Origin of the sequence: Deferribacter thermophilus (genome assembly GCF_049472675.1) — a bacterium.
Lineage (GTDB): Bacteria > Chrysiogenota > Deferribacteres > Deferribacterales > Deferribacteraceae > Deferribacter > Deferribacter thermophilus.
Genome location: NZ_JAPNXM010000003.1, coordinates 57672 through 173014 on the forward strand (window position 1 = coordinate 57672; position 115343 = coordinate 173014).

Genomic DNA, 115343 nt, shown 5'->3' on the forward strand with positions numbered 1-115343 from the left:
AAAAAATTAAAGCCAACAACTTTTGAAGATATAATAGCCTTAGTAGCTCTTTACAGACCTGGCCCTATTGGTAGTGGGATGCTTGATGATTTTGTAAAGAGGAAACATGGTCTTCAAGAGATTACTTACCCATTACCAGAGTTAGAGGAGATATTAAAAGAGACTTACGGAATTATCGTCTATCAAGAGCAGGTAATGCAAATTGCTCAAGTTATTGCTGGATACTCACTTGGAAGTGCGGATTTGCTTAGAAGAGCAATGGGTAAGAAAAAACCTGAAGAGATGGCAAAACATAGAGAGATATTCCTTTATGGTGATGAAAAACTTGGAATAGAAGGTGCTGTAAAAAGAGGTTTTGATGAAAAAATAGCCTCAGAGATTTTCGATTTAATGGCAAAATTTGCAGAATACGGATTTAATAAAAGTCACTCAGCAGCTTATGCAATGGTAAGTTATCAGACTGCATATCTTAAAGCTCATTACCCTGTTGAATATATGGCAGCACTTTTATCAAATGAACTTGAAAAAGGGGATAAAGTAGTTGGTTTTATAGATGAATGTAAAAAGATGGGGATAAAGGTTTTAAAACCTGATATCAATGAATCTTATAAAGATTTTGTTATTAGCGGAGATTCAATAAGATTTGGACTTGGAGCTATAAAAAATGTAGGTTTTGGTGCAATAGATGAAATCATAAACGAAAGAGAAAAGAATGGAAAATTTAAAAGTATTTATGATTTATGTAAAAGAGTTGATTTAAGAACTGTAAACAGAAAAGTATTAGAATCTTTAATCAAGGCTGGAGCTTTAGATTCCTTTGGTAAAAATAGAAGACAACTTTTACAAGTATTAGACGAAGCTATGGAAAGAGCTCAAAAAGAACAGCAGCTTAAAAATGTAGGAGTTATTACCATTGAAGATTTGTTAAAAGAAAATGGAATAACTGAAACCGATGATGAATTTTATCCAGATGTGGAAGAGATGCCTGAAAATGAGCTTTTAAAATTTGAAAAAGAGGTTTTAGGATTTTATCTCACCAATCACCCTTTAGTCAATTATTCAAATATACTTGATATTTTTACAAAAAGATCCAGCGACATAGAACCTATTGATGAAAATAATTCTGTAATGGTCGGTGGTATAGTAAAAGATGTAAAAAATTATATCACCAAAACAAATGAAAGGATGGCATTTGTAACTTTAGAAGATTTAGATGGGACAATGGATGTAGTTGTTTTTCCAAAACTTTACAAAGAAAATGTAAGACACTTTGTAGAAGATGCCATAATAATTGTAAAAGGGGTAGTAAATTACAAAGATGACACTTATTCTATTGTAGCTGATGAAATTTACGGTATTGAAGAAGCTTTTATTAAACTTATCGATGGTATAAAATTAAAAATCACAGCAACAGGTTTCAATAAAAACCTTTGTGAAGAAATTAAAAGTGTTGTTTACAGAGAAAAAGGGGATAAAAAGCTTATTTTTGAAGTTTATGTTCCAGCAAAAGGTAAAGTTATTATGGAAGCTGATGAAGATTTTAAGGTTTCACCAACTTTAGCTTTTTTTAAACAGATAGATAATATCCTTGGTGAAAATAGATATGAGGTAATTATACATAATGGCTCATAATTTACCTGTGGTTATATCAATAGCTGGTTCAGATGGAAGCAGTGGCGCAGGGATACAAGCTGACTTAAAAACCTTTTCCGCTCTTGGAGTTTATGGTTTGACAGTAATCACTGCAATCACTGTTCAAAACACTACAAAGGTAAAAAATGTACATCCTGTTTCTCTAAATCTATTAAAAGAACAACTCGACATCCTTTTTAGTGACTTTGATATCAAATTTGCTAAAATTGGGATGCTTGCGACTTCTGACATTGCAAAACTTACAATTGACTATCTAAAAGAGAAGAGATGCCCTTTTATTTTAGATCCTGTGCTAAAATCTTCTACTGGGACATTATTATTTGATGGCAATTTTGAAGAACTAATAAAGGGTTCTTTTCTAATCACCCCTAATTTAGATGAAGCTTCGTATTTAACCGGATTAGAAATTAATTCGATATCAGATATGGAAAAAGCAGCTAAAATTATTTTTGCTAAAGGTGCTAAATATGTGCTCATAAAAGGTGGGCATTTAAAAAATGAAAAAGCGATTGATATGCTTTACGATGGAAGAAGCTACGAATATTTTATTTCTGATAAAATAAAAACAAAAAATACTCACGGGACAGGGTGCACACTATCTTCTGCTATTACAGCCTACTTAGCCAAAGGTGAAAACATAGTAATTTCAATTAGAAAAGCTAAAGAATTTTTGATAAAATCTATGTTAAAAGCGAAAAATTTAAATTTGGGTCATGGGCGAGGTCCCTTGATACATTTTGAAATATAGGAGGAAACCTTGAAGAAAATTAATCACGGTGGAGTAACAACCCCTCTTGGTTATCAATCATCAGCAATTTGCGCTGATATCAAGGGGAATAAAAGTGGGAAAAAGGATTTTGGAATTTTAGTTAGTGATGTCCCAGCAGTAGTTTCTGCAACCTTTACGAAAAATAAAGTAAAAGCCGCACCAGTTATTTATGATATACAGCTTCTTTCAGAAAAAAGTGAATTTTTTGGAATTGTGATAAATAGTGGCAATGCTAATGCCTGCACCGGAAAATTAGGCTTGGAAAATACTAAAAGGATATGTAGCGAATTTGAAAATAGACTACAAATTGATAACAAATCTTTATTGATGGCTTCAACAGGTGTTATCGGTGTACAATTACCTGTAAATAAGATGCTTAAGTATGTAAATGAAATAGTAAATGAGTTAGACGATACCGATGATAATTTAGCAGAAGCAATCCTAACCACTGATACAGTAATAAAAAAATCAGCTTATTTGGTAGAAACTGAAAATGGGGCATTTGTGGTAGGTGGTATAGCTAAAGGCGCTGGGATGATTGCTCCTGATATGGCTACAATGCTGGCTTTTATTACTACCGATGCCCTTGTCAATAAAGATATACAGGATGAAGTTTTAAGGCTTGCTGTTGAAGAAAGTTTTAACAGTATCACAGTAGATGGTGATATGAGTACAAACGATTCTGTTTTTCTATTTTCAAACGGGATGAGCGGCATATCTGTGAATCATGGTGAAAATTTGGAGCTTTTTAAAGAAGCGGTAAAAGCAGTTTGCTTAGACCTTGCACAAATGATTGTAAGAGATGGAGAAGGAGCAACAAAATTTGTCATAATTAATATTAAGAATGCCAAAAGTTATGAAGATGCTAAAAGATGTGCCTTCAAAATAGCAAATTCACCCCTTTGCAAAACTATGTTTTTTGGTTCTGATCCCAACTGGGGAAGATTGATGGCTACTATTGGTTCATCCTTAATAGATTTTGACGAAGATAAAGTGGATATCTATTTTGACAATTTAAAATATGTTGAAAACGGCCTTTTGATATCTGAGGACTTAGAAGATAAGGCTTATGAGATTATGAAGAAAGATTGTTTTTCAATAACAATAGATTTAAAAATTGGGACTTTTTCCAAAACAGTTTACACATGTGATTTTTCCTATGACTATGTTAAAATAAATGCCGATTATAGAACATAAAAAAAGAGATTGCTTCGTCGTTTCACTCCTCGCAATGACATCTTTTGTCTTTGCGAGCGAAGCGAAGCAATCTCAATACTTAATGTTTAAAAAACTCTTTATTTTAAAGCAATAAGTGCATCTTTTACAAATGAAATATGCTCATACTCTTTTAAGAGAGAATTTATCAGTCTTTCCTTTAATTCATAATCTAGCTCATTTATTTTAGCCAAAATTTCATTTTTAAATTTCGGCAAATGATTTTTTATAATATCCCAAACTTCTTCATGGTCTATACCAAAATATTCATGAATTAATACATTTCTAAAATCAACAATTTCTCTTTTATCATCAGAAAAATAAGAATATTTAATAAGTTTGTTAGTTGATTCACCAATAATTTCAAATTGTCTTATTATAAAATCCCAATCATGATAAGCTAATTTCAACTGATATGCACTTTTATATCTTTTTGCATGTTCTTCAATTTTCAATACAGCAATTAAAATATCAAATAAAAATAATTCTTTTATTCTTTTAGACATAAAAAATATCTTTACTTATTTCTTCTTTAATTATCTCTCGCATACTATCATAATAACCAAGATCAACTTTAACGTTTAGAACTTTTTCTAAAAAATATTTTGCTTTTAGTCTGTTAAAATAATCTTTTTTTGCTACTTTAATCAAAACTATATCAATATCGCTATTTTTATGAAAATCATCTCTTACCTGTGAACCAAATACAGCAAACTCCTCAATACCAAATTTTTCCTTCAATACAGGTTTAAGCTTTTTTAATTTTTCAATTAATTCCTTATTCATAATAAAATTATAGCAAAAAAAGCTTAAATCAGCAATGAATAACTTATCATAAATTTTGCGAGCGTCAGCGAAGCAATCTCATGTTTTTGTCACTGCGAGGAACGGCAGTGACGAAGCAGTCTGTAGTTCGTGAACAGTGAATAGTGAAACGTGAAAAGAAAATAAAAAAGAGATTGCTTCGGGGCTTAAGCCCCTCGCAATGACGGCACTTTAAGTTCATTTTTAGACAATATAAGCTGCCAAAGTAATCTCAAAATAATTTATAATACAAATCTTCCCAATTTGGGTTAATTGACTCTATCAGGGCTATTTTTTTCGCCCTACTTCCACCTTTTATTTGTTTTTCTCTTTTTATTGCTTCTTCTATGTCAGAAAAAACTTCATAATAAACTAACTTCTTCACATTATATTTTTTTGTAAAACCTTCTACTGCACCTGTCCTATGTTCATAAATTCTCTTAGTTAAATTTGATGTAACGCCAGTATAGAGAACTGTATTTGTTTTATTTGTTAAAATGTAAACATAGCCTTGCTTTTCCATAATTTTATTTTAACAATAAACTCAAAAATCATCAATTAAATTAATAAAAAGAGAGATTGCTTCGTCGCTAACGCTCCTCGCAATGACCACCAAGCTGTCATTGCGAGCGTAAGCGAAGCAATCTCCAATTCAATGTGTTACAAGAGATTGCTTCGTCGCTACAGCTCCTCGTAATGACTGCCGAGCCGTCATTGCAAAGCAACAAAAGTTGCCGAAGCAATCTCTTAAAAAGTTTATGTGGTCTTGTCAAACAACAAGCCCACCATCTCTCTTATATTTTTTGCAAGCTTTAATACTTCTTCTGGTGGAATCTGCCTTACCACCTTATTTTCTTGGGTATCAACTATCTTTACTACCACTTCCCCAAGGTCTTTATCCACCTCAAACTCTCGTTTGATATTCATCATATCGAGAGCTTTATTTAACTCTTTTACTTGATTTTTTAGTTCCTGTTCACTCACCTGCTGCTTTTGAGCCTGCTGCCTTGCACTCTGCTCAACAACCTTCTGGGTATTTTTTACATCACTGGTTGATGATGCTTTATCTACTGTTGCAATTGTTAAATTTTTTACTGCCTCTAACATAGCTCATCACCACCTTTCTTTTATTTTAGGAAAGGGGCAAAAGCCCCAATCCTTTTATTACCTACCCAGAAGTTGTAAAGCGAGCTGAGGAAGCTGATTAGCCTGAGCCAGCATAGCAGTAGAAGACTGCTGAAGTATCTGATACCTTGTAAACTGAGCCATCTCCTCAGCGATATCAAGGTCTCTAATCCTGGACTCAGAAGCTGTCAAGTTCTCCCTTGCTGTGTCAAGGTTTGTAATAGCATGCTCAAGCCTGTTTACCTGAGCACCAATAGTAGATCTTGCACCAGAGATAAACTCCAATGCTCTGTCAATCTTCGTAATTGCTTTTTGAGCAGAATCTTGATCAACAACTAAAACATTGTCAAGATCCAATGATTTTGTATTAATTTGAGCAACACTTACATTTATATCTTGCCCTTCATTTGCCCCTATCTGAAGCGCAGTCGAGTTATCAACAAGATGCAATTCAATTTCAGTTGCAGAGCTTGAAGCTGTAAAAGTAAGATTTCCGCTGCTATCTCCAGAAACTGAAACTCCCAAGTTTTTATCAAAGCTCAATTCAACACCACTAATTACACCTCTTAAGGTATAATCATTTACAGTATCACTACCTACGGTAGCTCCATTTTTTGTAACACTTACTGTTAAAGAAGAGTTTTCACCTTCTTGAATTGTAGTCAAGGACAAACCATCGATAAGTTTTTGATCACCGATGAAAGAAATCTTGCTGTCTTCACCTATTAAACCACTTTGGATTTTAAATGTACCTGCAGTAGTATCATAGTAAACTAAGTCATTTTTAATAGAAGAATCTCCCATCTCCAAATCATTTACAAGCGCATCTTCCAATTTAGATTCAAAATCTGCTAAAGTATCATCACCCTCAAGATAAATAGTAGTCTGCTTACCATTACCAAATATTGTCAATTCTTGAGTATTATCAAAAATGTTTCTACCATCATCATTAACAAATCTTTGAATATCTTTTAGTTTAGTTGCAGATGTTGCAACATCTCCTTCACCAAGAACAGTAAAAACTAAATTTTCATTATTAGTAATTGATGTAACTGGGTTAAAGTTTAATCTAAAGCTATTTAAATTAAATTCACCCGAGTTTGAATCAAAATTACCTACATAAACAGTTGCACTACTTTCAGACGTACTACTTATTGCATTAGCATATGTAACCTCAGGATGATTACCTGATGTAGTATATTGCACAGTTATATCAGTACTACTATCTGATTTATCATAATCAGATAGGCTAATTACAACTTTATCTCCTACACCAATATTATCATCTGTAGTAATTATCCTTAATCCACCAGCTGAAAACAAATTATTTGAACCATCTGTTGTTAATCCAGAAGAACTATTTAATTCAATAAATTCGGTATCAGGACTAGTATCAGCTGCACCAGTACCAGAAATGTATTCCAAATTAACATTTACCCAATCACTAACATATCCTGTTTCCGCATTATAAAACCTAACCCTTGCAGCATTAGCAGCCCTTATTTGTGTTCCACTATTTGTACTAGTGTCATTTTCGTATGCTGAAGTAGCAGCCAAAAATTCAACTTCTAAATATCCACTAGCACTTACGTCATATGTAGTACCATTATCTGATAAACTAACATTTGCTCCACCTGTATACCCTAAAACAGCTGCAGCATCACTATTTGCAGTACCATCTGTATCAACTTTTTTAAGCGTTACACTTGAACCTGACTCAAATCCATTAATATTATCTATTGATTTTACTGCATTTTTCCAACTTGCTCCAGATGAACTATCTACCTTGCCATAAGTATTTGATTCTCCAATTGTCATAATATCGGTTTTATAAATATAGTTCTTACCAGCAGTAGCAGTAACAGAAACAGAATATTCGCCTTCAGCTACTTTACCTTTGATAATAGCTTCAAGTTTGTTGTTACTTGCTGACCAGAGAGCTGATGCATCACCATTTAACAATTTTTTGGTGTTAAATTCTGTTGATGCAGATATTCTGTTGATTTCTGATTTTAGCTGGTCAACCTCTTTTTGAAGCTCTGCTCTGTCATTTGCAGTATATGTACCGTTTGCAGCCTGTACTGCAAGCTCTCTCATTCTTTGTACAATACTTTGAATCTCTTGCAAACCACCTTCAGCAGTCTGAAGCATAGAGATACCATCTTGAGCGTTCATACTTGCTCTTTTGAGACCGCTGATTTGGCCTCTCAATTTTTCACTAATTGCAAGACCAGATGCGTCATCTGCTGCATGGTTGATTCTAAGACCACTTGATAATCTTTCAAGTGATTTTGACATTTGAGTGTTTGTGATACCTAAGTATCTTTGTGCATTAAGGGAAGAAATATTGTTGTAAATTCTTAGTGCCATAACACTACCTCCTTGTTTTGTTTTTTTTGGCTTCCCTGCCGTTTTTTTTTGTTCAACGTTCTAAGTTCAACGTTCTACGTTAAAATTTTTTTTGAGATTGCTTCGTCGCTACCGCTCCTCGCAATGACTACTTTTGTCAATGCGAGCGATGTGAAGCAATCTCCTACTCCAACGTCTTACTTGAAATCGCTTCGTCATCTTACGCTTCTTCGCGATGACCGCCGAGACGTCATTGCGAGCGTCAGCGAAGCAATCTCTTCACCACTCACCTTTCACTTCTAACTCTTTTTCAACCACCCCCTTTTCAACTTTTTTGGCACCAAAACAAAAAAGGCCGATGCAACTCTATCCGAGTCACATCGGCCTGAATGTTTCAGTACCGCTTATTCAATTTTCCTGTTTTATTAATCGAACAATCACATAAAAACTTTAGAAAAAATTTAATATTGGAGATTGCTTCGTCGCTATCGCTCCTCGCGATGACTGCCGAGCCGTCATTGCGAACGAAGTAAAGAAATCTGGGATATTTAGCAGAAATTGTACAAGACTTCCAATTTTATTAATTCTATAATAAATAATAAAGAAAATTATCAGCCGAAATCATGTACTGCACATAATTATTTCTTTTAAGCTTTTTAAGTACACCACTTTTAGAAACAACCTGTATTGCATAAGGAACTTTCAACTTTTCTTGAAAATAAAGCAAGTTTTTAGATAAATCGGTATCGTTTAGCTTTACTTCTACCAAGAAAAGCAACTGATTATCCTTATTAACTAAAAAATCCACTTCCCTTTTTTCTTTATCCCTAAGGTAATACAAATCAAAATTCCCTTTTCCAGTTTGAGTCCACAATGTTATTGTTTTATAAAGATGTAGAGCGACAAGATTTTCAAATTTTGCTGCATTATCTTCAATTTCTACCCAATCATAAAGATAAACTTTATTTTCCTTTTTAATCGCTCTTGGCAAAGATTTACTATAAGGCTTTACTGTAAAAATATAATAAAATTGCTCTAAAATTAATAACCATTTTTTTATTGAATCAAAAGCTACATTTAAATCTTCTCTAATAGAATTAATTGATAAAGGTGATCCCACTTTGAATGGTAAAAGAGTTGATAAAATTTCAATATTTGAAATATCTTTAATATAATATGCATCTCTGATATCTTCTTTTATTACTGTTTTCTTCCTTTCATTAGCCCAAATATTATAAAATTCTATATTATTTTTCAAAAAAGGTTCAGGAAATCCAGAAAAGTTCCAAAGTTGCTCATAAGTAGTTTTAAAACTTTTAAACTCAAATCCATTTAATAATATTTGCTCAAATTCATCCCAGGAAATAAATTTTTTATTTTCAAGCTCCCCTAATGTAAAAGGGAATAAGTTTAAAGCAAAATATCTTCCAAAAAGGCTGTCACCACCTTTTTTAAAAAGGTCTAACCTGCCGCTACCTGTAACTAAAAAATTAAACTCATCTTTATAGCCGTCATAACAACCTTTTAAATAATTTTTCCAATCTTTATATTTATGTATTTCATCAAAAACTACTAAAAATCTTTCTTGTAGATCTCTATTTTCATTTTCAAAGAAGTATGGATCTTTAATAATTTTTTTCTGATGGTTAATTATATCCCAATTAATGTATGAACCCTGCTGAAAACGCTCTAATATCATCTTTGAAAATGTGGTTTTGCCAGATTGTCTGGGACCACTAATAAAACAAATTTTATTGTATGAATTTAAAATTTGTAATACAAATTCTTCAATATTCCTGCTTATCATATTTACCAGTTTATATTTTACTCGAAAATAGTCAAGACTTATTTTTGATTGAGCAGAAATTAGTCATTTTCAATTTTCAAGGATACTGCTTAATATGAAAATTTATCAAGCTAAATTATTTTAGTGATTGCTCCGTCGTTTCACTCCTCGCAATTACTGCTGAGCCGTCATTGCGAGAGTCAGCGAAGCAATCTCAGATTTTAGTCACTGCGAGGAACAATAGTGACGAACCAGTCTGTATTTCGTAAGTAGCAAATAGGAAATGTGAAAAGAGAATAAAAAAGAGATTACTTCGTCGTTACCGCGCCTCGTAATGACCACTTTTGTCATTGCGAACGAAGTGAAGCAATCTCTAGTTTATTGTCATACATTAGATCGCTTCGTCAGCTTGCGCTTCTTCGCGATGACTATTTTTTAATATTTTACAAAAAAAAGAGGGCTTAAAGCCCTCTTTTAGATTTTGATACTCTCTGTTTTCTTTACAATCGTTACTTTACCAGCTTCAAACTTTATCTCAATGGAGCCATAGAATCCAGATTCAAACATATCTTTTAGCATCTTATATAGCTCATTGAGCTGCATTTTCTTTTTTGTATCAACTTCTTTTAATGGATACGCACCCATATTAGCCCCCTTTCATTATCCTTGAAGTAGTTGAAGAGCCATTTGAGGTATTTGATTAGCCTGTGCAAGCATAGCAATACCTGACTGAGAAAGAATTTGATAGCGAGTAAATGTAGCCATTTCCTCTGCCATATCAAGATCTCTAATCCTTGACTCACTTGCTGTCATATTTTCATGAGCAACATTCAAGTTATTTATAGTATGTTCTAATCTATTTACTTGTGCACCAATAGTAGCTCTGATTGAAACTACCTTACTTAAAGCATTATCAATATCTATAATCGCTCTCCTTGCCAAATCTTGAGACACAACCCAGACTTTATCAACACCTAAACCTTTACTGTTTAACTGTGGAATTGAAACTGATAAATCTTGCCCTTTATTTGCTCCAATCTGCAAATCTGTAGAATTATCGACTACATGTAAATAAAACTCTTCATTAGACAAATTTGTATTCTCAACAAACTCAATTTCATTTGTCGATGTTAATTGTGCATTTACACTTGTCCTTGAATCTATAAGTAGCTCAATACCTTGAATTACCCCATCAACTCTATCATTCCCAGTTTCATCACTACCTATTAAATCTCCTGTAGTTGCATCATAAACTGTAACTTTTACACTGCTACTTTCAGCCTTTTGCACCTCTGCTAATGATAAAGCATTTATCAACCTTTGATCACCAGAAAATGCAATTTCACCCTGCTCACCAACCATAGCAGTTTGAATTACAAATGTACCTGCAACAGTTCTAAATTTACTATTTGGATCAGCTGTTGTAATATAATCCACTAAATGTTCATTGACAGTCGGATCATCAGATCCCATTCCAAGATCGTTTACTATAGCATCAGTCAATTTCTTTTCTAAATCTGCTACGGTATCATCTGCCTCTAAATAAATTGTTGTTGATTTACCATTTCCCCAAATTGTAAGCTCTTGCTTATTCTCAAAAAGATTATTTCCATCAGCATCTATAAACCTAGCGATATTGCTCAATTTAGTATTTTCATTAGCAACATCTCCAGGATTTAAAGTATAACCTTGAAATGTTGCATCATCAGGATCTAAAAATCCATTAGAATCTGATCCAATCTTTAATATAAAAGAATCTGTCGTTTGTAAATTACCATTTGTATCAAACCCTAGTAAGGCTATTTGATGTTCAGAATTAGCTAATCCACTATCCGCTGTAACTTTTAATACTTGATTTGATGGGGTACCACTTGTAACTGGTGCATACACATCAAAATATCCACCAGTTGCTGTTGTTGGTATAGATGCATTATATACTGAAATAAGAACTTTTTCCCCTGCACTAATAGTTAACTGTGTAGTTCCATTATTATCTAATAATATATTATTAAATGATATCGCTCCACCTGTAGCTGAACTTACATTGCTCATATTTAAAATAACATTACCACCACCATCAGATGTAGTGGTATCTTCTATATTAGCAATAATTCCTGTCTGAAATGCAGTACCATCTGAATTATAAATATTAATATATGCATTTCCAAGTATACTTCTATTTGCGTTACTATCATTCGTTATACTATTGTGTGTTGTCCCATCAAAATCATTATTAAATATAACTTCTATATAATAAGTACCATTTGTAGAGATTAAAGCATTACCTATAACATCACCATCAACTGTCGAATCAAACGTGTTATCCCCTCCATCATATGTAGAAACCTTATAATAACCATCTGACGCAGTTGTTGCACCGTCTACAGTCACTCGATATATATTATCAGAATTACTACTAACAAGATCTTTTATCTCTTCTACGCCATTACTCGTTAATGGATTATGAGTAATTGTTACTCCATTTTCTGCTTCTTGCACTGTCATAATATCGGTTTGGAAAACCTGATTTTTACCTACAGATACATTTTCCATAGTTATTTTATAATTTCCTTCTTGAACATTGCCTCTTATAATTGCTGATATTTTATTATCGCTTGCTGACCAAAGAGCTGTTCCATCACCATTTAATAGTTTTTTAGTATTAAACTCTGTGGCAGATGAAATTCTGTCAATCTCTGCTTTTAGCTGTTCAATCTCTTTTTGTAGTTCAACTCTGTCATTTGTGGTATAAGTACCATTTGATGCTTGCACAGCAAGCTCACGCATCCTTTGAAGCATTGAAGATACTTCTTCTAATGCTCCTTCTGCAGTTTGAAGCATTGAAATTCCATCTTGAGCGTTCATTATTGCTCTCTTAAGCCCAGTGATTTGGCCACGCAACTTTTCACTGATTGCAAGACCTGAAGCATCATCTGCTGCATGGTTGATTCTAAGACCGCTGGATAAACGCTCGAGAGATTTGCTAAGTGCGGATTGAGTACCGCTAAGGTGTCTTTGAGAATTCAAAGACATGATGTTTTGATAAATTGTTAGTGCCATCTTATCCTCCTTGATTGTTTCAATAGAGGATCTTTCCCCTATTTAATTTTTTTTGACGCTTCCGTGCGTCAGATTAAAAATCGGAATGTATAAAAATTTCTTTAGAAAAAATTTTATAAAAATCTTTTGAGATTGCTTCGGCAGTTTACACTGCCTCTCGATGACTGGTATGATTGTCATTGAGAGCGTCAGCGAAGCAATCTCAGGTTTTAGTCACTGCGAGGAACGATAGTGATGAAGCAGTCTGTATTAAGTAAGTAGTGAATCGTAAATAGTGAAAAGAGAATAAAAAAGAGATTGCTTCGTCGTTTCACTCCTCGCAATGACAGCCTTACTCTTTGCGAGGCAACATATTTTGTAGAAGCAATCTATTGATTGTTTTGATTATCAAAATATTAGACTATTGTAAAATATCATCAATGATAATTTAGAATGAAAAAATTTAATAAATATGTTATAATAATAGAAAAAAGGAGGGTTTGATGATTAGAGTTGAATTTTTTTATAAAGGTTCAAAAGACACCAAAACACCTGAAATAGCTAAAAATCTTGCAGAAAAATATCGCGACAAAATTGAAGTAATTCTAATAGATGCTGAAAATGAAAAAATTCCTGAAGAATATGGAATTCTCAACCCACCAGTAGTAATTATTGACAAAAAGAAAAAAATACAACTTGATTCAAAAGAAAACTTGGAGGAAATAGTAACCAAAGCTATTTTTTAATATATTTCACAATACAAAAATAATTGTTTAGATTTGACATAGAGGTTAAAATGGCCATTGATAGATTGTCATCTTATTTAAAAGAAGCAAATACCCATATTGAGCGACTAAAAGATGTATTATCAAGATTGAATAAACTTTATCCTTTAACAGTTGAAAAATTTAATAATTTAAATTCATATGAAAAAGATATGCTTGATACTCTTGCTTTTAGATTTGCTAAATTACAAGATTTAATAGGCTCAAAAATTTTTCGTGAGTTTTTAAATAAACTTTTTTATCCAGTGGAAGATAAAAGTTTTTTGGAAATATTAAAAGAAATTTAAAAAGAAAATATTATAGATATAGATACATGGAGTGAATTTAGAAAGATAAGGAACCTGCTTGCTCATGATTATCCTGAAGATTCTAGTGAAAAAGTAGAAGCAATAAACTATCTTATTGAGAAAACACCTATTTTAATGGAGGTTGTTAAAAAAATTGAAAATAAGACTGAAAAAAGATGAAATTGAAATTATCAAAAGGCTCACTAAAGATATTTTTGGGGATTGCGAAATATTTATTTTTGGTAGTAGGCTTATAGATAAAAAAGGTGGTGATATAGATCTTTATATAATACCTAAAAACAGAGAAAACCTATTTGAAAAAAAAATCAAATTAGCAGCAAAATTAGAAAACATTTTAGAAAAACCTGTTGATGTAGTCGTTAGTTATAATAGAAATAGACCAATTGAAGTCGAAGCCTTAAAAAGCGTAAAAATTAGTTAAATAAAAACGAGATTGCTTCGGGGCTTACGCCCCTCGCAATGACCACCTTTATTCTATACGAGCACTAACGAAGCAATATCCATTCCAATGTTTTACAAGAGATTACTTCGTCGCTATCGCTCCTCGTAATGACTACATTTTTATTATCACAAGCGTCTTAGAAATCTTAAAATATTATTTTTTATTGCACAACATTCTAAAATTTTTCGAAAATATTATTAAAATTTTCGTTTTTATAAAGTTCAATAGAATTTAATTCTTTAAAATTTTTGTTTAAATAAGCTGGAATATTCTTATAACTAAAAAATTTGATAGATAAAAGAGCTGGATCACCACTAAAAAAAGTTATTTTTTTAGCATATTTGTTTGGAAAAATTTTAAGCCCAATCAAAATATTTATAACTTCTTCTATATCTGAATATGAATACAAGACTATGTTACTTATTTTCCCTAAAAATTTTTCAGTATAAGAGACCAAAGAGTTCACCAGCTTTTTAAATTCATAAAAATGATAAAGATCCTTATCGCTTACAGAAATAGATATCTCTTTTTTTCGATATACATTAAATTTTGTCTCATCCCCTTTCTTGCTAATTTTAACCAAAATCTCAATTGGAACCTTATCAAGTAAATCATTACGATCTTTTATTCTAAAATTATCATCAATAATTCCAAACTTAGATAAATTATAAATAGTTTTCATGATAGCCTTTGGACTGATCGAATCAGGCTCAAAATATGGGTCTTTTATTTGTACATCTTTAAAATCATTTGAAATATCTGTAATTGGATTTAACCCTTTTTGAAATAGAAATCCTAAATCAACTCTATTTGAAATGTATTTAGCATCTAATAAATAAAGTTTTTCATTCAATTTAAAATAATATGAGGTCAAACTATCTAAAGGTATCAATAATGACCCATCCTGTAAATTTAACAGCCTGAAAAAGGTTAAAAGATTTGAAGGGTTATTTAACGGTTGAATAATTTCACAAAACATCTCCCCTATTTCAAAAGAATAATATTCTATCAAATTTAAAAGATTCTCCCCTTTGTAATAAACTGAATCTAGAATAATTAAAACTCTATCAATATCTGGAACATCCACATTGTTATAGATAAAATCAGACAATAAATTGTTATCAATTAAGTCAATTAAAGGCTCATCAGTTTTAACATAACCATCAAAAGAAATCGTCCCTATACTTGCACTGTAAACAAAATATTTGATACCTTTTGGGTATTGAATCAAGATTAACCCATCTTTAAGAGCTTTTAATTCTGCATCATCATCAAATTGCTTATCCGATAATTCATAATCTTTTTCTAAATTTTCTTCTGATTTGTTATCTTCAGATGTCGGTTTACCCACTTTCTTGACAGTAACTTTTAAAATATTTGGATCATCTTCAACAATCCATTCTTCTGTATCCACAATAATATCTGACTTCACCACATATTGACAGGCAAGTCTATATCCATTGTCCAAGTTTATCTTTGCAAGTATTAATCTATCTTTTTTAGTAGGTTTATTTATCTCTTTCCCATCAGCAGAAACTATTTTTACCTTACACTTTCCACACTGGCCACTCCCTTTACAGAGAGATTCTATTGGGATACCATTTTGAACCAAAACCTCATAAAGGTTACTTCCACTTTTTGCTTCAATTACTACATTTTTATTCTTAACATTTATTTTAACCTTTTTACTAAAAAACATACCACCTCTAAAGAATCTGACCTAAAAACTGTTTTAATCTATCATTTTTTGGATTTGTAAACAACTCTTGTGGAGTATTTTCTTCAATTAACTCTCCATTGTCCATAAAAACAACTCTATCAGCAACTTCTCTAGCAAACCCCATCTCATGTGTTACAACAACCATCGTCATCCCTTCTTTTGCCAATGTCTTCATAACATCTAATACTTCACCAATCATTTCTGGATCAAGAGCACTTGTTGGTTCGTCAAAAAGCATAATCTTTGGTCTCATTGCAAGGGCTCTAGCAATTGCTACCCTTTGTTGCTGCCCACCTGATAGTTGAGAAGGGTAACTATTAATTTTATCAGCAAGTCCAACCTTTTCTAATAACTGTATAGCTATCTCCTCAGCTTCTTCTTTTTTAACTTTTTTCACTACCATTGGAGCTAAAGTAATATTTCTTAAAACAGTCATATGAGGAAACAAATTAAACTGCTGGAAAACCATCCCAACTTCTTCTCTCACTTTATTTATATTTGTTTTGGGGCTTGTCAAATCTACCCCATCAATAATAATCTTACCATCATTGATAGTCTCTAGCAAGTTTAAGGTTCTTAAAAAAGTAGATTTTCCAGAACCACTTGGCCCAATAATAACCACCACTTCTTGCCTTTTTACTTTTAAAGTAACCCCTTTTAAAGCATGAACCCCATTGGGGTATACTTTATGAACATTAGTGGCCTCTATTATATAATCAGTCACTTTCAGCCAACCTCCTTTCAAGTAATTGGGTTAAAAATGACAGTGATGTCGTTAGTATGAGATAGAGAAAAGCAACCGTAAACCATACTTCAAACGGTTGAAATGTCGATGTAACAACTTCTCTACCCGCTTTTGTTAAGTCAGTAATAGAAATAACTGATACAAGTGAAGAGTCTTTTATAAGAGATATAAACTGACCTGCCATAGGAGGAATTGTTCTTTTTAATGCTTGAGGTAAAATAATATATCTCATAGTCTGAAAATAATTCATTCCCAGACTTCTTGCAGCCTCTGTTTGACCTTTGTGAATAGATTGTATTCCAGCTCTAACAATCTCTGCTACATAAGCACCTGCAAAAACAGCCAAAGCAGCAACACCAGCTGTAAATCTATTCAGCTGTAAAACTGTACCTATGAAAAAATAAAAAATAAAAATCTGAACTAATAATGGTGTACCTCTAATTAGCTCAATATAAGTTATAGCCAATTTCTTTAAAGCAGGATTTTCTGAAATTCTCATTAAACCTGTGATGATACCAATTATTATAGCAAAAAATATTGAAATTATAGACAATTTCAATGTCACATAAAGCCCATATAACAGAGGGCCAGGCTCACTCGCCCTCTTTTTTGCAATCACATCACCTTCAAAAATAAGATCACCATCAGAAACTGTTATCTGGCTAAAATCTTTAATTTCGTTTTCTTCTCCAGAATCTGAAACAACAATAAGTTTTTTACCTTCTATTTTAGCTGTACCATCAAAAGGAGCTCTAATTTCCTTATCATAAGTATGCCATACAAATTGAAATACTCTATCCCATCTCCAAATATAATTAATTTGCTTTGTAGAAAAATAAAAAAATACTCCAATAGCTATTAATATAAGCACAAAAACAACATTCCATAAAAAGTTACTTCTCTTTCTATTCACTTTTTATCCTCTCTTGTATATGTATTTAGCCCCCATAAAGGGGGCTTTAGATTTATTACTGAACTTGTTTATGCCAAGATGTGCTCTTAAACCATTTATCATAGATTTTATCGTATGTACCATCACCTTTAATCTGTCTCAAAAAGTTATTCAACCAGTTTAAGAAATCAGGATCACCTTTTTTTATTGCCCAACCAAGAGGTTCATAAGTAAAAGGCTTATCTAAGAAAACAACCTTATCTTTATAAATTGAGTAGTAATATGCACAAAGAGGTAAATCATAAACAAAAGCATCAGCTTTTCCATTGATAAAATCTTGAAAAGCATCTGCTTCAGTTTCGAAAGCGTTTATTTTAGCTTTTGGAATGTATTTTTTAGCTGCAAAATATCCTGTAGTACCAAGTTTTGAAGCAATCACATATTTTGGATTATTTAAATCTTTATATGATTTGATTTTGCCTGCATCTTTTTTATGGATCAATAATGTTTGCCCCACAATAATATATGGATCTGCAAAATTTACTTGAAGATTTCTCTCCTGAGTTATTGTCATACCAGACATAATTATATCAAACTTGTCAGTAATTAATGCAGGGATTATACCATCCCAAGCAGTATTAACTAACTTAAGCTTAACGCCCATAGCTTTAGCCATCACTTTGGCAATATCAACATCAAAACCTATTATTTCGCCATTTTTTGCAGTCATTTCAAATGGCTTATAACCAGACTCAAGTCCTACTCTTAACTCCCCTCTTTTTAAAATCTGGTTAAGAGTGGACTTTTCCCACAACTCATTATCTGCTGCATAAAGAAAAGTTGCAGCAAAAAGTAAAACTAACAGTGATACTAATAGCTTTCTCATGTCATCCTCCTAATATGATTTTCCTTCATCTAAAAGTTCACTAATTACCATTTGTGTCCCACAATCAGGACACTTTGGTATTGGTTCCTTTGGAATATAAACAATCTGTTTTCTTTTACATTTTGGACATTTAACTTCTACAGCTTCTATCTTATCTCTCATATAACTTGCCTCCATATAGTTAAAAAACACTAAATGCAAGACTTACTTTAAAAATTTATTGCATTTTTTGCAAGTAATTTGTTAAAATAAAGAGAATTATATTATAATAGGATATATTGTATCATGAAGATAATAGTATTTTTAATCACTCTTTTTTTATCAATTGGTTGCACAAAGGGATCAAATTTAAATTATGTCAATACTGTTGCAAACCCTAAAAATAACTACACTCGAATGCTAAAAGCCAAATACACAGACGAGTTAAATTCTATTGTAGAAAGTTTAAAAATTCTAAACCTTAAAATTATTGACGACGGCGTAGGTTTTACTGGTGCCAGCGATTGTAAAGAGTGTAAAAATAAGCCTGGTGATTTTTGGCTATTTATAACCTATCATGGTAAAAATATAAATAAAATAATCCACAAAGATACTGACAAAATAATAAAAAATTCTTTGAAAAATGGCACAATAGATATTTTATATATGCTAAAACATATAAAATTAAATAAACTACTAAACGATAGAAATTTTAGAGGATTTTTAATTAGTGGTATCTGGGGAATTAGCGAAAAGCTCACTGAAATTACAAAACCAAAAAAATATATAACAGCAGAATATTATATTTCTAAAGAGCTGTTTTTAGATTATTTAAATGGAAAAGATTACAACCAAGTAATCGACAGTGCCTTCTTTAGATCTTATTTACTTAAATAATTTATTTTTTAGTATGACAGCTAATGCATTTTTCTAAATCTGCATGATATCCATCATTTGGCCACTGGTCATGACAATCAAAACATTTCTCACCACAGCCTTCACTAAAAGAAGAGCCTAATGATAATTCTGAATTAGATTTATTATGACAGTCAGAACAAAATGTCATTGCAATATGTGTTTCATCCCCTTTTAAATTTTCATGACATGTCATACAGTCACCAGCACAACCTGATGAATAAGATGTATTGCTATAAATTAAAAGTGTAAATAAAAATACTCCTGCACATAATCCAAAAACAACAAACCTTTTTCTGTCAAACATACTTTATCTCCAACAATCTTTAAATAGCCTCTATTTATTAACTCTTCTAACATATTTTTGATTTCCAATCTATTAAAAAGTTCTAAATCGACCCCTTCAGTGAGTCTTAAACCAAAAATTATATTTTCCATAATAATCTCTCTTTTATCCCTGACGATTTCGATGTTGTCATAAAAAAAACAAGAATCTACATAATCTTTTATATTTTTAGGGTGTGAAAATCTCACCCTAGAGTTTTCTAAATTTATCATAGAATGAGCTGCTGCTCCAACACCCATAAAATCACCCATTTTCCAATAATTTATATTGTGGAGAGATTCATAACCTTTTTTTGCAAAATTGGAAATTTCGTATCTAATATAACCGTTATTTTCAAGCGATTTAGATATTTCTAAAATATGAGTGTTTTTTTCTATTTTATATTCATTTAAAAAGTCTGTATCAAACGAATAAGAATACGCAGAAATATGATTTGGTGCCAAATCAAACAATTTACTTAATGTTTCATATATTGTTTTTGCGGGAACTGTTGGGATATCAAATATTATATCCACATTAATATTGAAATCATATTTTTTTAATAAATACATACAATCATATACATCTTTTGCTTTATGAATCCTACCCAAAAACTGCAATACATTGTTATCTAGAGATTGTACTCCGATGCTTATTCTAGAAACTCCATAATCTTTTAAAATTTTTATTTTTGTTTCATCGAGGCTTTCAGGGTTTGCCTCAAATGTAAACTCTTTTAATTTCTTTAAATTTAGCTTCTTAATAGTTTTTAAAAGATTTTCTAATTCATAATAGTCTAAAACTGATGGAGTCCCACCACCCATATAAATAGTGTCAAACTGATACTCTGTATAAACAGAAAGCTCTTTCTCTATTGCATGTAAATAATTCTTCACAACATCAGAATCAAAATTGGATATCGATAAAAATCCACAATATTTACATTTACTTTTACAAAAAGGGATATGAATATACAGTCCAAGCATTTTTATAAATTAATAAAACGCATCTGGCAAAGCAATCAAATTTTTTTTACAACTTTTCCACAACATTTAAAAAACCTTCTTTTAAGGTTTAACACATTCTCCCTATTTCATTTTGAATAATAATATACTTGTAGCTATTTTGTGCTCATTGACCAATTTGCCTAAATTTTAATCAATTTTGCTATCCCCCTTGAAGAGACTAAGTTTTCACTTTTGATACTTTGAAGAAAACTTTATAAAATATTTATAATTATGCATATTTTATACATATTCCTAAATATAGGTTTAGTTGAAATAATCCTCTCTAAAATTCAACAGCAATTGAGCTCATATACTATTTTTTTCAAAAATTATAGATTTTTTACAAGTTTTGTTGAAAACAGTACTCAGGATATTGTATAATTAATTATGTTCTAGATTATAAGGAGATTGTCATGAAAACTCTATTTAATAACAAACCTTTTGTAATTTTTATATTGTTATTTGTAGTCTTTACTGTTGCTAATGCTCTAGATTCAGAGTTATGGACTGACTATCTACAACATAACCAAAAAATAAAATGTCAGGGGTCACAAGATCCAGAACCTTACGAAATAGATTTATATGAATCACCGTGTGGCAAAGATGATCCAGTTTCACAATGGGCATGTAAAAATGGTTTTATTTTAGCAAAAGCATGTAATTATCAAGGGATTTTTGTTAGAAAAGAAATTTACAAATATACATCAAGAACTAACAACAATAAAACTGTTCAACATAAAGATTCCGTCCAATATTGCGTAAGTGTATGTTCAATTTTATTCCCTGGATATTCTGGTTGTATCGATTGTGATGGTATTGGAGGGGGTATTATCTATTTGCCAGAAAATAAAAACATTACAGACTACGATATATCTGTTAGTACTGCAGCAGATGCTCCTCCTTGCCAAAATTCTTCTTTATTGCAGAATTCTCCTGATTTAAAATTTAAATGTGAAACGTTTAAAAGCAATGCAGATTCTTACTTTGCTTCAATTGTTGCTATTCTTAGAGGTTCTAATAATTTACAACAAACTGATAAAGAAAATGAAAGTGAGGTTAAATCAGATATTGATATTTACATAAAAAAAGAAAACTACGAACCAGTTCATATTAAAAAAGAGATAAAAATTAAAAGTTCAGAATATTCTAAATATGGAAGAATTTTAGTTCGTGGTACAGTTAAGGACAAAAACTCAAACAAACCAATACATGATGCTCAAATAAAAATAAATTTTAATAATAAAACTTATAAATTAAATACTGATAAATTTGGTGGTTATAGAGAATTTCTTATAATTACAGGAGGTGGAGCCAGTATATACACGATATATGAAGACATTTTACTGGTTAAGAAAAAACAAAAACTAAATATTAAAGTAACACCTACAAATCTCGTAGCAAATGGCAAAGAACAAAAACTAATTTTTCAATTATCTATGCCAGATGGAACACCTGCTGCAAACAAAATTTTTAGAGTTCGCTACAGCCATGAACCTTTTCAGAAAGATGGAAAGACAGTTGATTATTTAACCCGCCCTATAATTATTGATAATTTAAAAACAAATAGTGAAGGCAAAGGTGCAATATTTATACCTACACCAAAAATAAAAAAAGGAATGTTAAACAATATCAAAAACCCCGAAACAAAATTTCCAGTTCAGGTTAAATTTAATATATTTGAAGATTCTGATTTAGTAGGAAGCTTTATTATAAATTTCCAAAACCCAATTCCTAAAATCACAAAATTTTTACTTCCATGTGGAATGGACGCTGAAAATTGGCAAATTCAGCCATCTAAGGTATTTATAGAAGACTTGGATAGCAATGAATTTTATATAGAAGTGCAAGGATATGGAAAATTTAAAGTTAGAGGAGGAAAAATTTACAACACACTTTTACGGGTACGTAATTTTAAAGGTAATGTTTTTGAGTTCTATCTTGCATCAAAAAAGTTGGGGCTCGATTTAAATGAACAACCAGATATGTGGAAAGAGCTTTTAGAAACAAATTTAAAAGTAGCTGCAAATGTTCTGATTACTTATTCAAGCGGTAAACTCTTATCTGATGTTAGAAATGCGCTTCAGAAAGGTAGCAAATTAGAAAAAATTCTTATTATTAATGGTAGGATAAAATCTGAAGTTGTAGTTTCGGTAAGCCAAAATAGTTTTGGAACTTCTGATTATTATAACAATACACTTTCATTTATAAATGATGAAAATAAAGACTATGTAAAATCTCAAGACATGGTAGTAGGAGGAGTTCTTTTAGGTGCAGGCATCCGTGATCTTGTTACAAGGGCCAGTGTAAGCATTGGAGCTGCAATGCAAATGGAATTAATGAAAGCAATTTATGAAAATGCAAAAACTATATATGGCATTTATAAGAAATATAGAAAAATATCTGACTCTTATAGAGATATTATTTTTATTCCTATTCTTGTCAAGGTAACTGATAAAGAAGGATATTCAGCAATAACATTTAAAAACTGCGGTGTAAGAATATGGAAGGAGGTTGAATAAAATGAAAAAAATCATATTTATGTTTGTATCAATATTTTTCTTATTCAATACAGTATTTGGTTCCAATGCTTCCATTGAAAATATAATTTATAATTACTTAAATGCGATTCAATCAGAAGATATAAATTGGATAAAATCAAATTTTAAATCGTTTGATGATAAACGTTTACAGTTATATGCAGCAGTTTTTAAATCTATAAATCAAAAATTTTCAAATGTATCTATAGAAAAAGTCCAGCAGGACGGAAATAAAGCTTTAGTAGAAGTTAAATTTCAAACCATAGTGATGAGTAAAGTTAATTCTGACAGTTTTGAAGAAAATTCTGATTTGATTTTTCTTTTAGAAAAAATATCAAATAAATGGTACATAGTAAAAATTGTTCCTTATGAGGATTTTAATATTATTGTAAAATCATTTTTTCTTAAAGAGTTTGCCAAATCTTTAAATAAGGATGAAAATGCTATACAAAAAATAGGATACAACACTGCAGAAAGTGGTGAAAACTTTTTAGACAATCAAGAAAATTATATTGGCTGTTATAAGGATCAAGGGGATCCTCAAGGATTAACTGGCAGAGATTTAAATGGATTTATATTTCATTCAAACAATATGACACCTCAGATGTGTATCAACTTATGTGCTCAAAAAGGTTTTAAATACGCAGGAGTGCAATACTCGTCATACTGCTTTTGTGGAAATAGTTATGGGAAATATGGAGTTGCCAACAATTGCAATATGAAGTGTTCAGGTGACCAAAACCAAATTTGTGGTGGGACATGGGCAAATAGCATTTACCTTGCAACAAATATAACTTCACCAGAAACAAACATAAATGGAAAAACAAATTTAATAAAAAATGGTAGCTTTGAACTTGGTCCACAACATGTAGGAAGCTGGCTCACACTATCAAAAGGCTCAAACAAAATTAATAATTGGGCAATTACCAACGGTTCTATTGATTTAATTGAAAACTACTGGCAAAGTAGCAATGGAAAAAGATCTATAGATTTATGTGGTTCTACATGCGGAGCCATTAGTCAAAATATTAATACAGTACCTGGTGCTACATACCAACTCACATTTGATTTGGCAGGTAATCCTGATAATCAAGGTATAAAATACCTAAAAGTTATTGCTGGCTCAATTTCAAAAACATTCCAATTTAACACAACAGGCAAAAATAAAAGGAATATGGGTTGGGTTAAAAAATCTCTTACTTTTACTGCAACATCAAACATAACAAATATCTCTTTCATCGCTCTTGATAACAACCCATCTGCTTGGGGACCTGCTATAGATAATGTAAAAATCGTAAGAATATCTAATATAAACACATCTAACAACATAAATAATCCTGCTTTAACAACAATTAATGTAGCTGGTAGCTGGGATACAAATTTTGGTAAAATGAATTTAATACAAAGGGGTAACACAGTAACAGGCAGTTATACTCATGATAAGGGGCGAATAACTGGAACAATCAGTGGAAATATTTTAATTGGGAGATGGAGTGAGTATCCTTCTTATAAGCCACCTCGTGATGCCGGAGATTTACAATTTGTTTTTTCAAAAGATGGTACAAAATTTACTGGTAAATGGAGATACGGTTTTTGTGGAAATACCTGGGATGGAACTTGGAATGGGACAAAAATCTCAACTAACTCAGCTAATCCAGAAAAAACAAATTTTGGCAATTCTCTAAATGATTATTTTAAAAATTCACCTTATGCAGAAAACTGGTTTAAAAACTGGAATGTAATAAAAACTGGTTCACTACCTGATGGCACTGTAGCAAAAATAGCAGGGGTAAATAATAGATTTGGCTGGTATTATCCTGTAAAAAAAATTGGAGATGCTATGCCACCTGAAGGAGCTCATGGAGCAGCATTATATCTCCACCCAATTTCAACAACTGAGCCAACTCATTTAAAAGGGAAATACTATGTAAATTCAAAAGATAAATCACTAATGTTCAGGGTTGCAGGTAACAAAAATGGTGACTGGTTAATGGAAGTTAGGATAAATGGAGTAAAAGCCTTTGAAAGAGTTATTGATGGGAAAAAGTGGTATGAACTTACAATACCTTTGCAAAAATATTACGGACAAACAATAGATGTAGATTTATACATAAAAGCTAATGGATGGTATTTCGAGTATGCCTTTATAGATGAAATAAAATTTATCAATACTCAATACACAGAAAATGGATTTGAATATAGCACAGACAGACCAGGATACGATTATAAAAATTTTGATTTACAACAAAACAATGCGTTGTTATGTAAACAGGCTTGTGATAATGATCCAAAATGCAAAGCATGGACTTTTGTAAAACCTGGTTATCAAGGGCCAAATCCGCGCTGCTGGCTCAAATATGCAGTGCCAAATCCAGTTTTAAACACTTTTACCATATCAGGTGTTAAAAAAGAAAATCCTCAAAATACAAACCATCAACCTTTATCAAAAATCGACTATCACGACGATTTCAATTTTTTAAATAAAGATTTTTGGCTACCATTAGAGTGGCAAACTCTTAGATATGCGCCAAATAAAATTTATATAAACAATGGTATCCTTGATTTAAAATGCAACTATACTGACAGAAGTGGATTTTTAGCTTCAAAAGCAATAAAAATAAATAAAGGGGACATAATAACTATCAAAAGACGAGTAAAAGTACATTATGCTAACCAATATTTTGAAGGTGGAATATGGTTTTATCAAACAGATAATCCAGATCTAACTCCTGCTGCAAACCTATCTCAATGGAGCAATAAGTTAGGAAGATTTTTATTTCAGGTAACCTACTACAATTATTACTATGAAAAACCAGGAGTAACCCAGTATGTGCCTACAAAACATGGATTTGTAATAGCTGGTTATGATTGGCGTAATAAACAAAATTATAAAGTTTTTCAACCAATATGGGATAGGTGGTTTGAAGAAGAAATAGTCTATGATTCAGATAATAATATAGCAATTTACAAAATAAATGGACAAACTGCTCAAGTATATACTGCAGACTTAACATCCCCTTATATAAGGTTTATTATGCATTCTTATGGCTGGTACACAGGTCATGATATTCAGGTGGATTGGATCGATATCAAAGTTCATAGTAAAAACAATACCAATATTACAAATACTGTCAATACCTCAAATAACCTTAAAATATCTGATTGTGGATTGTATCAATTTAAAGGGGAATATATCCCAAAACTGATGCCAGAAACTCTAAATCCCAATATAAAAAAAGTTTACCTAACATGTGCTATAAACAATGTACCTAAAGACACAGAAATTGTAGCTCAATGGTATTGTTATCAACCAAATGGGGAAAAACTTTTTATTGCCAACTATCCATATAGAATAACAAACGATAACTACTCAGGATATATAACTTATTATTTAGAAATGCCACCAGAAAAAACTTGGCCACAAGGAAAATACGAAATAATTTTAACAAATAAGGGGTTGCCTTTAAAGACTATTAATTTTAATATGAAATAAATTAATATTGTGAGGTTATTGCACGAATAAAAGTAAAACTTTTTGAGATTGCTTCGCTTATGATAACAATGGCAAAAATGGTCGTTGCGATGAGCATAACGACGAAGCAATCTTATTATTAAATCTTTTAAATTTTTATTGAACAACCTCAGGATTACAATATCTACAATATCGAGTTAAATTATAATATCTGGTTTTAGGTTTTCTTTTTGTGCATTTTGATATTACGCATTAACATTTTTAGTTTTCTGTAATCCACATGATTATCTTTAAATCTCATTTTATAAAATTCATCTACAAACTCTTCTGCAGCAATTTTTAAGCTTTCATCATCCATCTTTTTTACAATATTTTTAAGCGGCTCGTTCTCTTTTATCACAACCCCCTCTTTTGCCAAAAATTTCAAAAAATTGCTTAGATAATATTCTGCTCTATACCTTCTCCTAAACTTTACAGCAAGATAAACTAAAACAAATACAATAAATAAAATAAATACCAATTTTATCAAATATTTTTTATTAACTTTGATATTTTTAAAAGATGAGGAAACATTTTTAAAGATACTAACCTGTTTATCAAAATCATAATTTATAACAAACTTTGTCCAATAATAAGAGATGTAGTCAAAATAAAGTCGCATTTTAAGGGCAAAAGGTAATCTATTTTTATCTGTAAAATTTTCTATGGCAGCAGGTGTGGGATCAAACCTAACCCAGTAGCCATCTATAAAAGCTTCTACCCAGACATGGGCATTTTTATTTGCCACAGCATAATAACCACCATTTTCATTGTAATATCCACCTTTAAAACCGCCCACAAGCCTTGCAGGGATTTTATTTACTCTTAACATCAATGCCATACTTGATGCAAAAAATTCACAATTTCCTCTTTTTACTTCAAATAAAAATTTACTAAGCGAATCCTTGCCAGTGGGTAAATCTTTCAATGAGTATTCATAGTTAGTTTTTAGATAATTTAATATCCCTTTTGCGGTAGCCATATCACTTTCTTTTTTAAATTTCTTTGCAAAATTAACTATCCTAGTAGAGACCTTTGAGACATCTGTATAAAAAGGGATATCCACCACATCTTTCAATCTATTTGAAACAACTGAAACACCTTCATATTTTATCTTTTTATTAACTGGTTTGTAAACTCTAACCTCAAGTTTATTTGTAAAATAAAATTTCTTTTTCTTTAGCCTCACTTTATAAGGGTAATCAAGCGTTATTAAAAAGTTTTCATAATGAGGCTCAAGATAAATCTCATATCTAACCACCTTGCCGTTTATCTCTATAACAAAATCCCTTTTCTTTGAAATTGCAGATTTCCATTTTCTTCCATCAAAAACATCAAAAACAACCCCTCTAAAATAAAGTGGCTTATCCAATTTATCCATTACCACTCTAAAAGCTATCCTATTATCCTCTTGTATTGTATTTACATCCCCCAAACCTATTTCACTACTAAACCCAGACCTTGAGCCTACATTATATCCCAATGAGCTAAAAAGAGGATAGTTTGTCCTGGGTAAAATAATAAAAATCAAAGTAGCTAAAGGGATTGTCAAAATTATTGACTTTAACCCCTTAAAAATTAACTCTTTAATCTCACTTTTATTTAAAATTATACTTTCTTGAAAATCATAAAAAGTAGCAAAAATTGCTAAAAAATAGCCAAAAACAATATTTAAAAGGATAAATACCAGATATATCATACTGAGATTAAATAAACCTGAAGCAGTGGTCAAAAAAATAGATAAAACAAGAATCTGCATATAATCTCTGTATTTTTTATATTCGAGCAGTTTTACACAGAGGAAAATAATAAGAATATGGGTTAAAGATAACACCAAAGTATTTGAGTTTGTTCTTAAAACTATAACACCCGAAACCAAAAAAGAAAAAAGAGTTAATATTTTTCTATTTGGTTTTAAAAATTGATATTTTAGATTTAAAAGAAAAAATACTACAGTCATTATAAGCAATGTAGAAAAGAGCACACTGACATACTTACTCACACTAAGCAATGAGACTAATACCATCAAAATTGTTAATAAGTTTAATAAATTTTCAATTTTTACCATAAAGAGCAAGCCGTTTAAGCGCTTCCAACTTCTCTGTAGCGCGTAAGATATTAAATTTTTCACCATCAAGCTCAAAAATAAAAGGTTTTCTCCATGCATTCATTTCATAGATAATCGTGGTAGCTACCTTAATAGCCATTTCTGTATCATATTTTCTTAATAGTTCATCAAAAGATAAATAAGAGTAGCTTTCATCACTCGAGCTAAACTCTTTTACATATAGGTTTCCATCCTTTGCAAAATGCTTCCAGAAGATTTTATTTAAGGGGTCGTTATTGTACCCTCTTATATTGCTTATCTCTTCCTGGTTTTTAGCTTCATCAATGCCGCTCAAATCTGCATTATCAATCTTATTTTTACCGCTAAATGAGATATTAGTTTTTATCATTTCTGGAAAAACAATAAACTCTTCATTTATATGATAAACCTTTCTCCTTATAAAAAAATTAAAAGGGTATGTAGAGCTAACAACAATTTTATCAATGCTTACCACCCCCCTATTTTCAAAACTCTTTGAAATTTTAAAATTTTTTGTTTCTTTTGGGCTTATAAAATCTATAACCCCTTTTTCACCTAATACTTCAATGTTGAGCAGTGATGAAATAAGTTTCTTTTTTCTGTTTGTTACAAAAACTGTTATGTTGGTTTTCTTTCTTGCATATATTTCATTTTCAAAAGAGATATTAAAAGATAGTTTTTCTATATTTGATTTACCATAAAATCCAGATACCCCCATCACAGCAAGCATTAAAGATACAGTTATAAAAACAAGATTATTATTGGTATTTATAGCAGAAAAGCCCATTAAAATTGTAAGGATAATATAAATCCAGCCAGCCTTGGTAAACTTTATAACAGACAAAACAACCTCTAATAGGGTAACTTCACAGATTTAATAATATTTTCTAAAATATCTAATTTTTCTTCATTAGATAAAGCACCTTTAAAAGTGATTCTATGTAGCATGGTGTATTTATAATAATCTGTGATATCTTCAGGTATCACATAATCCCTTCTATTTATCAATGCTGAAGCTTTTGCCACATTTACAATTGATAATGCTGCTCTTGTGGAAAGCCCTGTTACTATTTTGCTATGATGTCTTGTTTTATCCACAATTTCTATCAAATACTCCAAAATAGTATCATCTATCTTAACTTTTTCTTTAACAAACTCTATCAAAGTTAAAGCATCATCTTTACTAATAGCTGGCTCAGATTCATAAATTTTAGACCTTGAGCTGCCCCCTTTTAATATCTCAAGCTCTTCCTCTTTTGTGGGATATCCAAGATTAATCTTCATTATAAATCTATCAAGCTGGGATTCTGGTAAAGGGAATGTCCCGTAAGATTCAACAGAGTTTTGAGTGGCAATTACAAAAAAAGGCTGACTAAGTTTAAAAGTTTTCCCTTCAATTGTAACCTGTTTTTCACCCATCGCTTCTAAAAGTGCACTTTGAGTTTTCGGAGTAGCCCTATTAATTTCGTCAACAAGTAAGATATTGTTAAAAATAGGGCCAGGCTTAAACTCAAACTCCCCAGTCTCTTTATTGAATATATTCAGCCCTGTAATATCAGTGGGTAAAAGATCATTGGTACACTGTATCCTGCTAAAAGTAACCCCCATCGATTTAGCTATTGCTATTGCAAGTGTAGTTTTACCAAGACCAGGGCTATCTTCAATCAAAATATGCCCTCTACTCAAAAATGCTATCAAAGACAGTTTTATACCTAAGTCTTTACCTTGAAGAAATTTTTTATAATAGTTAAATAATCTATCTACCAAATCAATTATTTTATCCATCTTTTTACCATTTCGTTTTTTTGTATATGCACAAGGGCACAAAAGCCCTTATGCATTTTATAAAACTTAAAAATAATCTTATGGCTCTATTTTGCTACCCAAAAGTTCTAAAAATTTCCTCATCCATTCAGGATGAGCTGGCCATGCTGGAGCTGTTACAAAATTTTTATCTACCACAGCATTAGTGAAGGTCTCATTAACATCACACCATTTGCCACCAGCTTTTACAATATCTGGCATCACTGCTGGGTATGCTGTACAGGCTACATTTTCTAATACTCCGGCTGCTACAAGTATCTGCTGACCATGACAAATTGAGGCAATAGGTTTGTTCTGAGTTGCAAATTCCTTTACAATCTCTATCAACCTTTGATTAAGTCTCAAATATTCTGGAGCTCTTCCACCAGGAATAACTAATGCATCATAATCGTTTACATCCACCTTATCAAAATCAGCATTTACAAGAAAATTGTGCCCACGCTTTTCAGAATAGGTCTGATCCCCTTCAAAATCGTGAACAGCTGTTTTTACAGTTTCTCCAGGTTTTTTACCAGGACAAACAGTATCAACTTTATGCCCCACCATAGTCAAAATTTGATATGGCACCATTGCCTCATAATCTTCCACATAATCACCCACCAACATCAAAATCTTTTTTACACCCATAAAACACCTCCAAATAAATTTTTGGCACTCAAAAAAACTACAAATTATAATATAGGCCTGCTAAAAAGTGTTTCAATTACCTACCCAAAAATTGCCATTTAAATTTAATATAAGCCTTCTCCATGCTACCACCAGTTTCTAAAACTTCTATTTTAACATAATTACCGTCAAATAAGATTTCCTGAATATATACTATGATTATAGCATATTTGTAGCAGTTTCGCTTAAACCAATCACAAACAAAATTAATTAATTTAAAAAGAAATAGCAGTAAACCTGATAGGCCCTTAAATAAGTCAGCTCTTTGTAAAATAAGGAAATGGAGCGGAGGGGAGTCGAACCCCCGACCCCTACAATGCCATTGTAGTGCTCTCCCAGCTGAGCTACCGCCCCATAACTTTTTCTTTATAAAAATTAATCTGATTTAGCAAGATTATTTTTGAAAAGGGCAGGCTGTAAAATGTGTCTCAGAAACCTTTATTAAATCACCAGAAATTTCTTGACACTCACTTTTTGCAAAAGGGCATCTGGTATAAAATCTGCACCCCTTGGGAGGGTTGATAGGGCTTGGAATCTCACCACTCAAAATTGTCCTCTGCTCCTTCTTTTTGCCTATCTCTGGAACTGCATCAAGTAAAGCTTTTGTATATGGATGCAAAGGATTGTTAAAAATATCGTCCACAGTACCTTTTTCCATCACTTTTCCAAGATACATAACAATTATTCTATCTGAAATATGTCTTACAACACCAAGATCGTGAGAGATAAAAAGATATGTTAATTTGAACTCATTTTGTAAATCTATCAAAAGGTTTAAAACCTGAGATTGAATACTTACATCAAGAGCACTCACTGGCTCATCACACACTATTAGCTCTGGATTTAACGTTAAAGCCCTTGCTATCCCTATCCTTTGTCTTTGACCACCTGAAAACTGATGTGGATATCTGTAATAATGTTCTGGTAGTAACCCAACTTTTTCCATCAAATAAAACACTCTATCTTCAATCTCTTTTTTTGATAAATCAGTATTTAAAACCAATGGTTCGGCTATAATATCACCCACTCGCCATCTTGGATTTAAAGAAGAATATGGGTCTTGAAAGATAATCTGAACACTTTTTCTATACTCTTTTAGCTCATTTATACTTTTTTTAGCAATATCTTCATCTCTAAAAAGTATTCTACCATCAGTCGGATCTTCAATCCTTAAAATTAATTTCCCTGTTGTAGATTTTCCGCAACCTGATTCACCAACAACACTTAAAGTTTCACCCTTACTTATTACAAAAGAGACATCATCTACAGCTTTTAAAATCGCCTTTTTATTAAGACCACCTTTTTTAACTTCGTAATATTTTTTTAAATTTTCTACTCTTAACAATTCCATTATATCAACCCTTCAGCCTTAAAGCACGCTACAAAATGTCCAGATTCTACTTCTTTTAGCTCTGGCCTTTTCTCTTTGCACATTTCTGTTGCATAAGGGCATCTTGGCCAAAATGTACAACCTTTAGGTAAATCGTATAAGCTTGGAACATTTCCTTTTATAGAATAAAGTTTGGTTTTCCTATCTCCAGATGTCGTTGATGGGATAGATTTAATCAAACCTTCTGTATAAGGGTGAAGTGGTCTATCAAATATCTTCTCTTTTGAGGCTTTTTCCACAATAAAGCCTGTATACATTACAGCCACATCATCGGCCATCTCATAAACAACGCCAAGGTCATGTGTTATAAAAAGTATAGATGTATTCTTTTTTCTCTGTAACTCTTTCATCAAGTTTAAAACCTGAGCTTGAATTGTCACATCAAGCGCAGTAGTAGGCTCATCTGCTATCAATAACTCTGGCTCACAGGCCATAGCCATTGCAATCATCACCCTTTGTCTGAGTCCACCACTCAATTTAAATGGATAATCTTTCAATCTATCCTCAGCAGATGGTATCCCCACCAACTCCAGTGATTCTACAGCTTTTTTATGAATCTCTTTTTTGCTTAAATGTGGCTGATGTATTTTCAAAACCTCTTTAATCTGATAACCCACTGTATAAGAAGGGTTAAGGGAAGTCATCGGCTCTTGAAAAATCATAGATATCTGCTTTCCTCTAATCTGCCTCATCTGTTTTTCTGAAAGCTCTAAAAGGTTTACTCCATCTAATATTATTTCCCCTTCAGCAATCTTACCAGGCTTATCAATCAATCTCATAATAGACAAAGATGTAATACTTTTACCGCTACCTGATTCCCCCACAAGACATAGGGTTTTACCATGATCTATATCAAAACTCACACCATTTACTGCTGTTATAACCCCTTTATCAGTCTCAAAGATTGTTTTTAAATTTCTAACACTAAGCAGCATCTATCTATCCTTCTGTTTTGGATCTAATACATCCATCAAACCATCACCCACAAGGTTAAATCCTAAAACAGCCATAAAAATAGCAAGCCCAGGAAAAGTAATCATCCAAGGAGCTCTCATTATATACTGCAAAGAATCTGACAGCATTGCTCCCCATTCTGGAGTTGGTGGCTGAGCACCAAGCCCTAAGAAGCTTAATCCTGCTGCCTCTAAAACTGCCGAAGCAAACCCCATAGTCGATTGAACAATAATTGGAGCCATACAGTTTGGTAAAATAACTTTGAATATCAACCTCAAATCTGACGACCCATTTATCCTTGAGGCTATCACATACTCTTTTTCCTTTTCTTGTAATACAGAAGCCCTTACAATCCTTGCATAGGAAGGGATACCCACCACACCAATTGCTATCATTGCATTATAAAGACTTGGCCCAAGCATGGACACAATAACTATTGCAAGTAAAATTGCAGGGATAGAAAACATTATATCAACAATCCTCATTATTACTGCATCAACCTTTTTACCATAATATCCCGCTACTGAACCCATGATTAAGCCAAAAAATAGTGAAATACCAACAGATATCATACCAATCATCAATGATATTCTTGCACCATAAACTATTCTCGAAAACAGATCTCTTCCAAAATCATCAGTACCAAGTATATGAGGCCACTTACCCGCCTCTTCCCAAATAGGTGGAATTAACCTCATTTTTAAATCTTGTGCAGTTGGATCAAATGGAGCAATTATCGGTGCAAATACTGCTAAAAGTATCAAAATTGATACCAGAACCAATCCAAATAAAGCTGATTTATTTTTCTTAAATCTTAAAACATATTCTTTAAAAAGTGATTCCTTCATCAATCAAGCCTTACCTTTGGATTTATAAAAGCATAAACAATGTCCACTATCAAATTTATAACAACAAAAATCACAGCAATTATCAGTGTTGCACATTGAACGACAGGGAAATCCCTCTGATAAACAGCATTTACAAGCCATTTCCCAATACCAGGCCAGCTAAAAGTTGTCTCTGTAAGGATCGCACCAGCCAACAAAGTACCAAACATCAAGCCAACAATAGTTACCACAGGTATTGCAGCATTTCTAAATGCATGAATCATAATAACCCTAAATGACGAACACCCCTTTGCTTTAGCAGTTTTTATATAATCCTCTTTCAACACATCAAGCATACTAGATCTTGTCATTCGGGCAATAAGTGCCATAGGGATTGTGCCCAGAGCAAATCCAGGGAGGATTAAGTGCTTTAAAGCATCCCAAAACGCTTCGTAATCTTTTGCTATAAAAGCATCTATTAAATAAAAGCCAGTAACTTTATCTATATAATATTCATAGGACAATCTACCTGAAACAGGAAGCCATCCAAGTTTTACAGCAAAAAAGTAGATAAGTAATAGGCCTAACCAGAACACAGGCATAGAAACACCTGCAAGAGAACCCACCATACTTGTATAATCAAATATCGAATACCTTTTTACTGAAGCAATAATACCAGCAAATATACCAATAATTATTGCAAAAAGCATACTAACCACTGTCAACTCAACAGTAGCAGGGAATCTATCCCAAAATTCCACAATTACATCCTGCCTACTCTTAATAGACTTTCCAAAATCCCCTTTGACAGCCTTTTTAACAAAAATGAGATACTGAACATACAGCGGTTTATCCAAACCCAAATCTTTCCTAAGCTTTTCAACAGATTCTTTACTTGCATGCTCACCAAGCATAACAAGAGCAGGATCACCAGGTGCTAGATGAACCATAGCAAAAACAAGTATCGAAACACCAAATATTGTAGGAATTGTCCAAAGTAGCCTTTTAAGTATATAAACAAGCATGTTTATCCCTTTTAAACTAAGAGCGGCCTAACTATAGCTAAGAAAACCTAAATGTCAAGGATTTTTACTAAAAATATTGTTTATTAATACTAAAAAGGGAGGCTTATGCCTCCCATAATAATTACTTTTCAAGCCAAACTTTATGAAATCTTCTTTTACCTACTGGATCAAGTTTAAATCCCATCACATTCTTTCTCATTGGCTCAACAACTATAGAGTGAGCAATTGGAACCCATGGTACATCTTTATGAAATACTTCCTGTGCTTTTCTGTAAAGCTCAGCTCTTTTCTCTTTATCTGTAATAACTTTTGCTTTTTCTACCAATTCATCAAACTCTTTACTTTTATAAAATGCGATATTCTGAGCAGGTTTTACCGCAGCCTTTGAACTCAGCAATACATAAAGGAAGTTATCAGGATCACCATTATCACCAGTCCAACCAAGAAGAGCCATAGAGTGCTCACCGTATTTAGTTTTTTGTAAATATGTACCCCAATCGTAAGATACGATTTTTGCCTTTATCCCCACTTTTGCAAGGTCAGCCTGAATAGCCTCAGCTACCTTTCTCCCGTTTGGCATATATGGCCTTGGCACAGGCATAGCCCATATATCTGTTTCAAAACCGTTTGGATAACCAGCTTTTTTTAGCAACTCTTTTGCTTTTGCAGGGTTATACTCATAATCTTTAATATCATCATTGTAAGACCACATTGTTGGTGGGATAGGGTTTTTAGCAGGAACACCAAAACCAGCATAAACAGCTTTTACAATCTCTTTTTTATTGATTGCATAATAAATCGCTTTTCTAACAAGAGGGTTGTCAAAAGGTTTCTTTTCTGTATTCATTGCAAGATAACCTACATTTAACCCTTCCTGTTTAACAATCTTTATATTTGGATTTTTCTCTAAGTCAGCAACCTCTTCAGGATTTGGGAAATCCATTATATGGATCTGCCCTGTTTTAAGCTCTGCTGCCCTAACAGAGTTGTTTGGAATAACTTTTAATATCAATCTATCAATATAAGGCCTTCCTGCCCAATACTCTTTATTTGCTTTAAAGATGATCCTATCATCTTTTATCCATTTTACAAATACAAAAGGCCCAGTACCAACAGGGAATCTACCGATATCTTCAGGATGACCTTCTTTCAAAAGCTTGTCTGCATATTTTTTACAAAGGATAGAAGCAAAATCCATTGCAAGGTTTGCGATAAAAGGTGCTTCAGGCTTTTTCAAGATAAATTTTACAGTGTATTTATCAACTTTAACAATATCTTTTACAATATTGCTCATATCCATAGCTTGCCAGTATTCAAAAGCACCACCTACCTTATGATAAGGATGATTTGGATCCATCTGTCTCTTTAAAGAAAAGATTACATCATCAGCTGTAAACTCTACATCTTCATTAAAATATTTGGTTTTATGAAACTTAACCCCTTTTCTAAGATGAAATGTGTACTCCAATCCATCTTTACTTACTTCCCAGCTTTCTGCTAACGCTGGTTCAATCTCAGTAGTACCATATTTAAACTGTACTAAGTTGTCATAAATTTGAGTTGTTGCATAAAAAGTCTCACCATCAGTTGCATGAGCAGGATCCATAGTAACAGAATCACCACCTCTACCAAAAACAAGTGTTCCACCATATCTTGGAGCTGCAAACAGTAATGTTGAAAACAGTAACAACATTACGCTTACAAATAATAACAGCTTTCTCATAATTCCTCCTTTTAAGTTTTTGTGAGAGATAGAATATCAGAATTGATTTAAATTTCAAGAAAAATAAAATACTGTTTAATTTATATAAACTTTGTTTGATTAAATCAAAAAAAAGAGGGCTATATAGCCCTATAAATATTTAAATCTTCCTATTTCTTAAATCATCTAGCAATTGCATAGTTTTTGCAATAGCATCCTCTTTTTTCACTTCTACAGTCTCTTTTGTTTTTCTGATAAATATTTCCACATTCCCCTTAGCAAGAGCCTTTGCACCTACATTTATTCTTAGAGGATACCCTACCAAATCAGCATCGTTAAATTTCACACCTGCTCTTTCATCTCTATCATCTATTAACACATCCACATTATTATTCTTAAGTTTTAGATATAAAGTTTCAGAAAGATTAACAACATCTTCAGAATTTGTATTGATAGGAACAATAACCACTTCAAATGGTGCTATTTGAACAGGCCAGATTATCCCCTTTTCATCGTGATTTTGCTCAATTGCAGCTGCCGCTGTCCTACCAATCCCAATACCGTAACAACCCATTACCATAAGCTTTTGCTTGCCATCTTTGTCCAAATAATAAGCATTCATAGCTTTTGAATATTTTGTCCCAAGTTTAAATATATGCCCTACTTCAATCCCTTTAGTAATCTTGTATTCACCCTCTTTACATCTTGCACATTTATCCCCTGGAACAGCATTTCTAAAATCACCAAAACCATCAACCTCAAAATCTCTTCCAAGGTTTGAATTTATCTGATGTTTATCTTTTTCGTTTACACCCAACACAAAATTTTTCATATATTTAATTTCATAATCTGCATAGACAGGAATATCCAAACCTTTTGGCCCAGAAAATCCAACAGGACCGCCTGTTATCCTCAAGATATCTTCCTCATCAGCAAATTCCACATAAGGCAAATCAAAGAAATTCTTTACCTTAGCAAGATTAAGCTCTCTATCACCTCTAATGAGTATTGCAAAAAACTTATCTTCTGATTTTAAAATAAGAGTCTTAACATGTTTATGTGGTGGGATACCCAAATAATCAGCCACATCCACAACTTTTTTGATATCTTTAGTTGTCACAACTTCTGGCTCTTTCAAAGGCTCATCTGATTCTACACCTTCATCAAGCACTGGAGCCTTTTCAATATTTGCAGCAAAGTCGCAATTTGTACAACTAATTACAAAATCCTCTCCTGTATCAGCAGTTACCATAAACTCATGGGAAAAATTACCACCAATAGCACCTGAGTCCGCTTCAACTACTACAAAATCAAGGCCACACGCCTCAAATATTTTACAATAAGCTTCATACATGAGCATATAGCTTTTTTCCGCCCCCTCATCATCCACATCAAAGGAGTAGGCATCCTTCATAATAAACTCTCTACCCCTCATCAAACCGAATCTTGGTCTCACTTCATCTCTAAATTTTGTCTGAATCTGATAAAGGTTTAAAGGCAGCTGCTTATAAGATTTTACTTCATTTCTTACAATATCTGTCACTACCTCTTCATGAGTTGGGCCAATACAAAAGTCTCTATCATGTCTATCTTTGAGCCTTAATAACTCTTTTCCATAGACATTCCATCTACCACTTTCTATCCAAAGTTCTGCAGGGACAACTGCTGGCATAAGTATCTCAATAGCTCCTGCTTCATTCATATACTTTCTAACAATATTTTCTACTTTTCTTATAACTTTTAAGCCTGCTGGTAAATAGTTATAAATACCAGCCGCAACTTTTCTTATCATACCAGCTCTAAGCATAAATTTATGACTTACAACCTCGGCTTCGCTTGGATCCTCTCTTAAAGTGGGTAAAAAATATTGACTTAATCTCATATTATAGCCCCCTAAATTTTTTGGCTACTTTAACAAATTATATTTTCTTTTTCAATTGTTATTAAATAATAAACATTCTGGACAAACTATAAGATTAACTTAATTCAGCAATACTAAACATTGTATTATGCTTGACTTAGCAATAAAAAAAGCATATATGAAGGGAAAAATCCATCCAAGGAGGTTAACTTGAAGTTAATGGCCAAAATAATGAATTTAATTGACTCGTTTAATGAAAAATTTGGATTAATAGTTACATGGCTTTCTACTTTGATGGTTTTGGTTGTTTGTTATGATGTTACTACTAGATATCTCTTTAAAAAAAGTTCTGTTGCTGTTCAAGAGTTAGAGTGGCACCTATTTGGATTCCTTTTCTTACTTGGAGCTGCTTACACATTAAAGCATGATAGGCATGTAAGAGTTGATGTTATTTACGATAAACTCAGTGAAAAGAAAAAAGCATTAATTAATATTTTAGGAACAATTTTATTTCTTATCCCATTTTCACTTTTAATAATTTATACTTCTAAAAATTTTGTAATCAATTCATTTCTTATCAAAGAAGGCTCTCCAAACCCTGGTGGCCTCCCCTACAGGTTTATATTAAAAAGTGCAATTCCAGTTGGTTTCTTTCTTGTCTTATTGCAGGGGATTTCATTGCTTATAAGAAACTTCTTTATTTTAACAGACAAACAAGAATATCTCAAAGGAGCTGACAATGACTGAAGCTATGCCACTAATCCTATTTATTACAGTTTTCAGTCTATTACTCTTAGGCTTTCCTGTTGCATTCACTTTAGGTGGTGTTTCCCTTTTCTTTGGCCTTGCAACTTTTGGTTTGGACTTCTTTAACCTCCTTCCTCTTAGAATTTGGGGTACAATCACAAATGTTGTGCTAATAGCCGTTCCTCTTTTTGTATATATGGGAGTTATGTTTGAAAAATCAGGTTTAGCAGAAGAACTATTAGAAACTATGGCTCTATTTTTTGGAAGTTTACGAGGTGGTCTCGCTATATCCGTTGTAGTAGTTGGTGCTTTACTTGCAGCATCAACAGGTATAGTGGGTGCAACAGTTGTTACAATGGGGCTTTTAAGTTTACCTACAATGCTTAAAAGAAACTATTCTCCTGAGCTTGCCACTGGAACTATTTCTGCTTCAGGTACATTAGGACAAATTATCCCTCCTAGCATTGTTTTAGTATTATTAGGCTCTGTTCTTAATGTAGATATTGGTTCTATGTTTATGGGAGCAGTTATACCAGGTCTTATGCTTGTTGCTTTATATATCTTATACATTATAATAATGACTATTTTAAAACCAGAAAGTTGCCCTGCAATGCCGAAAGAAGAGATAGAAGCTTTTAGAAAAGAAGGGATGTACAAAAGAATTATTACTGCTTTCTTACTTCCATTCATATTAATTTTGGCAGTTCTTGGTTCAATTTTTGCAGGTATAGCGTCTCCCACTGAAGCTGCTGCTGTAGGTGCTTTTTTTGCAACAATATTAACAGCAATTAAAGGTAAATTAAATTATAAAACCTTAAAAGCTGTTATGATTGAAACTACATATTTAACTTGTATGGTTTTTATTTTATTGGTTGGTGCAACTGCTTTTGGTCTTGTTTTTAGAGGTATGGGTGGGGATAATTACATCAGAGAACTTATAATAAATGCTAATTTATCTGTAGGTATGTTTACTTTCTTGGTCATGCTTGTAGTATTTATTGCTGGTTTCTTTATAGATTTTATAGAAATTACTTTTATTCTTGTGCCAGTTGTTGCTCCTATTTTTGAACACTTTGGTGTTGACTTGCTCTGGCTCGGAATTTTGTTTGCAGTAAACCTTCAAACATCATTTTTAACACCACCTTTTGGATTCTCCTTATTTTACTTAAAAGGGGTGGCGCCACCAGAGGTTACTACAATGCATATTTACAAAGGGATTATACCATATATCATAATACAATTAATAGTTTTGGCTATGGTGGCTTTTTGGCCAGAAGTTGTCCTTTGGTTACCTAAAATCATAAGTTATTAAAAAAGGGGAGGTTACTCCCCTTTTTTATTATTTATCCACATAAAATCTGTTTATAAAATTATACACCAATCTTAAACCAAAACCTGTTGCACCTTTACCAAAAATAGGGTGTTTTTCTTCTATATATGCAGGTCCTGCTATATCCAAATGAATCCACGGATAGTTATCAACAAACTCCTGTAGAAATAAAGCTGCAATTATGGAGCCTGCTTCACCTCTTTTTTTAGCAATATTTATCAAATCAGAAATATCACCTTTTATCCTATCCTTATATTCTTCATATAATGGCAATTCCCATATATCTTCACAAAGGTCATAAGAAATATCAGAGATATTTTTTGCAAGAAATTTTCTGTTTGAAAAAAGACCTGCACAATACGAACCAAGTGCCACAACACAAGCCCCAGTCAAAGTAGCCATATCTATTATAACCTCTGGGTCAGTTTTTGTGGCTTCATAAAGAGCATCTGCTAAGATAAGTCTCCCCTCAGCATCTGTATTTAATATTTCCACAGTTTTACCTGATTTTGACTTTATAATATCACCAGGTTTATAAGACTCATGGCTAATGATATTTTCCACAAGCGGAATGTATGCATAAACATTTATCTTTTCATTTAAATCGTGAAGAGTCTTTATAACCCCAAAAACTGTTGCAGCACCAGCCATATCAGTTTTCATTGTTTCTATATGACCTGTTGGTTTTAAATTCATCCCCCCTGAGTCAAAAGTGACCCCTTTTCCAACTAATGCTATATTTTCTTCACTATCAGGATTTCCTTTATACTCAAGCTTAACCATGCAAGGCTTATTTACACCACCTTTACCCACAGCTACAATCAGCTCAAAACCTTCTTTTTTTAATCTTTCAAAATCAAAAATAGTGACCTTAAATCTATCACTTTCAAACTGTTTCATAAAATCAGCAAATATTTGAGGTGTCAAATCTGCATGAGGCAAATTTACTAAATCTCTCACCATATTAACATTATTAAAAATTATATCCAGCTTACCCATTTCATCATCAAAAACCTTTTTTGTCTTATTACTATTTGTAATTATCTCTATCTCTTCTAATTCATATTCATTCTTTTTACTTTTATATCTATCAAATTCATATAAACCGAAGTAAATCCCTTCGATAAAGGACTTTGTATAATTAAAATCTTTTCTCTCATTGTATATATCTTCAATGGAAAGAATAGAAAATGTATAAATTTTATCTTTCTTTAATATTTCTGCAAATTTACTCCCCAACTTCATATAATCTCTGTATTCTTCAGGCTCTTTTGGAATATTAATCAAGTATACTTTTTTAATCTTTTTGTTAATTTCGATATAAAAACTTTTAATTTCATTGTCTTCAAAGTAGAAAAAATCAGAGTTTAAAATCTTTTTGATTTCATCTTCAACCCTTTTACCTGTTAAAGCCTTTAAATTTTCTATATTTTTATAAACAGGGATAACAATAGCCTCTTTTTTGCTACCTAACGCTATCTTTTTTCTACAAACTATCTTCATTGTACTTCTCCTTTCACCATAAAGGTGTTAACATTTAATTTTTTATTAATTGGTTTATACATCTTAATATCGTTAAATTCAACACCTAAACCTTCTTTTAAAACACCATCATGTATTGCCCAACTCCTACCCCATACACTATCCCAATAACTCCTCTTTCTAAAAATATTTGAATCATCAAGTAATTTATACAATCTACCATTGGGATAAAATTCACTATCAATTTCTAACATAAATTTTTTACCCGAAATATATCCAAACCCCTTCTTCTCATAAAAAATAGCACTAGCATATCCTAAGGGATCAGTTTCTATTAAATGTTTTTCTGTTAATCTACAAAAAGTTTCCAATTTATCTAAAACTTCATCAAATAATTTTAAACCTTTTCTAGTCTGATGAGGATAAAGTCCAGCCTGCAATGCTCTTATCTCTTCTTCAATATTTCGTTCAGCTGTAGCAAAATAATTTCTATGACCAAACCTATCATGATATACATTATAAAAATCAGCTTTTGGATCACAAATTACTATTAATGATAATTCAAGTTGATAATAAATTGTATCTGCTAACTCTAATAAAAATATCCAATCTTTTTGTCTGCTATCAGTTTTAATCTCTATCTTTACAAAATCTGTGCCAGAATCACAAAATATTCTGACAAAATATTTATCTTTTAATGTACTAAAATCTTTAATATTTAACAATTGATAAAGCTTTTGAGGTATAAAAAATGAATAAATTTTCTCTTTTATCTCATGAGGTAATCTATTAATTTCTTGTAAATAATGCAAATCATACTTTTTGACAAAATTTTCTATTTCATTCAAGTAAAACTCCAAAAAAGGTTGGCATTAAAGCCAACCAAACACCTCTAATTATTTCCACCTCTAAGTTTTCTTTCCTCTTCCATCTTTCTGAGCTCAACTCTCCTAATTTTACCACTAACAGTCTTTGGTAACTCTTTCACAAATTCCACTTCTCTTGGATATTTATAAGGAGCAGTTTCTCTCTTTACATGTTCTTGAATATCTTTAACTAATTCATCTGATGGCTCAAAACCTGGCTTTAAGACAATAAAAGCCTTAACAATAGTCCCCCTTATCTTATCAGGAGAGCCAACGACTGCACTTTCTGCAACAGCTGGATGTGATTGTAAAGCACTTTCCACTTCAAATGGCCCAATCCTATAACCACTTGCTTTAATAACATCATCTGCTCTACCGACAAACCAGAAATAGCCATCTTCATCTTTATAAGCCTTATCACCAGTAAAATACCAATCACCTCTAAAGGCTTCTTTGGTAGCCTCTTCATTTTTATAATACCCTTTAAAAACTCCTATTGGGTGATCAGGTTTTACTTTTATTGCTATATGCCCCACTTCTCCCACTGGCACAGGTTTCCCATCATCATCAACTATATCAACATGAAAACCAGGAGTAGGTTTCCCCATCGATCCAGGTTTTATTTTCAAACAAGGGAAGTTTGCAATAGTATTTACTGTCTCTGTCTGACCATAACCGTCATAAATAGTCGTCCCAGTATATTCTTTCCAAATTCTAATCACTTCTGGATTTAAAGGTTCCCCAGCACTTATAGAGTGTCTGAGTTGGCTAAAATCATATTTTTTTAAATCTTGCAAAATAAGCATCCTATATGCAGTAGGTGGTGCACAAAATGTAGTAACACCATATTTTTCCATAATATATAAATGTTTTTCAGGATCAAACTTATCTGCTGCATTGTGCATTAAAACAGTTGTTCCTATTATCCACTGTCCAAACATTTTACCCCATACTGCTTTACCCCAGCCAGTATCACTCAAAGTCCAGTGCAAATCCTTTGGTGTCAAATCTTGCCAAAATTTAGCGGTAATAAGATGTGCAAGAGCATAAGAGTGTTCATGCATAACCATTTTTGGAAATTTTGTAGTTCCGCTTGTAAAATATATAATCAAAGGGTCTGTGCTTTTGGTAGGCTCTACTTCTTCTTTATTTAACTTATCAGATGCTTTTGACATCAGCTCATCGAAATCTTCCCAATCCTCATATTTGCCACCAATTACAATTTTTTCCTGTAGTGAAGGTAATTCTAACCCTTCAAATTTATCTACACTTTCAACATGAACTACAGCTCCCTTAGCTTCTGCTGCATCAATCCTATATTTTATATCCTTTGGTTTCAGTATCTTTGGTGCTGGCATTGGTATTACACCAACTTTAAAACAACCAAGCATTACAGAATACCAATCTGGTATTCTTGGAACCATAACATAGAGTTTATCCCCTTTTTTAAACCCTTTAGCTCTTAAAACATTTGCAAATTTATTGGACATTTTCATAAGGTCATAAAATGTATACTTTTGATGTGTATCGCCATCAGTGTCTACCCAAATAAGCGCTAATTTACTCCTATCCTCCGCCCATTTATCAATCACATCAAAACCAAAATTGTAATATACTGGCACATCAATTTTAAAGTTTTTTACTGTTTCTTCATAGTTTTGCATATTATGAGCCATTATTACCTCCAATTTATTTATAATTAAGAATATATTCGTTGATAATCCTATATGGATCTTTTAATTTTTTCAAGTAATCAATAAACTTATCTTTTGTTAATAATTTTTTTTCTATCTTTTCCTTTAAGTATTGTTTTGCGATATAATACAACCTTTCATAATGCTTAGAATTAGATAACTTTTTATGTTCCTTTATAAAATTTGCTAACTCTTCAACCCCTTCACCTTTAGTTGCAACTGTTTTTACAATTGGTGGCTTCCAGCTCCTTTTAGGTGAAAGCTCAATCATCATTTCTAAGTCTCTAATAGTTCTAACAGCCTCATCTTTATCTGCTTTATTAACTACAAATATATCACCTATTTCTAAAACACCAGCCTTTATAGCCTGAATATCATCTCCTAAACCAGGAACGCTGACCACCAAACATGTATCAGCTACATAGGCAATATCCACCTCATCCTGTCCAACCCCTACAGTTTCAATAATAACAATGTCAAATCCAGCAGCATCAAAAATCATAGCTATTTCAACAGCTGAGCTTGATAATCCACCTAAATGCCCCCTTGTAGCAACACTTCTTATAAACACACCATCATCACTTGCATGTTCACTCATCCTAATTCTATCACCAAGTATTGCACCGTGAGAAAATGGGCTTGATGGATCTATAGCGACAACAGCTACTGTTTTATCTTCTTTTCTAAAATGTTTAATAATCTCATTAGTTAAAGTAGATTTTCCTGCACCTGGAGCTCCAGTAATACCAATAAAATGTGCTTTTCCACAATAATCTAAAAGTTTACTAACCTCTTCTTCATAACCATCAACCCTATCATCAACTACTCTTATTAATTTTGCTAATGCCCTTTTATCACCCTTTAAAACCCTTTCATAAAACATTTTATCTACCTTTATTTACCATCTGTTTAAGATAATAAATATGAACTCTATTTTTGTTTATAATTTTTTTTACAAACTCATCCACAAAGCTTCTCATAGTAGCCTTATCTTCAAAAATTTTTAATAAAAATCCACCTTCATAAAGAAACTTGGCATCATATAAATCACCTGTGATAAAAAATTCTTGATAGTAGCTAAATTTCATCAATCTGGGAATTCTTTGTGTTCCGCCAAAGCCTGTTATAATGCCTAATTTAGATCCAGGATGAGCAAATTTACTTTTTTTTGTTGCAAACCTAAAATCTGCTGACGCTGCAAAATCTACCCCTCCACCCATGCAAAAGCCATCAATTTCGGCTATTACAACTTGTGGCAGCTCTTGCAATAAATTAAATAATCTGTTGCCCAATCTCGAAAACCCCTTTGCATCATATCCAGAATATCCAAGCATTGTCCTAATATTTGCTCCAACTGCAAAGGAACCGCCTTCTCCAAAAATTCTGATAACTTTAACTGGTGAATCTATCAAAACTTTTATTTTAGCAATTATCTCTTTAATAGTTGAAGTATTAAGAATGTTAAATCGATCCTCTGGTTTTAAATTTAGATAAGCTATCTCATCTTGTATATTTAGCTCAATCATGCTGCGTCTTTTGGTTTAACATTTTCTTCAATAAATTTTATTATTTCTGAAGTTGGGGTTCCTGGGGTAAAAATCTTTTTAACCCCTTTAGATAACAAAAATGGTATATCATCCTCAGGTATCACTCCACCACCAAATACTACGATATCTTCAGCACCTTTCTCTTTTAATAATTGCACTATCTTAGGAAATACAGTATTATGGGCACCAGATAAAATACTTATACCTATGGCATCAACATCTTCTTGTATCGCCGTATTAACTATTGCTTCAGGTGTTTGCCTTAAACCAGTATAAATAACTTCATAACCTGCATCCCTTAGTGCTCTTGCAACTACTTTTGCGCCTCTGTCATGCCCATCAAGCCCAGGTTTTGCAATTAAAACTCTCACTTTACGCATAACATCCTCCCTATAACTTTTTAAACTCTTCCCATCTATCTTTAAATATCGGTTTTCTTTTTTCTAAAAAGGCTGTCATCCCCTCTTTTTTATCTTTACTTGCAAACGCCACTGTAAAAGCATTTTGCTCTAATAGTAAAGCCTTATCTAAATCAATCTCAACACCATTATTAATAACTTCTTTAGCAAGACCTATTGCAAATATACTGCGTTCTTTAATTTTATCTTTAAGCTCATTTAAAAATCTTTCCATCTCAGCTATATTTTCAAATATCTTAGCAATAAACCCTTTTTCGTATAAAACAGATGCATCTACTAATTCACCCGTAAAAACCAAGTATTTAGTAAATGTTTCATAAATTCTTCTACTCATTAATTGTGTACCACCAAAACCTGAAATAATCCCATAATTTGTTTCAGGAAAACCAAATCTACTCCTTTTTGTAGCAAAAATAATATCCGAGGCTAAAGCCAACTCAAAGCCACCTCCTAAAGCATCCCCATCAACCATAGAAATAACTATCTTTTTTATATCTCTTATCCTTTTAATTAACCTCTGCCCCAAAAAAGAGTATATTTTTGAGTCAGCCTCATTAAAATTGATTAATTCATCAAGATTATAGCCAGAACAAAACTGCTTTAGCCTACTTTTTAGTACAATCAAATCAATATTTGGGTCATTTTCATATTCGTTTAAAACTTCATATATCCTCTTTAAATTCTCTGTATTTAAATAAGGGTCTAAATCAAACAGAATATATCCGATATTATCTTCTATAAGCCTTATTATTTCCATTCAATAAGCTCCTATTATACAGCATGTTTATAAATTTAAAAAATAATAAAACATTGTTAGCTCAAAATCAAGCACTATATTTTTTCTTTACTTATTGATTTTTTCTATACTATAATTAGTATAACAAAAAAGTGAGGTTAAATATGGATTTCAAACAGATAGAAGCATTTGTCTATGTTGCAAAATATAAAAGCTTTTCAAAAGCCGCTGAGAAACTGTTATTGAGTCAACCAACAGTTTCAACCCACATAAATACTTTAGAAGAAGAACTTGGAGTTAAACTTTTTGAAAGACTATCTAAAGAGGTCATCTTAACTGAGGCTGGCAACCTATTTTACCCCTATACTGTTGATATGTTAGATTTGAGAGAAAGAGCTTATGAAGCAATCAAGGAGTTTTTACATGACATTAGTGGTCAGATTAGGATTGGTTCCAGCACGATACTTTCAGAGTTTATTTTACCTAAAGCTATCAAAGAGTTTCAAGAGAAACATCCAAAAACTTACTTCAACATAGATGCTGGTAATTCTCAATCAATAATTCAAAGGGTTTCTGATGGTATTTTAGATTTTGCTATTGTATCAAGAAAGATACCCAAAAAAGGGCTCGATTACACTCATTTTTTGAAGGATAAGATTATCTTGGCTGTTTATAAAGATCACCCTTTTTATACGAGAGATAGTATCTTCTTAGAAGAAATTTTACATGAAAAATTTATCGTCAGAGAGTTAGGTTCAGGTACACGAGCAGCTGTGGAATATGCATTAAAACAAAAGGGCTATGACTTTGACACCTTAAAAGTAGTAGCTACAGTAAGTACTTCTCATGCAGTATTACATAGTGTTAAGAGAAAATTAGGTATTGGTTTCATGAGCGAATATGCTTTAAAAAATGAAATTTGTGGAGATGAAGTAATTGGAGTCCCTATAGTTGACTTGGTAGTTGAAAAGGATATTTACTTAGTGCATAACAAGAAAAAAACTCTACGAAATTCTGTAAAACAATTTTTGGACATTCTTAAGAAAATAAGTTACTGATGTTATTTATAAAAAGGGTTGAATTAGACTATATACTAAATAAAGGGATTTCAAGCTTTAATCTTATTGATGCAAGAGCTCCCATAGAATTTAAAGAAGATCATATACCTACTTCCATTAATATCCCTTTACTAAATGATGAGGAGCGAAGTATAGTTGGAACTATTTATAAACAAAAAGGATCATCAGAGGCAAAACTCAAAGCTGTTGATTTAGTAAGTCCAAAATTACCTGATATTATTCGAAAAATCAAAAAAGCAATCGAAAATGGAAAAGAAACAATTATTTATTGCTGGCGAGGTGGTGATCGAAGTGAAACAATGGCTGCCCTTGCAAAATTAGCTGGCTTAAATGTAAACAAATTAACAGGTGGTTATAAAGTTTTTAGAAAACATGTCTTCAATTTTTTTAATGAGAGATTAGCTAATAACTATAAACCGATTTTGATAATACTTTATGGCCCCACAGGTAGTGCTAAAACTAAAATTTTACAAGAGTTGGAAAATATTAACTATCCAGTTTTAAATATTGAAAATTGCGCTTGTCATAAAGGTTCAAGCTTTGGTTTTATTGGCGAGCCAGAATTTGAAAATATCACTCAAAAAAAGTTTGAATCAAAACTATGGTACTCATTTTATAAGAACAAATTCCCAAATTATTTAATAACTGAAGGGGAGAGTAAAAAAATAGGAAAAGTCACAATTCCAGATAGCTTATTCAAACTTTTTAAAAATGGTATTTCAATTCTGATGGAACCCTCATTTGAGTTTAGAGTAAACTATACTTTAAAAACCTATTTACCTTACACTGATAAATCATCTGTTTTAACAGCTTTAAATCATATAAAAAAATATTTAGGCACCAAAAATGTAGAGTTACTTTTTAATTACTTTGAAAAAAAACATTTTTATGATTTTGTAAACTTACTACTAAAAAACTACTACGATCCATTATACAAAAAGTCATTTCCCAAAAAAGTCGATTATAAAGTATCTTATAATTCTATAGATGAAGGGGTTAAAAGTGTTAAGGAAATCATCGATCTTTATTTGTTTAGTACTAACACTGCTAATTTTTAGCTGTACCAGCAAACACTCCCCAGTTATAAAGGAATCAAAAGGTATCACTTATGGAAGACCTTATGTTATTCACGGGAAAAAATATTATCCATATACAAAAATAAAAAGTTTTCAACAAGTTGGAATAGCCTCATGGTATGGAAGTGAAGAGCATGGAAAATTGACAGCAAGTGGAGAAAGATTTAATATGTACGCATTAACAGCTGCTCACAAACTACTCCCACTTGGTAGTTATGTTCATGTCAAAAATTTAGAAAACGGAAAAGAGGTTATAGTAAAAATCAATGATAGAGGACCTTTTGTTAGCGGTAGAATAATCGATCTTTCTTATGCAGCAGCTAAAAAGATTGGTATCGTTGAAAAAGGGCTTGCAAAAGTAAAAATAACTCTTCTTTCAGAAAACCCTGATTTTTACAGATTTAAAGGGAAAAAATACGATATAAATAATGGAAACTTTGCCATTCAAATAGGTTCCTTTACAATGTATAAAAATGCTAAAAGATTAGCTGATCTATATTATAACTCTAAAATTGTAAAAGTTTATCTAAAGGGTAAAACATTTTATCGAGTACAACTTACAGGGTATCACTCACTTGAAAAGGCTGAGAGAGCTCTCAAAAAGTTAAAATACAAATATCCAGGTGCTTTCATTGTAGCAAATGATTAAAAAAAATTATAAGAACATCTATATATTAGTTTTGTATTTTACAAAATTATTTATACTTTATTTGTGAAACTTTTAGTCCTCTAAGGTGTTAATATCTATTCCAACAAAAATTAAATAGCTCTTTTAAGGGACTTTATGATTTCCATCTTTAAGTTTAGAAATAAGCCCTTCAATCTCAGATTTTACTGCCTCTTCAAGTTTATTTAAACCATCTAATACTTCTTTAGAAAACTGTTGATCCATATTGATATCTTTAATTTGTATCCCATACATTACGACATATTCTGGTTTCATATCAACTAGCTCTGCAGCAGTTAATATATCCTTTAGACCCATCTGATGAGGGGACAATTTACTTTCAAATACAGCATGTATATCATCACCTTCAATTTTTACAACAGTTCCTGGTTTTAAGTCCAGATCCACAGCATCGACAATAATGAGATGAGTAACATCAGAAAGATGAGGAACAATATCAAGCCCCAATGTGCCACCATCCATAAAGTGCAAAAATGGGTATTTATTTAAATCATATTGTTTCTGTAATCTATAAATAATTTCTAATCCTGCAGCATCATCGTTCATTAAAAGATTCCCTAAACCTAAAACTAATATCTTCATCACACCCTCAAAAAAATAGCCGCCTGATGGCGGCTTTTATTAATGATTTCTTTCAGGCTTCCAACCTGAAAAGATAGAACTGATTTCTCCAGATTGAGTTTTAAAGTCAAAAATGACTGCTGAGTACAAGTGATTAATTACAAACCCAGCTATTAGATACATAACCAAATAATGGAAAAATCTAACCCACTGGTTACTTGCAATGGAAAATACCCATGATGTAAGTGAGTAGAGGGTTGAGTTAGGATCAGCTTGAGCCCACAATGCAAATCCAGTAATTATCTGTAAAATAAAAAGATTAAAAAGAACAATATAAGCAAGAAGTGCCACTGGGTTATGCCCCAGTGTATGTGGAGGATCTTTCTCTAAAAATGTGTAGTATTTAATGTAGGAAAAAAATATTTTCCTATCCTCTTTCTTAAGAGGATTAGCAAAAGATCTCCAGCTTGAATACCTATTTCCTACAAACAACCAGAATAATCTTAAAATAACACTAAAAGCAAATATCATCCCAACAAGATAATGGATATACCTGATTGTTCCCATTACATAAACACCATACCTTGAGGAAGCAGAAATAAATGGATAGTGGATATACAAACCTGTAAAAGATAATATTATTATCGAAAAAACATTTAGCCAGTGGCTGATTCTAACAGGAGCTTCCCAAACATAAACATATCTTCTAACTGGACATTTTGCATTTACATTAGCCATAGTGGCCCCCTATAATACCTTCACTTTAGAACGAAGTTTCCCTTTTTCATCATATACATGCACTGCACATGCAAGACATGGGTCAAAAGAGTGAATTGTTCTTAATATTTCAATTGGTTTTTCTGGATCAGCAATAGGTGTCCCAATTAGTGATTCTTCGTATGGGCCTCTTTGCCCTTTTGCATCTCTTGGGCCAGCATTCCAAGTGGATGGAACTATAGCCTGATAATTTTTTATCTGTTTATTCTCAATCACAATCCAATGCCCTAAAGAACCCCTTGGAGCTTCATGCCAGCCATAACCAGCTGCTTTTGATGGCCAAGTTTCTGGATCCCATTTTTCACCATTATGTATAGATAAATCACCAGACTTGATATTAGCAACAAGCATATCAATCCACTTATACAATCTGTTAACTGTAATAAGTGTTTCTATACCTCTTGCCGCTGTTCTACCCAAAGTAGAAAATAGTACTTCTGGACCAGCACCAAGCTTTTTCAATGCCCAGTCAACAGCATCTTTGATCTCTTTATGCCCTTTTGCATAACCTACAACCATTCTTGCTAAAGGACCAACTTCCATCGGTTTATCATCATATCTTGGAGCTTTAACCCATGAGTATTTATTATCCACATCTAAGTAGTCATAAGGTGGTTTTGGACCTGTATATTTCCAATTGGACTCACCATCAAATGGGTGTTTACCTTTATCATCCCCACCTGTATACTCATACCAGGAATGAGTTACATACTCAGTAATCTTTTTCTGATCAACATCTAAAACCTTACTAATATCTGCATTTAACACTATACCTGAAGGGATCCATAAGCCATTTGGATAACCAGATTGATCTTCTGGATACTCACCATAAGATAAGAAGTTTTTAACTCCAGCACCAATAGACGCCCACTCAGGATAAAATTGTGCTACAGCCAAAAGATCTGGTATATAAACCTTTTCTACAAATTCTTTTGCCATATTAACAAATTCTTTTATTTGAGCAATTCTATCAGCATTTAAAGCATTTTGACTGTTTGGATCAACAGGTATAGACATACCACCAACAAGGAAAGTTTGTGGATGTGGGTTCTTAGAACCTAAAATAGCATGTATTTTGATAATCTCTTTTTGTAAGTGTAATGCTTCAAGATAGTGAGCAACTGCCATTAAATTTGCTTCTGGTGGCAACTTGTAAGCTGGGTGTCCCCAGTAAGCATTTCCAAATGGCCCAAGCCTTCCTGTTTTAGCAAACGCAGCAACTTTATTCTGCACAGTTCTAAAATAATCTTCACTAGAATATTTCCAATCAGATATACTCTGCTGTAAAGCAGCTGTTTTCTTTGGATCAGCTTTGAGTGCTGAGACAATATCAACCCAATCCAATGCATGTAAATGATAAAAATGTATTACATGGTCCTGAACATTTTGAATACCAATGATGATATTTCTTATCATCTCAGCATTGAATGGAACTTTTATCCCTAAAGCATTTTCTACAGCTCTAATTGAAGCAATAGAATGAACTGTTGTACAAACACCACAAAATCTTTGAGTAAAATACCAAGCATCTCTAGGATCTCTACCCTGCAGGATTTTTTCTACACCTCTAAACATAGTAGAGCTAGACCAGGCATCTACAATTTTTCCATTTTCTACTTTAGCCTCTATTCTTAAATGCCCTTCTATCCTAGTAATTGGATCAACTACTATTCTATTTGCCATAGCTTACACCCCACTTTATATTATTCTTTATCTTCAAATTCATTTTCTACTTTTTTAACAAGTCCACGGTTTCTTATTGCTGTAACTATACCGTGAACGCCAAACACTACAGCTGATATCCCCACAATAGTTGTTCCAATTTTTGTAGCTGTAGCTTCAACACCAAAACCAGGAACATTTGGTAATCTTTTGTAAATTGGAGTCATAGTATCCCAAAAACCTGGTTCACTACATCCAACACAACCATGCCCTGCCATTACAGGCCAGCTTGTGCCTTCATTCCATCTGACTGTTGGACAGTTATGAAATGTTTCAGGACCTTTACAACCCATCTTGTATAAACACCATCCTTGACGATGCCCTTCATCACCCCACTCTTCAACATACTGACCAGCATCAAAATGAGCTCTCCTTTCACAGTTATCATGAATCCTTTTACCATAAGCGAATTTTGGTCTTAAAAACTTATCAAGTGCTGGTGGAGCACCAAAAAGTAAATAATGTACAATAGTAGCAGTTAAATTATCAACATTCATTGGGCATCCAGGTAAATTAATAACTGTTTTTTCTGGTATAATCTCTTTTACAGACTTAGCACCTGTTGGATTAGGGTATGCTGCAGGCAAACCACCAAAGGTAGCACAACTACCAACTGCAATAACAAAAGCAGCATTTCCACCGACCTCTTTTAAAATATCAACAGCTGACTTACCACCAACACAACAATAAACACCATCATCAGCAACAGGGATAGAACCTTCAACTACACAAATATACTTACCCTTATACTTTTTTACAGTTTCGTCTCTTGCAGCTTCAGCCTGATGTCCAGCTGCAGCCATAATTGTCTCATGATAATCAATAGATAAGTAATCCAATACAAGTTCAGCAACTGTTGGCCTATTTGCTCTTAATAAAGACTCTGAATCTCCTGCACAATCCTGGAATTCTAACCAAATAACTGGTGGTCTGTTATCACTCTCAATAGCTTCAGCAATTTTTGGAGCAAAAGCTGGTGATAAAGCTAAAGTTCCAGATAATGCAGTACAGTATTTAAGGAAATCCCTTCTACTAACACCATACTCCTTTAACATATCATTAAATTTACCCATAAAAATACCCCCTACTAATTCTGTTCTAAAAAATATTGACACATGTTAATAAAAAAATCAACACTTTTTTATTTTTAAACACCAATAAGTTAAATATAAACAAATCAGAATTTTAATATATAGCATAACATCTATTTAACCAGCATTTTTCAACCATAAAAAATCATAAGGATTTAGTGTTATGAACAAGTAATCATCTCTATAGAAATATTCTTTACCTGAAATTATATCTTTCAATTTTGATTTTTCCCCAAAATACTGTTTTAAATTCACAGATAATTTAATTTTTGAATCAGTGATATTCACAATAACTAAAACTTTTGAGTCTTTATATTCCCTAATAAGGGCAAAAACACTTTTATCTATGTCCAAAATTATTTGTTTTGCATTGGGATGAAAAGCTTTCTCTTTTACCCTTTTTGAAATCACATCGGTTAACATCTTTAGTGCTTTATAACTATAACTATTTTCATCATTTAAAATACTGTATAAGTTTTTTTCATTTAAAACCTTTCTATTTATACTTCTAGTCTGTTTTTCATTTAAAACTGCTTCTGCATCATTTTTTGATGCAAGTAAACCATGGATGTAAATAGCAGGCACACCCATAAATGAAAGGGCTATAACCCTAGATGAAACAAATCTTTTCAACCTAATAATCTCATCCTCTGGCTCATTTTCATTATTTAATGCACTATACCATGTAATATTTAACTCATAGGGAGATTCTTTCCCATCATTATCAGTCCTATAAGAAATAAAACCACCATGCTCTAATGTCTTTAAAACCATCATCTCTATATCTTTTTCATCCAAAATCCCTTTAGTAGGCAATAAACCAATGCCATCATGAGAATCTAAAAAGTTAAAATATGTCGCTTCATCAGAGACCTTTTCTATAGATTTTGCCCATCTTGTAAGCTTTGTGGAATCTTTTGAATAGTAAGTATAAAGAACAAGAGGGGGTAAAGCAAAATTATATACCATATGCGCCTCATCATACCCATTACCAAAATATTTGATATTTTGCTCATGAGGCACATTTGTTTCAGTAATTATTGCAACATGAGGAGCTACAAAATTTAATATATCTCTAAAAAGTTTTATAGTTTCATGTGTTTGTTTAAGATGTGCACACTCTGTACCAAGTTCCTCCCATAAATATGTCACTGCATCAAGCCTAATAATATCTGCCCCTCTCCTAACATAATAAAGGAGTATTTCCAGCATCTTTATCAAAACCTTTGGGTTTCTATAATTTAGGTCAATCTGATCAGGGCTAAAAGTAGTCCAAACTAACTTTTTACCATTTATGGTATCAAATTCTGTAAAAAGAGGAGTCGTCCTTGGTCTCAATATCAGTTTTAAATGATCTTCAGAAATCATCTCTTTTGTTGACAACACAATAAAATAGTCCTGATAGTCAGGATTTCCATTTAAGAACTCCTGAAACCATCTACTTTTTGAAGATACATGATTAAAAACTCCATCAAACATAAGCTTAAAATCTTTTTTTAGATTAATAATGTCTTCCCAGCTACCAATTCTGGGATCAACCTGTTCAAAATCAATAACAGAAAAACCTCTATCAGATGAATAAGGGAAAAAAGGTAAAAGATGGATAGTATTTATTACCCCTTTTAAATATTTTTTTATAAAATTAGAAAGTATTTTAATAGGTTTTTTATACCTATTTTTTATTATATCTCCATAAGTTATAAGAACAACATCTTTTTCTGTAAAGCGATCTTTCGGATTAAACCCTTTTTCCCACTCTTTCATCTCATCAGATTTGTGGGCATAATAAACTTTCATCAACCGCTCTACTTCGGGATACCATTTTTTTGCTGTAAATGAATCATATAATATCGCAAGCCTATTAAGAATCCTCTTTTTTAACTCTACAGGGATTTCTAAAAGTGGTTTACTATAATCTGCTTCTAAAAGATGAAATTTGGAAGGATCAAATTTTCTCTTTGCCATAAAGTTCTACTAAAAACTTCCTAAAGCTTCATCAACTGTTTTATATTCCTTTAGCACTTTATCCAAATGAGTTATATTGAAGATCTCTTTAATTCTTTCATTCGTCACCACGATTTTTACATCTCCACCATTTGCCCTACAATGAGCTATCTTTGATACAATAGCCCCAAGTCCACTTGAATCAATAAACTCTGTATTAGATAAGTTCATTACATACTTATATTTTTTATCTGACACATATTTTGCTAATAAATCTTTAAGCTCTTGAGAATTTGAAGCATCTAATCTTTGAGGAATATCTATAACTATTACCCCATCTTTCTCGTAATAATTAAATCCCATAAATCACCTCCAGTTAATAAAAGTATAAAATGTTATCTTTTTAACGTCAAGGAAATCAAACAATGTTTATTCATTATTTTCCCAATCCAATAGCCTTTGCTCACCTTCTAACTTTCTAATATCTGTTATATCTTGAGAAACCTCTATCAGCCCTTTATAATTTCCTTTATTATCTCTAATTGCAAAATATTGTATTAGGATAAACTTATCTTTTAGCTGTATCCAAAATCTTGCAAAATCTTTTTCCCCTTTCTTAAAGGCATCAATTATTTTATTAACTATATGAACACTTTCATGAGGGTGACAGTTTTGAACCTTTCTCCCAATAATTGCTTTTGTTCTTACAAAAATGCGATCTTTAGGAGAAGAAAAATACCTTACAGTATCATTTTCATCTACAAAAGTTATATCAACTGGTAAGTTATTAAAAATTAATTTAATCTGTTCAGCTGAAACTAAGCCTGTATCAAGATCAATCAATCCACCATCTTTATTATAATTTTTCATCTTAAAGTCTTGCTTGATATTATTCACCTTACCAATATCAGCTTTTGCCAGTGGAAACCCTATTTCCAATGCTTCAATTAAACATCTTTGCAATTCAGTCTCATCGATAAACTTTGCACAAACAGGAAAGAGTATAAACTTTTCTCTAAACACAAGTGTATGCATATCAAAAAACAATTTCCCAATTAAAGAATTAAACCTTTTAATATCAAAATGGGATGACTCAATAACTTTTTTTAGGTTTTTCAAGCAATTTCTAATATCATCATGAATAGACCACATAATTTTTAAGCAACCATAATATTTAAAACTTTTTTCTATAAGAGGGAACAAAATATTTTCCTTAATTATGTAGTGTTTATCAAAATTCTCCAAGTTAAAAATATGATCTAATAAATCATTTTTTACAGAACTAATACCCCCTTCTTTACTTATTTTTTTAACTATCTCTTTAAATTCATTAATTTTTTCTAACAACTTATCATTATCTTCAGCCAAATAGTATAAAATGTTATCTTCAGAATAAATAGGCAAATCATATTGAATTAAACTTTTATAAAAAAGATTTAACGCTTTACTCACTGCAATCTTAATATCGGTCATTTCAAAACCATCATTTACAATTAAATCAAACCCAACTATTACATCTAAAGCAGATATCTTTGAAATTACATCTTTATATTTATCATAAATACACTTACCATTTTCCCCTTTTATTAACCCTTTTGTTATTTCATAGACATCTCTTGCTTTATCTGGCAAGCTTCCAATTAGCTCAGACATAATTACCCCTTATTTATTTCATGAAAACTCTTTAATTATTTGAGCAACATTAAAAGTATGATCCCCCACCTTTTCTAAATTGTTTAATATATCCACATAAACTATACCTGCATCCACATTACAGACACCTTCATTTAGTCTCTTCATATGATTGTTTTTAAACTCTTTTCTTAGTTCATCTATCCTATTTTCATCTTCAGTATCAACAACTTGATCATAATCTTCACTATTATAAATTTTCAAAATGTTCTCAGCAAATTTTATGACTACATCAAAGATTTCTTCCATCTCTTTCATCGCTTGTGGTGAAAACTGAATATCTTTTTCTATTATCCTCTCAGTAAATTTAGCTATATTTTCAGCGTGATCTGCAATTTTTTCTATTTCATGTAAAACATGTAAAATATTGTTTATTGTTTTGGAGTTTTCTTCACTCAAAGGTTTTTGAAAGAGCTGAACAACAAAGACAGTAATATCTTTTTCCAACTGGTCAACAATATCTTCTCTGGCATATATATCGCCTATCAACTTCAAATCTCTATTAAAAAACGCTGTCTTAGCATCTTTCAACATTGATAGTGCAATATTTGACATCCTTTCCACTTCTTTTTTAGCTTGAGCTATTGCAAGTGCAGGTGTGTCAATGAGGCGATCATCTATATAGACAAATTGGGTTTTCCTCTTATCTTCTTTTATTATTTTCTCGCATAATTTTCCTAACAGACCAAGTATAGGTAAAAATATCATTGTATTTATTACGTTAAATGCAGTGTGAAAGTTTGCTATATGTCTTGCCACATATGGTACATTACCATTTGCATCAGCATAGAATGGATCCCCTGGTGTAATCACATCGATAAAATGCCCCATAATTTTGAGTAGAAAAAACATATAAAAAACACCTACAAAGTTAAACAAAAAATGACCCAATGCAGCTCTTTTTGCTGTGCTGTTAGCACCAATGGCTGCTAAGTTTGCTGTTATTGTTGTCCCTATATTTTCACCTAAAACAAAGGCAATTGCAGCTGAATAATCAATCAAACCTGTTGTTGCAAGGGCAATGGTTATCCCCATCATTGCAGAACTACTTTGCACAATCATTGTCAATGCAGCACCTGCCACAATAGCTGCTAATGGATTTTTAGAGAAATATAGAAACATATCAGTAAATTGTTGACTTTTCCTCAATGGGACAAAGGCATGCTCCATTGTTTTTAAACCTATAAATAGTAAACCAAAGCCGATTAACACTTCTCCAATATATTGGCGCTTTTTGTTTTTAGAAAATAATCTTAATGCAGCACCAATTGCTACAGCTGGCAAAGCTAATTTGCTCACTTTAAAAGCTATCAGCTGGGCTGTCATAGTTGTCCCAATGTTTGCTCCTAAAACCACACTAAGAGCCTGAGATAAGTTCATCAAGCCAGCATTGACGAAACCAACAACCATAACGGTAGTAGCTGAGCTACTTTGAATAATAGAAGTTACAATTAATCCTACGATAACCCCTACTATTCTGTTAGTAGTCAGCTTTTCAAGAATACTTCTTAAACCTTTGCCTGCTGTCTTTTGCAGCCCTTCTGACATGAACTTCATCCCCATTAAAAAAAGCCCCAAACCACCAAAAAGACCTGATAAGACTTCAAACCAATTGATATGCGCCATAATAAACTCCCAAAAACAAATAAATTATTAGCAATACCTTTTACACAAAATTTTAATATCCTCAACTTTTTTTTAATTTTTCTAAGATGATATTATAAGGTATTGCACGATAAACTATGATTTTGGAGCTAATCTTATCATTGAGATTACTTCGTTGCACTTGTTCATCGTAATTATTGAAGAATTTGTCATAGCAAATGTTAGAGAATCAATTGAGGTATGTAGAACAACAATTCAAATTTTTTTTAACTGTATATTAAAAGAACAACCCCCCTTTTTTTATAGAAGTGATGTAAATAGCAGGTTTATCTGTTACAGGACACTTGTATTGGCAAATTCCACAACCAATGCATAATCTGGGGTTTACTTTAGGTTTTTTCAAAATTTTTTTATTGTTATTATCTTCTAAAATTTCTTCTTCAAAATAAATGGCCTTTGGACTAGTAGGACAGTGCTCTTCACACACCATACAATTAGTATTATATGCATAAGGCAAACATCTATTTTTATCTATAAATGCAGTACCTATTACAAATTTTTTCTTCTCATCAATACTCAATTTTTCAATTGCTCCAGTGGGGCATACCAAACCACAAAGGTTACAATTGAAAACGCAATAACCAAAATTTGCATTACCAATAGGTGTCCACAGACCTAATAGACCTGCTTCCAAAAAAGCTGGCTGCAAAAAATTTTCAGGGCATACTTTCATACATCCACCACATCTAATACAGAGATTTAAAAATTCATCTTCTATCTTCGAACCAGGGGGTCTAATTAGGTTAGGATTTCTTCCTATTGGGATATTTGATATCTTTGCAATACTGATACCAGCGGTAGCTGTAATTAAAGTAAAAATTGTTTCTCTCCTTGTTAAATCAATATTAGTAACAGTAGTTTTTAATTTATAAGATATTGCATTGTTTGAGCATTTTCCTAAACAATCAAATAACAACATACACTCGCTACTTTTAAAAAGATCTCCCCCTGGCATTGCATTAGCATAACATTCTTCATTACATAATTTACAATTTGAACAATTTTCTAACCTTTTAATCTTAAAAAATGAATACTTTGCTAAAAAACCGTATAATGCACCAAGCGGGCATAAATATACACACCAAAATCTACTTTTATAAATATTAAGCCCTATTAGAAAAATAAAAAAACTCCCTATTAAAACAGATTGTGAATAATAGAAATTTTCTCTCCCTAATATATTATAAAACAGAATGTCTTTAATATTTTCTGGTAATAATTCCAATTTATAAATCAATGATATTACAGGTAATATAAATATTCCAAACCCTTTAACTAATATCGATAAAGGGTCAAAATAACCAGCAAAATTTAACTTGAAAAAGGCAAAAAATATCAAAACTATTAAAATATAATATTTTAATTTATATAAATTTGTAAGTTTATGCTCATATTTTCTTTTAAAAAACTTCGCTGATACATAACTAACAAAGTGATGTATTGAACCAAAAGGGCATATCCATCCACAAAAAAACCTTCCAAAAATTAATGTTAATAGTAAAAAGATTGCACTTATACCAAAGATCAATTCAAATTTATGCGCCGCAATAAATGTGGTAATTGCTATTAATGGATCAACAATAAAAATATATTTTAAACCACCTTTTAAATCAAAAGACTCTCCATAATAATTCAAATCGATAATAGCTCTAAAAAAAATTAAAATAAAAATTAAGAAAAAAACTATCTGCGATATCAGCCTAAATTTTTTCATAAATTAAATTAATTGCTGATTTATGAATGTTACCCACTTTATATTCATTAGCCAGTTTTAAATAACCTACATCTTTTGGATTATAACCTAAGTATTCACAAGCAACAGCATCAGCAGCAACAAAATCAAGAGAAGCAACAACTCTATTTAATTTTTTAACATATTTTAAGTCCCCACCAGATGGGCCACCTTTTAACATTATCCTAGTACAATCCACAATTGTAAGTGTAGGCCTAAAAAACATTGCCAAATCAAAAATAGCCTGATGTAGATTTTGATGGAGATAACCTCTATTTCCGCCAATTGCTCCCATCCAGTTTTTCATGCCAATCGTTACTATTGACGAAGAATGATTTTTTGCAACTGGGATATTTATAACCTTATCAACCTTTTTAAAGACCTCCAGTACTGGCCACTCCCTTAAAAACTTACCTTGGATATTCATTATTTTATAATGTCTGTTTTGAGGTACAAATACTTTTGCATTTTCTTTGTGTGCATATTCTGGAATTTTAGAAAGACTAAATACACTTCTTGGGTTGTTGCAAGGGTTATCTGTTACAATAACTCTTTTAGCACCTGCTTTATAGCACAATCGAACAACTTCAGCCACCACAGCTGGGTTGGTATTTGCTGCATATTCAGGCTCTCTTGCCCAAGCCATATTTGGCTTTACAGCCACAATATCCCCTTTGCTAATAAAGCGATTAATACCTCCCAACATCTCAATTATAGATTCGGTTGCTTTTCTGTGATTTTCAGACTCCATAACAAAAACTTCTGATTTTTTATCAGCAAAACTCTCAATTGGAATTGTAAACGAAATAGCTGCAGTTGCCCCAAATTTTAAAAAATCCCTTCTTCTAACCATAAAAACCCCTAACAGTAAAATTAGATAATAAGAAAATTTATTCAAGAGCTATAATTGTATTTGATAAGTTCTATTTAATCAATCTTGCTAAAATGGGAACGATTAAAAAGAGGAAAAATATTCTTATTGTATGTAAAAAAGCCACAATCTGTGTTTTAAACCCTTCCGTTTGAGCTAAAATGCTCATTCCAGACATCCCACCTGGAGAAAAACCAAACAACGCTGTCCCAAAGTCTAAAATTTTCAATTTGCTAAATAAAAGAGCAAGACAGATTGCTACAATTAAAAGAATTGTAGTACTAACAACACCAATTAAGATTACCTTTGGAGCCAATTCTAAGATATTTCTATTAAAGGAAAAACCTAATGATATCCCTAAAATAATTTGAATTGCAGTACTTAAATATTTTGGCATCACAAAATCATTTTTTAAAACAATAGCAGCAATCGCAGAAAAAAGCATGGAGCCCACAACGGCTCCACCTGGTATATCTAACTTTTGAGAAATTATTCCACCAATTACACCAAAAACTATAATTAAAATTAATTTAACCATATTATCTCATCACCATTTTCTTTTTCAAACGTTTTCCAACAACCACTGGTAACAATAAACCTACTATAGCAATAATCCACAGAGTTATCGATAATGGTGAACCAAATAAAATACTCCAGTCACCATCAGATATTTGCAATGCTCTTCTTAAATTAACTTCCATTTCATTACCAAGCAATATCCCTAAAATAATTGGCACTAAGGGCACTTCAAGCTTTCTGAAGACCCATCCCAAAAAACCAAAAGCGACTGTCAACATAACATCGAATGTAGAGCCAGATAAACCGTAAATCCCAATAATAGAAATCATAGCGATTACAGGCATAAGTATCTTTGTAGGTATCATTAATACTCTAGTAAATAGTCCTACAAGTGGAATATTTAACGCAAGAAGCATAAAGTTTGCTATGAACAACGCAGCAATTAAACCCCAAACCACATCAGGGTTGTTTTTAAAAAGTAATGGGCCAGGAGTAATATTTAACTGCAACAAAATTGCAAGTAAAACCGCAGTAGTACCAGATCCTGGGACTCCAAGCGATAACATCGGCACTAATGCCCCACCTGCTGCAGCATTATTACCAACCTCAGGAGCAATTACACCTTTTGGATCACCTTTACCAAAACTTTTACCAGCTGGATCACTAATATTTTTTTCAACAGTGTAAGCCAAAAAAGAGCCAAGAGATGCACCCGCACCAGGTAAGACACCTGCAATAAAACCTATTATTGACGACCTTATTACTGTACCAACCGATTTAACCAGTATTTTAAAGTTTGGTAAAATTCTGCCAATTTCTTTAACCTTTTTTACAGAACCATCTTTTTTACTTGCCTCTATAAAAACAAAAACCTCACTAATAGCAAAAAGCCCCACAATAGCTATTAAAAAATCTATCCCATCATATAAATGAATATTACCAAAAGTAAATCTTTCTGCCCCTGTTTGAGAGTCACTTCCTATCATTGCTATGGCTAAACCAAAAGCTGATGCAAACAGTGATTTTGCTTGATTTTTTGTAGTAATTCCACCAAGAGTAGCAAAAGCCATAACATATAATGCAAAATATTCAGCTGGGCCAAATAGTAATGCTATTTTTACAAGTTGTGGGGCAACCAAAACAAGACCACAGGTAGAAATAAAACCACCTAAAAATGATGCTATCCCTGAAAGTGATAAAGCTTCACCTGCTTTACCTTTTTGAGCCATTGGATATCCATCAAGACAGGTCATCATCGCAGGCTCATCACCAGGGATATTTAATAAAATAGAGCTAATTCTTCCTCCATACATAGCACCATAGTAAACACTTGTTAATAAAATTAAAGAACCAATAGGCCCAAGACCAAGGGAAAAAGCTATAGGTATTAAGATAGCCACACCATTAGCAGGGCCAAGCCCAGGTAATGCTCCAAAAAGAGTTCCTAAAAAGGCACCTACAAGAGCTAAAAACAGATTGTTTAATGTTAATGCTACAGAAAATCCATGCAATAAATATCCGAATACATCCATTGTTTATGTCCTCCTAAAATCCAAAAGGCCCTTTTGCAAGAGACAATCCCAGAATCAGATGAAAAGCCACATAAATCCCTATTGATGTTAAAAAACCAGTAATTATAGAACCTAAAAGTTTTGTTCCAAGTCTCCATGAAAGATATGTTGTTGCAAAAAAAGTAGAAATTATAAATCCTAATTTAGGTAAACACCATGCATATAAAAATAAGACTGCAGTGGCAAAGACAATTTCGATAAAAATCTTAAAATCAGGCCAGTCAGGCTCTGGATCTGGTTTAATTAATATGTATAAAGAGCATAAAAGAAGGACAGCCCCTATAATATAAGGAAAAGTTTTAGGCCCAACTGCATCAGTAATAAAACTTTCTTGTATTATTGATGCTGCCCATAAATAAAAAATTGCTAAGCCTAAGCCAACTAATCCAAAAATTCTATCACTCATAGTAAACTCCTTAGAAATAAAAATATAGGGGCTGTTTTTCAGCCCCAACAAGAATTGTCTATCTGATTAATCCAATCTCTTTTGATAAGTGGTAAATATTTTCATAATTTTCTTTTACAAACTTATCCATATCTTTCCCAAAGTTTATAAATATTTCCATCCCTTTTGCTTCAACATCTTTTTGGAAAACTTCAGTTTCAGCCATTTTCTTAAGTGTCTTAGTCCAGTATTCTTTAGCTTCTTTCGATGCACCTTTTGGCATATAATAACCTCTCCAGTTTGCACCAATTACATCATAACCCTGCTCTTTAGCAGTAGGGATGTTAGGATAAATTTTTAACCTTTTTGGAGCAAGCACTGCTAAAACTCTTATATCTCCTGAATCAATGAATCCTCTCACTTCTGACAAGTCACCTGTAAATGCTTCAACAGAGCCAGAAAGAACAGATGTTACAGCTTCGCCACCACCAGCAAAAGCTACATATTTTAACTTTTTCACATCTTTTACCCCAGCAGCTCTTGCTAAAAGCATAACCTTTAAGTGATCCCAACCACCTACTGAGGAACCACCAGCAAAACCAACACTTCTTGGATTTTGTTTAACAGCTTCCATTAATTCTTTTAATGATTTAAATTTTGATTTTTTACCTACAGCAATAACACCGAATTCTGCCCCGAAAGTTCCAACCCAGTGAACTGAATCAAGCCCAGCACCTTTGTAAATACCTTGTGCAAGACGAACTACGGTACTAGTAGACGCTGCAACTATTAGATTGTTATCATTGTTACGCTCTTTTGTTACATGAGCAAAAGCAACACCACCGCCACCACCTGCCATATTGGTAACACGCATTGTCTGTTTTAAAAGACCAAGCTCGAACAAGTATTTCGAAGTAGTCCTACAAATGAAATCCCAGCCACCACCTGGGTTGGCAGGTGCTATACATTCTGGATTTTCAGGCTCAAACGCTTTAACTTGAGGAGAGAATCCCAAAAAGAGAACAGAAACCACAAAAACTGCTAAAAATGACTTAAAAAGTTTTTTGAACATCACTACCTCCTTATTTTACCAAACACATAGTGCTTGAATTTATAACACTTTTATAATATAAAAGTTTCCATAAAAAATAGCCTTGTTCGATGAACTTTAAACCTAAATTTAGGATTTTATGCAATCTCATATTTTAAAACTAAATTATATTGTAGGATGTGTAAAGATTAGCGAAATAAGAACATTAAAAGAATTAAAGTAAATAAAGTAAATGGCCTAATTGTTAAAAAAATATTTCCTTTCTGGTCTACCTTTTGTGCCGTAATCTTGGTCGACATTTAAAAAACCAATCGATACGAGATATTCTAAATATCTCCTTGCAGTATTTCTACTTACTTCTAAAATTTCACTGATTAATTCCACTGTAAAATAAGGCTTATTGAGATTAGATATAGTATCTTTTACTTTGTTAAGTGTAATGGGATCTATCCCTTTTGGTAGGTCATTGACAGGAGAAAGCTTATTATTTTTTTTGCCTAAAATAACAGAGTCTATATCAGCCTGATCGATCTTTCGTTTTTTTCTCAAATCTTCATAAAATTTTATATATCGTTCTATCGAATCCTTGAACCTTGTGATAGTTACAGGTTTGATGATGTAATCAAAAATCCCCCTTTTAAGAGTTCTTTGCAAAATGTTGTATTCTTTAGCAGCTGTAATCACAATTACATCTGACAAAAAATTATTTTTTCTCAACCATTTTAAAAATTCTATACCTTCAGCACCATTTGGAAAATAAATATCAAGTAAGATTAAATCAGGCTGGATTATTTCACAAAATTCTTTCCCACTTTCCACATCATTAGCAATTGCTTTAATTTCAATTAAATCATAATTAGACAAAATTTTAGAGTGTAGTTTTGCAATCTGCTCATCATCTTCAATAATTAGTGTTGTAATCATTTATTTACCTCTTTTGGCAAAATAACAGTAAAAACCGTTTCATTTTTATATCTTTTATAGCTTATACTACCACCATATTTTTTTGCAAGTTGATAAGATTGATACAAACCTATACCTCTACCCTTTGTCTGTTTGTTGGAAACCCCTTTTTCGAAAATATGATTTTCAATTTCCTGTGGTATCCCTTTTCCTGTATCTGTAACTTCAAATATTAGTTCATTGGAATAATCATAAAAAGATATAAAAACTTTTTTCTCTTTCGATTCTAGTGATGCTTCAATAGCATTATCTATAAGATTACCTAATATAATTATTAAATCGTTAATACTGATATGCTCTGGGATATTAAATAAAGAGCTGTTTTCATCAATATCAAGTATTATCCCTTTTTCATTGGCATAATTATATTTGCCTATCAATAGTGCTATCAAATATTTATCAGAAGTTGTGCCTGTTATCTTGTTATAAAAACTCACATCATTTGTTATTTCGTCATTTATATATTTCAAAGCAGTATCATAATCGCCAATACTTAAAAAACCATTTAATGTATGTAATTTGTTTAAAAATTCATGGTGTTGAGCTCGTAGCATATTTGTATATTCTTGGAAATAAGATAGCTGCTTAGCAAGAACAGTAAACTCATCTTTACTTCTAAGTGTTATTACACAACCACTTAATTTTTCATTTATTTTTATAGGCATGATATTTGCCAAATAAGGGATATTATATATGAATAAATCGATATTAATGAATTTTTCACCAGCTTTCAGAGCTTTTTCTATTTCACTACAGATAAAGTATTTTGAATAATGAGTCCCTCTTATACTTTTTATTGGCAATCCCAATATTTCAGATCCCTTTTTATTTATGGTTGTAAAGTAACCATCTTTATCCAATGCAAAGATAGATTCGTGAACTGATTCCAAAATAGTATTTTTTTCGTTATAAAGAGAAGCAATTTCAACAGGTTCAAGATTAAAAATTGATTTTTTTACATTTTTAGCAAGTATTACTGATAAGATAGTACTTATAATTAATAATTCTATTACAAGCAATTTAATCCTTGTTGCATATTTATTTATTATTTGCCTGATATCTTTGATTAAGAAACCTACTGAAACTATACCAATAATGTTATTGTTTTCATCAAAAACTGGTGTTTTCCCTCTAATTGAAGGGCCCAATGTGCCCACAGCTTTAGAAATATAAGATTCTCCGTATTTCAAGGCTCTCCAACTATCTCCGCCAACCATCTTTTTCCCAATTTTCCATTCATCAGGGTGTGTTAGCCTTATTTCATTTTCATTTCCGATAACAATAAATTCTGCGCCAACATCTTTCCTTAACTGTTCTATATACTTTTGCAGTTCTCCCCCACCTTCTTCTTTTTTAACCTTTTCAATAACATAAGGGTTTTTTGATACTACTTTTGAAACAGCTAACGCTTTTTCCCCTATATATCTCTCAACAATTTTTGCAATCAAGCTAGTGGAATAAGCACTTAATAATAAAGCAACAAGCATAATTATAATAGTATTAAACAGGATAAGTTTGGTATGGAGTTTCAATTTCATTTTAAAAAAGTTATTTAAACCGATTTTTGATTTCATACAGATGTTATAAACGAAATTTTAAAAATCGGAAATATGATTTTTAAATTGAATGAAAATAGATATATAAAATGGCGGCACAGGGACTTGAATGGTAAAAATGAGGGTAAATAAGGTTAAATAAAAGTAGTTAAAAGTAAATAAATTATATAAATAGCAAGAAATTATAGATGATTTATAATCATTTTAATTGCCGTTATTTACTTTAGAAGTGTCCGAAAAGTGTCCGAAAGCGAAAGAAGCAAAACAGAACTAACTGATACTTTTGAAGAAAAAGAATGGCGGCACAGGGACTTGAACCCCGGACCCTGCGGATATGAGCCGCATGCTCTCACCAGCTGAGCTATGCCGCCATATAAAAAAACCGGCAAAGTGCCGGATTGTTTACTTGGTTGCGGGGGCCGGATTTGAACCGACGACCTTCGGGTTATGAGCCCGACGAGCTACCAAACTGCTCTACCCCGCGTCAGCGAACTGTCAATATATAATTATTTTTCAAATTGTCAAGCACTTTTTAAAAGACTTATATCTTTTTTATAAATAAAGATGTTATCCCTTTATTTTTCTATCTGTTACATCTCTAATTATAGAAAAACAGTAAAGAATTTTATTATTTTTATCTTTTATGATAGTTATTGTAAATTCGATAAATATTTTATCACCATTTTTGTTAATGGCTGGTACCTTTAATAAATCAGAATCACTATACTTACTCACGCCTGAATCCATAACCTCATAAAATCTCTCCCAGTGTCTTTCTCTTAAATTAGTGGGAATTATTAAATCTAAACTTTTATCTATAGCCTCATCCTTTAGATATCCAAAAATTCTTTCTGCACCTTTATTCCAATACTTAATAACACCTTTATTATCTACAGCAATTATAGCATCAGCAGCTTGTTCTATAAATTTTAATAAAAATCTTTCCATATTTAATTCCATTTTTTTTAAATGTGATTATTTATAAATTAAAATTTATTTCATTAACTTTCAAATATTTTTTAATCACCGAAGTTACATAATCTTTATCATTAAAGCTAAAATCTATAGGTGCTTTTTTAAATTCCACTACAATCTTACTTGAATATAATCTAACTCTAATAGTGGGATATTTAAATCTAAGCTCATCTTCTACTCTTTCAACAACCCTAAGTTTTTCCAAAGTAATTTTATCTTCCATAATCCTGGTAGCAGCACAGGACTCCACAGTAAAATAAATTCCAGCTATATTTTCCAATATCTTCGTTTCATTTTTTGCAAAACTTTTACCCAAAGAGTTTTCTAATAAAGGTGATTTTACATTTAATTCTTCCAAAGCCTTTAATCCTGGCCGATAATCATCTAAATCATCAACATTAGTCCCATCAAAAACTACATCAGCACCTATATAGTCCTTTATCTCAACTAACTTATTTAAAACCCCTTTTTTACAATAGTAACACTTATCCTTAGGATTATTCAAAAACTCCTCTGAAAAGTCCACATAAAAAGGGATCCAAGAAACATTAAAAAATTTAGCAATGTTAAAAGCATTATTAATCTCATATAAAAAAACATTTGGATTAACACATGTTGCAGCAACAACATTTTCTTCACCCAAATATTCAACAGCTAATTTTAACACAGCTGCACTATCTCTCCCGCCACTCAAAGCAACTACACAACTTTTGAAATTTTCAAAATATTTTTTTAGCAAATTTGACATCCTTACCTCTTAAATGCTTAAGTTTTTTATGCAGTTTCTAAATTATTTACTATTCTTATTGCAATTAAATACAAAAAGATCACAATAACAAATAATATGAAAACATAATAAAAAGAAATTGTTTTTAAAAGTAAAGAATTTCTAATCAAACTTGTTGAGTATGTCAGTGGAAAAGCATAAGCTATATATTTTACTACAACAGGCATTTTATCCACAGGATAGAAAGTACCAGATAAAAAAATCATAGGTGTAATAACAAAAGTGTTAACACTAAATTGATCCCCATGATTTTTTACAATTAAAGCAATTATAAATCCAAGTAATGAAAATGTTACAAGATGTAGCATTACGGAGAAAATAAAATATATGCTTATATTAAGTTTAACCCCAATAATTATACCATAAACTAAAACTATTGTTACAGGGACTACCCCTTTTGTAATTCCATATAATACTTCCCCAATCACAATCTGCCACTTAGGTATAGGTGCCAGTAAAAATTCATCAAATACTTTAAAATAAAATCTCGAAATATTAATTTCTGTAGATATACCATAGGCTTGATTCATCGAGCTCATAGTTATCAATCCCGGGATTAAAAAAGAGACATAACTAAAACCATCAATTTGAGAACTTCTGCCAATACCATAGCCAAAAGCTAGTAAAAACAAAAGGGGGGAAATAGCACTTGACAAAATTACTTTCCAGAACCTCGATTTTAAAACTAACAACTCCCTTAAATAAACGCCATAAACCCCTTTAATCATACCTCTATTCTCTTACCAGTTAATTTTAAATATACATCTTCCAAATTTACTTCCCTAATTTTTGCAGAGCTTATAGCTTCCATAAATTTTAATTTTTCAATAGCTTTACTCTTAGTATCAAAATATTCCTCAACAGTCTTACCATCTTTAAAAATTTCTAAAACATACTTTCCTAATTGATTTTTTAAGTTTTCAGGTTCGCCTTGCTTTATAATTTTCCCTTTATCTATAAAATATACATAGTCTGATAAAAGTTCAGCTTCTTCAATATAATGCGTAGTTAAAACTACAGTACACCCCATCGTCTTGTTAATATTTTTGACAAAATCCCATATATGCCTTCTGGTTGCTGGGTCTAAACCAACTGTAGGCTCATCCAAAAACAATATCTTTGGATTATGTAGCAGTGCTCTACCAATGACAAGCCTTCTCTTCATCCCTCCAGAGAGTTTTCCAGCTTTTTTATTTTTTTGATTAAATAAACCAGTAAATTCTAAAATCTCATTAATTTTCTTATCTCTTTCAAACTTTTTTAGCCCAAATAAAATGGAATGAACCAATAAATTTTCATAAACAGTTAAATCTCTATCAATATTATTTTGCTGCGGCACTACTCCCAATAATTTCTTTATATCTTTATTGTTATAATTAAATTTTAAATTACCGTAGAAAATATCTCCATCATCTGCCTTGAGAAGCCCTGTTAGTATATTTATTGTCGTAGTTTTACCAGCTCCATTAGGGCCAAGAAGTGCTGTAATAGTACCTTCTTTTATTGTAAAAGATAGACCTTTTAGAGCCTCAACACTTCCAAAACACTTTTTAAGATTATCAACCCTTATTTGCATTCCTTAGAAAATAATTAAAACAATTCTAATTTTCAAGAAATTATTGAAAAAAATTTTTTATTCGGGTATTGGTTTATTAGGCACAAGGGAAGTCCGGTGAAAATCCGGCGCTGTACCCGCAGCTGTGAGCTGGACGAAAGCCCATTGAGCCACTGCTGAGCACCTAATATATAGGTGCTTGGTGGGAAGGCGGGCGAGTAGGATGAAGGCGAGCCAGAAGACCTGTGCCTCACCCAAATTATGGGTGTAAGTGTCCCCGGGTATTGGGACCGGAGTGCGTTAGAAATTTGGCTCTCCGGTCTCAAAAACGAGGCTGGAGAGTGCAAGTGGTTAAAAAAGCAGTTTTAATAGCATCTGATAAAAGTGGCTCAGGGAAAAGCCTTTTTACAATTTTTTTATCAAGATATTTCACTTTAAATCATAAATCTGTTTTACCTTTCAAGTGTGGCCCCGATTATATTGATACACTCCACCTAAAGCATCCTACTGGAAATAACGCTTATAATTTAGATACAGTACTGATAAATAAAGAAAAATTAAAACATAATTTTTTATTAAAGCTTAATAGCTATGATATGGCAATAATTGAAGGGGTAATGGGCTTTTATGATGGAATAGATTATAAAACTTTTGCTGGTAGCACCTACGAAGTGGCAAAACTGCTCAACCTCCCAGTCTTATTCATATTGGATTCAAGCTCAACATCTTTTACAATTGCTTCAAGGATAAAAGGTTTGATTAGTTTAGGTGGAAATATCAATGTGGCAGGTGTTGTTTTAAATAATGTTGGCTCTAAAAAACATGAAAAAATGCTAATAAACGCAATAGAGTATCACACTGATTTAAAAGTCTTTGGTGCTATTCCAAAAATGAAAGATTTAGTTTTACCTTCAAGATATTTAGGTATTTATACAGCTTTTGAAGTAGAAGAAAATCTTTATGATAATATTGTTAATACTTTTTCAAATTATGTTGATGTAGAAAAAATTTATGAAAATATCGACTACATTTATAATAAAGTATCTATTAAGAAAAAGTCAAAAACTAAAAATAAAAAAGCCTATATTGCCTTTGATGAAGCATTTAATTTTTATTATCAGGATAATATAGATTTTCTAGAAGAAAATGGATTTCAAGTTATCAATTTTTCCCCTTTAAAAGATGAATTACCTGAAAATCCTGATTTTATATATTTTGGTGGAGGATATCCTGAACTTTATGCTGAGCAACTTTCAAAAAACTTAAACCTTAAAAATTATATAAAAGAAGCATCCAAAAAAGGGGTACCTATCCTTGCAGAGTGTGGTGGGATGATGTTTTTATCAAATGGGATAAAAGTAAAAAATGAGTTTTTTGAAATGTGTAAACTGTTTGATGTAAATGTTGAAATGACTGATAAAAGACAAGCCTTAGGTTATGTAAATGTTACCTCATTAAAACATACTGATTTATTTGAAAAGGGTGAAAATTTCATTGGCCATGAATTTCATTATTCTAAAATAAAAGAGTGTAATGAAGATTTTGTTTTTGAAATCAAAAAACTTACTGACAATAGTGTTAACTATGATGGATTTGTAAAAAATAACACTCTTGCAAGTTATACCCATTTTCATTTTTTAAGCGACAATTGCATAATAAAAAATATAATTGGGGGGTGTTAGATGAAAAAAGTTATTATTTTTATTTTTGCAGCAATACTCTTAACGACAGGAGTTAGTATGGCTAAAATGGAAAAGAATAAAACAGAAAAAACAGCAATTGTAATTGCAAGCTTTGGCACAACTCATCCTTCAGCATTAAAATCTATTATCAATATAATCAATATGGTTAAAAATGAATTCCCCAATACCGAAGTTAGAGTAACTTTTACTTCAAATATTATAAGAAAGATATGGCAAAAAAGAAATAAACACCCTGAAGAGTGGATAAAAAAAGGGGTACCAAAAGAGATTTTAAATGTAAAAGGGGTTATTGCTACATTAGGTGATTTGTCTGACGAAGGGTATAAAAACATTGTTATCCAGCCAACACATATTTACCATGGTGAAGAGTTCTCTGACCTTTTAGAATATGCTAGAGGCCTAAACTCTATTCAAACAATTAAAAAGAGATGGAAGCCATTTCACAAAATCGTGGTGGGTCGCCCAGCACTCGGAACTTATGGTGATAAATACGATTATCATGAAGATATAAAAGAGGTAGTAAAAGCATTAAAAAGTGATGTGGAGTTAGCGAAAAAACATAATGCTGCACTTGTCTATATGGGGCATGGGAATGAATTTTATTCCACTGGTGCATATATTGAAACAGAAAAAGAGTTTAATATACAATATCCTGATGTAAAAACATTTATAGGTGTTGTAGAAGGTTATCCTAGTCTTGATGATGTAATAAAAAAGTTAAAAGAACAAAAAGTCAAAAAAGTGATTTTAAAACCATTCATGGTGGTAGCTGGTGATCATGCAAAAAATGATATGGCAGGGGATGAACCTGATTCTTGGAAAAATGTTTTGAAAAAAGAAGGGGTAAAGGTTATCCCTGTAATTGAAGGGCTTGGTTCTAACAACGATTTTGCAAAGATTTTTTTAGAGCATTTAAAAGATGCTGCAAAGGATGGTGGGATTAATCTTAAATGAATAAATTTATCGTAGCTTTGATAATTACAATCATAATTTTTTCCTTTTCTTTGACAAATGGTGCAGTAAGTCTTAACAATTTGACATTGCAGTTATTATTAAATGTGAGATTACCAAGGGTTTTGACAGCTTTTATTATAGGAGGGATGCTTTCACTTAGTGGCTCTATTTTACAGCTAATATTAAGAAACCCTTTGGCAGATGGATTTACCACCGGTATTTCTGCCTCAGCAGCGCTTGGTGCAGCAATAAGTATCGGTTTAGGATTAAATATATCATTCACCCCTATTATTGCCATCCTGTTTGCATTAATAGGCTTATATATTGTATTTAGGCTTACCAATATTGATAAATCATTTCACTATACCACCATTATACTGGCTGGAATTATTTTAAATATAATATGCTCGGCGATTATAAGCTTTTTGAAATATTATTTTGATGAATCTTTAGGCTCAATTATCTATTGGCTGATGGGGGGATTTTATGATGTATCCTACCTAAAGGTTTTTATTCTTTTGCTGGTGCTAATTTCAAGCTTTCTCATTCTTATTAAAAATAGTTTTAAACTAAATATCTTAGCCTACGACTATAAAACTGCAAACTCACTTGGCATTGATGTGGCAATTACCAGAAAAAAACTTTTTATAATAGTTTCCATACTTATTGCTTTTGCTGTGAGTTTTAGTGGTATCATTGGTTTTGTCGGCCTTATTATCCCGCATATTGTTAGGGGGCTTTTTAAGCCTGATATGAAAACCCATTTAATCTATTCTACGCTATTTGGAGCAAATTTCCTTCTTCTATCAGATACAGTTTGCAGAATAATCATCCCTTCTGGTGCAGAACTGCCTGTAGGTGTAGCCACCTCATTTTTTGGTGGGGTTTTCTTCCTGTTTTTAATGAAATATAAATTAAAAAATATCTGGTATGGGTAAATGAATATCATTGATATTAAAAATTTAAATGCAAAAGTTGGAGACTTTACATTAAAAATTGATAATCTAACTGTATCAAAAGGGGGAAAAATAGCTCTATTAGGTGAAAATGGTGCTGGTAAAAGCACTCTGCTTGATATCATCAGTGGAGTAAATAAAAATTTTACAGGTGAACTAAATATCTTAAACAAACAAATTTCTAACTATAAACCTATTGAGCTTGCAAATTTAATCTCTTATTTACCCCAGTTTTCCGAAATTATTTTTGGGTTTGATGTTTTTGATACCGTATTATTTGGAAGATATCCCAAAACCTTAGGCAAATTTGATGATTACGATATTGAAAAAACTGAGTTGTGGCTAAAAAAACTGGATATTTATCATTTGAAAGATAGAAAATTTAATGAGCTTTCTGGTGGAGAGAAAAAACGAGTAATGCTTGCAAGAGTTTTAAATCAGGATACGGACATTATTTTACTTGATGAGCCCTTTTCTATGCTTGATGTTAAGCATACAAAGACAGTTAAAGAGATTTTAGCAAATGAGAACAAAAGCATAATACTATCATCACATGACATCAATATCTTAAAAGGGTTAGTAGACGAGATAGTATTTTTAAAAAAAGGGGAAATCCTTTGCAAAGTAAATATTAACGATTTAAACAAGGAGATTTTGAATGAAGTTTTTGAAGTGGATTTTAAATGTATTGATGGTTTTTATTTTATTGACTAATAGCAGTTTAGCTTATGAAAGGGTAATTTTATTGTCTCCAGCCTGCGCTGATATTTTTATAAAGTTAGGATTAAACAATAAAGTTGTAGGTATTACAAAGCATATAAAAGGTTTTGATAACGCCGTTAAAGTGGGTTCTCACCTAAAACCAAATTTAGAATTAATGCTTTCTTTAAATCCAGATTTAATTATCTATTCAAACAATCGTTTCTTACCAAACAGTTTGGATAAATTTCACATAAAAACATACAAATATGATCCAAAAACTATCAAAGAAATATTTGAGCAAATAAAAGAGATAGCTTATATGATGAATGTATCTGAATCTGGCAATAATTTAATAAATGAATTAAAAAATAAACTATCCAAGATAAAAAAGCTGAACAAAAAGCCCAAAGTAATATATGAAATCACACAAACACCCTATATAGTAGCAGGGAAAAACAGCATAATAAATGATATCATAAAAAAGGCTGGTGGGATAAACGCGATAGATATAAATAAAAAACTTGTCAAATTTTCTATCGAAAAGGCCATTTCGCTAAATCCTGATATCTATATTTACCAAGTTGGTCCTATGAACAAAGCCCCAACCCCACCAGATAAAAGGCCACTTTTTAGAAACATGAAAACTATTTTTATCAAAGTAAATGAACTTGATTTTGCAAGAGCAAATACAAAAACAATAGATAACATCCTTTTTTTAAATAACATTTTTTACAATTGGAGCTTAAAATGAGAAAACTTATCCTAATTGGAGCAGGCTTAAATAAAGATTTAATAACATTAAGAGGTTTAAATAAGCTTAAAGAAGCAGACATCATTTTGTACGACAGGTTAGTGGATAATAGTTTGTTGGATGCAGTAAATTGTGAAAAAATATTTGTTGGTAAAACCCCTTACAAACCAAGTTGTTCTCAATGTGAAATTAACAGCTTGATAGAAAAAGCTCTTTTAGAAGATAAAACCGTAGTTAGGTTAAAAGGTGGGGATGCTTCTATATATTCTAGGAGCCTTGAAGAGATTGAAGTAGCCAGGAAGTGTAATGCTTTAATCGAAATAGTCCCTGGAGTTACTACAGTATCACAATTTGTTGCAAAATTAGAAACAGCTCTTACTGCAAGAGGGATTTCTTCTGGTGTAATTTTCATAACAGGTCACAAAAAAGATGGTGAGCTAAATGAAGCATACAACTGGAAAGCAATCGTGGATTTAAACATGAGTATAGTAGTCTATATGGGAGTTAAGAATTTTATGAAAATATTAAAATTATTGGTAGAACATGGGTTAAACAAAAAAACTCCAGTTGCTATTGGTGAAAAATTAGATTTTGAAGATGAAAAAATAATCGTCTCAGATGTTGAAAACCTACTGAACTCTAATTTTGAGATTGAATTCCCTGCAATAATGCTAATTGGTGAAGTGGTTAAATTTTCCAACTTTTTTACAAACAGTTTTGCCATTAAAGGTGAAGGGTGCACAAAATGCAAAAACTAATATATGCAATCGGATTAGGCCCTGGAGATCCAGAGCTTATTACTTTAAAAGCTTTAAATATTTTAAAAGATTCAGATGTTGTAGTTACTCCTCAATCAGATAAAAATGGCAGAAGTCTGGCAAAAGAGATTATCAGCAAACATGTTTCTTCCTCAAAAATTTACACATATTATTTTCCTATGAATAACGATAAAAATTTACTTGATAAAAGATATAAAGAATTAGCTGAAAACATAAACGACTTTTTATCTGAAGGGAAAATGGTTTCTTATGTTACAATTGGCGATCTTTCCATATACAGCACTTTTAATTATCTAGAGAAAAAGTTAAAACTTTTTGATATAGATGTAATTAAAATCCCTGGTGTCCCATCCTTTATTGCTGCTGCAAATAGAATTAATGAAAATTTAGTAATAAAAGATGAGTCTTTTTGTGTAGTAGAGCTTTCAAACAATTTAGATAAACTGGATGATTTATTAAGTAATTTTTCTACAGTAGTGATAATGAAAGTGCATAAAAGGTTAAATGAGCTAATAGCTTTTGTCAAAAATAACAATTTAGTAAAAAAAGGTTTTTTAATAGAAAGGGCAACTTTGCCAGAAGAGAGGATTTTTGACCTATTATCAGATGATATCCCTAATGATGCTGGTTATCTATCCACCGCAATCCTTTTTAGTGAGGTTAAAAATGGATAAAGGTTTATCAATAGAAAAAGAGAGTTTTGATATTATAGAGCAAAATGTAGATTTATCAAAATTTAGTGACGAAGAAAAAGTTGTAGTAAAAAGGGTTATTCATGCATCAGGTGATTTTGATTTTGCTAAACTGATTATTTTTTCTAATAACTGGCTTACAAACTTTAAAAAAATCATGCAGACAAAACCAGCAGTGGTATGCGATGTAAATATGGTAAAAGCTGGAATTACAGATAAATATTTAAAAGTTAGTGGACTAAAAACACACTGCTTTATTTCAGATGAAAACATTAAAGATCTTGCAAAACTTGAGGGGAAAACGAGAGCTGAAACTTCTATTGAACATGCTTTTGAAAACTTTGATAATATAATCTTTGTTATTGGAAATGCCCCAACAGCTTTACTAAAGGTTATAGAATTAAATAGTTTATATACTGATAAAAATATATTTGTTGTTGGATTCCCTGTGGGTTTTGTAAAAGCTGCAGAATCAAAGAAGATGCTCACAAAAACTGATATCCCATTTATAACAAATAAAGGGACAAAAGGTGGCAGTGGTATAGCAGCAGCAGCTTTTAATGCCATGATAAAGGTGTGCTTTAATGTGTAAAAAAATACTTATTTTGGGTGGAACATCTGATACTGAAAAATATTTAAATCTAAACTTAAACAACAAAAAAGAGTACATAATTTCTGTAGCTACAGAATATGGGTATAAACTGTTTTCTAAAAAGTTTGGTAAAGATAAAGTTATTTTAAAACGATTTGACCAAAAAAGTTTAGAAGATTTTATCAAAGAGAACAATATTTATAAAATTGTAGATACTACCCACCCTTTTGCAAAAGAGATTACAAAAATTGCTAAAGATGCTGCAAATACCTTAAATATCACATACGAATCCTTTATAAGGGTAAGTGAGATAAGTATTACTTACAAAAAGCTAATATATGCAAACTCCTTAAAAGAAGCCATCACATTTTTAAAAGAGAATGATTTTAGAAAAATCTTGTTAACCATTGGTAGTAAAATGATAAAACATTTTTCTTTCTTAAATGAAAAAGCCTATGTCAGGATACTCCCCTTTGAGCAATCCATAAAAGATGTATTAGAGGCTGGATTTGATTATGATAAAATAATAGCAATTCAGGGTCCATTCTCTAAAGATTTTAATAAAGCTATTATCAAAGAGTTTGACATAGATTTGTTAGTAACAAAAGTAAGTGGAAAATCTGGTGGTTTTGAAGAAAAAGTAGAAGCTTGCAGGGAAATGGGGATTTTTTGTTTAGCAATTAAAAACTGGTAGCTAAATAAAGGAACTAATATATGAAAAAAGAGATACCAAAATTAGCAACAACTTCATTTATTTATCAGGATACAAGGATAATGAATGTATTAAAGCTAAAGCATCTTTTTGATGAAATAGAATTGCTTTTTTTTGAAAGTAAAAGAGAGTATGACCAGTTAGATAAAAATGAATTAACACTGCTAAAAAAAATAGACACAAAATACTCTGCTCATCTTCCTTACGATAGAAATTTAAATAATCCTGATGATTTGGAGTATATGATTTCATTCATCAAAAATCTAACTTCTTTAAATGTTTCATACTTTTTTCTTCACTCAAATGGAGATGATTTTGAATCCATTGAAAAAATTTGCCATTTAAACCCATCAGTTTTGATAGAAAATACAGTGTCTTCAAATATTTTTGATAGTCTAAAAAATACTAAAATCAAATATTGCTATGATATCGGCCACTCTTTACTTAATAATGAAAACCCTTTTGAAATTATTAAAAAGTATGGTGAGAAAATAAAATATATTCATTTACATGGTGTTAATGCTGATAAAGACCATCAGGAAATATGCCATTTGGATCTAAACCTTGTTAAATACATTTTCGATTTTGCAATAGATTACAATGTTACAATATCAATAGAACTTTTTGATTTCTCAAAATTATTAAACAGTCTCAATTATTTATTGGAGGTATTTAATAAATATGGTTACTCTTATCACAGGTGGAATCAAAAGTGGTAAAACTGATTTTGCTACTAAATTGGCTTTAAAATATACCAACCGGGCATACTTAGCTACTGCAGAGCCAATTGATGAAGAAATGGTAAAAAGAATCAATAAACATAAAGCTGAAAGAGGTAATCTTTTTCATACAATAGAAGAGCCCATCAATATACATAAAGCATTAAAAAATAATAGTGATTTTGAAGTAATTTTAATTGATTGTATGACTACATGGCTTGCAAATCTTTTCCATTATCAAAAAGATATTGAAGAATACACTACTTATTTATTGCAGACAATGGGTAGTCTAAACTTTGATATAATAATCATTACAAATGAAGTGGGCTTTGGAGTAATCCCAGCAGATAGTATGACAAGAAAATATGTGGATACACTGGGGATATTAAATCAAAAAATTGCTGCTTTGGCTGATGAATGTTATTTGTTAGTCTCAGGTATCCCAATAAAAATAAAATAAATAAGGAGGGTTTATGCCTTTAGAAAATATTCTAAAAGAAATAGCACCAACAAACCAAGAAATTTTTGAAAAAGCTAAAGAAAGGACTTCAAATTTGATAATGCCTTATAGAGCAATGGGGATGCTCAATGATATTTCTGAAAAAGTTTGTGCAATTAGAGAAACATTAAAGCCATCAATTAACAAAAGAGCAGTTTTTGTAATGGCTGGTGATCATGGAGTGGTAGAAGAAGGTGTAAGTGCCTTCCCTCAGCAGGTAACTTGTGAAATGATAAAAGCTTTTGTAAATGATATAGCCACAATCACTGTTTTGGCAAGGCAAAACAATTGTAGCACTATCGTTGCTGATGTGGGTTCAAAATGCAACATCAGTGAAAAGGAGCTAAAAGGTTCTAACAAATTCATAGTAAAAAAAGTTAAATACGGTACAAACAACTTTACAAAAGAACCTGCAATGACAAGAGAAGAGGCTGAAAAATCCATATTGACAGGTTTTGAAATCGCTTCAGAAGAGATAAAATCTCAAAAGTTAGATGTAATTGCCACAGGGGACATGGGGATAGGTAATACAACTCCATCTTCAGCTATTGGAGCTGTCATAACAGGTAAAAGTGTTGAAGAGATGACAGGAAAAGGGACAGGTATCACATCTGATTTATTACAAAATAAGATAAATGTTATTAAAACTGGGATAAATTTACACAAACCCAATCCGGATGATGCAATAGATATCTTGTCAAAAGTTGGTGGTATCGAAATAGGTGCAATTGCAGGCGTAATCCTTGCTGGGGCCTACCACAAAATCCCAGTTATTATCGACGGATTAATATCAACAGCAGGTGCATTAATAGCTTATAAACTCTGCCCAACTGTAAAGGAGTATATGTTTGCAGGACACATGTCAGAAGAACCAGGGCATAAATATATGCTGGAATATTTAGGACTGAGCCCATTATTAAGACTTAATATGAGGCTTGGAGAAGGGACTGGAGCAGTATTGGCAATGCATATATTAGATGCTGCTGTAAATATCATCACTGAAGTTGCAACCTTTGAAGAAGCAGGTGTAAGTAAAAGTGATATTTAAAGATTATTTTGAAAAGTTTATAAACGCACTGACATTTCTTACTATAATTAAAATTAACCAAAAATCATTTGATGCCAGTGGCTCTTTACTATTTTATCCTCTTGTTGGTTTATTAATAGGTTTATTAGTTTATTTAGCTGGGTTGATAAATCAAAATTTAGCCCCCCTGTTTATGTTGGTAGTCTCGGTGATAATCACCGGGGGGCTTCATCTTGATGGACTGGCTGATACTTTTGATGCCTATTTTTCTCACAAAGACAAAGATAAAATGCTTGTTATTATGAAAGATAGTAGAATTGGAGTAATGGGGGCTTTAGCACTAATACTCGTTATGCTATCAAAATTTGTAGCTTTTGCCAATTTAAGCAAACCTTTAACTATCATTTTACCATTTGCATATTCCAGAGGTAGTATGATATTTTTAATTGATTCATTACCTTACTTAAAGGAAAAAGGGACAGCAAAAGCCTTTTTCAATAACTCTAATACAAACAACAAATTTATCTTTTATTTAATATCTATACTACCTATATTTTACGGAGTAAAATTTTTTTTACTTTTCAATTTAGCTTTCATAATTACCTTTGTTTTACTAAAAAATTACCATCGTAAAAAGATAGGTGGAATAACTGGGGATATCATTGGTGCTACCTGCGAAATAATCGAAACAGTTTTGTTAGTTATAGGGGTGCTAATTGGATAGTTTCATACATGGCGGCAATATATTCTATTATGCCAAACTATTAGGATGTAATGCTAATGAAATCATTGATCTAAGTAGTAATATTTCTCCTTTTGTGAATGAAAATATATTTGAATTCATTAAAAATCAGATATCAAGTTTAAAAAATTTACCTTCCTCAAATGCTTTTATCCTAAAAGAGGCTCTTGCTAATAAATATGACAAAGATATGGAAAACTTTGTTGTTGGTACTGGAACAAGTGAAATTATAAAAAATTTATGTTTAATTAATAGTGGGAAAAAAGCCCTAATAATAGCTCCAACATATATTGATTATGAAAAATACTGCAAACTGTATAATCTTGAAATAAATTTTCATTTTGCCAGTGAAAAGAGAAATTTTGCTATTAACTTTCAAGAGTTAGATTTTTCCACATTCGATATAGTGTTCATTTGCAATCCAAACAACCCCACAGGGTATTATATAGAAAAAGATGACATATTGAGGATTGCTAAACGGTTTGAAAACTGCATGTTTGTTATTGATGAATCATATCTTCCATTTATGAGTAATAGCGATAATAGAAGTTTACTTTTTGAAAAAAGTAAAAATATTATTGTCTTAAGGTCATTTTCAAAAATTTACGGCCTTGCAGGTCTAAGAATTGGCTATGCCTTCTCTTATAATAAAGAAATTATCAGAAAAATTGAAAAACATTGTCTCGAATGGGGGGTAAACAGCTTAAGTGAGGTAGTAGGAAAATACCTTCTTTCTATAAAAACAGATAAAATTGCATCAAAAATAAATGAAATTAAGAATTATCTTTACGAAGAATTAAAAGATTGCAAAAACATCAAGCTTTTTTCCTCCACTACAAATTTTGTTTTAATAAAATTATATCATTTAAATAGTGAAAAGGTTTTCAATAAACTTTTATCAAATAAAATTTTAATTAGAGATTGCAAAAATATCAGAGGGCTTGATGATTCATTTATTAGACTAGCAATAAAAGATTTAGATTCTATGAAATATTTTTTAAGCATTTTTAAAAAGATAGTGGGGTGTGAAAATTAAACACATAATGATTCAGGGCACCAGTTCCAATGTGGGTAAAAGTATAATAACTGCAGGGATCTGCAGGATGCTTGCAAATAAAGGTTATAAAGTAGCTCCATTTAAAGCACAAAATATGGCACTGAATTCTGGAGTAACATTCGATGGGTTAGAAATGGGGCGAGCTCAAATACTGCAAGCTGAAGCATGCAAGATTTTACCAGATGTTAGGATGAACCCCATTTTATTAAAGCCAACCGGAGGTGGGAAATCTCAGGTAATCAGGCTTGGCAAACCTTATAAAACAGTCTCTTACAAAGATTATTATAAAATGTATGAAGAAAACTTAAAAATAGTAAAAGAGGCATTTTATTCACTTTCAAAGGAATTTGATATAATCGTATTAGAAGGGGCAGGCTCACCAGCAGAAATTAACCTCCAAAAATTTGATATAGTAAATATGAAAATGGCAGAGATTGCTGATGCCAAAGTGTACATAGTGGGTGATATTGATAGAGGGGGAGTGTTTGCTGCATTTAAAGGCACTTATGACTTAATACAACCTCAATATAAAAAACTTGTGAAAGGGTTTATCATCAATAAATTTAGAGGAGATTTGTCTCTTCTCAAACCTGGCATTGATGAATTTAAAAATTTTTGTGAAATACCTATAATAGGTGTTATCCCATATTTTGAACATAATTTAGAAGATGAAGATTCACAAAATCTTTTTACAAAGAAAAACAAAAAAAATGGTGAAATATTATTGAATATTGGAATAATAAAATTGCCCCACATTTCCAATTTTACAGACTTTCAACCTCTTGAAAATATAGAAAAAATCAATGTAGCTTATGTTACAAAACCTGAAAACTTAGAAAACTATGATTTTATTATCATACCAGGTTCTAAAAACACGATCTCTGATATGGATTATTTATTAAAAAAAGGTTTTTATGAGCAACTTAAAAAATTATACGGCAAAAAATGGATTATGGGAATTTGTGGTGGTTTTCAAATGCTTGGCAAAAAAATTATTGATAGTTTAGGTGTTGAAAATAAAGGTGAAATAAAAGGTTTTGGCTTTATAGATATGATTACCGAAATGAAAGAAGAGAAAATATTAAAAATAGGAGAATATTTACCAGCAAATGGTTTCTTAAAAAACAGTATTCATGGCTATGAAATACATCATGGAAGTACAATCATAAATGATAGAGATGTAATAGATATTTTAGAAAACAAAGGTTTACTTGTTTTTAATAAGAAAAACAAAATAATTGGCACTTATTTACATGGGATTTTTGAAAATTCTGAGTTTTTGCAATTTATTTTTAAACTTTTTAATAAACAAATAGTAATAAACAAAACCTATAAAGAGTTAAAAGAAGAAACCTTAAACAAACTAGCTGATTTAATTGAAAATAGCATCTTTGGAGATCTCATTAATGACTGACATATTGGTGTTAGCCATTTTGATAGATATAGTCTTTGGTGAGCTACCAAATAAAATACATCCTGTAGCAATTATCGGCAAATTAATATCAATCTATGAAAACATTTTTTACAACCTCAAAAACAAATTTTTAGGTGGTTTTTTACTTTTTATTTCAACACATTTTACAATACTTTTTGTCATTTTTTTGTTATTAAAAATTATAAAATCAAATTATCTACTTTTTGCGCTAAAAGTATTTCTTGTATACTCCTCTATTTCTGTTAAGGGGATGATAGATCATGCGATGAAAATCTATCAAGCTTTATCGATAAACATTAATTTAGCTAAAGAAAATTTAAAACTAATCGTTAGTAGAGATGTTGAAGCAATGAATGAGCAGGATATTATAAAATCAACAATTGAATCTGTTGCTGAAAATTTCAATGACTCTTTTTTTGCACCAATTTTTTATGGAGCAATTTTTGGTATATACGGTATCATTTTTTATAGAATTACAAACACACTGGATGCAATGGTTGGGTATAAAAATGAAAAATATATAGAATTTGGTAAGTTTTCAGCCAAAAGTGATGATATCCTAAATTTTATACCTGCAAGGTTGCAAACAGCTGTTTTGTTACCAGTTGCTCAAATTTTATTTAGAAATGGATTAAACGCTTTAAAAATTTATAAAAAATTTAGAAATTCATTACCAAGTCCAAATGCAGGTTGTGGAATATCCCTTTTTGCTGGAGCATTAAACATAACTCTTGGTGGAAATACATATTATTTTAGAAGGTTAGTAGATAAGCCATTGATTGAAGGTGGTAGCGATTTACTTACAAAACAAAAGATTTTGGATGCCATATTCCTATATCTTTATAGTGCAATTTTTACTGTATTACTTATTATTATTTTTAAATTGTTATGGAGTCCAAATGTTCCCTTTACTCTTTAAATTATCTGATAAAAAATTACTATTTATTGGCGGAGGAAATGTAGCAAAAAGAAAACTTCTATCAATTTTGAATCAATCAAGCCCTGAAGTGACAATAATTTCCAAAGAATTACACCCTGATATAAAAAAGCTTTTATCTTCAAATAAGATAACCTGGATAAACTCAAGCTTTAAAGAAGAATTGTTAAAAGAAAAATACGACTTTGCTTTTATCTGTACAGATGATAAAGAATTAAATACAAAAGCAGCTTTAATTTTAAAAAAACTGGGAACTCCTGTAAATATTTGTGATAACAAAGAGTTATCAGATTTTTTTATGCCAGCAGTTATCTCACAAGATGATATTATTATATCAGTATCAACAAAAGGTAAATCGCCAGCTTTAGTAAAAAAGCTAAAAGAAATTATATCAAAAACCTTAAAAGGGCTTAAATGAAAACGGGGATAACAACAGGCACTGCAGCAACGGCAGCAGCAAAAGGTGCTCTAATCTATAAGTTAACAGGAAATATTGAAAAAGAGGTAGAAGTAATTTTACCTGATGAAAGTTCTATAAAAATCCCTCTCATTTTCAAAAATAATCTTGTAGGTGTAAAAAAATGGAGTGGGGATGACCCTGATGTTACAGATGGGATAGAGATTTTTGCATCTGTAAAGATATTAAATGAAAACCGCATTATTATAAAAGGTGGAGAAGGTGTAGGTGTTGTTACCAAACCTGGTTTACAGATACCTGTTGGTGAGGCTGCAATAAATCCAGTCCCAAGAAAAATGATAGAAAAAAACATAAAAACTGTTTTAAATAATAATCAAGGGGTAGAAGTCACAATAATTGTGCCAGAAGGGAGAGAAATTGCAAAAAAAACCTTTAATGAAAGGCTTGGAATAACAGGTGGTATATCCATCATAGGGACAACAGGAATAGTAAAACCGATGAGTGTTGATGCCTTGATTGAAAGTTTTAAATGTGAAATTGATGTTTTGCTTGCGCAAAGATACAATTTATTGTGGCTTGTCCCTGGAAATATTGGAGAAAAATGCTTATCAAAAGAGAATATAACCCCTTCAGTTATGGTGAGTAACTATTTTAATGAAGCATTCAAATATCTTAAAGATAAAAACATCAAGGAGATAGGTGTAGCAGGGCATCCAGGGAAAATAGCAAAGCTTGCAATGGGGTATTTTAATACACATTCTAAAAATTCACCTCAGGCAAACCGATTTGTAAAAGAAGTTTTAAATATTGATTACGATTTTAATACAATAGAAGAGATATGTAATAAATACTCTTTTGATAAAATAGCCTATTTAGTAAGCAAAAAAATAAAAGAAAGGTTTCATTTTACAAAAGTATCGGTAAAATTATTCGATATGAAATGCAATAAAGTAGGAGAATATCTTGAATAAAAACATCTATATAATTTCTGCTGGTTGTGGTAGTAAAGAGTATCTAACATTAAGAGCTATTGAGATTGCTAAAAAGGTCGATTTTTTAATAGGTGCAGAAAGGTTTAAAGATTTTTTCCCAGATAAAAAGTATATAATTTTAAATAACCTTATAAAAGATACCATCAATATCTTAGAGAATGAAAAAGAGAAAATTGTGGGTGTTGTAGTATCAGGTGATGCTGGCTTTTTCTCTTTAGCTAAAATAATTTATACAAAATTTCAAAACAGAATAATTGAGGTAATACCTGGTATTTCCAGTATGCAGCTTGGTATGGCAAGGCTGTTTAAAACCTATGAAAATATTGAGTTTTTCTCATTACACGGAAGAAATACCCCATTTGAAAATTTTAAGAAAAGGGTAGATGTTTGTCTAAAGCAAAAAAAAGATCTTTATGTATTAGATGATGGTAGCAACCAATTTTTCGAGTTTTTATCCAAATATAAGGAGATTTTAATCCTTTTTGATATTTATATTTTAAACAATCTCGGTTTGCCAAACGAAACCATATATAAATTAAAATCTTTAGATGATTTAATAAACATCAAATTAGAATTATATGCCATCTATTTGGAGGTAAAAGATAAATGAACAAAGTTTTTTTTATTGGCGCAGGGCCAGGGGATCCAGAACTAATTACTGTAAAAGGGATGAAAGTGCTTACCAAATCAGATGTTGTTATTTATTCGGGTTCACTGGTAAATAAACAAATCTTGGAGTATGCACCAGCACATTGTAAAATTTATGATTCTTCAAAAATGAATTTAACACAGATTGTAGAAACAATAGAAAAATTTTATTTAGAAGGAAAACTTATTTCAAGATTACACACTGGTGATCCATCAATTTATGGTGCAATATATGAACAGATGTTAGAACTTGATAAAAGAGGTATCCCTTATGAAATTATACCAGGTGTAACAGCACTATTTGCAGCAGCAGCAAAACTAAAAATTGAGCTAACAGCTCCAGAAATTTCACAAACTGTAACCATCTCAAGGGTTGAAGGGAAAACCCCAGTCCCACAAAAAGAATCATTAGATTTACTCACAAAGCACGGTGGCACCTTTGCTTTTTATCTATCAGCTTCTAATGCAGAAAAAATAAAAGAGACTTTTTTAAAAAATGGATGGGAAGAAAATACCCCAGTAGCTATATGTCATAAAGTTTACTGGGATGATGAAAAGATTTTAAATACCACTTTAGGTAATTTAGTAAACACACTCAAAGAAAACAGTATTAAAAAGCATACACTTATTATTATTGGTAAAATTTTAGATAGAAATAGCATAGTAAAATATTCAAAGTTATACGACGAGGATTTTGAACATGGATATAGAAAAAAAGGTTGCAGTAATAGCAATAACTGAAAAAGGTGCATTATTAGCCAGCAAAATATCTGATGAGCTAGAGCTAAATGGCACTTTATTTTTGCCTGAAAAATTTAAAGGGAGAATCGAAGCTACATATTTTCAAGAATTACAAGAAATTTATAAATTCTGTTTTGATAATTTCAAAGGTATTGTAGCAGTAATGGCTCAAGGGATTGTTACAAGGATGATAAATGGGCTCATCAAGAGCAAATATACTGACCCTGCTGTTGTGGTTTGTGATGAAGTAGGCAGATTTGCTATCAGTATGTTATCTGGACATGAAGGAGGGGCTAACGAGCTAACTTTTCTAGTAAGCTCAATTACAGGTGCAGAACCAGTGATAACAACTGCAAGTGAGGCAAATAAAATTTATGTGGCAGGTTTAGGCTGCAGAAAAGGGGTAGATAAAAAAACTATAATTGAAGCAATATGTTATGGTTCAAAATTAGCTAATATTTCCACAAATGACATAAGAGTCATTGCCTCCTGCTGGCACAAAAAGAATGAAATCGGGTTAATCGAAGCTGCAAAAGAGCTAAATTGCTATCTTAGATTTTTACCAAAAGAGTTATATCAAAATAGCTTATACTGTTTTAAAGAATCAACAGCTAAAAAATATTTAGGGATTAAAAGTGTAGCTGAACCATCAGCTTTACTTGCTGCAAGAAATCCCACTTTAGTTTTAAATAAAACCATTTTTAATGGTGTCACAATAGCAATTGCAAAGGAGAATTTGATAAATGGGTAAATTATTTGTTGTAGGTATTGGTCCAGGCAAGCATGACCTTATAACCAAAAGAGGATTGGATGCCATTTTATCTAGTGATTTAATCTGTGGTTATAACAAATATATCGAACTGATTGACTCTTTAATTGGTAATAAACCCATCTTTTCAAATGGGATGAAAGGGGAAATTGAAAGGGTTAAGTTTGCATTAAACAAAGCAAAATCTGGCAAAACAGTATCTTTGGTATGTGGTGGTGATTCATCTCTTTATGCTTTAGCATCACTTGTTTTTGAGTTAAGTGAAGATTTTGAAAATATCGAAATTATACCAGGTATTACAGCTGCTTTATCAGCCAGTGCAAGACTTGGTGCACCAATCTGCGAAGATCTGGTAATCCTTTCACTATCTGATTTACTAACCCCATTTGAAATCATAAAAAAACGGATAGATGCAATAAATATAGGAGATTTTGTAACAGCAATTTACAACCCCAAAAGTAAAAAAAGGGATAAATATTTAAAAGAGGTATTGGAGTCCTTCTATCATCAAAGAGGAAATTTGATTTGTGGTATAGTAAAAAATTGTGAGAGAGATAATGAGATTGTAAAAATTACTAAAATTACTGATTTTGACTATGATATCGTAGACATGTCAACTGCCGTAATTGTCGGTAACACTAAAACTTATATAAAAAATGGAAAAATGATAACCCCCCGCGGCTACTTAACAAAATATGAACACAAGTTATGACTATAATTTTATTTCAAACATAATTAATATATTTATTCTATGCTTTTACACCCCCATTCAGGAAAATATTTCCTAATTAATCTATTCAGTTCTATTTCAAATTCACTATATTTCCCCCTTTTCAGCCTCTCATTAAAAAGTCTATTGTTATCTTCATAAGATGGTTTTATTAACATACCACATCCAACTGTATTATGTGTAATCTTATCTATAAATATCATGCTCCCAGTGTCTCTATTAACCCAGTAATTATCAAAAGGGATCTCAGTATTTAAAACTATTCTACAATAACCTATCTCATTCATAATTAACCTTTCAGATTTTTCTTTTTCTAAAGTGTTTATATTTATTTTAAAATAAATTTCATCAATATATCCAGAAATGTATCTTGAAACGCTTTTAACTTCATAATTTTTTCCAATTTCTAATGGTTCATCACCAAACCATACAATATAGGCATCAATAGTATCACTTATATTGGGCAAATCATCTGACTTAACAAGCATATCACCACGACTTATATCAATTTCATCTTCAGTAATAATAGTAATTGCCATAGGAGCGAAAGCCTCAAAAATGTTATTAATATATCTATTTTGAATCCCTAAAAGATTATCTTTTGGTTCTTCATAAGCTGGAGGAATTATTGCCTTAACCTTAGTTTTTATTTTTGAATTCAAAACAGTAATCTCATCCCCAACTCTAATTTTACCTGAAACAATAGTACCACAATAACCTCTAAAATAGTGATTTGGACGATTGACATATTGAACAGGAAATCTGAAATTTTGGATTTTGGATTTTGAGTTTTGAATTTTTACTGTGTCGAGATAATCAAGTAGTGTTTTTCCTTTATACCATGGCATATTTTTTGATGGTTTAACTACATTGTCACCTTTTAAAGCACTTATTGGGATAAATTCTATATCTGACTCAAAAGTCTTAAACGGTAATAGGTATTTCAGACATTCAAACATTTTCTTATAATCTCTTACTATTTTTTCATAAATATCTTTTGAATAACCAACTAAATCCATTTTATTTATAGCAACAACCAAATGTTTTATCCCCATAAGTGTTACTATAAAAGAATGTCTTCTTGTCTGAGTTAGTACTCCATTTCTTGCATCAATAAGAATAACTGCTACATCAGCATTTGAGGCACCTGTTGCCATATTTCTTGTATATTGCTCATGACCAGGTGTATCAGCTATGATAAATTTCCTCTTATCAGTAGAAAAATACCTGTAAGCCACATCAATTGTTATCCCCTGCTCCCTTTCAGCCTGAAGCCCATCAACAAGCAGTGAAAAATCTATCTCATCTTCAGTCCTCTTATATTTTGCTTCTGCTTTTAATGCCATTAACTGATCTTCAAATACCATCTTTGATTCATATAACAACCTGCCGATTAGCGTACTCTTACCATCATCCACACTACCACAGGTTATAAAACGTAAAAGCTCCTTGTTTTCATGCTGCGAAAGATATTCTAATATGTTTGACTCTATTAAACTTTTACTCATTTCAGCTCCTTCATTAGTGTTAAGTGTTAAGTGTTAAGCGCTAAGTTCTAAATTCTATCTTTTTAATACTTAACACTTAATACTTAGTACTAAAAATATCCTTCTATCTTCTTCCTTTCCATACTACCCACTTGGTCAAAATCTATTAATCTACCCTGACGCTCAGAATATTTTGTAATTAACATCTCCTGGATTATCTCAGGCAAAGTTGTAGCTCTTGATTCTATAGCTCCTGTTAATGGGTAGCATCCCAAAGTCCTGAATCTTACCCACTTTTTCACTGCTTTTTTCCTTAATTCTTCTGGCATTCTTTCATCATCTACTAATATCAATGCCCCTTCATACTCTACTACTGGTCTCTCCTTTGCAAAATAAAGTGGAACAACTGGGATATTTTCCAAATAAATATAAAGCCACACATCAAGCTCTGTCCAATTTGATAACGGAAATACTCTGATACTCTCCCCTTTATTCTTCTTCAAATTATATACATTCCAAAGCTCTGGTCTTTGATTCTTAGGATCCCACCTGTGATTCTTGTCCCTAAAAGAAAATATTCTCTCTTTTGCCCTTGATTTCTCCTCATCCCTCCTTGCCCCACCAAATATCACATCAAACTTATATTTATTTAGCGCCTGTTTTAATGCTTCTGTTTTCATTATATCTGTGTGAACCTTGCTACCATGTGTAAAGGGGTTGATACCTCTTTTCACCCCTTCTTCATTTACATACACTATTAAATCCAATCCTAACTCCCTTGCTCTCTTATCTCTAAATTCGATCATATCCCTAAACTTCCATGTAGTATCCACATGCATTAATGGAAATGGTGGCTTTGCAGGATAAAAAGCCTTCATTGCAAGATGAAGCATAACTGATGAATCTTTTCCTATAGAATAAAGCATCACAGGGTTTTCTGCTTCTGCCACAGCCTCTCGGATGATATGGATACTTTCGTATTCTAGAAGTTTTAAATGTGTTAATTTTTCTTTTACAGTCATGATACCTCTCAAACAATTTATTTTTTTCTTATTACAATAGACCAAAAGCCATCTATTTCCTTCTGACTTATAACCTTATGACCTTCTAATGCTAAAGATTTTGGAACATTTTTTATAGGGTCACCATCGTCAAGATATACCTCTAACAAATCACCACTTTTTAACCCAGCTAAGTCAACTTTTATTCGTACAAAGTTCAATGGGCATGGAACTCCTCTATAATCTTTTAAAGTTATTTTATTATTTTCTTCTATGTTGCTTTTCTTTTGAATTTTTTCTTGAATGTTTAGATTCTCATCAAGTTCATCATAAAATTTTCTCACAGTTCTGGCAAAATCTAAGACATTTTCTTCATCTTTTTTTGAAATTTGCTCATTAAGGAACAATGTTAACAATCTTTCATATTTTTTGTTAATTAACCCAGTTTTAATATAATTATCATTGAAAAGTTTAACTAACTCCTCTTTTGAGTTAGTATCATAACCTGCTATCAAATTTAGCATTTTAACAGAATAAGAAATTAACTCATTTAAAATCACTGCTTTTTTATCTTCATTTACTTCTTTTAACTTTCTCTCATATTTTTCAATCTGATTTAAATACAAATCAACTAAATCAAATAAACTAGCAGAACACTCCCCTTTTCCTACCCCCTTAACATTAAATAACTCTTTTGAATCCCAGTCATAATAGAATGAGCTATCTTCATCATAATCTGGAACATACTCAAAATTTCTTAAAATATCTCTAATGTGATTTTCACCGTATTTGTTAATGTAATCTCGAAAATTTGGTAATTTAGAGTTAGCAAAATCTTTCAACACTTCAAAAATAAAATCTGGCAATTTTTTAGCACTAATTTCACCAATCTTAGTCCCAAACCTTGTATCTCCATCTTTAACATATCCACCCACAAGGACATTATAGGCAGGATAAAGATACCCATTTTTCTTTTTCGCTTTACCATAAAAACCAAGATTACCTACTAAATGTTTCCCACATGAATTAGGACACCCCGACAAGTTTATCTGTATATTACCTATTGAGTCAAAGATTTCTTTCTCTTTGTTAATTAATTCATATATTTTTGAAACAGCACCTTTAGGCTTACAAATACCTAACTGGCATGTATCAGCACCTTTGCAAGCAACAATATTAGAAATAACTCTAGGCAAATCAGAATTTGTATTTATACTTTTAATAAGATTATAAACATTTGGTAAAAATCTCTTTTCAATATTTCGTAAATGAATATTTTGATTAATTGATAATCTAATTACATCTAACCCAAAATTTTCTAAAAATTTACTTAATCTCTTAGCATCATCAGTAGATATGTCCCCATTTTTTAAAGGTATTTCTATAGTGTAAAACTCTTTCTGTTTTTGCTCTCTAACATAATTTTTTAACCATTCATCAAAACCTGAATCAATAGGGGGTTCTGGTTGTAAACTTATTTCTTTATTATAATAGCAATTTTTTTGACTATATAATTTTTCATAATCATTAATTTCATAATTTTCTTTTTCTTGCTCAAATAACTCTAAAAATTTATCCTTACCTATTTTATCATATAAAAACCTCAATCTTGATGAGTGTCTATTTTTTCTATTACCATATTTATAAAAAACTGATTTAATCCCATTTACAACTCTATATACCTCATTGATTGAAATAAAATCATACAAGATATCTGCTACTCTAGATTTTCTGCCTAAACCACCAGCTACATAAACCTTGAAACCTTTTTTACCATCTACACTTCTTGCAATAAAACCTACATCTGAAATTGTTGCAAATGCTGTATCTTCAAAAGTATTGGAAAAGCTTATTTTGAATTTCCTTGGCAAATTAAAAGAGTCCTCTTCTTTTAACAAATCATTTGTAAGTGCTACAACTACTGGAGTAATATCAAAAGGCTCTAAAGGATTAATCCCAGAATCTACACTCATCACTATATTTCTTACCGTATTACCTCCACCACCTTTTGACGATAATCCACAATCTAAAAGTTCTTTTAAAATAATCACGGTATCACTTATTTTAACATCGTGTATCTGTAAGTCTTGTCTTGTTGTAACATGAAGATATTTTGAACCATATTTTTCAGATAAATCTGCAATTGTATAAAGCTGCTTTGGAGTTATAATACCGCCTGTTAATCTAATTCTAACCATATATGTTCCTGGAACTCTTTGTTCATAAATCCCAAAAGGTACACGAAAACTCTTAAATTTTTCTGCAGATATTTCTCCATTAAGAAAGGCATTCAATAACTCTTCATATCTTCTTAAATCATCAGTTATACTTTCTGGCAAAGAGTACAAAAGCATTTATACCACCTCAAAGTCTATTTTTTTTACATTTCCATTTTTAATTTCATAACATTTGATATCTTTCACCACCCATTAAAGAGATAATGAAGTGAAAAACATTTGGATCATTTGCTAACCTAATATCCTCTTTTGACGGGCGTGCGGGTGTTGAAGGATGTGAGTGAAAAATAGCAATAATATCTAAACCTTTTTCCCTTGCATCTTTATATGAATAAAACTGTTCCTGAATATTAAAAGTAAAATGTTCTGGGCTCTGATCTTCATTTTTAATTTTGTAGTAATCGGTTATTATGTTATCTTTCCCTACTAAATACCCACACACTTCATTTGGTAAACCATCAATTGCATACTCATAAAGTTCTTCAATTATCTTTTTTTTGATCTTTAACATTATTACCTCTTTAACTCACAAACAATTTCTTCTTCATCTTTTAATTCTTTAATAGTAGGATTATTCCCGCAAACAGGACATTTCTCATTCTTCTTGATATTTATATTTCTAAATGTCATATCCTTTGAATCAAAATACAAAATCCTATTTGTCAATAAGTTACCAACACCTGTAATGTATTTAAGCACCTCTGCTGCCTGTATTGTCCCCAACATACCAGCTATTGCGCCCAAGATACCTGCTGAAGCACATGTTGGCACTGCATCTGGAGGGGGTGGAAATTTGAATACACATCTATAACAAGCTGATTCACCAGGAATTACGGTAAGTGTTTGTCCTATAAATCTTAAAATACCCCCATGAGAAAAAGGTTTTTTTGCAAATATACAAGCATCATTTATCAAAAACTTAGATGCAAAATTATCTGTACCATCGACCACAAAGTCATATCGTGAAACTAATTCAAGGATGTTTTTCGATGTAATTTTTTCATTATAAGTTTCAACTTTTACATTTGGATTTAATTTTTTAATTTTTTCTGCTGCTGACTCAACCTTCGGTTTACCCACATCATCAGTAAAATGAATTATTTGTCTTTGCAAATTAGACAATTCTACATTATCCATATCAACGATCCCTATTGTCCCCACTCCAGCTGCGGCTAAATAAAGTGCTACAGGTGAACCAAGACCACCTGCTCCAATTATTAAAACCTTTGACTCACAAATTTTTATTTGGCCTTCTACACCAATTTCTTGCAAGATTATATGTCTACTATATCTTTCAATATCTTTTTCATTAAACATAAAATTGCTCCTATATCTTTTTTAAGGAATTATTAATATCCTCTATTAGATCCTCGACATCTTCTATTCCAACAGATAGCCTGATTGTGGTATTTGTTACTCCAAGTTTTAATCTATCATTTTCATCGTATTCACTAAAAATTGTTGTTGCTGGATGAATTATTAAGGATCTATTGTCGTTTATATTTGTTGACTTTCTAATAATTTTTAAATTATCCATAAAAGAGAAACATTTTTCTTTGGTCGGCAATTCAAAAGTCAGTATAGAACCTTGATAAACAGGAAAATATTTTATAGCTAAGTTATAATCAGGAAAGCTTTCTAACCCTGGATATCTAACATTTTTAATTATATCTATATAATTTAAATAATTAGCAATAAACAAAGCGTTTTTACACGCTTTTTCAACTCTGAGATGGATTGTCTCCAAACCTAAACTTTGTAAAAAAGCGTTATGAGGTGATAAACAAGCACCTAAATTTCTGTAAACCTCATTTCTTAATTTTGATAGCAAAGTATATGGACCAAATTTCTTATAGTATTCTTTCAAATAGGGATTATTGCCCCAATTATAAGTCCCATAATCAATTATTAATCCACCTATAGATGTTGCACCTGCAGAAATAAATTTCGTGGAAGAAATAATTTCTACATCGATACCAAAGTCTTTCGCTTTAAAAATAGGTGGAGGAGTGGCAGTGGTATCAACCACTAATAATATGTTTTTATTTTTTGCAATTTTTGTAATTTTTTCAAAGTCAGATACAATTAATTGAGGATTTGTTATAGACTCTAAAAAAATTAATCTTGTTTTATCATCAATAGCTCTTTCAATTTCTTCATGATTTTGAGGATCAACAAATCGTGCTTCTATATTAAATTTCTTTAAAGTATAACTAAATAATGAATAAGTATTTCCAAATATATATTTTGTACAAACAATATTATCACCGGCTCCCACAACTGTTAAAATCAAATTACTAATGGCAGCCATGCCTGATGATAAAGCCAAAACCCCCAAACTATCTGTAAGCACCTTAATTCTTTTTTCAAAATATTCTACAGTGGGGTTTGATATTCTGGAATAAACATGTCTATTAATTCGGCCAAGAAAAGCCTCAGATATCTCTTTAGAGCTTTCAAATTCAAACGCTACATTGTCGTAAATAGGGATATGTATTGACCCATAAGGGTCTTTTTTTGGCAGTTCTGTATTTAAAATTTTTGTAGTAAATCCTTTCACGAACTTCCTCCCCCTACAAAATACAAATATTCAATCTCATCATTATCTTTTAAAACTATTTCGTGGTATTTACTTTTATCTAAAAATTCACCGTTTAACTGCACAACCACAGTATCAATATCCTCTACATTTTTTAGACTTAACAATTTTGCAACTGTTAAGTTTTCACCATTATAATTTAAGTATTCACCATTAACTTTAATTTTCATATTACCCCCTAAAAATATTTATTTTTTGATATGCAAGCCACACTCTTTTTTTGCTTCTAACTCCCACCACCATCTTCCAGCTCTTTCATCCTCACCAGGGTGCACAGATCTTGTACAAGGAGCACACCCTATACTCAAAAAGCCTTTTTTATGTAATTCATTAAAAGGAACATTATTAGCAACGATATAATTCCAAACATCTTTTATACTCCAATTGATAAGCGGATTAACCTTGATAATTTGGAAGTCTTCATCATATTCAATCAATTTCATTTGCTGTCTATAAGTTGATTGCTCTTTTCTAAGGCCTGTTATCCAGATCCGTTTACCTTCTAAAGCCCTTTTTAAAGGCTCTACTTTTCTAACATAGCAACATTTTTTTCTAAGCTACTATCATAGAAAAGATTGACACCGTACTTATTTACCATTTCTTCTAATAATTTATAATCAGGGAAATAAATATTTATGGAAACACTAAGTTTTTCTTGCGTTTCATTTATTAATTTGTATGTTTCTTCAAAAAGCCTACCTGTATCTAAAGTAAAAATTTCAATTTTTCTACTTTTATCAATTTGCGATAAAATATGTGTTATTACTTGATCCTCAGCTCCTAAACTAGTTGAAAATGTTGAAATATCAGGAAACTCATCAGCTATAATATTCAAAATATCCTTTTCATCTATTTGCTCTAACCTTGCAATAATATCACTAATTTTATGCATAAAACCTCCTAAATCTGGTAATCATCTGCCACTATTTTTCTACCAATATTTATTCTGCTCCATATTCTCTCATGCAAATAATATAAAATCATTTTTGAAATAACCTCTATTGAGCCAATAGAAAAAGCCATAGTAAAATCCCCTGTAATCAAAAAAGAGATAATAATAGTATCAATAGTACCAGTTAATCGCCAAGATACAGTTTTAATAATTGTTCTATATTTTTTCTCAATTATCATGCAGGGATATATACACATAAAAAATATATTTGTCAATAATAATCATGATATTAATGATTAAATAACCTAAATAAAAAAGAGATAATCACTTTTTTACTGATCTTACGGCTACTTTATAAAGAAATTGTATTACTGATTTTATAAAAAAAGTTGAGGGGCAGGCTCCCCTCAACACTTAAATATTAATAAGTATTTAACTGGATCATATCTCATTTATATATTTTCTTACCAATACAGGATTAAAACCATCAACTCTCTTACCATTTACTATTATAACTGGGGTACCTCTTACACCTAACTCTTCACCCTTAGAAATATTTTTCTCGATTTGATTAGAAGTTTCTCTAGAAAGTGCTATTTCTTTAAATTTCTTAGGTTCTTTTGTTTTTTGAGAAAAGATTTCCAATATTTTTTCATCAGAAAGTGATTTATCTTTAAAATTATAAAGTTCATCTCTAAAGTCATACCCTAACCGAGCTCCAGCAATGAGAATTTTAGCAAATAATTCAGATTTTTTATGGATTTTCTTTAAAGGAAAATTGAATATATAAAATGCATAATCTTTTTTATCTTTTAGTAACTCTTTTAAAAGAAAATGTGCTTTTTTACAAAATGGACATTCAAAATCAGTAATCATAACAATAGTATTTTTGGCACCTTTATTACCTTCTATCAAGGTAAAATCTTCAAGATCTTTTTTACTAAATTTTACAATATTATACTTACTTTTCAAAACCTCAATCATATTTAATCCTGTAGACAGTTCTATAACATTTTGATACAAATATCTTCCATCGGACAACAAAAATGCTTTAATTGGTTTTTGGATATTTTCACCAGTTGCTTTTACTTCAAGAAAAAAAATGTTTGTGCCTTTTAATTGTTCTAAAATCTTCACATCAACCTTTGGTGCCTTTGCTCCTTGCTGAATTAAATTTTTCTTAATACTACTTTCAACTTCTTCCTTCAAACCAGCAAACGCAATACTGACCAAAACAGATAAGATTAACACAAAAAACATTACTTTTTTCATACACAACCTCCTTTTTTAATAATCTTATTTCTTATTTATATCATCGTTTTTATGATGATATGTTTTTAAAAAAATATTATATAAAATTTAATGATACAACAGGGTCGTTTTCTATTGCTTTTTTAGCAGGTAACAACCCAGAAATGATACTCACCATTAGAATGATAAAAATAAAAAGTAATATTTCTTTTACATCAAAAACAAAATGAAAATTACTATTAAGAATATATTTAATAATCAATAAACTCATTATTGAGTCAATACAAAAGCTCATCGTAACACCAATTATAGCTACAAGAATTATTTCAACTAAAATCATAAATATTATATGATATGACTTAAATCCTAAGGTTCTTAAAACACCAATCTCTCTAGTTCTATGTTTTACCGAATTTACCAAAAAATTTGATAAAGATAGCAAATTTAAGATTAATATGAATGCTGATAAAATATGTAAAAAGAATATAATCTTATTAATTATATTGAGTTTAATTATGCTTTCATCTTTTACAATATAAGTTTCAAATCCGCTCCCAAACAAGTTTATAAAATCACTTTTAATTTTATTAATAATACCACTTTCATAAGTAGAATAAGGCAATTTTATAATTATCTTACTTATTTTATTTTTATCATTTATTAAAAAATTTGCCCTGCTCAAATCCATAATTAGAGAATTATCAAATTTATCTCCGTATGAATTTAAAATACCTGATACTAAAAACTTATTGTTATTTATATTAATTAAACTTCCAACTTTTATTGATAGTTTATCAGCTATCTTATTACCAACTATTATTTCATTTTCAGTCTTCGGTAAAATACCTTTTATAGATAAAGATAAATCTTTTAATTTGTCTAATCCAACTCCAAAAACTTCTACAATTTTTTTGTTATATTCGTCCAAATTCATAATTTATTGTCAAATAACGATATTGATTTCATAAAGTACTAATTATGTAGAAAATTCTCTATTTTTAACTCTTTAAATTGTAGAATTTTCTTAACTTTGTAATCTTTTATTAAAATTTATGTTAAAAGATATGTGACAAATACAAAATTTGTTGGATAAATTATCTAATTTAAAAAAATTGATAAAATTTATTTTGTACCTAAAAATAATCTTTATCGAGGATGCGATATTGGATGGCTTCTAAAAGGTGTTTTGAGCTGATATTTTCGCTATTTTCTAAGTCAGCAATCGTTCTTGCCACTTTCAATATCTTTGAATAGGCTCTAGCTGATAAACCCATCTTTGTTACTGCTTGCTCCATCAGTTTTATACTTTCACTATCAAGCTTACAATATTTCCTTATCAATTTCTCACTCATCTGAGAATTATATAATATCCCCTCTTCTTTAAACCTTTCCTGCTGAATCTTTCTTGCAGCCTCTACACGCTCCCTTATACTTGCTGATGATTCACCAGGCTGCAATTTTGATAACTCCTTTATATCAATTGATGATACCTGCACCTGTATATCTATCCTATCCATAAGAGGCCCTGATAGCTTAGCTCTATATCTTTGAATTTGTGCTTGAGTGCAGACACACTCCCTTTTACTATCACCTAAATACCCACAAGGGCAAGGGTTACAAGCAGCTACAAACATAAAATTTGCTGGATAAACCACAGTCCTATTTGCTCTGCTAACTGTCACCACCCTATCTTCTAAAGGCTGTCTCAAAACCTCAAGCACACTCTTTTTAAACTCTAACACCTCATCGCAAAAAAGTATCCCATTGTGAGCAAGGCTCACTGCGCCAGGTTTTGCATCTCTACCGCCACCAATTATTGAAACATCACTTGCCGTATGATGTGGTGCAATAAAAGGCCTTTTACTTACAATCCCATTCTTTTTTAAAAGCCTACCAGCGACTGAGTGTATTTTTGTAGTTTCTATAATCTCATCAATAGTCATTGATGGCATAATTGTTGGGATTCTCTTTGCAATCATTGATTTACCACTTCCAGGAGAGCCAATCATTATAAAATTGTGCATACCGCTTGCAGCAATTTCTGCAGCCCTTTTTACAGCAAACTGCCCTTTTACATCACTAAAATCCAAATGCTCCTCTTCATCAGATAAAAGCTCATTAATATCTATTTTAACCGGTTCTTTTTTAACCTCACCATTTACATAGCCAATTACCTCATCTAAACTTTTAAATCCCAAGATATCTATTCCATCAATGATACCAGCCTCATTTATGTTTTCTTCAGGCAATATTACCCTTTTAAAACCCATCTCTTTTGCAAAAATAGTAAACGGCAAAACCCCTCTTACACCTCTTATTTTTCCATCTAAGGAAAGTTCACCAATAAAAAAGGTATCATCGACATTAGCGTTTAAATATCCTGCAGCAAGCAATAAAACAACAGCTATAGGCAAATCATAGTGAGTCCCCTCTTTTTTGAAATCAGCTGGAGCAAGATTTATAATAATAGGTTTGGCAAAGATATTAAATCCAAAATTTTTTAATGCAGATTTGACTCTTTCTTTACTCTCTTTGATACTTGTTTCTGCTAAACCCACCACAGAAAAGGATGGCAAGCCCATACTTGAAATATTTGCTTCCACCTCAACTAAAACAGGCTCAATCCCTTCTAAATGTGCAGTGTTAACCTTAGCAAACATCTATCTATTCGTATAAATAATAAAATACTGCTGAATTATTAAATAGTAATCTAATTTTCGATACCCCTTCCAATAGCTCCTTGAGTAAACTATTCTTATCCTTTACCTCATACAAAATAACTTCATCACCCAAATGAAAATCTTTTTTCATATCTTCAAAAGCATCATAGTATGTCCCAATTTTATCTACAAAACCAAGTTTAAAAGCCTGCTCACCAGTTAAAATTCTTCCATCTGCATATTTTTTTATAATATCTTTTGAAATATGTCTTGTTTTTAAAATATCATTAACAAACTGGTTATAAACATTATCTATAGCTTTTTGTAAAAGCTCCCTTTCTTTTTTTGACATCTCTCTACTTGATGACCCAATATCTTTAAATTTACCACTTTTTATACTCTCAAACTTTACTCCTATCTTATCATAAAGCTCTTTAAAATTTGAAAACTTCATAATAACACCGATACTCCCAGTAATACTTCCACCCAGTACATAAATTTTATCACATGCAGCAGCTACATAATACCCACCAGAAGCTCCAAGTGTGCTAATTGCTGCATAAACAGGTTTTTTCACCTTTCTAATAGCTTTATAAATTTCCTGGCTTGGGGCTACTGCACCTCCTGGTGAATTAATCCTAATAATTACTCCTTTTACAAAGTCGTTTTTCTCAGCTTTTCTTAACTCTCTGACAATCTTTTCAGAATCTACGATAATCCCTTCTAATTTGATTACTTTTATATGCGGCTTATTCAAAACAATTTCATTCTTTCCAGAAAATAAATACACAACAAAATAGATAAATATCACTATTATTATTAATGAAAGCAAAAATTTCATAACCTTTTTAAAAGTCTTCATACCCCAACCCTAAATTTATACATATAAAAAAGATAAAATACATAAAACAATGCTATATAAAAAGAATAAATACTTATCCTCCCAAATCTAAATTTAGATAATTTATCCTGCTTTACAGCTATCATAGCAATTAAAATCATTATACCAGAAAAAAGCGCAGATTTTAAATGAATTAGTTCAACATTGTTAAAAACACTCCCTTTTGCATAAAAAATATCCACAAAAAATATCACAGCCACATTAAACACACAGGAGCCAAAAAGATTACCGATAGCCATATTGCTAGAGCCAACTCTTAAAGCTCCAACAGATGCAGAAACCTCAGGTAAGGAAGTAACAGCTGCCAGTAAAAACATGCCAACAAAGCTTTGACCAAGCCCAGTTCTAATTGCTATCTCATCAGCTGATTTACTGAGTAACAAACCTGCCACAATGATCAAAACTGCAAAAAGTAAAAAAAGTAAAACAGCTCTGCTAAGAGGGATTTCTGATATTTCATCCTCTTTGTTATCCACATCAACATCCAGTGATGAGCTTCTATAAGCACTGTAAACCGATCCAACATAAACAATGAAAATTATAACACTTACAGAAGAAACCCAAAATATCTGAGGTGATTTAAATACAAAACCAGCCATAGCTATAAATGTAAGTAAAACAGCATAAATCCCTGTAATTACATTTGCAAGACTAACATCTATAAAAATTGAATCATCTTTAAATAATAAGTCCATCAAAAAAATGATAAAAATATTAAACATATTTGAGCCAAATACATTTCCAAATGCCAAAGACGGTGAATCAACAACTGTGACAGAACCGATTGAAGAAATCAACTCAGGTAAACTTGTAACAACAGAGATAAGTAAAATACCAACTAAACTATGCCCTAAGGATGTTTTTTCGGCAATCATATCACCGTATTTAGAAAGCTTAATTCCGCTTACAACGATAACAGCTGCACAAACAAGAAAAATAAGATAATAAATCATTGTTGCCTCATTTATAAAAAGAGGGGGCGCTTTTTATTCTTTAATATCTTTAAGCTTATCTTTTAAAACATTCCCTAAGCTAAAGCCTGAAGTTTCTTTAGTTTCTAGCTGTTTTAAAAACTCTTTTACTTCCCTCTTTTCAGAGTCCAATAAATATTTCTTTCTTGATAAATAAACCTTTTTCTCTTTTGCATTATGCCCAATAACAACTGCTTTTAAAGTATCACCAACTTTTGCCACATCTTCAGGCAATACTTTATTTTCATCAAGCTCTCTTGCCTCAATAACCCCTTTTATCCCTCTAGGCAACTCAACTTCTACATAATCTTTACCCACAAATGTTACAGGCGCTTCAACAACCTTACCTTTTGGTAAAATCTTATCTATCTCTTTCCAAGGGTTTTTCTCCAACTGTTTTATCCCAAGAGATACTCTTTCCCTTCTCTCATCTATTTTTAATATCTTCGCTTCAACCTCATCCCCTACTTTAAACCTTTCATTTAAATCTTCAATCTCCTCAGTCCAAGAAATATCCTCTTTTCTAATTAACCCATCTATAAAAGATCCAAAATCTACAAAAAGCCCAAAATCTGTGATATTTTTTATTTTCCCTTTAACAACAGAGCCTTCTGGATGTTTCTCCTTTAGAGTATTCCAAGGATTATCGGTAAGCAATTTTAAAGAAAGAACAACTTTTTTATTTTTCTGATCTATATCAAGCACTTGCCCTTCTACAACATCTTTTACATTGAGTTTAACATTAGATTTTTTAAGCCAAGATAGCTCTTCATCAGGTAGAAATCCATCTATACCTGGCTCCATTTCCAAAATATAACCTCTTCTAACTCTAGCTACAATCTGACCAGATGCTTTTTCACCTTTTTTATACTTCTTATCTACACTAAGCCAAGGATCTTCTGTTTTATCCTTAATACTTATTTCAACCTTTTGATTCTCTGGATCAAGGTTGATAATAACCCCTTCTACTTTATCATCAATTTCTAAAAACTGATTTGGATGCCTTACTCTACCCCAGCTTATATTTTCTCTCTTTAAGAATGCATCAACCGGGCCAAGATCCACAAACACGCCGTAATTTTTAATACTTTTCACTCTACCTTTTACAAGGTCACCTACTTTTGCAGTTTCAAAGAAATGTTTTTTCTCCTCCTCAGCTACCTCTTGCAAATAAATCTTCCTTGAAGCTAAAAAGGATTTATCTCTTTTGCTAATTCTTAAAATTTTTACATTGAATACCTTGCCGATGTAGTATTCGTCATCCCTTTGTTTGTGCATATATTCCATGTGCCCATCAGGGATAAACCCTTCTACCGTTTTATAAATAACTTTAAACCCTTTTTCTACCTTCTCTAAAACCTTTACAGGGATGTATTTACCTTTTTCATGAGCTTCTAAAATATCGCTCCAGTCTTTCTTCTGATCAAGAACTCTTTTCGAAAGCCAGATCCTGGCACCACCTCCAGTGATACCAACAACCATCACCTCTACTTCATCGCCAACCTTAACAGTCAGCTCCCCATCTTCTAAAAAATCTTCTCTATTTGCAAAACCTTCAGATTTATAACCAAAATTTATTAATACATGGCTATCTGTAATCTGGACAACCTGCCCCTTTACAATAGCCCCTTTTTTCGGAGTAGCCAACGATTGCTCTAATAAAGTTTCAAAATCTTCAATCTCAGTCTCACCTATTTTCTTTTCGTTCTCGTTCATTTTTAACCTCTTCTAAATAGTTTATAACATCTTTTATAAGATAGTCAGGAGTGCTTGCTCCTGCTGTTATACCAACTTTTTCAATATTTTCAAACATTTTTTCCGATAATTCATCTTTTGTTTCAATATGAACTGTATTTTTACAAAGTTCTGAACAGATTTCAAACAATCTTCTCGTATTTCCGCTATTTTTGCCACCTATGACAATCATCATATCAACCTGTTTTGCAACCTCTTTGGCAGCTTCCTGCCTATGAGTTGTGGCATTACAAATAGTGTTTATCACTTTCAATTCATCACATTTTTCTTGAACAATTCTAATCACTTCTTCAAAACTTTGACTATTCTGCGTGGTTTGAGCCACTAAGCCATACCTTTTTCTAAATGGCAAATTTTTAGCTTCTTCACTATTGGAAACAAGGAAATATTCCCCTTCCACATAACTAACAATCCCTTTTACCTCAGGGTGATTCTTATCGCCAAAAACTATTACACTGTAACCTTCTTTAGATAACTTCATGGCTGAGTTGTGAGCTTTGATTACAAAAGGGCAGGTGGCATCGATTATTTCAACCCCTTGATTTTTCAGCAACTCATAGTTATCTTTTGTAATACCATGAGAACGAATAATCACAGTATGAACATCTTTTACTTCATCTATATTTTCTAAAGGGAGCACCCCTTTCTCTTTCAATTTATTAACAAGCTGAGGATTATGAATGATTGGGCCAAGTGTGATAACATTACTCTTTTTATTTGCTGCATTCTCCACTATCCCCACAGCCCTTTCAACACCAAAGCAAAACCCAGCATGCTCTGCAACTATAATTTTCATATTAATACACCTTCTCAATTAGCTCTTTTATTCTGTTTACTACATCATCAATTGACAACCCAGTTGTATCAAGCTCATAGGCATCATCTGCCTTTTTTAAAGGAGCAATCTCTCTGTTTACATCCTCTTCATCCCTTTTTTTTATATCCTCTAATACTTCATCAAATGTAATTTTTATCCCTTTAGATTCAAAATCTTTTAATCTTCTCTTTGCTCTCTCTTCAGGTGTAGCAGATAAAAACACTTTTACTTCGGCCTCTGGTATCACCACTGTCCCTATATCTCTTCCATCCATTATTACATTGTTATTTTTTGCAATTTCCTTCTGTTTTTCTGTCAAAATTATTCTGATATCCTTATTTTTAGCAACTTTACTAACTATTTTATTTACATCAACCGTTCTTAACTCATCATCATAAAATTTACTATCACCATGAAAATCCACCCTTAACTTCTGAGTTTCACCATCTCTAACAAAATTAAACTCAGATTCTTTCAGCATATTAATAACTATATCAAGATCTTGATTATTTTTTAGATAGAGATATGCAGCATAACGATACATTGCACCAGTATCGATATATATCAAATTATAAAGCTTTGCTAAAATTTTGGCTATTGTGCTTTTTCCACTTCCTGCTGGGCCATCTATTGCAATACGAAGTTTTTTAACTGATTTCAATCTGTTTCAACCTCTCCAAAAAGTCTGGAAAAGATACATCAATACTTTCTATACTGTCAATATCAAAATTTCCAAACCTTTTAGAGAGCAATATATTAATCATAGCTATCCTATGATCATCAAAAGACTTTAGCACCCCTTTATCATTAACCTTTTTTAAAGGGTAAACTTTAAAACCATCTTCATACTCTTCAACCTCTGCACCCACTACCCTTAGATTATACACAATCGATTTAATCCTATCTGATTCTTTTACACGCAACTCCTCAGCATCCCTTATTTCAATAGGTGATTTTGCAAAAAGTCCAAGTGCTCCAAGCATTGGAATTTCATCTATAATATTTGGAATTATCTCACCTCTAATTACACCACCATCTAAGAATGAAAATTTAATTGCAATATCCCCAATAGGTTCCCCCCCTTCTTTTGTTACTAAAACATCTATTTTTGCTCCCATTTCATTTAAAATTTTAAGTAATCCAGTCCTTGTTTTATTTAAACCCACATCTTTTACTACCACTTCACTATTTTCAAACATTAATGCCGCACCAATAAAAAAAGCTGCAGATGAAAAATCACCAGGCACTGTAAATTCTGTAGGTATTAGATGATACTTTTCTTTAACTTTAATTACACCATTATTTACATCTAAATTGACACCAAAATATTTTAACATCTGTTCTGTATGATCCCTTGTTTGATCCTTTTCAATATATGTTACAGGCTCATCAAGCTGTAAACCTGCAAGTATCACAGCACTTTTAACCTGAGCACTCTTTACCTTTGCTTCAATTATACCACCCTTCATACTTGATGGCTGTATCATTAAAGGTAGAAAACCTCTTCTTGAATGAATAACAGCTCCCAAATTAGAAAGGGGATCTATAACCCTTTTCATAGGCCTTCTACGAAGCGAGTTATCACCAGTCATAAAAAAGTATTTTCTTTGCGGAGCAAATAACCCTGTCAATAATCTTGCTGTAGTACCAGAATTGTCACAATTGATAACATTGTCTGGTTCTAAAAAGCTATCATACCCTTTAGAATTTATTATCATATCCCCATCTTTTAGTTCAAAATCCACCCCACAAGCTACAAGTGCATCCTTTGTGGCTATCGTATCCCTTGATAAAAGTGGTGATTTTACTATAGTTTTCCCTTTTGCCATAGCGCCAAAAATAAATGCTCTGTGAGTCATCGATTTATCAGAAGGAACAGTAATCTCACCTTTTAGACTTCTTATTTTTTCAAAACTTATCATAACTACAAACTCCGCCTTAAATTACTAACTTTTTCAATGGAGTTAAATAACTCTTTTTCATCCTTATTTATAATCATTTCTTGCCATGCCTTTAAAATATCAATAAACTTATCAATTAGCTCTACCAAATTTGAGTTATTATCCACAAAAATATCACTCCACATCTTAGGGTCGCTACCAGCTATTCTGGTAAAATCTCTAAATCCACCACCTGTAAATTTCAATGAACTTTTATCAACATTAAAAACGAGATCTATCAATGAAAAAGCTATCAAATGGGGAAAATGACTAATCAAACCAAAAAGCTTATCATGCTCATTGCTACTAATAAGCTCTACACGCATCCCAATCTTTTCATGAATCTCTTTTAGCTTATCTACATCGGATTTATCAGCAAAATCAGTTGTTAAAAAATGATACGCATTTTCAAATAATTTTTCATCACTGTTTTTAAATCCTGAAGTTTCTTTACCTGCGATAGGGTGTCCACCAACAAATCTCAAACCAAGAGATTTTGCTTTTTCCACAATGCTTTTTTTAGTACTACAAGCATCCGTTATCAATACATCAACATTGTAATGTTTTAATTCACCCAACAACTCTAATGTGGTCAATACTGGGGTAGCAAGATATACCAAATCCATATCAAGTGATAAAAAATCTTCTAAATTATCAGTAACTGCGTCAAAAACACCTGATTCTGCTGCAGAAACAACTACTTCTGGATTTAAATCAAACCCATATATTTTAAAACCAACATTATTAAATGCTTTAGCTAAAGAACCACCGATTAATCCTAAACCGACAATCCCTATTTTTTTTATCAAAACAGATACCTTTTTATTCTTCTAAATGTTTCTCTAAAGTTGCAGCAATAACTCTAACCCTTTTCATCAACACTTCAAAATCTGAAGGCAAAATTGATTGATCACCATCACTCAAAGCTTCAGATGGACGGGGATGAACCTCTACCATAAGACCATCAGCTCCTGCAGCTATTGCAGCCTGAGCCATAGGTAGAATACAATCTCTTCTACCTGTACCATGACTTGGATCCACTATGATAGGTAAATGGCTTGAATTTTTAATAACAGGGACTGCAGCAAGATCCAATGTATTTCTTGTCTCAGTATCAAAAGACCTTATCCCCCTTTCGCAAAGGATGATGTCATAGTTCCCTTCACTTGCTATATATTCTGCTGCCATAAGAAACTCTTTGATAGTGGCACACATCCCTCTTTTCAGCATTACTGGCATTTTCGCCTTACCAACCTCTTTCAACAATCTGAAGTTTGACATATTCCTTGCGCCAATTTGCAAAATATCAGCATATTTTGCCACCAGATCCAGATCTCTTGGATCCATGAGCTCAGTTATTACAAGCATTCCAAAGTGATCTGCAACTTCACGAAGATATTTCAACCCCTCTTCGCCAAGCCCCTGGAAAGAATAAGGGCTAGTTCTTGGTTTAAATGCTCCCCCTCTTAAAATTCTTGCACCTGCTTTATAAACAGATTCTGCAACTTCAAATAATAACTCTCTACTTTCTACCGAACAGGGGCCAGCCATTACTGCAATATGTTTGCCACCTATTTTTACACCCTTAATATTTAAAACAGTCGGCTCTTTTTTAAAATCTTTGCTCACAAGTTTGTAAGGTTTTAAAATGGGGACGACCTTCTCAACACCTGGCAAAGAGCTCAACGGTTTATCTCTAAGTGCCCTTTCATCACCTATTGCACCAATAATTGTTCTTTCTACACCTTTTGAAAGGTGAGTTTTAAACCCATATTCTATTAATTTCTTCTCAACAAATTCTATCTCTTTCTCTGTGGCCTCTGGCCTCATTACTATAATCATTTTTAGCCTCCAATAACCTCTTCTAATTTTTCTATAAAAATTTGGTTCTCATCAGGCAATCCGATTGAAACCCTGATAAATGGTGCCAGTTTTGGCCCAAGAAATCTAACAATCACACCTTTGTGTAATAACTCGTTAAAAACTCTATTCCCATCACCAACATCAACAAGTATAAAATTTGCCTGCGTTTCATAATATTTTAAACCAAGCTTCTGAAACTCTTTATACAGATACAGTTTTCCATCCCTATTGTTTTTTATAACTTTTCTTAAAAAGTCATGATCATCAAGAGCAGCAATAGCCGCCACTTGAGCAGCCATATTTACATTAAAAGGTTGCCTCACCCTATTTAACATATCAAGAGCCTTACTATTACCAATAATATATCCTATCCTAAGTCCAGCCAATCCGTATGCTTTAGAAAAGGTTCTTATGGAAAAAAGGTTTGGATATTTTTTCATCAATTTCAAACTATTAGGATAATCTGCCGCATCGACAAATTCATAATAAGCTTCATCAAGTATCACAAGGATATCTTCTCTCACATTATCAAGAAAAGATACAAGCTGTTCTTCACTAAAATAAGTCCCTGTGGGGTTATTTGGATTGGCCAAAAATACAATCTTTGTTTTATCATCGATATTTTCAAGTATTCTATCAAAATTGACAATAAAATCCTTATCAGTTTCAACCCATTTGCAAAAGGAGTTATTTGCCTGTGCAATTATACCATATACAGAAAAACTTGGGGCAAAAGATACCACATTTTCTCCAGGCTTCACAAAAGTCCTGATAAGAAGCTCAATTATCTCATTTGAACCAGTACCAAATAGCAACTCATTTTGTGCCACATTTAATTTTTTGCTCAATTTTTCTCTTAAATAATAGCAATCTCCAAGCGGATATCTATTTAATTCATCTAAAAAATTCATTAATGCTTCTTTACTTTTTGGTGGAATCCCCAAAGGATTCTCATTAGAGGCAAGTTTAATTGCCTTTTTAATACCAAGCTCCCTTTCAAGCTCTTTTACAGGTTTTCCTGGCTGATAAGGGATTAAGCTTGCAATATTTTCTCCAGCTAATTTTTCAAAATCTATCATTTTTCCCCCTTTGGATATGAACCTAATATTTTTAACATATTTACATTTTTAGAAAAATTTTCAAGAGCCTTCTTAACAGGCTCATCATCTATATGTCCATCGATATCCACATAAAAGATATACTCCCAAGCCTTCCTTTTTGAAGGCCTCGATTCAATCTTAGTCATATTGATATTTTCTTCGGCAAATGCTTTCAAAGCGTTGTATAATGAACCAGCTTTGTGAGCTAAGGAAAACATAATAGATGTTTTATCATTACCTGTTTTTGCAGGCTCATTAAAACCTATAACAAGAAATCTTGTGTAATTGTTTGTATAATCTTCGATACTCTTTTCCACTATCTTTAGTCCGTATTGAATTTCAGCCATTTCACTGGCTATAGCAGCGACAGAAGCATCCCCCTTTGCAATTTCGGCCGCTTTTGCAGTGGACTCAACTTCTACAATAGTAATATTTCTAGCATTCTTGCTAAGCCATTTTCTACATTGCGCAATGGCATGAGGGTGAGAATATATCTTTCTGATATCCTCAAATTTTCCGCTCAAATTCATCAAATGATGAGAAACTTCTAAAAATATTTCCCCACATATCTTTAAAGTGGAATCCATAAACATATCAAGGGTATGATTGACCACACCTTCCAATGAGTTTTCAATAGGGATTACACCATAAGCACATCTCTTTTTTTCCACATATTCAAACACATCTGAGATATTAGAAAGCGGAATAAGCTTTGCTGCAAGCCCAAAATGTTTTATCCCTGCAAGATGTGTAAAGGTGCCCTCAGGACCAAGATAAGCAATCTTTTGAACCTCTTCAAGTGATAAAGAAGCAGAAATTATCTCTCTAAAAACATTTTTTATATATTCATCAGGAAAAGGGCCTGTATTTATATTTTTCAAACGCTCATATATAGCCTTTTCTCTTGAAGGAACATACAATGGCTTATTCTGCTCCTTTTTTATCTTACCAATTTCAATTACAAGCTTAGCACGCTCATTGAGAAGCTTTAAAATTTGCTCATCAATTTTATCTATCTCTTTTCTTAAATCGTTTAATCTATCCATAGGTGTGTTATATAATTCAGAGTTAAAAAATATTCAACCTTTTTAAGTTTTATAATACCATATTTCTAAACTAACCACTATAAATTGTTTGAAATGCGGGTGTTGCTCAACAATAATTGAGGGTATTGCACAATAATAATTACTCAAATATCTTAGATTGTTTCGCTAATGCTTGCAATGACAGATTCCCCTGTCATTGCGAGGCAACATAAGTTGCCGAAGCAATCTCTTCTTTTATTCCCTTTTCACATTTCACTTTTCACTATTCACCATTCACTACTTACGAAATATAGACTGCTTCGTCACTAACGTTCCTCGCAGTGACAAAAATTGGAGATTGCTTCGCTAATGCCCGCAATGACAGCATTTTCGGGTCATTGCAAAGCTACAAAAATTGCTGAAGCAATCTCATGTTTATATTTATTATCAACATGTCAATCTATAGCATAACATAAAAAAAGCCCCATTATGGGCTTTAAAGTCTTACTGTTTTTTTGATTTTACATAGATTCGTGCTCTGTTCTTCTGATTATTTCATCCTGCAACTTATCATTTAAATCACAAAAATAGTCGCTATAACCTGCAACCCTTACGATTAAGTCCCTATACTGCTCAGGATGTTTTTTAGCCTCTTTTAATACATCTGCACTAATTACATTAAACTGAATATGATGTCCATCCATAGCAAAGTAAGACCTAATTAGTGAACAAACAGCATCAATCCCCTTTTCTGTTTCCAAAAATGATGGAGAAAACTTCATATTAAGCAAAGTTCCACCTGTTTTAATATGATCCATTTTTGCAGCTGATTTTATAACAGCTGTTGGCCCATTTCTATCACACCCCTGCACAGGTGATATCCCCTCAGAAAGAGGCTCATGCGCAAACCTACCATCTGGGGTTGCACCACACACTTCACCAAAATATACATGACAGGTAGTAGGCAACATATTAATCCTAAACTTTCCTCCAGGTTTTGTCGTAGGTCTGTCATCAATCAAGGAGAAAAATGTTTCAAATATTTGTCTCATTATACTGTCAGCATAATCATCATCATTGCCATATTTTGGTGTCTTGTTCCATAAAAATAGCCTTTCCTTTTCATACCCTTTAAAATTTGCTTTCAACATCATCAACAACTCATCAATCGTAAACCTTTTTGTATCAAAAACATGGTATTTTATAGCTGATAATGAATCAGTAATTGTCCCAATACCTACACCTTGGACATAAAGGGAGTTGTATCTTGCTCCACCTGCGTTGTAATCCACCCCTTTTTCGATACAATCATCAATAAGAATTGATAAAAATGGAGAAGGCATATATTTTGCATAAATCCTCTCAATAATCCTGTTCCCTTTAAGCTTTATATTTACAAAATATTCAAGTTGCTTTTTAAAAGCATTCATTAACTCATCAAAGGTTTTAAACTCTCTTGGATCACCTGTTTCAACCCCTATTTTTTCTCCAGTCAAAGGGTCAATCCCATTATTGAGTGCAACCTCAAGAACTTTCACCAGATTAAAATAACCTGTCAATGCGTAATTCTCTTTTCCAAATGCTCCAGCTTCTACGCACCCACTTGTCCCACCATTTCTTGCATCAATGATTGATTTCCCTTGCCTTAATAATTCTTGAATTACTGCATCGGTGTTAAATATTGAAGGCTGTCCAAAACCTGTTTTAATAATCTGCAAAGCTCTTTTGATAAATCTATCAGGGCTCTTTTTACTTACCTGAATACTTGTGCTTGGCTGCAATAATCTCATCTCTTCTATCACATCAAGAATTAGAAAAGTCAGCTCATTTACAGCACTACTACCATCCTCATTTACTCCACCAAGATTGATTTGAGCAAAATCTGTATAAGTGGCACTCTCCTTTGCTGTTACCCCCACTTTTGGAGGTGCTGGCTGATTATTAAACTTTATCCAGAAACATTCTAAAAGTTCCCTTGCTCTTTCTTTAGTTAAGAGCCCTTCCTCAATATCTTTTTTATAAAATGGGTAAAGATTTCTATCTAATTTACCAGGGTTAAATGCATCCCAAGTATTTAACTC

Annotated in this window: 111 protein-coding genes, 3 tRNA genes, 1 pseudogene and 1 riboswitch (2 of these 116 cut by a window edge); of the genes and pseudogenes, 36 read left to right on the top strand and 79 right to left on the bottom strand. The window is 31.8% G+C overall.

What is annotated here, in order from left to right; genetic code table 11:
* The 3 genes in view from OWM07_RS03785 to argJ are tightly spaced (at most 9 nt apart) and all read left to right on the top strand, a layout consistent with a single transcriptional unit that may run on beyond the window.
* Positions 1-1632 carry the end of a DNA polymerase III subunit alpha gene (locus tag OWM07_RS03785; RefSeq protein ID WP_423302341.1) on the top strand. Its footprint begins 1851 nt before the window's first position, so only the last 1632 of its 3483 coding nucleotides appear in the window; its start codon lies beyond the left edge, outside the window; it ends in the stop codon at positions 1630-1632.
* Positions 1622-2401, top strand: a complete 780-nt coding sequence (thiD, locus tag OWM07_RS03790) for a bifunctional hydroxymethylpyrimidine kinase/phosphomethylpyrimidine kinase (protein WP_423302342.1) — start codon at positions 1622-1624, stop codon at positions 2399-2401. Before OWM07_RS03785 ends, thiD begins: the two co-directional genes overlap by 11 nt.
* Positions 2402-2410: 9 nt before the next feature.
* Positions 2411-3619 (top strand): bifunctional glutamate N-acetyltransferase/amino-acid acetyltransferase ArgJ, encoded by a 1209-nt coding sequence (argJ, locus tag OWM07_RS03795; protein WP_423302343.1) that lies wholly within the window; start codon positions 2411-2413, stop codon positions 3617-3619.
* A gap of 98 nt (positions 3620-3717) precedes the next feature.
* Here the strand turns inward: argJ and OWM07_RS03800 are convergent, their stop codons facing one another.
* From OWM07_RS03800 to OWM07_RS03835, 8 genes are all read right to left on the bottom strand, one after another.
* Positions 3718-4143, bottom strand: a complete 426-nt coding sequence (locus OWM07_RS03800) for a HepT-like ribonuclease domain-containing protein (protein ID WP_423302344.1) — start codon at positions 4141-4143, stop codon at positions 3718-3720.
* Positions 4136-4423, bottom strand: a complete 288-nt coding sequence (locus OWM07_RS03805; RefSeq protein WP_013008714.1) for a nucleotidyltransferase family protein — start codon at positions 4421-4423, stop codon at positions 4136-4138. Before OWM07_RS03805 ends, OWM07_RS03800 begins: the two co-directional genes overlap by 8 nt.
* Before the next feature lie 250 nt (positions 4424-4673).
* Positions 4674-4964, bottom strand: a complete 291-nt coding sequence (locus tag OWM07_RS03810; protein ID WP_423302345.1) for a GIY-YIG nuclease family protein — start codon at positions 4962-4964, stop codon at positions 4674-4676.
* A 233-nt stretch (positions 4965-5197) separates the two neighbouring features.
* Positions 5198-5548, bottom strand: a complete 351-nt coding sequence (locus tag OWM07_RS03815) for a flagellar protein FlaG (protein WP_423302346.1) — start codon at positions 5546-5548, stop codon at positions 5198-5200.
* Positions 5549-5605: 57 nt separating this feature from the next.
* Positions 5606-7936, bottom strand: a complete 2331-nt coding sequence (locus OWM07_RS03820; RefSeq protein ID WP_423302347.1) for a flagellin N-terminal helical domain-containing protein — start codon at positions 7934-7936, stop codon at positions 5606-5608.
* Positions 7937-8501: 565 nt separating this feature from the next.
* Positions 8502-9722 (bottom strand): ATP-binding protein, encoded by a 1221-nt coding sequence (locus OWM07_RS03825; RefSeq protein WP_423302348.1) that lies wholly within the window; start codon positions 9720-9722, stop codon positions 8502-8504.
* 453 nt (positions 9723-10175) lie between these two features.
* On the bottom strand, positions 10176-10346 hold the full coding sequence (locus tag OWM07_RS03830; RefSeq protein ID WP_423302349.1) for a hypothetical protein: 171 nt from the start codon (positions 10344-10346) through the stop codon (positions 10176-10178).
* Between the two features lie 15 nt (positions 10347-10361).
* Positions 10362-12761, bottom strand: a complete 2400-nt coding sequence (locus tag OWM07_RS03835) for a flagellin N-terminal helical domain-containing protein (protein WP_423302350.1) — start codon at positions 12759-12761, stop codon at positions 10362-10364.
* A gap of 482 nt (positions 12762-13243) precedes the next feature.
* Between OWM07_RS03835 and OWM07_RS03840 the strand changes: the two genes are divergently transcribed.
* The 3 genes from OWM07_RS03840 (at position 13244) to OWM07_RS03850 (ending at position 14254) form a co-directional block, all read left to right on the top strand.
* The gene (locus OWM07_RS03840) at positions 13244-13486 is read left to right on the top strand and encodes a hypothetical protein (RefSeq protein WP_423302351.1); all 243 of its coding nucleotides are present in this window, start codon (positions 13244-13246) and stop codon (positions 13484-13486) included.
* A gap of 50 nt (positions 13487-13536) precedes the next feature.
* On the top strand, positions 13537-13812 hold the full coding sequence (locus tag OWM07_RS03845) for a hypothetical protein (protein ID WP_423302352.1): 276 nt from the start codon (positions 13537-13539) through the stop codon (positions 13810-13812).
* 154 nt (positions 13813-13966) lie between these two features.
* The gene (locus OWM07_RS03850) at positions 13967-14254 is read left to right on the top strand and encodes a nucleotidyltransferase family protein (protein WP_423302353.1); all 288 of its coding nucleotides are present in this window, start codon (positions 13967-13969) and stop codon (positions 14252-14254) included.
* A 196-nt stretch (positions 14255-14450) separates the two neighbouring features.
* On the opposite strand, the gene OWM07_RS03855 is transcribed toward OWM07_RS03850, so the two are convergent.
* From OWM07_RS03855 to OWM07_RS03875, 5 genes are read right to left on the bottom strand one after another with little or no spacing between them, the layout of a single operon-like run.
* On the bottom strand, positions 14451-15974 hold the full coding sequence (locus OWM07_RS03855; RefSeq protein ID WP_423302354.1) for a 2Fe-2S iron-sulfur cluster-binding protein: 1524 nt from the start codon (positions 15972-15974) through the stop codon (positions 14451-14453).
* A gap of 7 nt (positions 15975-15981) precedes the next feature.
* Entirely contained in the window at positions 15982-16719 is a 738-nt protein-coding gene (locus OWM07_RS03860; protein ID WP_423302355.1) for an amino acid ABC transporter ATP-binding protein, read from the bottom strand.
* A complete protein-coding gene (locus tag OWM07_RS03865; RefSeq protein ID WP_423302356.1) occupies positions 16712-17653 on the bottom strand; it encodes an amino acid ABC transporter permease in 942 nt (313 codons plus the stop codon). Before OWM07_RS03865 ends, OWM07_RS03860 begins: the two co-directional genes overlap by 8 nt.
* Before the next feature lie 55 nt (positions 17654-17708).
* The gene (locus OWM07_RS03870; protein WP_423302357.1) at positions 17709-18518 is read right to left on the bottom strand and encodes a transporter substrate-binding domain-containing protein; all 810 of its coding nucleotides are present in this window, start codon (positions 18516-18518) and stop codon (positions 17709-17711) included.
* 9 nt (positions 18519-18527) lie between these two features.
* Positions 18528-18680, bottom strand: coding sequence for a hypothetical protein (locus OWM07_RS03875; RefSeq protein ID WP_423302358.1), 153 nt, complete (start codon positions 18678-18680; stop codon positions 18528-18530).
* 123 nt (positions 18681-18803) lie between these two features.
* Between OWM07_RS03875 and OWM07_RS03880 the strand changes: the two genes are divergently transcribed.
* Positions 18804-19394, top strand: a complete 591-nt coding sequence (locus OWM07_RS03880; protein ID WP_423302359.1) for a hypothetical protein — start codon at positions 18804-18806, stop codon at positions 19392-19394.
* 1 nt (position 19395) lies between these two features.
* On the opposite strand, the gene OWM07_RS03885 is transcribed toward OWM07_RS03880, so the two are convergent.
* Complete coding sequence (locus tag OWM07_RS03885) at positions 19396-19719, bottom strand: cytochrome c3 family protein (RefSeq protein WP_423302360.1); 324 nt, start codon at positions 19717-19719, stop codon at positions 19396-19398.
* Positions 19653-20723 (bottom strand): radical SAM family heme chaperone HemW, encoded by a 1071-nt coding sequence (gene hemW, locus OWM07_RS03890; protein WP_423302361.1) that lies wholly within the window; start codon positions 20721-20723, stop codon positions 19653-19655. Before hemW ends, OWM07_RS03885 begins: the two co-directional genes overlap by 67 nt.
* A gap of 434 nt (positions 20724-21157) precedes the next feature.
* On the opposite strand from hemW, the gene OWM07_RS03895 reads away from it, so the two are divergent.
* Together OWM07_RS03895 and OWM07_RS03900 are read left to right on the top strand one after the other, a co-directional pair.
* Entirely contained in the window at positions 21158-23263 is a 2106-nt protein-coding gene (locus OWM07_RS03895) for a hypothetical protein (protein WP_423302362.1), read from the top strand.
* A 1-nt stretch (position 23264) separates the two neighbouring features.
* Entirely contained in the window at positions 23265-26774 is a 3510-nt protein-coding gene (locus OWM07_RS03900) for a choice-of-anchor C family protein (protein ID WP_423302363.1), read from the top strand.
* Positions 26775-26970: 196 nt separating this feature from the next.
* On the opposite strand, the gene OWM07_RS03905 is transcribed toward OWM07_RS03900, so the two are convergent.
* From OWM07_RS03905 to OWM07_RS03955, 11 genes are all read right to left on the bottom strand, one after another.
* Positions 26971-28860: a transglutaminase TgpA family protein gene (locus tag OWM07_RS03905; protein WP_423302364.1), complete on the bottom strand. Its 1890-nt coding sequence runs from the start codon at positions 28858-28860 to the stop codon at positions 26971-26973.
* Positions 28847-29722: a DUF58 domain-containing protein gene (locus tag OWM07_RS03910; RefSeq protein WP_423302365.1), complete on the bottom strand. Its 876-nt coding sequence runs from the start codon at positions 29720-29722 to the stop codon at positions 28847-28849. The genes OWM07_RS03905 and OWM07_RS03910 overlap by 14 nt, the downstream gene beginning before the upstream one ends.
* 8 nt (positions 29723-29730) lie before the next feature.
* Positions 29731-30663, bottom strand: coding sequence for an AAA family ATPase (locus tag OWM07_RS03915; RefSeq protein ID WP_423302366.1), 933 nt, complete (start codon positions 30661-30663; stop codon positions 29731-29733).
* Between the two features lie 78 nt (positions 30664-30741).
* A complete protein-coding gene (locus tag OWM07_RS03920) occupies positions 30742-31329 on the bottom strand; it encodes a DJ-1/PfpI family protein (RefSeq protein WP_423302367.1) in 588 nt (195 codons plus the stop codon).
* 320 nt (positions 31330-31649) lie between these two features.
* Positions 31650-31722, bottom strand: a tRNA-Ala gene (locus OWM07_RS03925).
* 40 nt (positions 31723-31762) lie between these two features.
* Complete coding sequence (locus tag OWM07_RS03930; RefSeq protein WP_423302368.1) at positions 31763-32719, bottom strand: ABC transporter ATP-binding protein; 957 nt, start codon at positions 32717-32719, stop codon at positions 31763-31765.
* The gene (locus tag OWM07_RS03935) at positions 32719-33693 is read right to left on the bottom strand and encodes an ABC transporter ATP-binding protein (protein ID WP_423302369.1); all 975 of its coding nucleotides are present in this window, start codon (positions 33691-33693) and stop codon (positions 32719-32721) included. Before OWM07_RS03935 ends, OWM07_RS03930 begins: the two co-directional genes overlap by 1 nt.
* Positions 33694-34560 (bottom strand): ABC transporter permease, encoded by an 867-nt coding sequence (locus tag OWM07_RS03940; protein ID WP_423302370.1) that lies wholly within the window; start codon positions 34558-34560, stop codon positions 33694-33696.
* On the bottom strand, positions 34560-35564 hold the full coding sequence (locus tag OWM07_RS03945) for an ABC transporter permease (RefSeq protein ID WP_423302371.1): 1005 nt from the start codon (positions 35562-35564) through the stop codon (positions 34560-34562). The genes OWM07_RS03940 and OWM07_RS03945 overlap by 1 nt, the downstream gene beginning before the upstream one ends.
* A 121-nt stretch (positions 35565-35685) precedes the next feature.
* Entirely contained in the window at positions 35686-37287 is a 1602-nt protein-coding gene (locus OWM07_RS03950) for an ABC transporter substrate-binding protein (protein ID WP_423302372.1), read from the bottom strand.
* 139 nt (positions 37288-37426) lie between these two features.
* A complete protein-coding gene (locus tag OWM07_RS03955) occupies positions 37427-39148 on the bottom strand; it encodes a proline--tRNA ligase (RefSeq protein WP_423302373.1) in 1722 nt (573 codons plus the stop codon).
* 198 nt (positions 39149-39346) lie between these two features.
* On the opposite strand from OWM07_RS03955, the gene OWM07_RS03960 reads away from it, so the two are divergent.
* A complete protein-coding gene (locus OWM07_RS03960) occupies positions 39347-39874 on the top strand; it encodes a TRAP transporter small permease subunit (protein WP_423302495.1) in 528 nt (175 codons plus the stop codon).
* A complete protein-coding gene (locus tag OWM07_RS03965; RefSeq protein WP_423302374.1) occupies positions 39867-41186 on the top strand; it encodes a TRAP transporter large permease in 1320 nt (439 codons plus the stop codon). The genes OWM07_RS03960 and OWM07_RS03965 overlap by 8 nt, the downstream gene beginning before the upstream one ends.
* A 27-nt stretch (positions 41187-41213) precedes the next feature.
* Here OWM07_RS03965 and OWM07_RS03970 read toward each other — a convergent pair whose 3' ends face one another.
* From OWM07_RS03970 to OWM07_RS04000, 7 genes are read right to left on the bottom strand one after another with little or no spacing between them, the layout of a single operon-like run.
* Positions 41214-42707 carry a leucyl aminopeptidase family protein gene (locus OWM07_RS03970; RefSeq protein ID WP_423302375.1) on the bottom strand — a complete coding sequence of 498 codons (1494 nt, stop codon included), beginning with the start codon at positions 42705-42707 and terminating at the stop codon, positions 41214-41216.
* The gene (locus tag OWM07_RS03975; protein WP_423302376.1) at positions 42704-43534 is read right to left on the bottom strand and encodes a hypothetical protein; all 831 of its coding nucleotides are present in this window, start codon (positions 43532-43534) and stop codon (positions 42704-42706) included. The genes OWM07_RS03970 and OWM07_RS03975 overlap by 4 nt, the downstream gene beginning before the upstream one ends.
* A gap of 44 nt (positions 43535-43578) precedes the next feature.
* Positions 43579-45228, bottom strand: coding sequence for an acetate--CoA ligase (locus tag OWM07_RS03980; protein WP_423302377.1), 1650 nt, complete (start codon positions 45226-45228; stop codon positions 43579-43581).
* 13 nt (positions 45229-45241) lie between these two features.
* Positions 45242-46129: a methylmalonyl Co-A mutase-associated GTPase MeaB gene (gene meaB / locus OWM07_RS03985; RefSeq protein ID WP_423302378.1), complete on the bottom strand. Its 888-nt coding sequence runs from the start codon at positions 46127-46129 to the stop codon at positions 45242-45244.
* A 1-nt stretch (position 46130) separates the two neighbouring features.
* Positions 46131-46772 carry an enoyl-CoA hydratase/isomerase family protein gene (locus OWM07_RS03990; RefSeq protein WP_423302379.1) on the bottom strand — a complete coding sequence of 214 codons (642 nt, stop codon included), beginning with the start codon at positions 46770-46772 and terminating at the stop codon, positions 46131-46133.
* The gene (locus OWM07_RS03995; protein ID WP_423302380.1) at positions 46769-47173 is read right to left on the bottom strand and encodes a cobalamin B12-binding domain-containing protein; all 405 of its coding nucleotides are present in this window, start codon (positions 47171-47173) and stop codon (positions 46769-46771) included. Before OWM07_RS03995 ends, OWM07_RS03990 begins: the two co-directional genes overlap by 4 nt.
* A gap of 10 nt (positions 47174-47183) precedes the next feature.
* A complete protein-coding gene (locus OWM07_RS04000) occupies positions 47184-47969 on the bottom strand; it encodes an enoyl-CoA hydratase/isomerase family protein (protein ID WP_423302381.1) in 786 nt (261 codons plus the stop codon).
* Between the two features lie 143 nt (positions 47970-48112).
* Between OWM07_RS04000 and OWM07_RS04005 the strand changes: the two genes are divergently transcribed.
* From OWM07_RS04005 to OWM07_RS04015, 3 genes are read left to right on the top strand one after another with little or no spacing between them, the layout of a single operon-like run.
* Positions 48113-49006 carry a selenium metabolism-associated LysR family transcriptional regulator gene (locus OWM07_RS04005; protein ID WP_423302382.1) on the top strand — a complete coding sequence of 298 codons (894 nt, stop codon included), beginning with the start codon at positions 48113-48115 and terminating at the stop codon, positions 49004-49006.
* On the top strand, positions 49006-50085 hold the full coding sequence (mnmH, locus tag OWM07_RS04010) for a tRNA 2-selenouridine(34) synthase MnmH (protein ID WP_423302383.1): 1080 nt from the start codon (positions 49006-49008) through the stop codon (positions 50083-50085). Before OWM07_RS04005 ends, mnmH begins: the two co-directional genes overlap by 1 nt.
* Entirely contained in the window at positions 50030-50752 is a 723-nt protein-coding gene (locus OWM07_RS04015) for a septal ring lytic transglycosylase RlpA family protein (RefSeq protein ID WP_423302384.1), read from the top strand. Before mnmH ends, OWM07_RS04015 begins: the two co-directional genes overlap by 56 nt.
* Positions 50753-50875: 123 nt before the next feature.
* Here the strand turns inward: OWM07_RS04015 and OWM07_RS04020 are convergent, their stop codons facing one another.
* The 22 genes from OWM07_RS04020 to OWM07_RS04125 form a co-directional block, all read right to left on the bottom strand.
* Complete coding sequence (locus OWM07_RS04020) at positions 50876-51373, bottom strand: hydrogenase maturation protease (protein ID WP_423302385.1); 498 nt, start codon at positions 51371-51373, stop codon at positions 50876-50878.
* Positions 51374-51412: 39 nt separating this feature from the next.
* On the bottom strand, positions 51413-52090 hold the full coding sequence (gene cybH / locus OWM07_RS04025; protein ID WP_423302386.1) for a Ni/Fe-hydrogenase, b-type cytochrome subunit: 678 nt from the start codon (positions 52088-52090) through the stop codon (positions 51413-51415).
* Between the two features lie 9 nt (positions 52091-52099).
* Positions 52100-53812 carry a nickel-dependent hydrogenase large subunit gene (locus OWM07_RS04030; protein ID WP_423302387.1) on the bottom strand — a complete coding sequence of 571 codons (1713 nt, stop codon included), beginning with the start codon at positions 53810-53812 and terminating at the stop codon, positions 52100-52102.
* Positions 53813-53832: 20 nt separating this feature from the next.
* Positions 53833-54924 (bottom strand): hydrogenase small subunit, encoded by a 1092-nt coding sequence (locus OWM07_RS04035; protein WP_423302388.1) that lies wholly within the window; start codon positions 54922-54924, stop codon positions 53833-53835.
* 135 nt (positions 54925-55059) lie between these two features.
* Entirely contained in the window at positions 55060-56907 is a 1848-nt protein-coding gene (locus OWM07_RS04040; protein WP_423302389.1) for an alpha-amylase family glycosyl hydrolase, read from the bottom strand.
* A 9-nt stretch (positions 56908-56916) separates the two neighbouring features.
* Positions 56917-57249 carry an STAS domain-containing protein gene (locus OWM07_RS04045; RefSeq protein ID WP_423302390.1) on the bottom strand — a complete coding sequence of 111 codons (333 nt, stop codon included), beginning with the start codon at positions 57247-57249 and terminating at the stop codon, positions 56917-56919.
* Between the two features lie 66 nt (positions 57250-57315).
* On the bottom strand, positions 57316-58539 hold the full coding sequence (locus OWM07_RS04050; RefSeq protein WP_423302391.1) for a DUF438 domain-containing protein: 1224 nt from the start codon (positions 58537-58539) through the stop codon (positions 57316-57318).
* A gap of 18 nt (positions 58540-58557) precedes the next feature.
* A complete protein-coding gene (locus OWM07_RS04055) occupies positions 58558-60204 on the bottom strand; it encodes a Na/Pi cotransporter family protein (protein ID WP_423302392.1) in 1647 nt (548 codons plus the stop codon).
* A gap of 256 nt (positions 60205-60460) precedes the next feature.
* Positions 60461-61957: a 4Fe-4S binding protein gene (locus OWM07_RS04060; RefSeq protein ID WP_423302393.1), complete on the bottom strand. Its 1497-nt coding sequence runs from the start codon at positions 61955-61957 to the stop codon at positions 60461-60463.
* Positions 61944-62828 (bottom strand): DUF362 domain-containing protein, encoded by an 885-nt coding sequence (locus OWM07_RS04065; RefSeq protein WP_423302394.1) that lies wholly within the window; start codon positions 62826-62828, stop codon positions 61944-61946. Before OWM07_RS04065 ends, OWM07_RS04060 begins: the two co-directional genes overlap by 14 nt.
* 70 nt (positions 62829-62898) lie before the next feature.
* Positions 62899-63384: an AbrB family transcriptional regulator gene (locus OWM07_RS04070; RefSeq protein ID WP_423302395.1), complete on the bottom strand. Its 486-nt coding sequence runs from the start codon at positions 63382-63384 to the stop codon at positions 62899-62901.
* Between the two features lies 1 nt (position 63385).
* The gene (locus OWM07_RS04075) at positions 63386-64897 is read right to left on the bottom strand and encodes a tripartite tricarboxylate transporter permease (RefSeq protein WP_423302396.1); all 1512 of its coding nucleotides are present in this window, start codon (positions 64895-64897) and stop codon (positions 63386-63388) included.
* Positions 64898-64910: 13 nt separating this feature from the next.
* The gene (locus OWM07_RS04080; protein ID WP_423302397.1) at positions 64911-65342 is read right to left on the bottom strand and encodes a tripartite tricarboxylate transporter TctB family protein; all 432 of its coding nucleotides are present in this window, start codon (positions 65340-65342) and stop codon (positions 64911-64913) included.
* Between the two features lie 58 nt (positions 65343-65400).
* A complete protein-coding gene (locus OWM07_RS04085) occupies positions 65401-66393 on the bottom strand; it encodes a Bug family tripartite tricarboxylate transporter substrate binding protein (protein ID WP_423302398.1) in 993 nt (330 codons plus the stop codon).
* A 216-nt stretch (positions 66394-66609) separates the two neighbouring features.
* Positions 66610-67296 carry a response regulator gene (locus OWM07_RS04090; protein WP_423302399.1) on the bottom strand — a complete coding sequence of 229 codons (687 nt, stop codon included), beginning with the start codon at positions 67294-67296 and terminating at the stop codon, positions 66610-66612.
* Positions 67293-68909 (bottom strand): ATP-binding protein, encoded by a 1617-nt coding sequence (locus OWM07_RS04095; RefSeq protein ID WP_423302400.1) that lies wholly within the window; start codon positions 68907-68909, stop codon positions 67293-67295. Before OWM07_RS04095 ends, OWM07_RS04090 begins: the two co-directional genes overlap by 4 nt.
* A gap of 279 nt (positions 68910-69188) precedes the next feature.
* Positions 69189-69262 (bottom strand) — tRNA-Met (locus OWM07_RS04100).
* Positions 69263-69298: 36 nt separating this feature from the next.
* A tRNA-Met gene (locus OWM07_RS04105) sits at positions 69299-69375 on the bottom strand.
* An 83-nt stretch (positions 69376-69458) separates the two neighbouring features.
* Positions 69459-69839, bottom strand: a complete 381-nt coding sequence (locus tag OWM07_RS04110) for a PAS domain-containing protein (RefSeq protein ID WP_423302401.1) — start codon at positions 69837-69839, stop codon at positions 69459-69461.
* Positions 69840-69870: 31 nt separating this feature from the next.
* The gene (gene larE, locus OWM07_RS04115; protein WP_423302402.1) at positions 69871-70614 is read right to left on the bottom strand and encodes an ATP-dependent sacrificial sulfur transferase LarE; all 744 of its coding nucleotides are present in this window, start codon (positions 70612-70614) and stop codon (positions 69871-69873) included.
* 26 nt (positions 70615-70640) lie between these two features.
* A complete protein-coding gene (locus OWM07_RS04120; RefSeq protein WP_423302403.1) occupies positions 70641-71381 on the bottom strand; it encodes an ABC transporter permease in 741 nt (246 codons plus the stop codon).
* On the bottom strand, positions 71378-72229 hold the full coding sequence (locus OWM07_RS04125) for an ABC transporter ATP-binding protein (RefSeq protein WP_423302404.1): 852 nt from the start codon (positions 72227-72229) through the stop codon (positions 71378-71380). The genes OWM07_RS04120 and OWM07_RS04125 overlap by 4 nt, the downstream gene beginning before the upstream one ends.
* Positions 72230-72277: 48 nt before the next feature.
* Positions 72278-72473: riboswitch (cobalamin riboswitch) on the top strand.
* A gap of 82 nt (positions 72474-72555) precedes the next feature.
* On the opposite strand from OWM07_RS04125, the gene OWM07_RS04130 reads away from it, so the two are divergent.
* Genes OWM07_RS04130 through cobJ form a run of 22 tightly spaced genes read left to right on the top strand, consistent with a single transcriptional unit; the run spans position 72556 to position 90745 of the window.
* Entirely contained in the window at positions 72556-73890 is a 1335-nt protein-coding gene (locus OWM07_RS04130; RefSeq protein WP_423302405.1) for a cobyrinic acid a,c-diamide synthase CobB, read from the top strand.
* Positions 73891-74865 (top strand): sirohydrochlorin cobaltochelatase, encoded by a 975-nt coding sequence (locus tag OWM07_RS04135; RefSeq protein WP_423302406.1) that lies wholly within the window; start codon positions 73891-73893, stop codon positions 74863-74865. It abuts the gene before it with no gap.
* Entirely contained in the window at positions 74862-75803 is a 942-nt protein-coding gene (locus OWM07_RS04140; protein ID WP_423302407.1) for a FecCD family ABC transporter permease, read from the top strand. Before OWM07_RS04135 ends, OWM07_RS04140 begins: the two co-directional genes overlap by 4 nt.
* Positions 75804-76535: an ABC transporter ATP-binding protein gene (locus OWM07_RS04145; protein ID WP_423302408.1), complete on the top strand. Its 732-nt coding sequence runs from the start codon at positions 75804-75806 to the stop codon at positions 76533-76535.
* The gene (locus OWM07_RS04150; protein ID WP_423302409.1) at positions 76480-77274 is read left to right on the top strand and encodes an ABC transporter substrate-binding protein; all 795 of its coding nucleotides are present in this window, start codon (positions 76480-76482) and stop codon (positions 77272-77274) included. Before OWM07_RS04145 ends, OWM07_RS04150 begins: the two co-directional genes overlap by 56 nt.
* Positions 77271-78032, top strand: coding sequence for a uroporphyrinogen-III C-methyltransferase (gene cobA, locus OWM07_RS04155; protein WP_423302410.1), 762 nt, complete (start codon positions 77271-77273; stop codon positions 78030-78032). Before OWM07_RS04150 ends, cobA begins: the two co-directional genes overlap by 4 nt.
* Positions 78020-78727 carry a precorrin-2 C(20)-methyltransferase gene (cobI, locus tag OWM07_RS04160; RefSeq protein ID WP_423302411.1) on the top strand — a complete coding sequence of 236 codons (708 nt, stop codon included), beginning with the start codon at positions 78020-78022 and terminating at the stop codon, positions 78725-78727. The genes cobA and cobI overlap by 13 nt, the downstream gene beginning before the upstream one ends.
* Positions 78720-79337 carry a precorrin-8X methylmutase gene (locus tag OWM07_RS04165; protein WP_423302412.1) on the top strand — a complete coding sequence of 206 codons (618 nt, stop codon included), beginning with the start codon at positions 78720-78722 and terminating at the stop codon, positions 79335-79337. Before cobI ends, OWM07_RS04165 begins: the two co-directional genes overlap by 8 nt.
* Positions 79330-80031, top strand: a complete 702-nt coding sequence (gene cobK, locus OWM07_RS04170; RefSeq protein WP_423302413.1) for a precorrin-6A reductase — start codon at positions 79330-79332, stop codon at positions 80029-80031. The genes OWM07_RS04165 and cobK overlap by 8 nt, the downstream gene beginning before the upstream one ends.
* 20 nt (positions 80032-80051) lie before the next feature.
* The gene (cbiR, locus tag OWM07_RS04175; protein WP_423302414.1) at positions 80052-80768 is read left to right on the top strand and encodes a cobamide remodeling phosphodiesterase CbiR; all 717 of its coding nucleotides are present in this window, start codon (positions 80052-80054) and stop codon (positions 80766-80768) included.
* Positions 80731-81228 (top strand): bifunctional adenosylcobinamide kinase/adenosylcobinamide-phosphate guanylyltransferase, encoded by a 498-nt coding sequence (cobU, locus tag OWM07_RS04180; protein WP_423302415.1) that lies wholly within the window; start codon positions 80731-80733, stop codon positions 81226-81228. Before cbiR ends, cobU begins: the two co-directional genes overlap by 38 nt.
* A gap of 13 nt (positions 81229-81241) precedes the next feature.
* A complete protein-coding gene (gene cobT, locus OWM07_RS04185; RefSeq protein WP_423302416.1) occupies positions 81242-82315 on the top strand; it encodes a nicotinate-nucleotide--dimethylbenzimidazole phosphoribosyltransferase in 1074 nt (357 codons plus the stop codon).
* The gene (gene cobS, locus OWM07_RS04190) at positions 82305-83018 is read left to right on the top strand and encodes an adenosylcobinamide-GDP ribazoletransferase (protein WP_423302417.1); all 714 of its coding nucleotides are present in this window, start codon (positions 82305-82307) and stop codon (positions 83016-83018) included. The genes cobT and cobS overlap by 11 nt, the downstream gene beginning before the upstream one ends.
* A complete protein-coding gene (locus OWM07_RS04195; protein ID WP_423302418.1) occupies positions 83011-84072 on the top strand; it encodes a pyridoxal phosphate-dependent aminotransferase in 1062 nt (353 codons plus the stop codon). Before cobS ends, OWM07_RS04195 begins: the two co-directional genes overlap by 8 nt.
* Positions 84062-85507, top strand: a complete 1446-nt coding sequence (locus tag OWM07_RS04200) for a cobyric acid synthase (RefSeq protein ID WP_423302419.1) — start codon at positions 84062-84064, stop codon at positions 85505-85507. The genes OWM07_RS04195 and OWM07_RS04200 overlap by 11 nt, the downstream gene beginning before the upstream one ends.
* Positions 85500-86447 carry an adenosylcobinamide-phosphate synthase CbiB gene (gene cbiB, locus OWM07_RS04205; RefSeq protein WP_423302420.1) on the top strand — a complete coding sequence of 316 codons (948 nt, stop codon included), beginning with the start codon at positions 85500-85502 and terminating at the stop codon, positions 86445-86447. Before OWM07_RS04200 ends, cbiB begins: the two co-directional genes overlap by 8 nt.
* Positions 86428-86883: a precorrin-2 dehydrogenase/sirohydrochlorin ferrochelatase family protein gene (locus tag OWM07_RS04210; protein ID WP_423302421.1), complete on the top strand. Its 456-nt coding sequence runs from the start codon at positions 86428-86430 to the stop codon at positions 86881-86883. Before cbiB ends, OWM07_RS04210 begins: the two co-directional genes overlap by 20 nt.
* A complete protein-coding gene (gene cbiD, locus OWM07_RS04215) occupies positions 86880-87854 on the top strand; it encodes a cobalt-precorrin-5B (C(1))-methyltransferase CbiD (protein ID WP_423302422.1) in 975 nt (324 codons plus the stop codon). The genes OWM07_RS04210 and cbiD overlap by 4 nt, the downstream gene beginning before the upstream one ends.
* Complete coding sequence (gene cbiE / locus OWM07_RS04220; protein ID WP_423302423.1) at positions 87847-88485, top strand: precorrin-6y C5,15-methyltransferase (decarboxylating) subunit CbiE; 639 nt, start codon at positions 87847-87849, stop codon at positions 88483-88485. Before cbiD ends, cbiE begins: the two co-directional genes overlap by 8 nt.
* Positions 88482-89264, top strand: coding sequence for a precorrin-4 C(11)-methyltransferase (cobM, locus tag OWM07_RS04225; protein WP_423302424.1), 783 nt, complete (start codon positions 88482-88484; stop codon positions 89262-89264). The genes cbiE and cobM overlap by 4 nt, the downstream gene beginning before the upstream one ends.
* The gene (locus tag OWM07_RS04230; RefSeq protein WP_423302425.1) at positions 89224-90015 is read left to right on the top strand and encodes a cobalt-precorrin 5A hydrolase; all 792 of its coding nucleotides are present in this window, start codon (positions 89224-89226) and stop codon (positions 90013-90015) included. Before cobM ends, OWM07_RS04230 begins: the two co-directional genes overlap by 41 nt.
* Positions 90008-90745, top strand: coding sequence for a precorrin-3B C(17)-methyltransferase (cobJ, locus tag OWM07_RS04235; protein ID WP_423302426.1), 738 nt, complete (start codon positions 90008-90010; stop codon positions 90743-90745). The genes OWM07_RS04230 and cobJ overlap by 8 nt, the downstream gene beginning before the upstream one ends.
* Before the next feature lie 32 nt (positions 90746-90777).
* On the opposite strand, the gene cysN is transcribed toward cobJ, so the two are convergent.
* The 24 genes and pseudogenes from cysN to hypD all read right to left on the bottom strand — a co-directional run.
* Entirely contained in the window at positions 90778-92271 is a 1494-nt protein-coding gene (gene cysN / locus OWM07_RS04240; protein WP_423302427.1) for a sulfate adenylyltransferase subunit CysN, read from the bottom strand.
* Positions 92272-92360: 89 nt separating this feature from the next.
* Positions 92361-93272, bottom strand: coding sequence for a sulfate adenylyltransferase subunit CysD (cysD, locus tag OWM07_RS04245; RefSeq protein WP_423302428.1), 912 nt, complete (start codon positions 93270-93272; stop codon positions 92361-92363).
* Between the two features lie 17 nt (positions 93273-93289).
* Positions 93290-95605 carry a sulfurtransferase TusA family protein gene (locus OWM07_RS04250; RefSeq protein ID WP_423302429.1) on the bottom strand — a complete coding sequence of 772 codons (2316 nt, stop codon included), beginning with the start codon at positions 95603-95605 and terminating at the stop codon, positions 93290-93292.
* A 46-nt stretch (positions 95606-95651) separates the two neighbouring features.
* Complete coding sequence (locus OWM07_RS04255; protein ID WP_423302430.1) at positions 95652-95999, bottom strand: M67 family metallopeptidase; 348 nt, start codon at positions 95997-95999, stop codon at positions 95652-95654.
* Between the two features lie 2 nt (positions 96000-96001).
* The gene (locus OWM07_RS04260) at positions 96002-96805 is read right to left on the bottom strand and encodes a HesA/MoeB/ThiF family protein (protein WP_423302431.1); all 804 of its coding nucleotides are present in this window, start codon (positions 96803-96805) and stop codon (positions 96002-96004) included.
* A gap of 10 nt (positions 96806-96815) precedes the next feature.
* Positions 96816-98048, bottom strand: coding sequence for an aminotransferase class V-fold PLP-dependent enzyme (locus tag OWM07_RS04265; RefSeq protein WP_423302432.1), 1233 nt, complete (start codon positions 98046-98048; stop codon positions 96816-96818).
* Complete coding sequence (thiS, locus tag OWM07_RS04270; RefSeq protein WP_423302433.1) at positions 98045-98257, bottom strand: sulfur carrier protein ThiS; 213 nt, start codon at positions 98255-98257, stop codon at positions 98045-98047. Before thiS ends, OWM07_RS04265 begins: the two co-directional genes overlap by 4 nt.
* A gap of 18 nt (positions 98258-98275) precedes the next feature.
* Positions 98276-98581 (bottom strand): annotated as a pseudogene (locus OWM07_RS04275) (phosphoadenosine phosphosulfate reductase family protein); the annotation flags it as partial.
* A 29-nt stretch (positions 98582-98610) separates the two neighbouring features.
* Positions 98611-98979: a phosphoadenosine phosphosulfate reductase domain-containing protein gene (locus OWM07_RS04280; RefSeq protein ID WP_423302434.1), complete on the bottom strand. Its 369-nt coding sequence runs from the start codon at positions 98977-98979 to the stop codon at positions 98611-98613.
* A gap of 8 nt (positions 98980-98987) precedes the next feature.
* The gene (locus OWM07_RS04285; RefSeq protein ID WP_423302496.1) at positions 98988-99215 is read right to left on the bottom strand and encodes a DUF2061 domain-containing protein; all 228 of its coding nucleotides are present in this window, start codon (positions 99213-99215) and stop codon (positions 98988-98990) included.
* A gap of 205 nt (positions 99216-99420) precedes the next feature.
* On the bottom strand, positions 99421-100251 hold the full coding sequence (locus tag OWM07_RS04290; protein ID WP_423302435.1) for a DsbA family protein: 831 nt from the start codon (positions 100249-100251) through the stop codon (positions 99421-99423).
* 76 nt (positions 100252-100327) lie between these two features.
* On the bottom strand, positions 100328-101164 hold the full coding sequence (locus OWM07_RS04295) for an ABC transporter permease (RefSeq protein ID WP_423302436.1): 837 nt from the start codon (positions 101162-101164) through the stop codon (positions 100328-100330).
* Positions 101165-101363: 199 nt separating this feature from the next.
* Positions 101364-102890, bottom strand: coding sequence for a YifB family Mg chelatase-like AAA ATPase (locus OWM07_RS04300; protein ID WP_423302437.1), 1527 nt, complete (start codon positions 102888-102890; stop codon positions 101364-101366).
* A gap of 4 nt (positions 102891-102894) precedes the next feature.
* A complete protein-coding gene (gene sppA / locus OWM07_RS04305) occupies positions 102895-103752 on the bottom strand; it encodes a signal peptide peptidase SppA (RefSeq protein ID WP_423302438.1) in 858 nt (285 codons plus the stop codon).
* Complete coding sequence (locus tag OWM07_RS04310) at positions 103749-104744, bottom strand: sodium:calcium antiporter (RefSeq protein ID WP_423302439.1); 996 nt, start codon at positions 104742-104744, stop codon at positions 103749-103751. Before OWM07_RS04310 ends, sppA begins: the two co-directional genes overlap by 4 nt.
* Before the next feature lie 33 nt (positions 104745-104777).
* Complete coding sequence (locus OWM07_RS04315; RefSeq protein ID WP_423302440.1) at positions 104778-106478, bottom strand: S1 RNA-binding domain-containing protein; 1701 nt, start codon at positions 106476-106478, stop codon at positions 104778-104780.
* On the bottom strand, positions 106450-107313 hold the full coding sequence (gene ispH, locus OWM07_RS04320; protein WP_423302441.1) for a 4-hydroxy-3-methylbut-2-enyl diphosphate reductase: 864 nt from the start codon (positions 107311-107313) through the stop codon (positions 106450-106452). Before ispH ends, OWM07_RS04315 begins: the two co-directional genes overlap by 29 nt.
* 1 nt (position 107314) lies before the next feature.
* Positions 107315-107995 carry a (d)CMP kinase gene (gene cmk / locus OWM07_RS04325; protein WP_423302442.1) on the bottom strand — a complete coding sequence of 227 codons (681 nt, stop codon included), beginning with the start codon at positions 107993-107995 and terminating at the stop codon, positions 107315-107317.
* On the bottom strand, positions 107982-109256 hold the full coding sequence (gene aroA / locus OWM07_RS04330; RefSeq protein ID WP_423302443.1) for a 3-phosphoshikimate 1-carboxyvinyltransferase: 1275 nt from the start codon (positions 109254-109256) through the stop codon (positions 107982-107984). The genes cmk and aroA overlap by 14 nt, the downstream gene beginning before the upstream one ends.
* Before the next feature lie 2 nt (positions 109257-109258).
* Positions 109259-110083, bottom strand: a complete 825-nt coding sequence (locus OWM07_RS04335) for a prephenate dehydrogenase (protein ID WP_423302444.1) — start codon at positions 110081-110083, stop codon at positions 109259-109261.
* Between the two features lie 13 nt (positions 110084-110096).
* Positions 110097-111116, bottom strand: a complete 1020-nt coding sequence (gene aroF / locus OWM07_RS04340; RefSeq protein WP_013008793.1) for a 3-deoxy-7-phosphoheptulonate synthase — start codon at positions 111114-111116, stop codon at positions 110097-110099.
* Between the two features lie 2 nt (positions 111117-111118).
* Positions 111119-112216 carry a histidinol-phosphate transaminase gene (gene hisC / locus OWM07_RS04345; protein ID WP_423302445.1) on the bottom strand — a complete coding sequence of 366 codons (1098 nt, stop codon included), beginning with the start codon at positions 112214-112216 and terminating at the stop codon, positions 111119-111121.
* Entirely contained in the window at positions 112213-113283 is a 1071-nt protein-coding gene (pheA, locus tag OWM07_RS04350; RefSeq protein WP_423302446.1) for a prephenate dehydratase, read from the bottom strand. Before pheA ends, hisC begins: the two co-directional genes overlap by 4 nt.
* Positions 113284-113783: 500 nt before the next feature.
* Positions 113784-115343, bottom strand: partial view of a trans-4-hydroxy-L-proline dehydratase gene (gene hypD / locus OWM07_RS04355; protein WP_423302447.1) — the 3' portion only. It continues 861 nt past the right edge of the window; only the last 1560 of its 2421 coding nucleotides appear in the window; its start codon lies off the right edge, out of view — the gene reads right to left on this strand; it ends in the stop codon at positions 113784-113786.

Excerpts from the sequence above, each read along its gene's own strand:
- thiD (WP_423302342.1), top strand. The coding sequence starts at position 1,622 with ATGGCTCATAATTTACCTGTGGTTATATCAATAGCTGGTTCAGATGGA.
- OWM07_RS03800 (WP_423302344.1), bottom strand. The coding sequence starts at position 4,143 with ATGTCTAAAAGAATAAAAGAATTATTTTTATTTGATATTTTAATTGCT.
- OWM07_RS03805 (WP_013008714.1), bottom strand. The coding sequence starts at position 4,423 with ATGAATAAGGAATTAATTGAAAAATTAAAAAAGCTTAAACCTGTATTG.
- OWM07_RS03810 (WP_423302345.1), bottom strand. The coding sequence starts at position 4,964 with ATGGAAAAGCAAGGCTATGTTTACATTTTAACAAATAAAACAAATACA.
- OWM07_RS03815 (WP_423302346.1), bottom strand. The coding sequence starts at position 5,548 with ATGTTAGAGGCAGTAAAAAATTTAACAATTGCAACAGTAGATAAAGCA.
- OWM07_RS03820 (WP_423302347.1), bottom strand. The coding sequence starts at position 7,936 with ATGGCACTAAGAATTTACAACAATATTTCTTCCCTTAATGCACAAAGA.
- OWM07_RS03825 (WP_423302348.1), bottom strand. The coding sequence starts at position 9,722 with ATGATAAGCAGGAATATTGAAGAATTTGTATTACAAATTTTAAATTCA.
- OWM07_RS03830 (WP_423302349.1), bottom strand. The coding sequence starts at position 10,346 with ATGGGTGCGTATCCATTAAAAGAAGTTGATACAAAAAAGAAAATGCAG.
- OWM07_RS03835 (WP_423302350.1), bottom strand. The coding sequence starts at position 12,761 with ATGGCACTAACAATTTATCAAAACATCATGTCTTTGAATTCTCAAAGA.
- OWM07_RS03840 (WP_423302351.1), top strand. The coding sequence starts at position 13,244 with ATGATTAGAGTTGAATTTTTTTATAAAGGTTCAAAAGACACCAAAACA.
- OWM07_RS03845 (WP_423302352.1), top strand. The coding sequence starts at position 13,537 with ATGGCCATTGATAGATTGTCATCTTATTTAAAAGAAGCAAATACCCAT.
- OWM07_RS03855 (WP_423302354.1), bottom strand. The coding sequence starts at position 15,974 with ATGTTTTTTAGTAAAAAGGTTAAAATAAATGTTAAGAATAAAAATGTA.
- OWM07_RS03870 (WP_423302357.1), bottom strand. The coding sequence starts at position 18,518 with ATGAGAAAGCTATTAGTATCACTGTTAGTTTTACTTTTTGCTGCAACT.
- OWM07_RS03875 (WP_423302358.1), bottom strand. The coding sequence starts at position 18,680 with ATGAGAGATAAGATAGAAGCTGTAGAAGTTAAATGTCCAAAATGTAAA.
- OWM07_RS03880 (WP_423302359.1), top strand. The coding sequence starts at position 18,804 with ATGAAGATAATAGTATTTTTAATCACTCTTTTTTTATCAATTGGTTGC.
- OWM07_RS03885 (WP_423302360.1), bottom strand. The coding sequence starts at position 19,719 with ATGTTTGACAGAAAAAGGTTTGTTGTTTTTGGATTATGTGCAGGAGTA.
- hemW (WP_423302361.1), bottom strand. The coding sequence starts at position 20,723 with ATGCTTGGACTGTATATTCATATCCCTTTTTGTAAAAGTAAATGTAAA.
- OWM07_RS03895 (WP_423302362.1), top strand. The coding sequence starts at position 21,158 with ATGAAAACTCTATTTAATAACAAACCTTTTGTAATTTTTATATTGTTA.
- OWM07_RS03900 (WP_423302363.1), top strand. The coding sequence starts at position 23,265 with ATGAAAAAAATCATATTTATGTTTGTATCAATATTTTTCTTATTCAAT.
- OWM07_RS03905 (WP_423302364.1), bottom strand. The coding sequence starts at position 28,860 with ATGGTAAAAATTGAAAATTTATTAAACTTATTAACAATTTTGATGGTA.
- OWM07_RS03915 (WP_423302366.1), bottom strand. The coding sequence starts at position 30,663 with ATGGATAAAATAATTGATTTGGTAGATAGATTATTTAACTATTATAAA.
- OWM07_RS03920 (WP_423302367.1), bottom strand. The coding sequence starts at position 31,329 with ATGGGTGTAAAAAAGATTTTGATGTTGGTGGGTGATTATGTGGAAGAT.
- OWM07_RS03930 (WP_423302368.1), bottom strand. The coding sequence starts at position 32,719 with ATGGAATTGTTAAGAGTAGAAAATTTAAAAAAATATTACGAAGTTAAA.
- OWM07_RS03935 (WP_423302369.1), bottom strand. The coding sequence starts at position 33,693 with ATGCTGCTTAGTGTTAGAAATTTAAAAACAATCTTTGAGACTGATAAA.
- OWM07_RS03940 (WP_423302370.1), bottom strand. The coding sequence starts at position 34,560 with ATGAAGGAATCACTTTTTAAAGAATATGTTTTAAGATTTAAGAAAAAT.
- OWM07_RS03945 (WP_423302371.1), bottom strand. The coding sequence starts at position 35,564 with ATGCTTGTTTATATACTTAAAAGGCTACTTTGGACAATTCCTACAATA.
- OWM07_RS03950 (WP_423302372.1), bottom strand. The coding sequence starts at position 37,287 with ATGAGAAAGCTGTTATTATTTGTAAGCGTAATGTTGTTACTGTTTTCA.
- OWM07_RS03955 (WP_423302373.1), bottom strand. The coding sequence starts at position 39,148 with ATGAGATTAAGTCAATATTTTTTACCCACTTTAAGAGAGGATCCAAGC.
- OWM07_RS03960 (WP_423302495.1), top strand. The coding sequence starts at position 39,347 with ATGGCCAAAATAATGAATTTAATTGACTCGTTTAATGAAAAATTTGGA.
- OWM07_RS03965 (WP_423302374.1), top strand. The coding sequence starts at position 39,867 with ATGACTGAAGCTATGCCACTAATCCTATTTATTACAGTTTTCAGTCTA.
- OWM07_RS03970 (WP_423302375.1), bottom strand. The coding sequence starts at position 42,707 with ATGAAGATAGTTTGTAGAAAAAAGATAGCGTTAGGTAGCAAAAAAGAG.
- OWM07_RS03980 (WP_423302377.1), bottom strand. The coding sequence starts at position 45,228 with ATGGCTCATAATATGCAAAACTATGAAGAAACAGTAAAAAACTTTAAA.
- meaB (WP_423302378.1), bottom strand. The coding sequence starts at position 46,129 with ATGTTTTATGAAAGGGTTTTAAAGGGTGATAAAAGGGCATTAGCAAAA.
- OWM07_RS03990 (WP_423302379.1), bottom strand. The coding sequence starts at position 46,772 with ATGATTGAGCTAAATATACAAGATGAGATAGCTTATCTAAATTTAAAA.
- OWM07_RS03995 (WP_423302380.1), bottom strand. The coding sequence starts at position 47,173 with ATGCGTAAAGTGAGAGTTTTAATTGCAAAACCTGGGCTTGATGGGCAT.
- OWM07_RS04000 (WP_423302381.1), bottom strand. The coding sequence starts at position 47,969 with ATGGAAATAATAAGGCTTATAGAAGATAATATCGGATATATTCTGTTT.
- OWM07_RS04005 (WP_423302382.1), top strand. The coding sequence starts at position 48,113 with ATGGATTTCAAACAGATAGAAGCATTTGTCTATGTTGCAAAATATAAA.
- mnmH (WP_423302383.1), top strand. The coding sequence starts at position 49,006 with ATGTTATTTATAAAAAGGGTTGAATTAGACTATATACTAAATAAAGGG.
- OWM07_RS04020 (WP_423302385.1), bottom strand. The coding sequence starts at position 51,373 with ATGAAGATATTAGTTTTAGGTTTAGGGAATCTTTTAATGAACGATGAT.
- cybH (WP_423302386.1), bottom strand. The coding sequence starts at position 52,090 with ATGGCTAATGTAAATGCAAAATGTCCAGTTAGAAGATATGTTTATGTT.
- OWM07_RS04030 (WP_423302387.1), bottom strand. The coding sequence starts at position 53,812 with ATGGCAAATAGAATAGTAGTTGATCCAATTACTAGGATAGAAGGGCAT.
- OWM07_RS04035 (WP_423302388.1), bottom strand. The coding sequence starts at position 54,924 with ATGGGTAAATTTAATGATATGTTAAAGGAGTATGGTGTTAGTAGAAGG.
- OWM07_RS04040 (WP_423302389.1), bottom strand. The coding sequence starts at position 56,907 with ATGGCAAAGAGAAAATTTGATCCTTCCAAATTTCATCTTTTAGAAGCA.
- OWM07_RS04045 (WP_423302390.1), bottom strand. The coding sequence starts at position 57,249 with ATGGGATTTAATTATTACGAGAAAGATGGGGTAATAGTTATAGATATT.
- OWM07_RS04050 (WP_423302391.1), bottom strand. The coding sequence starts at position 58,539 with ATGTCTGAGCTAATTGGAAGCTTGCCAGATAAAGCAAGAGATGTCTAT.
- OWM07_RS04055 (WP_423302392.1), bottom strand. The coding sequence starts at position 60,204 with ATGGCGCATATCAATTGGTTTGAAGTCTTATCAGGTCTTTTTGGTGGT.
- OWM07_RS04060 (WP_423302393.1), bottom strand. The coding sequence starts at position 61,957 with ATGAAAAAATTTAGGCTGATATCGCAGATAGTTTTTTTCTTAATTTTT.
- OWM07_RS04065 (WP_423302394.1), bottom strand. The coding sequence starts at position 62,828 with ATGGTTAGAAGAAGGGATTTTTTAAAATTTGGGGCAACTGCAGCTATT.
- OWM07_RS04070 (WP_423302395.1), bottom strand. The coding sequence starts at position 63,384 with ATGGTTAAATTAATTTTAATTATAGTTTTTGGTGTAATTGGTGGAATA.
- OWM07_RS04075 (WP_423302396.1), bottom strand. The coding sequence starts at position 64,897 with ATGGATGTATTCGGATATTTATTGCATGGATTTTCTGTAGCATTAACA.
- OWM07_RS04080 (WP_423302397.1), bottom strand. The coding sequence starts at position 65,342 with ATGAGTGATAGAATTTTTGGATTAGTTGGCTTAGGCTTAGCAATTTTT.
- OWM07_RS04085 (WP_423302398.1), bottom strand. The coding sequence starts at position 66,393 with ATGTTCAAAAAACTTTTTAAGTCATTTTTAGCAGTTTTTGTGGTTTCT.
- OWM07_RS04090 (WP_423302399.1), bottom strand. The coding sequence starts at position 67,296 with ATGATTACAACACTAATTATTGAAGATGATGAGCAGATTGCAAAACTA.
- OWM07_RS04095 (WP_423302400.1), bottom strand. The coding sequence starts at position 68,909 with ATGAAATCAAAAATCGGTTTAAATAACTTTTTTAAAATGAAATTGAAA.
- OWM07_RS04110 (WP_423302401.1), bottom strand. The coding sequence starts at position 69,839 with ATGGAAAGATTTTTATTAAAATTTATAGAACAAGCTGCTGATGCTATA.
- larE (WP_423302402.1), bottom strand. The coding sequence starts at position 70,614 with ATGTCAAATTTGCTAAAAAAATATTTTGAAAATTTCAAAAGTTGTGTA.
- OWM07_RS04120 (WP_423302403.1), bottom strand. The coding sequence starts at position 71,381 with ATGATTAAAGGGGTTTATGGCGTTTATTTAAGGGAGTTGTTAGTTTTA.
- OWM07_RS04125 (WP_423302404.1), bottom strand. The coding sequence starts at position 72,229 with ATGCAAATAAGGGTTGATAATCTTAAAAAGTGTTTTGGAAGTGTTGAG.
- OWM07_RS04135 (WP_423302406.1), top strand. The coding sequence starts at position 73,891 with ATGAAAAAAGTTATTATTTTTATTTTTGCAGCAATACTCTTAACGACA.
- OWM07_RS04140 (WP_423302407.1), top strand. The coding sequence starts at position 74,862 with ATGAATAAATTTATCGTAGCTTTGATAATTACAATCATAATTTTTTCC.
- OWM07_RS04145 (WP_423302408.1), top strand. The coding sequence starts at position 75,804 with ATGAATATCATTGATATTAAAAATTTAAATGCAAAAGTTGGAGACTTT.
- OWM07_RS04150 (WP_423302409.1), top strand. The coding sequence starts at position 76,480 with ATGAAGTTTTTGAAGTGGATTTTAAATGTATTGATGGTTTTTATTTTA.
- cobA (WP_423302410.1), top strand. The coding sequence starts at position 77,271 with ATGAGAAAACTTATCCTAATTGGAGCAGGCTTAAATAAAGATTTAATA.
- cobI (WP_423302411.1), top strand. The coding sequence starts at position 78,020 with ATGCAAAAACTAATATATGCAATCGGATTAGGCCCTGGAGATCCAGAG.
- OWM07_RS04165 (WP_423302412.1), top strand. The coding sequence starts at position 78,720 with ATGGATAAAGGTTTATCAATAGAAAAAGAGAGTTTTGATATTATAGAG.
- cobK (WP_423302413.1), top strand. The coding sequence starts at position 79,330 with ATGTGTAAAAAAATACTTATTTTGGGTGGAACATCTGATACTGAAAAA.
- cbiR (WP_423302414.1), top strand. The coding sequence starts at position 80,052 with ATGAAAAAAGAGATACCAAAATTAGCAACAACTTCATTTATTTATCAG.
- cobU (WP_423302415.1), top strand. The coding sequence starts at position 80,731 with ATGGTTACTCTTATCACAGGTGGAATCAAAAGTGGTAAAACTGATTTT.
- cobT (WP_423302416.1), top strand. The coding sequence starts at position 81,242 with ATGCCTTTAGAAAATATTCTAAAAGAAATAGCACCAACAAACCAAGAA.
- cbiB (WP_423302420.1), top strand. The coding sequence starts at position 85,500 with ATGACTGACATATTGGTGTTAGCCATTTTGATAGATATAGTCTTTGGT.
- OWM07_RS04210 (WP_423302421.1), top strand. The coding sequence starts at position 86,428 with ATGTTCCCTTTACTCTTTAAATTATCTGATAAAAAATTACTATTTATT.
- cbiD (WP_423302422.1), top strand. The coding sequence starts at position 86,880 with ATGAAAACGGGGATAACAACAGGCACTGCAGCAACGGCAGCAGCAAAA.
- cobM (WP_423302424.1), top strand. The coding sequence starts at position 88,482 with ATGAACAAAGTTTTTTTTATTGGCGCAGGGCCAGGGGATCCAGAACTA.
- OWM07_RS04230 (WP_423302425.1), top strand. The coding sequence starts at position 89,224 with ATGGATATAGAAAAAAAGGTTGCAGTAATAGCAATAACTGAAAAAGGT.
- cobJ (WP_423302426.1), top strand. The coding sequence starts at position 90,008 with ATGGGTAAATTATTTGTTGTAGGTATTGGTCCAGGCAAGCATGACCTT.
- cysN (WP_423302427.1), bottom strand. The coding sequence starts at position 92,271 with ATGAGTAAAAGTTTAATAGAGTCAAACATATTAGAATATCTTTCGCAG.
- cysD (WP_423302428.1), bottom strand. The coding sequence starts at position 93,272 with ATGACTGTAAAAGAAAAATTAACACATTTAAAACTTCTAGAATACGAA.
- OWM07_RS04250 (WP_423302429.1), bottom strand. The coding sequence starts at position 95,605 with ATGCTTTTGTACTCTTTGCCAGAAAGTATAACTGATGATTTAAGAAGA.
- OWM07_RS04255 (WP_423302430.1), bottom strand. The coding sequence starts at position 95,999 with ATGTTAAAGATCAAAAAAAAGATAATTGAAGAACTTTATGAGTATGCA.
- OWM07_RS04260 (WP_423302431.1), bottom strand. The coding sequence starts at position 96,805 with ATGTTTAATGAAAAAGATATTGAAAGATATAGTAGACATATAATCTTG.
- thiS (WP_423302433.1), bottom strand. The coding sequence starts at position 98,257 with ATGAAAATTAAAGTTAATGGTGAATACTTAAATTATAATGGTGAAAAC.
- OWM07_RS04280 (WP_423302434.1), bottom strand. The coding sequence starts at position 98,979 with ATGCATAAAATTAGTGATATTATTGCAAGGTTAGAGCAAATAGATGAA.
- OWM07_RS04290 (WP_423302435.1), bottom strand. The coding sequence starts at position 100,251 with ATGAAAAAAGTAATGTTTTTTGTGTTAATCTTATCTGTTTTGGTCAGT.
- OWM07_RS04295 (WP_423302436.1), bottom strand. The coding sequence starts at position 101,164 with ATGAATTTGGACGAATATAACAAAAAAATTGTAGAAGTTTTTGGAGTT.
- OWM07_RS04300 (WP_423302437.1), bottom strand. The coding sequence starts at position 102,890 with ATGTTTGCTAAGGTTAACACTGCACATTTAGAAGGGATTGAGCCTGTT.
- sppA (WP_423302438.1), bottom strand. The coding sequence starts at position 103,752 with ATGAAGACTTTTAAAAAGGTTATGAAATTTTTGCTTTCATTAATAATA.
- OWM07_RS04310 (WP_423302439.1), bottom strand. The coding sequence starts at position 104,744 with ATGATTTATTATCTTATTTTTCTTGTTTGTGCAGCTGTTATCGTTGTA.
- OWM07_RS04315 (WP_423302440.1), bottom strand. The coding sequence starts at position 106,478 with ATGAACGAGAACGAAAAGAAAATAGGTGAGACTGAGATTGAAGATTTT.
- ispH (WP_423302441.1), bottom strand. The coding sequence starts at position 107,313 with ATGAAAATTATAGTTGCAGAGCATGCTGGGTTTTGCTTTGGTGTTGAA.
- aroA (WP_423302443.1), bottom strand. The coding sequence starts at position 109,256 with ATGATAAGTTTTGAAAAAATAAGAAGTCTAAAAGGTGAGATTACTGTT.
- aroF (WP_013008793.1), bottom strand. The coding sequence starts at position 111,116 with ATGATTATAGTAATGAGGCCAGAGGCCACAGAGAAAGAGATAGAATTT.
- hisC (WP_423302445.1), bottom strand. The coding sequence starts at position 112,216 with ATGATAGATTTTGAAAAATTAGCTGGAGAAAATATTGCAAGCTTAATC.
- pheA (WP_423302446.1), bottom strand. The coding sequence starts at position 113,283 with ATGGATAGATTAAACGATTTAAGAAAAGAGATAGATAAAATTGATGAG.